Source organism: Nocardia sp. NPDC051990 (genome assembly GCF_040680755.1).
Classification (GTDB): Bacteria; Actinomycetota; Actinomycetes; order Mycobacteriales; family Mycobacteriaceae; genus Nocardia.
In genome coordinates this window covers 171,049-286,391 of record NZ_JBFAXH010000003.1, presented here as the reverse complement: position 1 = coordinate 286,391, position 115,343 = coordinate 171,049, and the positions used below count along the sequence as shown (strand labels likewise).

The 115,343-nt window shown below is 66.2% G+C and carries 58 protein-coding genes, 1 tRNA gene and 3 pseudogenes (2 of these 62 only partly in view); 39 read left to right on the top strand and 23 right to left on the bottom strand.

Going from position 1 to position 115,343, the window contains the following annotated elements:
- Together AB0L63_RS07750 and AB0L63_RS07745 are read left to right on the top strand one after the other, a co-directional pair.
- A protein-coding gene (locus AB0L63_RS07750; RefSeq protein WP_364496209.1) for a carboxyl transferase domain-containing protein crosses the window boundary here: on the top strand, nucleotides 1-1,383 show its 3' portion. It extends 126 nt beyond the left edge of the window; the window shows 1,383 of its 1,509 coding nt (coding positions 127-1,509); the start codon falls outside the window, past its left edge; its stop codon occupies nucleotides 1,381-1,383.
- A 106-nt stretch (nucleotides 1,384-1,489) separates the two neighbouring features.
- Nucleotides 1,490-2,359: an aldo/keto reductase gene (locus AB0L63_RS07745; RefSeq protein ID WP_364496206.1), complete on the top strand. Its 870-nt coding sequence runs from the start codon at nucleotides 1,490-1,492 to the stop codon at nucleotides 2,357-2,359.
- A gap of 158 nt (nucleotides 2,360-2,517) precedes the next feature.
- On the opposite strand, the gene AB0L63_RS07740 is transcribed toward AB0L63_RS07745, so the two are convergent.
- Nucleotides 2,518-3,645, bottom strand: coding sequence for an NAD(P)-binding domain-containing protein (locus AB0L63_RS07740; protein WP_364496203.1), 1,128 nt, complete (start codon nucleotides 3,643-3,645; stop codon nucleotides 2,518-2,520).
- Nucleotides 3,646-3,735: 90 nt separating this feature from the next.
- Here AB0L63_RS07740 and AB0L63_RS07735 point away from each other — a divergent pair, with 90 nt between their 5' ends.
- The 5 genes from AB0L63_RS07735 to AB0L63_RS07715 all read left to right on the top strand — a co-directional run bounded on the left by AB0L63_RS07735 (nucleotide 3,736) and on the right by AB0L63_RS07715 (nucleotide 8,577).
- On the top strand, nucleotides 3,736-4,461 hold the full coding sequence (locus AB0L63_RS07735; protein WP_364496200.1) for an enoyl-CoA hydratase: 726 nt from the start codon (nucleotides 3,736-3,738) through the stop codon (nucleotides 4,459-4,461).
- The gene (locus AB0L63_RS07730) at nucleotides 4,462-5,604 is read left to right on the top strand and encodes an MBL fold metallo-hydrolase (protein ID WP_364496198.1); all 1,143 of its coding nucleotides are present in this window, start codon (nucleotides 4,462-4,464) and stop codon (nucleotides 5,602-5,604) included. It abuts the gene before it with no gap.
- Nucleotides 5,605-5,638: 34 nt separating this feature from the next.
- A complete protein-coding gene (locus AB0L63_RS07725) occupies nucleotides 5,639-5,947 on the top strand; it encodes an antitoxin (protein WP_364496196.1) in 309 nt (102 codons plus the stop codon).
- 49 nt (nucleotides 5,948-5,996) lie between these two features.
- On the top strand, nucleotides 5,997-8,306 hold the full coding sequence (locus tag AB0L63_RS07720) for an ATP-dependent DNA ligase (RefSeq protein ID WP_364496194.1): 2,310 nt from the start codon (nucleotides 5,997-5,999) through the stop codon (nucleotides 8,304-8,306).
- Nucleotides 8,307-8,397: 91 nt separating this feature from the next.
- Nucleotides 8,398-8,577 (top strand): antitoxin, encoded by a 180-nt coding sequence (locus AB0L63_RS07715; RefSeq protein WP_364496191.1) that lies wholly within the window; start codon nucleotides 8,398-8,400, stop codon nucleotides 8,575-8,577.
- Nucleotides 8,578-8,620: 43 nt separating this feature from the next.
- Here the strand turns inward: AB0L63_RS07715 and AB0L63_RS07710 are convergent, their stop codons facing one another.
- A complete protein-coding gene (locus AB0L63_RS07710) occupies nucleotides 8,621-9,268 on the bottom strand; it encodes an isochorismatase family cysteine hydrolase (RefSeq protein WP_364496188.1) in 648 nt (215 codons plus the stop codon).
- Nucleotides 9,269-9,536: 268 nt separating this feature from the next.
- On the opposite strand from AB0L63_RS07710, the gene AB0L63_RS07705 reads away from it, so the two are divergent.
- Nucleotides 9,537-10,778 carry a lipase family protein gene (locus tag AB0L63_RS07705; protein ID WP_364496185.1) on the top strand — a complete coding sequence of 414 codons (1,242 nt, stop codon included), beginning with the start codon at nucleotides 9,537-9,539 and terminating at the stop codon, nucleotides 10,776-10,778.
- A 64-nt stretch (nucleotides 10,779-10,842) separates the two neighbouring features.
- Here the strand turns inward: AB0L63_RS07705 and AB0L63_RS07700 are convergent, their stop codons facing one another.
- The 5 genes from AB0L63_RS07700 to AB0L63_RS07680 all read right to left on the bottom strand — a co-directional run bounded on the left by AB0L63_RS07700 (nucleotide 10,843) and on the right by AB0L63_RS07680 (nucleotide 16,911).
- Entirely contained in the window at nucleotides 10,843-11,481 is a 639-nt protein-coding gene (locus tag AB0L63_RS07700) for an ammonium transporter (RefSeq protein WP_364496182.1), read from the bottom strand.
- A gap of 211 nt (nucleotides 11,482-11,692) precedes the next feature.
- Entirely contained in the window at nucleotides 11,693-12,376 is a 684-nt protein-coding gene (locus AB0L63_RS07695) for a hypothetical protein (RefSeq protein WP_364496180.1), read from the bottom strand.
- Between the two features lie 18 nt (nucleotides 12,377-12,394).
- On the bottom strand, nucleotides 12,395-13,132 hold the full coding sequence (locus AB0L63_RS07690) for an energy-coupling factor transporter transmembrane protein EcfT (protein WP_364496177.1): 738 nt from the start codon (nucleotides 13,130-13,132) through the stop codon (nucleotides 12,395-12,397).
- Nucleotides 13,133-13,202: 70 nt separating this feature from the next.
- Nucleotides 13,203-15,317, bottom strand: coding sequence for an ATP-binding cassette domain-containing protein (locus tag AB0L63_RS07685; RefSeq protein WP_364496174.1), 2,115 nt, complete (start codon nucleotides 15,315-15,317; stop codon nucleotides 13,203-13,205).
- Nucleotides 15,318-15,444: 127 nt separating this feature from the next.
- Nucleotides 15,445-16,911 (bottom strand): NAD(P)/FAD-dependent oxidoreductase, encoded by a 1,467-nt coding sequence (locus tag AB0L63_RS07680; RefSeq protein WP_364496172.1) that lies wholly within the window; start codon nucleotides 16,909-16,911, stop codon nucleotides 15,445-15,447.
- A 129-nt stretch (nucleotides 16,912-17,040) separates the two neighbouring features.
- Between AB0L63_RS07680 and AB0L63_RS07675 the strand changes: the two genes are divergently transcribed.
- On the top strand, nucleotides 17,041-18,099 hold the full coding sequence (locus tag AB0L63_RS07675; protein ID WP_364496169.1) for an AraC family transcriptional regulator: 1,059 nt from the start codon (nucleotides 17,041-17,043) through the stop codon (nucleotides 18,097-18,099).
- Here the strand turns inward: AB0L63_RS07675 and AB0L63_RS07670 are convergent.
- Nucleotides 18,096-18,875 (bottom strand): metallophosphoesterase, encoded by a 780-nt coding sequence (locus AB0L63_RS07670; protein ID WP_364496166.1) that lies wholly within the window; start codon nucleotides 18,873-18,875, stop codon nucleotides 18,096-18,098. The two genes, AB0L63_RS07675 and AB0L63_RS07670, sit on opposite strands and share 4 nt — an antisense overlap.
- 160 nt (nucleotides 18,876-19,035) lie before the next feature.
- Nucleotides 19,036-19,470 (bottom strand): MarR family transcriptional regulator, encoded by a 435-nt coding sequence (locus tag AB0L63_RS07665; protein ID WP_364496163.1) that lies wholly within the window; start codon nucleotides 19,468-19,470, stop codon nucleotides 19,036-19,038.
- Between the two features lie 86 nt (nucleotides 19,471-19,556).
- Here AB0L63_RS07665 and AB0L63_RS07660 point away from each other — a divergent pair, with 86 nt between their 5' ends.
- On the top strand, nucleotides 19,557-20,198 hold the full coding sequence (locus tag AB0L63_RS07660; RefSeq protein WP_364496160.1) for a TIGR03086 family metal-binding protein: 642 nt from the start codon (nucleotides 19,557-19,559) through the stop codon (nucleotides 20,196-20,198).
- Nucleotides 20,199-20,299: 101 nt separating this feature from the next.
- Here the strand turns inward: AB0L63_RS07660 and AB0L63_RS07655 are convergent, their stop codons facing one another.
- From AB0L63_RS07655 to AB0L63_RS07640, 4 genes are all read right to left on the bottom strand, one after another.
- Nucleotides 20,300-21,070, bottom strand: a complete 771-nt coding sequence (locus AB0L63_RS07655) for an RNA pseudouridine synthase (protein ID WP_364496157.1) — start codon at nucleotides 21,068-21,070, stop codon at nucleotides 20,300-20,302.
- A gap of 21 nt (nucleotides 21,071-21,091) precedes the next feature.
- On the bottom strand, nucleotides 21,092-22,099 hold the full coding sequence (locus AB0L63_RS07650) for an adenylate/guanylate cyclase domain-containing protein (protein WP_364496154.1): 1,008 nt from the start codon (nucleotides 22,097-22,099) through the stop codon (nucleotides 21,092-21,094).
- An 87-nt stretch (nucleotides 22,100-22,186) separates the two neighbouring features.
- Nucleotides 22,187-22,324 (bottom strand): galactose oxidase-like domain-containing protein, encoded by a 138-nt coding sequence (locus tag AB0L63_RS07645; RefSeq protein WP_364496151.1) that lies wholly within the window; start codon nucleotides 22,322-22,324, stop codon nucleotides 22,187-22,189.
- A gap of 68 nt (nucleotides 22,325-22,392) precedes the next feature.
- Nucleotides 22,393-22,875 (bottom strand): hypothetical protein, encoded by a 483-nt coding sequence (locus AB0L63_RS07640; protein WP_364496149.1) that lies wholly within the window; start codon nucleotides 22,873-22,875, stop codon nucleotides 22,393-22,395.
- 288 nt (nucleotides 22,876-23,163) lie between these two features.
- Here AB0L63_RS07640 and AB0L63_RS07635 point away from each other — a divergent pair, with 288 nt between their 5' ends.
- The 3 genes from AB0L63_RS07635 (at nucleotide 23,164) to AB0L63_RS07625 (ending at nucleotide 25,566) form a co-directional block, all read left to right on the top strand.
- Nucleotides 23,164-24,147 (top strand): aldo/keto reductase, encoded by a 984-nt coding sequence (locus AB0L63_RS07635; protein ID WP_364496147.1) that lies wholly within the window; start codon nucleotides 23,164-23,166, stop codon nucleotides 24,145-24,147.
- Between the two features lie 250 nt (nucleotides 24,148-24,397).
- Nucleotides 24,398-24,916 (top strand): hypothetical protein, encoded by a 519-nt coding sequence (locus tag AB0L63_RS07630; protein ID WP_364496144.1) that lies wholly within the window; start codon nucleotides 24,398-24,400, stop codon nucleotides 24,914-24,916.
- A gap of 116 nt (nucleotides 24,917-25,032) precedes the next feature.
- On the top strand, nucleotides 25,033-25,566 hold the full coding sequence (locus AB0L63_RS07625) for a permease (RefSeq protein ID WP_364496141.1): 534 nt from the start codon (nucleotides 25,033-25,035) through the stop codon (nucleotides 25,564-25,566).
- Between the two features lie 142 nt (nucleotides 25,567-25,708).
- Here the strand turns inward: AB0L63_RS07625 and AB0L63_RS07620 are convergent, their stop codons facing one another.
- From AB0L63_RS07620 to AB0L63_RS07610, 3 genes are all read right to left on the bottom strand, one after another.
- Nucleotides 25,709-26,989, bottom strand: a complete 1,281-nt coding sequence (locus AB0L63_RS07620) for an MFS transporter (protein WP_364496138.1) — start codon at nucleotides 26,987-26,989, stop codon at nucleotides 25,709-25,711.
- Nucleotides 26,986-28,110 (bottom strand): PLP-dependent cysteine synthase family protein, encoded by a 1,125-nt coding sequence (locus AB0L63_RS07615; RefSeq protein WP_364496135.1) that lies wholly within the window; start codon nucleotides 28,108-28,110, stop codon nucleotides 26,986-26,988. The genes AB0L63_RS07620 and AB0L63_RS07615 overlap by 4 nt, the downstream gene beginning before the upstream one ends.
- 104 nt (nucleotides 28,111-28,214) lie before the next feature.
- Complete coding sequence (locus AB0L63_RS07610) at nucleotides 28,215-28,658, bottom strand: hypothetical protein (RefSeq protein ID WP_364496133.1); 444 nt, start codon at nucleotides 28,656-28,658, stop codon at nucleotides 28,215-28,217.
- A 519-nt stretch (nucleotides 28,659-29,177) separates the two neighbouring features.
- Here AB0L63_RS07610 and AB0L63_RS07605 point away from each other — a divergent pair.
- The 5 genes from AB0L63_RS07605 (at nucleotide 29,178) to car (ending at nucleotide 36,201) form a co-directional block, all read left to right on the top strand.
- Nucleotides 29,178-29,555: a metalloregulator ArsR/SmtB family transcription factor gene (locus tag AB0L63_RS07605; protein WP_364496130.1), complete on the top strand. Its 378-nt coding sequence runs from the start codon at nucleotides 29,178-29,180 to the stop codon at nucleotides 29,553-29,555.
- 4 nt (nucleotides 29,556-29,559) lie between these two features.
- The gene (locus AB0L63_RS07600) at nucleotides 29,560-31,515 is read left to right on the top strand and encodes a cation-translocating P-type ATPase (RefSeq protein WP_364496127.1); all 1,956 of its coding nucleotides are present in this window, start codon (nucleotides 29,560-29,562) and stop codon (nucleotides 31,513-31,515) included.
- A 56-nt stretch (nucleotides 31,516-31,571) separates the two neighbouring features.
- The gene (lspA, locus tag AB0L63_RS07595; protein ID WP_364496872.1) at nucleotides 31,572-32,033 is read left to right on the top strand and encodes a signal peptidase II; all 462 of its coding nucleotides are present in this window, start codon (nucleotides 31,572-31,574) and stop codon (nucleotides 32,031-32,033) included.
- Nucleotides 32,030-32,371 carry a DUF3703 domain-containing protein gene (locus AB0L63_RS07590; RefSeq protein WP_364496124.1) on the top strand — a complete coding sequence of 114 codons (342 nt, stop codon included), beginning with the start codon at nucleotides 32,030-32,032 and terminating at the stop codon, nucleotides 32,369-32,371. The genes lspA and AB0L63_RS07590 overlap by 4 nt, the downstream gene beginning before the upstream one ends.
- 311 nt (nucleotides 32,372-32,682) lie before the next feature.
- Nucleotides 32,683-36,201 (top strand): carboxylic acid reductase, encoded by a 3,519-nt coding sequence (gene car, locus AB0L63_RS07585; RefSeq protein ID WP_364496121.1) that lies wholly within the window; start codon nucleotides 32,683-32,685, stop codon nucleotides 36,199-36,201.
- 546 nt (nucleotides 36,202-36,747) lie between these two features.
- Here the strand turns inward: car and AB0L63_RS07580 are convergent.
- Complete coding sequence (locus AB0L63_RS07580) at nucleotides 36,748-37,320, bottom strand: NADPH-dependent FMN reductase (RefSeq protein WP_364496118.1); 573 nt, start codon at nucleotides 37,318-37,320, stop codon at nucleotides 36,748-36,750.
- Between the two features lie 640 nt (nucleotides 37,321-37,960).
- Between AB0L63_RS07580 and AB0L63_RS07575 the strand changes: the two genes are divergently transcribed.
- Nucleotides 37,961-38,368, top strand: a complete 408-nt coding sequence (locus AB0L63_RS07575; RefSeq protein ID WP_364496115.1) for a type IV toxin-antitoxin system AbiEi family antitoxin — start codon at nucleotides 37,961-37,963, stop codon at nucleotides 38,366-38,368.
- Nucleotides 38,365-38,577: pseudogene (locus AB0L63_RS07570) on the top strand (nucleotidyl transferase AbiEii/AbiGii toxin family protein); the annotation flags it as partial. The gene AB0L63_RS07575 and the pseudogene AB0L63_RS07570, both read left to right, overlap by 4 nt.
- Nucleotides 38,578-38,620: 43 nt before the next feature.
- Here AB0L63_RS07570 and AB0L63_RS07565 read toward each other — a convergent pair.
- Nucleotides 38,621-39,793 (bottom strand): Fic/DOC family N-terminal domain-containing protein, encoded by a 1,173-nt coding sequence (locus AB0L63_RS07565; RefSeq protein ID WP_364496112.1) that lies wholly within the window; start codon nucleotides 39,791-39,793, stop codon nucleotides 38,621-38,623.
- A gap of 676 nt (nucleotides 39,794-40,469) precedes the next feature.
- On the opposite strand from AB0L63_RS07565, the gene AB0L63_RS07560 reads away from it, so the two are divergent.
- The 4 genes from AB0L63_RS07560 to AB0L63_RS07545 all read left to right on the top strand — a co-directional run bounded on the left by AB0L63_RS07560 (nucleotide 40,470) and on the right by AB0L63_RS07545 (nucleotide 43,158).
- The gene (locus AB0L63_RS07560; protein ID WP_364496110.1) at nucleotides 40,470-40,646 is read left to right on the top strand and encodes a hypothetical protein; all 177 of its coding nucleotides are present in this window, start codon (nucleotides 40,470-40,472) and stop codon (nucleotides 40,644-40,646) included.
- Between the two features lie 303 nt (nucleotides 40,647-40,949).
- Nucleotides 40,950-41,948 (top strand): RNA polymerase sigma factor SigJ, encoded by a 999-nt coding sequence (sigJ, locus tag AB0L63_RS07555; RefSeq protein ID WP_364496107.1) that lies wholly within the window; start codon nucleotides 40,950-40,952, stop codon nucleotides 41,946-41,948.
- Nucleotides 41,949-41,983: 35 nt separating this feature from the next.
- A complete protein-coding gene (locus AB0L63_RS07550) occupies nucleotides 41,984-42,757 on the top strand; it encodes an NAD(P)H-binding protein (protein WP_364496104.1) in 774 nt (257 codons plus the stop codon).
- Nucleotides 42,757-43,158 (top strand): hypothetical protein, encoded by a 402-nt coding sequence (locus AB0L63_RS07545; protein ID WP_364496101.1) that lies wholly within the window; start codon nucleotides 42,757-42,759, stop codon nucleotides 43,156-43,158. The genes AB0L63_RS07550 and AB0L63_RS07545 overlap by 1 nt, the downstream gene beginning before the upstream one ends.
- A gap of 545 nt (nucleotides 43,159-43,703) precedes the next feature.
- Here the strand turns inward: AB0L63_RS07545 and AB0L63_RS07540 are convergent.
- Together AB0L63_RS07540 and AB0L63_RS07535 are read right to left on the bottom strand one after the other, a co-directional pair.
- Nucleotides 43,704-43,776 (bottom strand) — tRNA-Arg (locus tag AB0L63_RS07540).
- A gap of 285 nt (nucleotides 43,777-44,061) precedes the next feature.
- Nucleotides 44,062-44,871, bottom strand: a complete 810-nt coding sequence (locus tag AB0L63_RS07535; RefSeq protein WP_364496869.1) for a DUF1542 domain-containing protein — start codon at nucleotides 44,869-44,871, stop codon at nucleotides 44,062-44,064.
- Nucleotides 44,872-45,230: 359 nt separating this feature from the next.
- On the opposite strand from AB0L63_RS07535, the pseudogene AB0L63_RS07530 reads away from it, so the two are divergent.
- From AB0L63_RS07530 to AB0L63_RS07505, 6 genes and pseudogenes are all read left to right on the top strand, one after another.
- Nucleotides 45,231-45,923: pseudogene (locus AB0L63_RS07530) on the top strand (ParA family protein); the annotation flags it as partial.
- Nucleotides 45,923-46,792: a hypothetical protein gene (locus AB0L63_RS07525; protein ID WP_364496098.1), complete on the top strand. Its 870-nt coding sequence runs from the start codon at nucleotides 45,923-45,925 to the stop codon at nucleotides 46,790-46,792. The pseudogene AB0L63_RS07530 and the gene AB0L63_RS07525, both read left to right, overlap by 1 nt.
- A gap of 269 nt (nucleotides 46,793-47,061) precedes the next feature.
- Nucleotides 47,062-48,549, top strand: a complete 1,488-nt coding sequence (locus tag AB0L63_RS07520) for an NlpC/P60 family protein (RefSeq protein WP_364496096.1) — start codon at nucleotides 47,062-47,064, stop codon at nucleotides 48,547-48,549.
- Nucleotides 48,550-48,756: 207 nt separating this feature from the next.
- Nucleotides 48,757-49,152 (top strand): metalloregulator ArsR/SmtB family transcription factor, encoded by a 396-nt coding sequence (locus tag AB0L63_RS07515; RefSeq protein WP_364496094.1) that lies wholly within the window; start codon nucleotides 48,757-48,759, stop codon nucleotides 49,150-49,152.
- Complete coding sequence (locus AB0L63_RS07510) at nucleotides 49,149-50,282, top strand: cation diffusion facilitator family transporter (RefSeq protein ID WP_364496092.1); 1,134 nt, start codon at nucleotides 49,149-49,151, stop codon at nucleotides 50,280-50,282. The genes AB0L63_RS07515 and AB0L63_RS07510 overlap by 4 nt, the downstream gene beginning before the upstream one ends.
- A gap of 142 nt (nucleotides 50,283-50,424) precedes the next feature.
- Complete coding sequence (locus AB0L63_RS07505) at nucleotides 50,425-52,062, top strand: long-chain fatty acid--CoA ligase (protein ID WP_364496089.1); 1,638 nt, start codon at nucleotides 50,425-50,427, stop codon at nucleotides 52,060-52,062.
- A gap of 138 nt (nucleotides 52,063-52,200) precedes the next feature.
- Here AB0L63_RS07505 and AB0L63_RS07500 read toward each other — a convergent pair whose 3' ends face one another.
- Both AB0L63_RS07500 and AB0L63_RS07495 read right to left on the bottom strand, forming a co-directional pair.
- Nucleotides 52,201-52,593 (bottom strand): SCO5389 family protein, encoded by a 393-nt coding sequence (locus AB0L63_RS07500; protein ID WP_364496086.1) that lies wholly within the window; start codon nucleotides 52,591-52,593, stop codon nucleotides 52,201-52,203.
- A 59-nt stretch (nucleotides 52,594-52,652) separates the two neighbouring features.
- Nucleotides 52,653-53,717 carry a nitronate monooxygenase gene (locus tag AB0L63_RS07495; protein ID WP_364496084.1) on the bottom strand — a complete coding sequence of 355 codons (1,065 nt, stop codon included), beginning with the start codon at nucleotides 53,715-53,717 and terminating at the stop codon, nucleotides 52,653-52,655.
- Nucleotides 53,718-53,962: 245 nt separating this feature from the next.
- Between AB0L63_RS07495 and AB0L63_RS07490 the strand changes: the two genes are divergently transcribed.
- The 9 genes and pseudogenes from AB0L63_RS07490 to AB0L63_RS07450 form a co-directional block, all read left to right on the top strand.
- On the top strand, nucleotides 53,963-54,787 hold the full coding sequence (locus AB0L63_RS07490; RefSeq protein WP_364496081.1) for a M23 family metallopeptidase: 825 nt from the start codon (nucleotides 53,963-53,965) through the stop codon (nucleotides 54,785-54,787).
- 250 nt (nucleotides 54,788-55,037) lie between these two features.
- Nucleotides 55,038-56,021 carry a LuxR C-terminal-related transcriptional regulator gene (locus tag AB0L63_RS07485; protein WP_364496078.1) on the top strand — a complete coding sequence of 328 codons (984 nt, stop codon included), beginning with the start codon at nucleotides 55,038-55,040 and terminating at the stop codon, nucleotides 56,019-56,021.
- Nucleotides 56,022-56,263: 242 nt separating this feature from the next.
- Nucleotides 56,264-63,589 carry an amino acid adenylation domain-containing protein gene (locus tag AB0L63_RS07480; RefSeq protein ID WP_364496075.1) on the top strand — a complete coding sequence of 2,442 codons (7,326 nt, stop codon included), beginning with the start codon at nucleotides 56,264-56,266 and terminating at the stop codon, nucleotides 63,587-63,589.
- Nucleotides 63,590-63,707: 118 nt separating this feature from the next.
- Nucleotides 63,708-77,993: an amino acid adenylation domain-containing protein gene (locus AB0L63_RS07475; protein ID WP_364496073.1), complete on the top strand. Its 14,286-nt coding sequence runs from the start codon at nucleotides 63,708-63,710 to the stop codon at nucleotides 77,991-77,993.
- A gap of 1,169 nt (nucleotides 77,994-79,162) precedes the next feature.
- Nucleotides 79,163-86,749, top strand: coding sequence for an amino acid adenylation domain-containing protein (locus AB0L63_RS07470; RefSeq protein ID WP_364496070.1), 7,587 nt, complete (start codon nucleotides 79,163-79,165; stop codon nucleotides 86,747-86,749).
- 169 nt (nucleotides 86,750-86,918) lie between these two features.
- On the top strand, nucleotides 86,919-102,632 hold the full coding sequence (locus AB0L63_RS07465) for an amino acid adenylation domain-containing protein (RefSeq protein ID WP_364496067.1): 15,714 nt from the start codon (nucleotides 86,919-86,921) through the stop codon (nucleotides 102,630-102,632).
- A 266-nt stretch (nucleotides 102,633-102,898) separates the two neighbouring features.
- Nucleotides 102,899-111,940, top strand: a complete 9,042-nt coding sequence (locus tag AB0L63_RS07460; protein ID WP_364496064.1) for an amino acid adenylation domain-containing protein — start codon at nucleotides 102,899-102,901, stop codon at nucleotides 111,938-111,940.
- Between the two features lie 264 nt (nucleotides 111,941-112,204).
- On the top strand, nucleotides 112,205-113,194 hold the full coding sequence (locus AB0L63_RS07455; protein ID WP_364496866.1) for an alpha/beta hydrolase family protein: 990 nt from the start codon (nucleotides 112,205-112,207) through the stop codon (nucleotides 113,192-113,194).
- A 252-nt stretch (nucleotides 113,195-113,446) separates the two neighbouring features.
- Nucleotides 113,447-114,700 (top strand): annotated as a pseudogene (locus tag AB0L63_RS07450) (Nramp family divalent metal transporter); the annotation flags it as partial.
- Nucleotides 114,701-114,715: 15 nt separating this feature from the next.
- Here the strand turns inward: AB0L63_RS07450 and AB0L63_RS07445 are convergent.
- Nucleotides 114,716-115,343 carry the 3' portion of an SDR family oxidoreductase gene (locus tag AB0L63_RS07445; protein ID WP_364496060.1) on the bottom strand. 398 nt of this gene lie beyond the right edge of the window, so only the last 628 of its 1,026 coding nucleotides appear in the window; its start codon lies beyond the right edge, outside the window; it ends in the stop codon at nucleotides 114,716-114,718.

The following is a 115,343-nucleotide window of genomic DNA, read 5'->3' as shown; positions in this document are numbered from 1 at the left end:
TTGGCGGCTGGCGCCGATGAGGCCGTGCTGACCGGCGAAGGTCTGCTGCGTGGTCGACGCGTGGCCGTAATCGCCTGCGAGTTCGGATTTCTGGCGGGTTCGATCGGGGTGGCCGCGGCCGAGCGCATCGTCTCGGCGGTCGAGCGAGCCACCGAACTCGGCCTGCCGCTGGTCGCGTCACCGACCTCCGGTGGTACCAGAATGCAGGAGGGCACAATCGCTTTCGTGCAGATGGTGAAGATCGCGGGTGCGATCGCGACGCACAAGGCGGCCGGGCATCCCTATCTGGTCTATCTGCGCAATCCCACGATGGGCGGCGTGTTCGCGTCCTGGGGTTCGCTGGGGCACATCACCTTTGCCGAACCCGGCGCACTCATCGGCTTTCTCGGCCCGCGCGTCTATAAAGCGTTGTACGACAGGGATTTTCCGGAGGGCGTGCAGGTCGCGGAGAATCTGTACCACAGCGGCGTGATCGACGGGGTGCTCCCGGTTTCGGTGTTCCGCCGTATCGCCCATCGTGCGCTGAGCGTGCTCGGCTGTGTGCCGGATCCTGTTGCGGCGGAACCTGGTTGGGCCGTACCGATGCACCAGGTCGCGAATGCGGCTCCGGATGTCGCGGCCTGGGAATCGGTTCGGATCTCGCGCCGTCCAGGCAGGCCCGGTATCCGTGACCTGTTACGCCATGTGACGCAACGGGTTCCGCTCAGCGGCACCGGTCAGGGCGAATCCGATCGCACCATAGTGCATGCGCTGGCTCGCTTTCGGGGCCAGCCGTGCATTGTGTTCGGCCATGACCGTTCGGGGCAGCAGGGTGAACACACCATGGGCCCCGCCGCGTTACGGGAGGCCCGGCGCAGTATGGCGTTGGCCCAGGAATTGCGGCTGCCGCTGGTCCTGGTGATCGATACGGTCGGAGCGGCCCTGTCGAAGGAAGCCGAGGAGCGCGGGCTTGCCCCCGAAATCGCCCGCTGCATAGCCGATCTGGTGACCCTGGATACCCCGACCGTCTCGGTCCTGCTCGGTCAGGGCACCGGCGGTGGCGCATTGGCCCTGCTCCCCGCCGACCGGGTCCTGGCCGCCACCCACGGCTGGCTCGCGCCGCTGCCGCCCGAAGGGGCGAGCGCGATCGTGTACCGCGATACCGCCCATGCCCTCGAATTGGCGACGGCACAGGGCATCCGGGCCGCCGATCTGCTCGCCGACGGCGTCGTCGACCGGATCGTCCCGGAATTTCCGGACGCCGCCGATGAACCGGTCGACTTCGCCCGCCGCATGGTCGCCGCCATCGCCGACGAACTGACCGGGCTGCGCACCCGTCCGCTGGCCGAAATCCGCGCGTCCCGCCATACCCGCTACCGCCGCCTCGGTCTTCCCGCGCCCTGACCGATCTCTGCCAACCCGCACAAAAGCGACAACGTTCGGCAAACCAGTGGTCAACACACCAGGGGTTCTCGTTGACGACGCGGCGCGGCACTTCTACGGTCGGTTGGTGACCTTCAGAAGCGAGACCAGCGCCATTCCCCCGATCGTGCTGAACGACGGGAACGTGATCCCGCAGCTCGGCTTCGGTGTGTTTCAAGTGCCGCCGGACAACGTCCAGCCGGTCGTCACCGCCGCGCTGGAGGTGGGTTATCGCAGCATCGATACCGCCGCGATCTACGGCAATGAGGAGGGCACCGGCCGCGCCATCCGAGAATCCGGGCTGCCGCGCGACGAGGTCTATGTCACCACCAAGCTGTGGAATTCGGATCAGGGCTACGACTCCACGCTGCGCGCGTTCGACGCCAGCATGGCTCGGCTCGGCCTGGACTACCTCGATCTCTATCTCATCCACTGGCCGGTGGCGCAGGCCGATCGCTTCGTCGAGACCTTCAAGGCGTTCCAGACTCTGAAGGCGCACGGCCGGGTCCGTTCGATCGGGGTATCGAACTTCACCGTCGCCGATCTGCAGCGGATCATCGGCGAGACCGGTGAGGTCCCGGCCGTCAACCAGATCGAACTGCATCCCCGGTTGGCGCAGCGCGAGCTACGCGCGTTCCACGATGCGAATGCCATTGCCACCGAAGCGTGGAGCCCACTCGGGCAGGGCACACTGCTCGACGATCCGACCATCGTCGCCATCGCCGAAGAGGTCGGCCGGGCCCCGGCCCAGGTGATCATCCGCTGGCACCTCCAGCAGGGCATTGTGGTCATTCCGAAGTCGGTCACCCCGTCCCGGATAGCAGCCAACTTCGATGTCTTCGGTTTCGAACTCACCCGCGACCAGATGAACGCCATCAACACACTCGACAACGACGCTCGCATCGGTCCGGATCCAGCCACCTTCACCGCCGGGCTGTCCGCCTCCCCGAATATTTAGGCCATACCAGTCGGGTGCCGCGTGAGTCGCGTTCAGGTCCTGCGTCGTGCGCCGCGCGAGTTTTGGGCGTACCCGGTGAGTTACCCATGTCCTCGCGAAATCAGTGGTCTCGTTCCGGCTTTCGCCGGAACGAGAGGAATTCCACTGCTGAGTACTGGCTAGATCAAATCCAGGTATCGCGTCAGGTCTCGGGCGGCGGCGCGGCCGGCCCGGTTGGCGCCGATGGTGCTCGCGGATGGGCCGTAGCCGATCAGGTGGATGCGCGGGTCGATGGCTACCTGGGTGGCGAGGCGGCCGGTCATGGTGATGCCGCCGCCCGGACCGCGCAGGCGTAACGGGGCCAAATGGTCCAGGGCACTGCGGAATCCGGTCGCCCACAGAATCACCTCCGCGGGCTGGAACGAACCGTCGGCCCAGCGCACCCCATTCGGTTCGATACTCGCGAACATCGGATGCCGCCGCAGCGCCCCGCGGGCCTGGGCGGCGCGCAGTCGATCGTCGAGTCGCAATCCGGTGACCGAAACCACCGAACCCGGCGGCAGGCCATGCCGCACCCGGTCCTCCACGATCGCGACGGCGGCGCGGCCGTTCTCCTCGGCGAACGGTGTGTCACGGAATACCGGCTCGCGTCGGGTCACCCAGGTAGTGGTGGTGACCTGCGAGATCTCATCGAGCAACTGAACCGCCGACACCCCGCCGCCGACCACCACGACATGTTTGCCGGCGAATTCCTCTGCGGTGCGGTAGTCGTGGGTGTGCAGTTGCCGTCCGGCGAAGGTCTCCGCACCTGGATAGTGCGGAATGAAGGGATGCTCCCAAGTGCCGGTGCAGTTGATCAGGCCGCGGACCCGGATTGTGCCCGCGTTATCGGTCTCGACATTCAGCGTCGTGCCACGCCCCGCCGCGGGATCCGGCCCTGCGGCACACGGGGTTCCGTCGGCATTGCGATCGCAGACCACGGTCACCGAGACCGGTCGGTGCACCCGCAGATCGAATCGCTTCTCGTACAGCTCGTAATAGCGCGGCACTGCGGTCGCGGCGGGCACCGCATCGGAATCGGGTGGCAATGTCTCAGCGAACGACATGCCTGGGAGGTCATGTACGCGATTGACGGTGCTCAAGGTGAGCGATGGCCACCGAAACTGCCAGGCCCCGCCGGGTCCCGGTGCGTGATCGACGATGAGGAAGTCCCGTTCCGGGCGCAATCCGAGGCGTTGCAGGTGGTAACCGGCCGACAGCCCGGCCTGACCAGCACCGATCACCAGGATGGAGAAGTCTGTCGGCACAAATGGAGATCGTAACGGCTCGGTCGGTATGTGCCATGGCCTGTGGCAGAGTTGATGTAACCACTCGAACCGGTCAGTTGGGGAGAACGCATGCTCGAAGTTAGCCGCGATGGCGATGTCGTCACCATCGAACTACAGCGCCCGGAGCGGCGTAACGCGCTGAACATCGAACTCGTCACTCGGCTTCGCGAAGCGGTGTCGACCGCGGCCGAGGAGGCCAGGGTTATCGTGCTCACCGGTCAGGGATCCATCTTCAGCGCGGGCGCTGACCTGTCCAGGGTCTACTCGGAGGGATTCCTGGCGGCCCTGGTCGACATGCTGCGCACCATCGAATCGGTCCCGGTCCCGGTGATCGCGGCGATCAACGGCGCTGCGCTCGGTGCGGGTGTGCAGATCGCGCTGGCCTCGGATCTGCGGGTCATGGAGCCCGAAGCCTATATCGCCATTCCGGCCGCCAAGCTCGGCATCACCGTCGACCGCTGGACCGTGCGGCGGTTGGTATCGCTGATCGGGGGCGGCCCAGCCCGGACCATGCTGTTCGGCGCCGGACCGGTATCGGCCGCCGATGCCTACGCCTTCGGCTTCGCCAACCGACTCGGCACGCTGGCCGACGCGCAGGAGTGGGCCACATCGATCGCCCAGCTGGCCCCGCTCTCGCTACGGCATATGAAGTTGGAATTCAACGATGACGGCACCCGAGATCCAGAGGGTACGCGGCAGCGTGCCGCATTGGAGGCGGCGTGGACCAGTCAGGATGCCAAGGAGGGGCGGCTGGCCAGGGAAGAGAAACGTGCCGCGAAATTTGTGGGGCGATAAATGAAGCCGAAGAAGATAGTCGGCATTGCCGCCGCGGCATTCGGCGTCACCTGGGTGGTACGCGCGGTGTGGGACATCCCATCGGCGATCGGCGCCTCCATCAATGCCATTCAGCCCTACGCCACCGGCGCGGTGAACTACCGCAATCGACAGTTCCACAACACCGAGCCGAGCACCCAGTTCGTTTCGGGCGCCGCTCCGTCCCTGCTATTCTCGGCGCTGACCCGGCGCAATGCCGGTCGTCCGCGCAATGCGGTGCCGCTGGCAACCCCCGACGTGCCGACCGAGGCCGCCGATCTCGCGGTCACCTGGTACGGGCACGCATCGGCACTCATCGAGGTCGACGGGTACCGGATTCTCACCGATCCGGTATGGAGCGAACGGGTTTCGCCGTCCGCGCTGGTCGGCCCGGCCCGGCTGCATCCGGTGCCGACACCGCTGTCGAAGCTGCCGCAGGTGGATGCCGTGCTGATCTCGCATGATCACTACGACCACCTGGACAAGGCGACTATCCGGCAGCTGGTTCACGGACAGGGCGCGCCCTTCCTGGTGCCGATCGGCATCGGCGCCCATCTGCGGCACTGGGGTGTGCCCGAACATCGGATCGTCGAATTGGATTGGGGCGGTTCGGTTTCCCTCGCTTCGCTGGGCCGCGAGCGCGATGGTGCGGAGCTGGTGCTCACCTGTACCGAGGCACGGCACTTCTCCGGCCGCGGTCTGGTGCGCAACACCACACTGTGGGCGTCCTGGTCCATCGTCGGCCCGACGCGGCGGGTCTACTTCGGCGGTGATACCGGATACACCAGGGCTTTCGCGCAGGCCGGTGCCGCGCTCGGACCGTTCGATCTGACCCTGCTGCCGATCGGGGCCTATGACGAGGCCTGGCCGGATGTGCATATGAACCCGGAGGAGGCGGTGCGGGCCCATGCCGACCTCGGCGTTGGCGATCCCGGATACGGACTGCTGGTGCCGATCCACTGGGCAACTTTCAATCTGGCCTTCCACGGGTGGTCGGAGCCGGTACGTCGGATGGTCGAGGCGGCGCGGGCGGCCGGTACCGCGGTGGCGGTGCCGGTGCCCGGTCAGCGCATCGACCCCGATGACGTGCCGAGCCGGGATTCCTGGTGGGAGGATATCGGGTGAGCACGTCGGTTCGTCGACAGGAAGGAATGCAGACATGAGTCTCGCGGATACCCTGAAAGGCATAGTCGGCAAGGGTAGGGAAACGGTGGCCAAGAACGCCGACAAAATCAACGAAGCGGTCGACAAGGCCGGTGGGTTCATCGACGAGAAGACCGGCCACAAATACTCCGACAAGATCGACAAGTTGCAGGAGGCCGCCAAGAAGGCGGTACCCTCGGACCAGTCCGCACCGGAGCCGTCTGCTCCCGCATCGGAGGCGCCGCCCGCGCCGGAGCCGTCTGCTCCCGCGCCGGAGGCGCCGCCTGCTCCCAAGCCGGAGGAACCCGGACAGCCGCAGGCATGATCTGTGGCGGGGACCGGTTTCTGTCGGTCCCCGCCCCTAAACTTCTTTTATGGTGACCCGCCGGAAATTCGGTGGCGGCCCGGGCCGGCCGGACATCGAGGTTGAGCTGAGCAACCTCGACAAGGTGCTGTATCCGGCGACCGGAACCACCAAGGGCGAGGTCATTGCCTACTATTCGGCTGTCGCGCCCGCGATGCTTCCGCATATCGCCGGGCGACCGGTCACCCGGAAGCGCTGGCCCAACGGGGTCGACGAATCATCCTTCTTCGAAAAGAATCTCGCCGAGCACGCGCCGTCGTGGCTGGAGCGCCACACCATCGAACATTCCGGCCGCAAGCTCGTCTATCCGGTAATCGATTCCGAGGCCGGGCTAGCGTGGATCGGACAGCAGGCAGCGCTGGAAGTCCATGTTCCGCAATGGCGTTTCGACGGTGACAAGGTTGGCCACTCCACCCGGCTGGTCTTCGATCTGGATCCGGGGTCGGGTGCCGGACTTGCCGAATGCGCGCGGGTCGCGCTCGCGGTGCGCGAGATGGTCGAGGGCATCGGACTGCACGCCTTCCCGGTCACCAGTGGTAGCAAGGGAATACACATCTATGTGCCATTGGATCGGGAGTTGAGTCCGGGCGGCGCGTCCACCGTGGCCAAGCAGGTGGCGACGAATCTCGAGAAGCTGCACCCGGATCTGGTCACCGCGACAATGGCGAAATCGGCACGCGACGGGAAGGTCTTCCTGGACTGGAGTCAGAACAATCCGTCCAAGACCACCATCGCACCGTATTCGCTGCGCGGCCGGACCGAACCGAATGCGGCCGCACCGCGCACCTGGGCCGAATTGGAAAAGCGGAAGAAGCTGCGGCACTTGCGCTTCGACGAGGTGCTCGCCCGCTGGCGCGATGACGGCGATCTGCTCGCCGAATTGGATCCACCCACCTCGACCGGCGATGCACTGACGAAATACCGATCGATGCGCGATGCCGCGGCGACCCCGGAACCGGTGCCGTCCCAAACGCCGACGCCGGGGGCGAACAATCGGTTCGTCGTCCAGGAACACCGCGCGCGGCGGCTGCATTGGGACGTGCGGCTCGAACGCGACGGCGTGCTGGTGTCGTGGGCGGTGCCAAAGGGGCCGCCGATCTCATCGGACCAGAATCGGCTCGCCGTGCACACCGAGGATCATCCGCTGGAGTACTTGGACTTTCACGGTGCCATCCCGAAAGGACAGTACGGTGCGGGGGAGATGACGATCTGGGATTCCGGTACCTACGACACCGAGAAGTGGCGCGAGGACGAGGTTATCGTCACCTTTCACGGCAAGCGGCTGCGCGGCCGTTACGCGATGATCCGAACCAATGGCACCCAATGGCTTATGCATATCATTCGCGATCAGAATCCGGCCGAGGAGGCGACGGATCGAGTCTCCAGTGGTCCGGTCGGACCCGAAGCGGCGTACATCGTGCCGAGACCGGCTGGGCCCGCGCCCTTTCCGCGCGGTCTACCGCCGATGCTAGCCACATCCGGTGAGGTCGCCGAGCTCGATGACGTCGAATGGTGCTTCGAAATCAAATGGGACGGCTTCCGGCTGATCGCCGAAATAGCCTCCGGGACACTGACTCTGCGCAGCCGGACGGGCAATGTGGTGACCGAACGCTATCCCGGCATGACGGTGCTGGCCGAGGAGTTGGCCGGACACGATCTGGTGCTCGACGGCGAGGCCGTGGTGTTCGACGATCACGGGGTCGCCAATGTCGGTCTGCTACAGGCCGATGCGGCGCGCGCGGTCTTCGTCGCCTTCGACGTGCTGTATCTGGACGGTACTTCCCTTATCCGCAAACGGTATTCGGATCGGCGCCGGGTACTGGAGGCGATCGCCGCCAACGCACCGTCACTGCGGGTGCCGCTGCCACTGGACGGCTCCGGTGCCGAAGCGCTGCGCTACAGCCAGGAACACGGGCTGGAAGGTGTGGTCGCCAAGCGCAAGGATTCGGTATATCTGCCCGGTAAGCGCGGACATTCGTGGGTGAAGCAGCGCAACTGGCGTACCCAGCGGGTCCTGATCGGCGGCTGGCGGCGCAGCGATGCCCGCGACTTCAAATCACTGCTGGTCGGCATTCCGCATGAGGGCAGGCTGCATTACGTGGGGCGGGTCGGTACCGGGTTCAGCGAGCCGGTCATGCGGGAGCTGGCCAAAAAACTCGGCAAGTTGGTGCGCAAGACCACCCCGTTCGACAATGACCTCACCGCCGAGGAACGCGAGGACGCGGTGTGGGTGACCCCGAAGCTCGGCGGCACCGTGCGCTTCATGAACTGGACCGAGACCGGTCGCCTCTGGCATCCGGCCTGGCTGAGCGAGATGTGACGGCGGTCGCTGATGGTTTGCCGGGTCATCGGGGAGTTCGCTGGGTATCGTTTGTTCGCGGTTGTGTCGGCTCGAAAACGAGGAGTGCACGGTGGATTTCAAGAACCTGGCGAACAAGGCGCTGGACCTGGCCAAGCAGAACGCGGACAAGGTGGATACGGCCATCGATAAGGTGGGCGATCTCATCGACAAGCAGACCGACGGCAAGTTCGCGAGCCAGGTCGACGCCGCGCAGGAGGCCGCCAAGAAGGCCGTCCACCAGGACGGCTGAATCGCCGATGGCGGACCGGATATGCCGATCCGCCATTCCACGGTCAGCTCTGTTCGCGGGCGAGCAGCGGAATGATGGTCGCGCTGTCGGTGACCATCGCGTGCCCCTGGAATTCGAAATCGTCGTAGGCGCGGGCCATTGCCGCTTTATCGCGGCCACCCACGGCATCGCTGATGATCACCGGCACGAAGCCGAGATCGGTCGAATGGGTGACCGTCGGCGCAATGCCGATCTCCAACGCGACACCCGTGATCGCGTACGCGCCGATGCCGAGATCGCGCAGCACCGCGGCCAGTGGCGTGCCCTCGAACGCCGACATCGAGGTCTTGTCGAAGACCACCTCATCCGCCGTCGGCCGCAGCTCCGGAACCAGTTCGAAGGCCGGGGTATCGCGCTGCAGGATGAACTTCACGTCATCGACATTGTCGACCTGCTGCCAGCTCATGGCCATTCGCAGCGCGAAGGTCCCACTCAGGCGGCGCGGTAGGAAGAAATGCCGCAGGAAGATGATCGGATAGCCGCCGCGCCGCGCCGCCTCGACCACCCGCGTCACCCGCTCGATGATCTCCGGACCGTCCGGAAGTTGAGAGAGCACACCGACCTGCATGTCGTAGACGATCACCGCCATGCGGTGCGGCGCACACACATCGGCGAGTTCTTCGGGAATGTCCAGTCCGTTGCCATGCCGCATGGTCAGCTCACTCCTGTTCGATGCCGATCACGGTCGGTGGGCGGCCGGACGTGGTTCGGTTGCGCGATAGCTACTTTCGAAGCGCGCGGCGGCGTGCTCCGTCCCAACTGTAACCATGCCGGAAATCGGACACGTGAGGCGTCGCCGATGCCCGCCGATGACCGTTGCTGGGCCTCTGATCAGGCAGTACCGTGATGACATCGAGGTCGGCGCCGACGCGTTTCCGCCGCATTGTGCGTCGCGCCGCGTCGGATCACTGGAGGCCCCGATGAAGATTTTGTCTGCGCCATTCGTCAGCAGTAACCGGAGATCCGGCGCGAAAACCATCTCGCTCGTTCTCGCGGTCGTGGCATTCGCATTCGTTCCGGTTGCCAGGGCGGTGCCGAGCCCGGATCCGAATCCGTTCTACCCGCCATCGGTAGATCTGGCGCCGCAGCCCGCCGGTGCCATTCTGCAGGCGCGCTCGTTCGCGTTGTATGGTCTGCCGCTGCCGGTTACGGCCTGGCAGGTGCGGTATCGGACCAGCGATACGAACGGTTCGCCGATCGCGGGGACGGCCACCGTCCTGGTGCCGAATTGGCTGTGGCTCGGTCCGGGCCAGCGGCCGCTGCTGTCGTATCAGATCGCCGAGGACAGTCTCGGCACCCAGTGCGCGCCGTCGTACGCGCTGCGGGGCGGCTGGGATCTCGGCGCCGCGAATACCTATATCGACACACTGTTCATCGCCGAGGCGCTGCGCCGCGGCTGGGCGGTGGTGGCCAGCGATTACGAGGGGCCGGATTCCCGATTCCTGGATGGCGTCAACTCCGGCCGTGCGGTGCTCGATGGGATCAGGGCGGCTCGCGCGCTCGCACCGGGCGGCGTCGGTCCGGCGAGTCCCATTGGGGCGTGGGGCTATTCGGGCGGTGCGTTCGCGACGCTGTGGGCGGCTCAGATACAACCGGAGTATGCGCCCGATATCCGGTTCGCCGGGATCACCTCGGGCGGGGTGCCCGCCGATTGGCCCGCAACGACTCAGGGTGTCGATGGCACCGTACAAGCGGGTCTGGCCATGCTCGTCTTGATCGCGATCGCGAAGAACGAACCGAATTCCGGTGTGCCGGAACTACTCAACGAACGCGGTCGCATCGCCTTGGCCGAGGATGCCTCGGCCTGTGGTCCGGATTTCATCGTCAAGTACGACAATGCGCACGTGGACGATTTCGCGACGGTGCCGGATGTGTTGTCTCATCCGGCATTTCGGGCCGCGCTCGACCGGCAGGAGCTGGGTGGCAGTGCGCCGGTCACGCCGATGTACCTGTATCACAGCACAACCGACGATGTGGTCCCGGTCGCGGGCTTCACCGATCTGGTCGGCCGATACTGCGCACAGGGTGCCGACCTCACTTCCGTGCATTCGCCGCTGCCCGGACACAATGTGGCCGCTCTCGGTGAAGCGGCCGGTGCGATGGGTTTTCTCGCCGACCGCTTCGCGGGTATTCCGGTAGCGCCCGGCTGTCACAGCCGGTGAACGAAAGATGCGGCGCGCTACGAGGGTTTGTTGCGCGCCGCATTCGCCAGTGCTGTTCGCCGTCCTACTTGACCGGCGTGTCCTGCCATTTGGTGGTGCCGGGCTCGGCGGCCAGGGTGCTGATCAGATCGATGCCCGCGATGATCAGTGCCGGTCCGCCGACCACGACGGTGCCGATAATGCCGCCGATGCCCGCGCCCGCGATGACGCTGGCGATGACGGCCGGTCCGCCGACGATGCCGGTGAGCCCGACCAGGGCGCCGATGACCGTGCCGAGAAAGCCGCCGATGGCGGTGGCAATGCCGAACTGGGTCAGGAAGTTATCCTGCGCGCGCAGATTCTCGCGCGGCGACGCGATCGGTGTCGCCACCGGCCGCGCCTGTGTGTAGTCCTTGACCGCGGTCAGCTCCAGTACCTTGCCCGCGTCGCGGATCTCATGCGGCAGTGCGAATTCCAGACCGTCCTGCCGGAACGACAGTGGCAGCGTGACCACCGTATTGCCGGCGATGTCCTTGACGTCCACGGTGTTCGCGGACATCTGGAAGGACCCGTTGGTCAGTGTGGTGACGATCTTGTCGCCCACCAGTTTTGCCTCGTATCCGATATCGGGCACGGCACCCGCCTGCGCATACGAGGTGCCCGCGCCGACCGCGATGGCGGCGACGATCGGCACGGCGACCGCCGTGATCTTGCGGAGAATCATTCCGGTTGTCCAATCTGCATCAGTTCTGGCAAGCCGTAGCAACACTCCACACCGGAAAAATCCTTCCCCCGACGCCGTGCAGAGCCACGATGTGATCTAAAGAACGCACTCCGAGCACACCGTACCGCGTACAAAAGATGTGGCGGAATGCTTTTCGGGGTATACGAGTATGCCGGTATGACGAATATTGTTATAGCTCTTCGCTATTCGGTCAGGAACCCGGCTGCTGCAAGACATTGATGGCGCGGGCGATCACCAAGATCACCAGCACCAGGGAGGTCGCCGATTGCAGCATCATCGTCGCCTTCGCCCATCGCGACATCGGCATCACATCGGTCGGGCTGAACGCCGTCGCGTTGGTGAACGCCAGATACAAATAGTCCAGGAACTGTGGCTCCCACTCGGGTCCGGTCAACTCCGGACTCTGCATCTGGACGAACAGGAAGTCCGGCAACGGCTTTCGCGCATGGGCGCGCGCCGCAGGTCCGCCGCGATCGAACTCCCAGTACCAGAGTCCGAACACCACCACATTGGTCAACCAGACTGCACCACCCGATACGAGCAATTCCACGGGATCGGTGAGGGCCCCTTCGATCAGTTGGAACACCAGTCGCCCCGCCGAAACCGCCGTGGCTAGACTCAACAACCCGGTCAGCAGGAGGCCCCAGTTGCGCAGCCAACGCTGTTCCCGGTTGAGCCGGAACGGATTCGCCACCACCAGCACACCGAGCAACAGGACCTCGAGGAGGGGCAGCAGCAGCCAGGCGGGCTGCTGCCGAAGTTCCCGCGGCGCGACCTGCAGAACCACGATCACCAGCACGGCGAGTGTCGCGGCCCACCGCGACTCACCCTCAGTCTTGCGTTGCCAGGCAGGCACATCGTCTTGATCCGGCACAGGATCCAGTATCGCCGGTCAGATGAGCAGATCGAGGACGATCGCGCCGAGACAGACCGCGACAACAATTGTCAGCGCGATCGCGTCATTGCGTCCGGGGGCGCTCGGGCGGGCGGTGAGCTGGCCGGTGCCGCCGCGCGCGGTGATGGCCTCGCCCAGTTCGGTTGCCCGGCGGCTGGATACCGCCATGGCGGCGGTAAGGATATCGACGAGCGGATTATCGGCGGCGCGATTGACCAGGCTGTCCTTCGGCCGCAGTCGGCGTGCCGCCCGCAGCACTCGGATCTCGTCGATCAGCAGCGGCAGGCCACGCAATGTCAGCGCGATGACCACGGCCCATTCGTCGACGGGCACCCGGAATTTGCGCAGTGGGGCACCGAGTTTGGCCAGTGCGGGGGCGATATCGCCCATCGGGGTAGTCCAGGCGATCAGGAACGAGGCGGTCAGCAGAATCAGGCCGAAGACCGTGACATTGATGTAGCGCAGCACGGCTTCGCCGCCCACCGGAACATTGAGCAAGCCGCCGACACCGAGTGTGGCCCAGAACCACCACGGCAGGCGCGGCAGGGTGCTCAGCGGCAGTCGGGCCACCACCCCGATCGCGATCAGGAATACGACCAGCACGCCGAGCACCGGCCAGGATGGCAGGACCATCAGCACCACGCTGATCAGGAACGCCCCGATGATCTTGGTTCCGGCCCAGAGGCTGTGCACCGGACTCGAAACCGGCACCTCGCGGAACAGTACGGCGGTCATGGTTGCGCCTCGCTGACGCTCGGCTCCGTCATGACCGTGGAGGCGGCTGTGTTGAATGTTCGCTCGCGCATCACCGACCTCCGTTCCCGAGTCGCCACGCCGGATCGCCGGGGCGTGGTTCCGGCATCGCCGAGCGGGAATCCGTCTGGTGCGCACGCGCATTCGCGATGTCGAGGATCGGGGCGGTCTCCAGAATGCGTCCGGCCTCGAGATGGACCGTCCGGTCGCAGACCGCGGCCATATCGTGCACGTCATGGGAGATGACGATCAGGGTGAGTCCGGAATTACGCAGGCGGGCAAGCAGTTCCACGATTTCGGCGCGACCCTGCGGGTCGAGCCCGGCCAGCGGCTCGTCGAGTACGACGACCGGCGCGTGGCTGGCCACAATGGCCCCGAGCACTACGCGTTTGGCTTGGCCGCCGCTGAGTTTCTCGATGGAGCGTGCGGCGAGTGTGCGATCCAGCCCTACCGCGTCCAGTGCGCGTCCGACCGCGCCGGATCCGGTGGCTCGTCCACCCCAGTCCGCGATTTCGTCGCCGACCGTTTGTTTCTGCAGCTGCAAACGGGAGTGCTGGAACGCCAATTCCACCTGACCGATCTGCTTCGCGATCGGTTTGCCGCCCAATTCGCAACGGCCGGAACTGGGTTCGATCAATCCGGCCATGATCCAGGCCAGCGTCGACTTGCCGGATCCATTGCCACCCACCACGAGTAGCGCCTCGCCGCGCCGGACGGTCAGGTCGACTCCGTGCAAAGCCGGTGCAGCCCATGGTGTTCCATGGTTGTAGGTGTGGCGGACATCATTCAACCGCAGGATGGTTTCACCCATCGGGCGGCGTCGGATCTCACTGACCGGTCGCGGCCAGGCGGGCAGTCGCTCGACGGTCCGGCCGCCGGCCAGATGGATCACCCGATCGGCGGCGGCGGTATCGGCTTCGTGATGGGTTACCAGCACCACCGCCATCGGATGGCGTTTGGGCAGTCCGGCCAGGAGCGCGACGAGATCGCGGCGACCGTCCGGATCGATCATCGAGGTGGCCTCGTCGGCAATGAGCAGGGCTGGGCGCCGAGCCAATGCCGCGGCCACCGCCAGCCGCTGCTGCTGACCGCCGGACAGGGTCGCGGTCTCGCGATCGCCCATACCGTCCAGGCCGACCTCGCGCAGCAGGCCATCGATATCGACGGCGGCGGCGAGTTCGGTGGGCAAACCCCACACCACATCGTCGGCCGCGAGCACGCCGAGGGTTTGACTCTCCGGCCGCTGCAACACCAGTGCGGTGCCACCCAAGTGACCGAGGCCGGCCGCGCCGGGCCGGTCCACGCTGCCTGTGGTCGGCGGATATCCCGCGAGCAGCCGGGTCAGCGTCGATTTGCCGGATCCGTTGTGGCCGACAATGGCCACGAATTCGCCGATGTCGACTCGGAGATCGATCCCGGACAACGCATCCACCGGCGCACCCGGATAGCGGAAGCCGACCTCGCGCAGCCGCACCGGCAGCGGTGCGATGGGGCGGTCGTCGGGCGGTGCGTCGAGCCGATCCTCGCTGGGGAGCCAGGACAGTCGATCGAGTACCGAGCCGAGTGCGAACCAGGAGAACACCGCCGTCGCGATGATGCCTACCAGCACACCACCGCCGATCAGGACCCACCACCAGTGGATCGCGGCGTCCGCGGCATCGGCGACCCCGCGTCCGAACGGTTCCAGCTGGGGCTGGCGCGCGGCCGTGCGCTCCAGCCCCTCCGCGGTGCTGCGGATGGTGTTGAACAGCAGATTCCGGGACCGCGACAGCATGAACAGCGATCCGACGGCGAAGGCCGCGAAGCCGAGACCAGCGAGTGCCGATAATCCGAGCACCGCAGGCAAGCCGCCGCGTCGTCGTTTGACCGTGCCGATAATGCCCGCGATGGTGGCCGAGCTGAGAATGCCGAATGCGGGCGCGATGCCCGCCGCGACAAAGCAGACCAGGACGGCCGAACCGGTCGCGGTGATCAGGGCGCGCAGCCGATAGCGGTGCGCGATCATCGCCATCGGCACCGCCGCGACCAGCTGCAATGCTGCGGCGATCGGAATCAGCGCGCCGATGGTGACCAGCGCGACGGTGGCACCACCGAGCACCGCCCCCGCCGCCAATTCGATCGGGCGCAGCGCTCCGCGCTCGATGGGGCGGGCAGGCAGATCACTCACGGGACAAGTCTGCCAGGATCTGGTGGACAGTTCGTGTGGTCTTTCTGTGGAGTCCTTGTGGTCATGACTGCGCCGCGCTGGCGCTCGGCTGCGTTATGCCCACATGGCGGCTGTATTGAGTTGTTCGCTAGGCGACCTGGGTCAGCTCGTAATCGGCGGCGTTCAGCTTGCGGACGCGACGGCGATAGGCGAGCTGCCGCCCCGGCCAGTTATTCGTGATCCGGCCCGAAGTGGTGCGATACCAGCTGGAGCAGAAGTTCCACGGGGTACGCGCGAGGCGTTCCTGGACCGCGGTATTGAATTGCGCCTCCGCCTCGGGCCGCACCTCGAGTACATGGCCGGGACGTTCCGCGAGCAACTGGACGGCTTGGCGGATATAGCGGGCCTGCGATTCGATCATGTAGATGATCGAGCCGACGCCGAGATTGGTATTCGGTCCATAGACCAGGAACAGATTAGGGAAGTCGGGCACGGTAATGCCGTAGTAGGCGTGCGCGCCGCTCTGCCAGGCATCGGCGAGCTTGCGGCCCGCGCGGCCGTAAATATTCATCGGCCACAGGAATTCGGTGCCCTTGAATCCGGTGCCGTAGATGATCACCTCCGCCTCGTGCACTGTGCCGTCGGCGGTGCGTAGGCCATTCGGCACGATTTCGGTGATGGCACTGGTCTCGACCGTTACATTCGGCTGGACCAGCGCCGGAAAGTAGTCGTTGGAGAACAAGCCGCGCTTACAGCCGACCGGATAGTCGGGGGTGAGTTTGGCGCGGAGTTCCGGATCCGGGACCTGTTCCTCCAGATGTTTCGACGCGACCTGCGCGACCCATCGGGCGATAGACGGGAATTCGACCAGGCCGAGTGCGATGAATTCGGTGATGGCCCACCAGCCGAAGCGTTCGACGAGCAGGGCGCCGGGCAGGCGCGCGAAGAGTTTGTGCTGGATCGGGGTGTAGTCGGTATCGAATTTGGGCAGCACCCAGGCTGGTGTGCGCTGGAACAGCGTGAGGTGTTCGACCTGCGGCTGGATCTCCGGAATGTACTGGATGGCGCTTGCGCCGGTACCGATGCAGGCGACGCGTTTACCGGTCAGTTCGATGCCGTGATCCCATTCGGCGGAATGGAAGGCCTGGCCGGTGAAGGTGTCGATGCCGGGGATATTCGGTAGCGCGGGCCGGGATAATTGGCCGACCGCGGAGATGAGCACGTCGGCGGTTCGGGCCGTGCCGTCCTTGGTCCGCACGGTCCAGCGGCCGGAGCCGTCGTCGAATTCGGCGTCGGTCACCTCGGCGCCGAAATGGATCGCCTCCAGCAGTCGGTGCCGCTGGGCGACGCCGCGCAGGTAGTCGTGGATCGCGGCCTGTCCGGAATAGCGCTGCGGCCAGTCCGGCTTGGGCTCATAAGAGAACGAGTACAGCGGTGACGGCACATCGCAGGCCGCGCCGGGATAGGTGTTCTCCCGCCAGACCCCGCCGATATCGGTGCCGCGTTCCAGGATGGCGATATTGTCGAAACCGTTGCGCCGCAATTCAATTGCCATCCCGATGCCGCCGAAACCGGCACCGATGATGATGACCGTTGGTCGCTCACCAGCTGTCATATGTGGCACTCCTCACAGCACTGTAGGTGAGTTCCACTCTAGGACTGCTGGTCGGATATCGGGACTGATCATTTCGAGCGACCCGCAAGCCAGGCGAGAATATCGAGATTTTCGGCCATAATGTCGGCTGTGGAGCGGGTACAGGATCCGGGCATCCGCGATTGGAACTTTCCGCGCGGCATTGCCAGCGTGGCGCTGATGGTCCGCTATGCCGGTGAGCACGGCGTGCCCGTCGCGCGGATGCTGGCCGGAGCCGGGCTGACCGAGGCAATGCTGCACGATCCGGACGCGCAGATCGACGCGCGCATCGAACTCGCCGTCATCCGCAATCTCGTCCACGAACTCGCCGATATACCCGCGCTCGGTGTCGAGATCGGCCGCCGCTATCGGATCACCACCTTCGGCATCTTCGGCTTCGCCTGCGTCAGTAGTCCGACGCTCGGTAAAGCGATCTCGTTCGCGCTGCGGTATCTGGAGTTGAGCTTCACCTTCTGCCTGCCTGCCGCACAATGGCGGGAGGGCGAATTCATCGCCTATGTACACGGCGAATCGATTCCGGCCGATGTGCGCCAGTTCCTGGTCGAACGCGATGTGACCGCCATGCATCAGGTCATGAGCGATCTGATCGGTAAGCAACTGCCGCTCACCAGGGCCGAATTCTGTTTTGCCGAGCCGACATACGCCGATCGGATTATGGCGGTCACCCAGGTGCGGCCGCGCTTCGGGCGGCCGCACAATCTATTCGCCATCGATCCGGCAATGGTGGAACAGCCACTGCCGCAGGCGAATGAGCACACCTGGGCCATGTGCCTGGCGCAATGCCGGGATCTGGTGGACCGGCGCCGCGCCCGCACGGGTATCGCGGCGCAGGTGCGCGAACTCCTGGTGCCCGGCGGCGCGGACGGATTCGCCGCCCCGCGCGGAATCGACTCCATCGCACGCGATCTCAATATGAGCACCCGCACCCTGCGCCGCCACCTCGATGCCGCGGGCACCGGTTATCGGGCACTGCTTGACGAGGTGCGGCGCGCACTTGCCGAGGAAATGCTCACCGCCACACCGCTTTCGGTGAGTGATGTCGCCATCCGGCTCGGCTATGCCGAATCCTCCACCTTTATCTACGCCTTCAAACGCTGGACCGGCGCGACACCGGCCGCCTACCGCCGCGAACGCATCGTAGGTCGTTAATTCGGCCGCACGCTGATCCAGCCGTCCATCGCGACACTGCGGAAATGTGTTGTAATGCGATGGTTTTCGTCGATGACGTGCAGGGCGACGGCCGGGTCAGGCGCGTAGTCCATGACTTGGTCGGGTAGCTCGAGCTCCCATTCGGCTCCGAGCACGGATGCGGTGCTCGGTGCGATCAACAGCGGGCGGCCAGCGAAGGTGGTCGCTGCGGCGGAATGCGCATGTCCGGTGATCACGCCGACAATGCGTTCGTCGGTAGTGACCACCTCGGCCAATTTCTCGGGTTCGGCCAGCGAGATCTCATCGATGACCGGACTGAACAAGTGTGCGGGCGGGTGATGCAGCGCAAGGAGTATGGGTGCGTCGGCGGGCGTGGCGGCGAGTATGCCGCGTAGCCAGTCGTAGGTTTCCTCGGTGAGTCGGCCGCCGGGTTCGCCCGGGATCGTCGAATCCAGCAGGGCCACGGTCAAATTGCCGACCCGGTGTGCGTGGTTGATCGGCGCGGTCGATGCGGATTCGCCGAGGAGGTCGGTGCGGAAGGCGGCGCGGTCGTCGTGATTGCCGGGCAGCGCGTAGACCGGGATATCGGCGTCGAGTGCGACGCGCGCCTCGGCGTACTGCTCGGGCTTACCCGAATCGGTGATATCGCCGGTCACCAGAATGGCATCGGGCCTGCGTCGCAGATCAGCGAGATAGGCCATCACCCGCTCGGCTCGTTCGCCATTGCGGGTGCCGAGATCGAAATGGGTATCGCTGACCTGAGCCACCAGGATCATCGGCGTTCGCTTTCTCTGGGGATCGCTCCGTTGCGGCAGAATGCGCCGACATCGTTTGCCGGCACCACTTCAGGCTAGATGACCTGCATGTTCCGTGTCGCCATGAGGCTGACCACCGGTAGAAGGGCGCGGGGTCGGAAGTGGTCGCGCGCACATCGGGTCAGCTCGGCGGCTCGACGACCGACTTCCACAGCGTCTGTAGTGACCGCAGGAACACCTTGCGATCGGCGGCGGGGATTTGGGACAGCAGGCGGTTCTCCTGGTCCTGGATATCGCGTTGCGCCTGGTCGCGGGTGGTCCGGCCGGTCGGGGTGAGCGAAATCAGGCGTGCGCGCCGGTCGGCCGGATCGGGATCGCGCCGGATGAGGCCGCGCTGCTGGAGCTCGTCGAGCGTGCCGATGATGCGCGTTTTATCCGCGCGGATCTTCTTGGCCAGTGCGGCCTGAGTGTAGACGGGTTCGTCGCCGAGTCCGAGTAGGACCACGTAGCCCCACATGGTCAGGCCGTGCCGTTCGAGGATGGGCAGTTCCGCGGTGGCGAGGGCGCGGCCGAGCGGCGCGATCATCGCGGCGAGGTCGGGGCGCTTTTCCGGCATGGGTAGAAAATACCGCTTGGAATATGATAAGTACGAGCTTACGATAAGTGTGTGCTTATCAATTTGAATGTATCGAAAGGACAGCGATGACCACCGATTCCGACACCGCCGAACTGAAGAGCCTCGACTCGCTGGGCACGCAGGTCGATGTGATCGCCCTCGATGCCCAGGCCGTGCGCACCAGCATCGAAGTCGTTTCCCAGCTGACCGTCGCCGATCTGGCCAAGCCGACGCCGTGCGCGGGCTGGACGCTGCACGGATTGCTGGCGCATATGATCACCCAGCACTACGGTTTCGCGGCCGCATCTCGCGGCGAGAGTGACCTGGCGCTGTGGCGGCTGCGTCCGCTGGGGGAGGACCCGGTCGCGGACTACCGTGCCGCCGCCGAACACGTGCTGGCATCTTTCGCCGAGGACGGCGTGCTCGGCCGCGCCTTCCCGCTGCCGGAGTTCACCCGCGCCTTCGAATTCTCCGGAGCCGAAGCGGTCAGCTTCCACTTCATCGACTACGTCGTGCATTCCTGGGACGTCGCCCGAACCCTCGGCCACACAGTGCATTTCGATGACGACCTGCTCGCCGTCGCACTATCGGTAGCCGAGGTGGTCCCCGGCGGCCCGGCCCGCCTGGCCCCCGGCGCCGCCTTCGGCCCGGACATCCCCTGGTCCGGCAACTCCACACTCGACAAAATCGTCGCCATGCTCGGTCGCTCCCCGAGCTGGCCGGCGTAGTCGCCGCTCGCCGAGCTGGTTGTGGCGCGCACCGATTGGCGCGCCACGCATGGATATGCCGGTTATTCCGTGGCGGGCAAAGCGATGCGCGGCGTTGGGGGCTACTCGGGGGTGTGTATGAGCTGGTCGGCGTGAGCGAGGAGGGCGTCGGTGGCGGGTGGGGGCTGCAGAGGGTGCCAGAAGTCGGGGGTGGGGGGTGCTTGGAGGGTGAGGGTTGGGGGTGTGCGCCAAGGGGCGGACAGGGTTAGTTGCCAGGAGTGGAGGTGGGTGCGGGGGTGTTGGGTGGATTTGTCGAATAGGGGGTCGCCGACTATGGGGTGGCCGATCCAGGCCAGGTGGACGCGGATCTGATGGCGGCGGCCAGTGATCGGGCGCACTGCGAGCAGGGTGTGGGTGGCGGTGCGCAGGACCGTTGTGAACTGGGTTGTCGACGGATAGTTCTTGGTGGCCAATAGGTCCGCGTCATCGACGAACCAACGGCCCGCCCGCTCGCGAATGCATTCACGGGGCGCGGCGATCCGCACCCGGTTCTTGCGGCCGACACTGAGCGGCAGTTCGATGACGCCATGATCGGGCAGGCCGGTCGATTCGACGATCGCCAGGTACGCCTTGTCGGCCGTCTGCTTGTTGAACTGCCTGGTCAGCTGCCCGTGCGCGCCCAGGTCCTTGGCCAGCAGCACCAGTCCGGAGGTCACCTTGTCGATCCGGTGCACCGGATACAGCGTTTCCCCCGCGGCAGCCGCCGCTTCGACGATATCGCTGTCGTGCCGCTCCCCGGTTACCGAAATCCCGGCAGGCTTGTTCAATGCCAGCACCGCCGCGTCCTCCTCGACAACGCAGCTCTTGCGCAACTCGGCCCACTCGAACTCCATCGGACGAGCTTAGGTCGTGGGTTATCGGTGCTTGCCGTTGCGGCGGAGGGTGTGCGGGCGGAGACGGTCGAAGCCGCGGACACGGACGCTGCGTAGATTGTGGATGTCGAACGCTGGATCGCCGTCCAGGGCTGCGGCGGCCTTGTCATCGATGAGAACGGTGCCGGGTCGGGCGACGCCGGTGAGGCGGGAGGCGATATTGACTACCGAGCCGTACAGATCGCCGAAGCGCTGCAGGACCGGGCCGTAGGCCACGGCGACCCGCAGTTCCGGCGTGCCGCCGACCATCATTGTGCTCTCCTGGATGGCCAGCGCGATTCGGGCCGCGTCGGCGGGGTCTTCGGCAGCGAACATGACCTCGTCGCCGACATTCTTGATCACCCAGCCGCCGTTCTCGGTGATCGCGGCGGTGGTGGTGGATTCGAATGCCCCTAGCAGCATGGAGAGTTCGTCCGGGTGCAGATGCCTGGTGAGCCGGGTGTAGCCGACCATATCGGCGAAGCCGACCGCCAATTCGCGCACCGCCTCGCCCGCCGTGCTGCCGGGGTCGAGGGAACGGGCCAGGGCAGCGACTAGGTGGCGCCGCCACGCGTAGGTATTGAGCTGTTCGAGCTTGGAGATGGCTGCCTCGGTGGCGGCGCGTGCGGTTTCGGCCGGATCGGTGCCGGGCGCGGCCTCGGCCATCTGGGCGTTGATTTCGGCAAGCACCACGTCGACCTGCCATTCGGCGAGGCGTGCCATGCCCTGGCCGAGGGTGCGCGCGGCCGCGGCCTGTTGCCGGGAGTCCGCCGAGGCGAGCACATTCAGTGCGCGGAAGTTGCGCACCGCGGCTATATCGGCGTCGGTGTAGTCGACGACGGCGTCGTCGAGGCCGGCCGGGAAGCCGAGTGCTGTCCACAGCCGCTTGGTCAGGCCGGTCGTCGTCCCGGACTGTTCGGTGACCTGGGTCCGGTTGTAGCGGCGCGGTCCGTCGAGCAGATACGACTCCACGACCGACTCGACCAGCTCGGATATCTCGGTGGGAACCATGATCGGTACCTTACGGGCCCAGCGGCATCCATGGCGGTAACGGACCAGGTCGCAGCCGGCGCGGTCCGGGACTGTGATCGGTCACAATCAGCCCGAATGCAGCCATTGTCCGGTCGACGGCGCGCCCTGTTCGTTCACGACGAACACCAGGTACCAGCCCGGCGGCGCGAGTGCGCCAGATTCGACGGCCGCCGAAGTTGCCCGTTTACTGCTGCCGGTACGCAAGTGAGGATTCCCTGGACCAGGTGAGGGTGCCCGCCGCCAGATCGGCGATAACGCTGTCGGGGCACTTGCTATTCGAGCCCGGCCGTCAGATAGGTCACGAAGAACTCGTTGTTCAGCGCATGGCGGGAACGCCGCCGCCGGATCAGGGCGATGGCGTTATCGACCGAATGCCCCAGCTCGAGCAGGGTCTGCGCGACCACCAAACCCGAACGGTTGTACCCGTACTGGCAGCGCACCATGACGCTGCGGTCGGCGCGGACCGCCGCGGCGGCGATCCTGGCCAATTCGCGCGCTGCTGCCAGCTGCTCGGCGTGCAGCGCCGTATCCGGAATGGCGAGGTGATGGTGCTCGACATCCGGTCCCGGCCCGTGCCCCTCGGCCTGGAACAGGCTGATCACAACATCGAATTCGGTCCCGACGATCGCGGGCACCCGCACGCCCTCGGCATTCCCGTAATGGTGCCCACCCATCCACAGCTGTGGCACGATCTCGTTCCACGGTGCATTCGCATCCGGTATCTGTGTCTTGGGCGGCCGGTCCATCTGCACCATCGCTGCCTTCCCGCGTTTTGGCCCAGCTGCTACTACGGTACCGCCGTCCTATGCGATGGCAACGGCTCGAGAAAGCGCACGGACGCGGGCGGTTTCGTAGCCGGTCGTCCTGGGTGCGTTCGCGAGCTGACCTGCTGTCGGTGCGCCGCCGGACACGGCAACACGCGGGCTGGCTCGCGTTCACGGTGCTGAAGTGATCGCCGAACCGGCGACTCGGCCCTTGACTTGGAGAGCACTCCAGCTCGTAGCGTCGATGGCGAAGATCGTCGACCACAGAGGAGAGCCCGCATGATTCCGACCAGGAAGCTCGGCCAGTTGACCGTCGGCGCACAAGGGCTGGGCTGTATGGGCATGAGCCAGGCCTACGGCGTGCGTGATAACGACGACGAATCCATCGCCACCATTCACCGTGCACTGGATCTGGGCGTGACGCTGCTGGACACCGCCGATATCTACGGTCCGCAGACCAACGAGCGCCTGGTCGGCAAGGCCATCGCCGACCGCCGCGATCAGGTCGTGCTCGCGACCAAATTCGGCATCGTGTGGAGCGAGGACGGCAGTATGGGAGCTCGTGGCGACGCCGCGTATGTCAAGCAGAGCTGCGATGCGTCGCTGGCCCGGCTCGGTGTCGACCACATCGACCTCTACTACCAGCACCGCGTAGATCCGAATGTCCCGGTCGAGGAGACCTGGGGCGCGCTTTCGGAGCTGGTGCAGGCGGGCAAGCTGCGCTACCTCGGCATTTCGGAGGCGTCGGCGGCGACCATCCGGCGCGCGCACGCGGTCCATCCGGTGACCGCCCTGCAGAGCGAATGGTCGCTGTGGACCAGGGATATCGAAGCCGAAGTGCTGCCGACCTGCCGTGAGCTCGGCATCGGCATCGTGCCCTTCGCACCGCTCGGCCGCGGCTTCCTGACCGGCGCCATTACCTCCGCCGCCGATCTGCCCGCCGACGATATGCGCCGCCGCCTACCGCGCTTCGCCGAGGACAATCTGGACAGCAACCTGGCTATCGTCGCGACGCTGCGCGAGCTGGCCGCCGAAAAGGGTATTACCGCAGGACAATTGGCGCTCGCCTGGGTGCAGAGCCGTGGTGACGATGTGGTTCCCATTCCGGGTACCAAGCGCCGCACCTACCTGGAGGAGAATGTCGCCGCGGCCGGGATCACCCTGACCGCAGACGATCTCGCCCGCATCGATGCCGCCGCACCCGCCAGCGCCTTCTCCGGTGCACGCTACCCAGAACACCTCGCCAAGGCCGCCGGTCGCTGATTATCGCTGCGGCCTCGCGCACCTCGCATAGCGACGCACCGCATGAACCGTGTCCCGAATACGAAGGTCTGCGACAGCACTGTGCTGTGATCACGGTCAACCCGACCAATACCTGCGCGCGACATGCCATTGCCGAGAAACGGGTGTGGGCCGATTAGCCTGCGCCGGACGTGCCGTCTACGATCTTGGCGTTTGCTTGTCGTCAGCTGCTCCATCAGATCAAGTCGATCAACAGGAGAAGGTATTCGTCATGGCAATATCCCGGAAGTTCGCGATAGTGTCCGTCGCTGTCGCCGCATTCGCCGCCGCATTCGTCGGCACCCAGCAGGCCGCGGCCGAGCCGATTGCCGGAGACTGCTCCGGCGGCCAATTCAGTTACAGCACAAGTCCGCTCGGCATGTCGGTCACTCCGGTGACCGCCACCTGGAATGGCAACCTCACCGGCTGCTCGGGCACACCAGCGCCCGTGGCCACGGTGAGCGGCACCTTCAGTGGATCTGGCAACTGCGCCGATGTCGACGGTCAGATCGACGGTCAGGTCAACTGGTCCAATGGTGCGATCAGCCAGATCGGCGGGCCATGGCAGGTGCGCGGTGGCGTCGGCGGGTCGATGTCCAACACCGTGACCATCACCGACGGCCCCGGTGCGGGTGGCCATCTGGTGGTCGAACAAGGTCCGATCCGCAATGCCCTGGCAATGGCGGGATCATGTATCGCGGGCGAGGTCCGCGGTGCCGACGTGCCGATTGTCGCGGCGCATTTCAACTGAACCGATGAACGGGTACCGGGCAGTGCGCCCGGTACCCGTATTCGGATATTTGCCAGCCCGGTCGTGAAATAACTTGTCACTGAACGGGATAGGCGCAAGCGCGCATAATCGTGGCTATGGCTACACAGAACGAGGTCGTATCCGCCGACAGTCGCTCGGTGCCGCGCTGGCGCAATCGGATCATCGCGCTGCTGGTGGCGGCGGTGGTGCTGATCGCCTCGTATTTTGTGTTGGCGGCATTCATTCCGCGCTGGTGGGGGCAGCGGATCGCGGATCTGGCACACGGGAGTTTCGCCAAGGGCATCGGCTGGGGGCTGACATTCGGCACGCTCTGTACCGCGCTGGCACTGGTGCTGCTACTGATCGCCCCGCTCGTCTGGCGCCGGCGCTACGGCCGATACATCGCCGCGGTATCCGTGGTGGCCGCGGTGGTTACGGCGATCCCGAACCTGATGACACTCACCATCGTGCTCGGCGACGGTAATGGCGCACACGCCGGCCAGCGAATCCTCGACGTCGACGCGCCGGGTTTCCGCGGCGCCACCTTGGTCGGCGCGATCGTGGCCGCCATAGTGGTTCTCGGCGCGGGCTTCCTGGTCACTCGCTGGCGTCGAGGCCGCCGGACCGAGTGTCCGCAGCTGTCGAAATAGCCCCGCATCGGCTGGAAGTGGAATAGCCGAGCATGCCCCATGATCACCTCGGTTCGGTTGTCCCACTGACGAGCACGAGGGATGTGGTGCGTGGCGCGGCCGGCCGGATCATCGACCGGCCGTGCCTGCCCAGCTGTGGTAGCTAGTGCCGTCCGCCACTGATCGCGGTCTTCGGCTGATCGATATCGGCGGTGGTGGCCTGCCCGGTCTCGGACCGGTCGAGCCGGTGCAGGGCCAGCGTGGCCAGCGCGCCGATGGCGGTGAGTCCGACCCAGACCGCCCACTCGGCTTCGGCATCGTGGGCGGCGCCGACCACCGCGCCGGTGGCGAGGTTGCCGATCAGGATTCCGATGCCGACGATGGTGTTGTAGAACCCGTAGTGGGTGGCCACCAGCCTGCCGTTGGCCAAGGAGACAACGGTGTCCATCTCGAACGGGAACACGGCTGCCGTTCCGATCGCCAGCAGGGCCGCCGTTACCAGCAGCGCGGCGATCGCGGCCACTGTCCCGAATCGCTCCGGGGCCGGCACGACCGCCAGCGGCAGAAACGACACTGCTAGCAGGCTCATGCCGACGACCAGGCTGCGCCCGCTGCGCCATCGGGTCCGCAACCACGCGGTGATGCGCAACTGACCGGCCACCGCGACGACACCCGAGATCACGAATACCGCCGTGGTCACCTCCTGCGACCGCGCCCCAGCCACGTAGTCCGCTTGCAGTGGCAGTGCGAGATACACCTGGAACGACAGCACGTACGAGCCGATCATCGCCAGCGCGAAGGCCACGAACCGCCGGTTGGACACCACGGTGCGCCAGTCCTCGAGCACCGAGGTCCGCTCGGCCGGAGTTTCGGCGCGCCGGGTGGGCAGCGCGAACAGTTGCGCCACGGTCAGCACCGCGAACACCACCGCCGCCGCGCCCGCGGTCACCCGGAAATCCAGCGCCATCAGCGCGAGTCCGACCAAGGGGCCGGCCAGGATGCCGGCCTGGTAGAAGATGTTGAACACCGCGAACGCCTCAACCCGGCGCTCGCCGGTGTCGGCCGCGAGATAGGCGCGAACCGCCGGATTGAACAGCGCTCCGGCGAAACCTGTTGCCGCCGAGGCGATCAGCAATCCCGGCAACGAGGTTGCGAATACCAGTAACGCGAAGCCGCCGGTCCGCAGGAAACATCCGGCCACGATCAGCGGTTTGTAGCCGAGCCGGTCGGCGAGCGTGCCGCCGACGAGAAACATCCCCTGCTGGGAGAAGTTCCGCACGCCGAGCACGAGGCCGACCGCCCATGCCGCCAATCCCAGTGGTCCGGCGAGGTATCCGGCCAGGTACGGCATCAGCATGTAGAAGCCGAGGTTGATGCCGAACTGGTTGACCATCAACAGCCGGGCGGCGAGATCGAAGCTGCGGAACTTGGCGAGCACGGTCACGACGCCTGCCCTCGACCATGGAGATGTTTCGGATCGATGACGGTAGTGCAGCGAGTCCAGGACTGTACGACCACCTCGGTCGGGTGGGTGATGGTGTCCGGTTCGATCGGCGGATCGGCATCGAACAGCCCGTGTTGCTCGCAGTAGGTGTTGTTGTAGATGGTGTCGAAGTAGCGGTCCGGCCCGTCGGGGAATACTGCCGCGATGCGCAGTTCGGGGTCGTGCGTGCGGGCGGCCCAGCTCGCCACCAGCGCGACCGCGCCGACGCTCCAGCCACCACTGGCATGGTGGGTCGCGGCCAGTGTGCGGCACGCCCAGACCGCCTCTGCCGGAGCGATCCAGTGGATTTCGTCGAACGCGGCGTAGTCGACGTTGTGTGGATAGATGCTCGAGCCCAGCCCGCGCATCAACCGCGGACCGGCGGGCTGACCGAAGATCGTCGAGGCAATGGTGTCTACCCCGATCAGCTTCAGGTCCGGGTTGAACCGCCGCAACACCCGCGCCACCCCGGCCGAATGACCGCCGGTGCCGACCGCGCACACCAGCACATCGACACTGCCGAGCTGTTCGATCAGCTCGATCGCGAGCGATTCGTAGCCGTCGACGTTATCCGGATTGTTGTACTGATCCGGGCACCACGCATCGGCCTCACCATCGAGCAACTCGATCACCCGTGCACGCCGGGCCTGCTGCCAACCACCGATCGCATGCGGCTCGGTCACCAGATCGACCTGTATCCCATACGCGGCGAGCTTCTGCGCCATGATCGGCTCCAGGCCCGGATCGGTCACCACCGTGACCGGATGCCGATACACCATTCCCGCCAGTGCTAGGCCCAAACCCAATGTGCCGCTTGTTGATTCGACGATCCGAGCACCGGGCGCCAGATCGCCGCGTGCTTTCGCGCGCCGAACCATGTGCAGGGCGGGGCGGTCTTTCATCCCGCCGGGGTTGAATCCTTCGAGCTTCGCCCAGAACCCTCGGCCCGCCGGTGCCAATGGTTCGCCGACCCACAGGATCGGGGTGTTACCGACCAGCGCGTTCGGGTGTCGGGCCGGGCCCGGCGCGGCGACCAGCGCTGCCGGAACCTCGGTACGCGTGCCGAGCACAACTTTGTCCATGACCTTTGCTTTCTGTATCGAGACGCCCCGCGGGGGCGCAGAGACGTGCGGGCAGCGGACACCGGCCGGCGGGGGACAACACGCGCCGGCTTGGCGCTGACCGATCAGCGTCGGGCGATACAGATTCGCGTCAGCAGGACTCGGCCGCTGACGACATGCCGAGCCGCGACCGGCGGACCGCGCACGCCACCGGAATCCAGTAGGTACCCTGCTGCGGCGACCATGGTCGTTACCAGCGCAAACAGGACAAGCAGCAGGGGCACGAGACTTCCGGCAGTTGCCGGTAGCGCGGGTGTGTGGAAGCAGTGGACGGCGTGCGGTGCACCGTGGTGCTCATCGAGATCGGCGATGGCATGTGCCGAACCATCCACAGCCGAGGCCACCAGGGCAGTGATCGGAGGTGCCGCCGCATGGGGGTGCTGAGCAGTTCCATGCGCATGATGATCGGCGGCGAGCAGCGTGCAGTGCAGCAGCGATGCGATGAGCAGCGCCGCGGCGAGTAGCCCCAGCGCCCAGGCGGCGGGCCGGAACCGACCGGTGAGCTTCACCGCGACCACAGCCTCCTCCCGCGAACCCGTTCGGTCGAAACCTTCCCACTTACATCCTCACGCACTACCTACGTCCGCACGCAGAGGACATGCAATGGACATCCTGCCAAAAACCTACTATCCGCATACGTACGAGGTGGAGTTGTATGACCGATGCCACGAAGTTGGGGGGACAGGGCTGGCCGGCTGATGTGCGGCCGTCGCGCCGCCGCCGAGAGGCTTCCGGGTTGGTATGGCGTGGCGCGCTCGCGTAGCAGGGACCGGATGCTGAACTCCGCCATCCACATCGTTGCCGTCACCCAAGCGCGCACATCCAGCAGCCCCGGATCTTCCTACCGCCAGCGGAAGGCGAGACCTCGCGTGCGGCGATGCGTTGCCTGAAACAGCAAGTGGCGAAACGGCTCTGGCGAACAATGTGTGACCACGTCGGGAGACTCCCACCCGCTGCCGACGTCGGATGAATCCGACCAGGGCGGCACTCGCCGAACAATCATCGCTGTATCCGGCTATCATCGCTATATGACGATCAATGATGTTGGGGGTTGCCTCTCGACGGATAGCGAGTCGGGCCCCGCACTCGATTCTGCGGTCGCGTTATTCCGCAGCCTCTCCGACGGAACACGGTTGGCGATCGTATGTCGCCTCGCCCGTGGGGAGGCGCGGGTCGCCGATCTCGTCGCCGAGCTGGGGCTGGCGCAGTCGACAGTGTCGGCGCACGTGGCGTGTCTGCGGGACTGCAAGCTCGTCGAGGGACGCCCGCAGGGCAGGCAGGTGTTCTACTCCCTGGCCAGACCGGAGCTGCTCGATCTGCTCGCGGCTGCCGAGACGGTGCTGGCGGCGACCGGTTCCGCGGTCGCGTTGTGCCCGAACTACGGCACCGAGTCGGCAATGGGGTGACGGAATGAGCGACGCGTGCGGCTGCAGTCACGACGAGCCCACCGAGGAAGGCGAGGAGCGGGAACCGGGGAAGCTCTGGCAGGTCACTGAGATCCGGGCGGCCACCGTCGCCGGAGTGCTGCCGCTCGCCGGGCTGGTCGTCAACCTGTCGGACGGCCCGCAGTCGGTGCGGACGGTGCTCGAGGCCGGGGCGCTGCTTGTTGCCGGCTACACGTTCGTCCCGTCCACCCTCACCCGGCTGGCGAAGGGGAAGGTCGGGGTCGGCACCCTGATGACGATCGCGGCCGTCGGTGCGGTGATGCTCGGGGAGGTCGGGGAGGCGGCGATGCTCGCCTTCCTGTTCGCGATCAGCGAGGGCCTCGAGGAGTACGCGGTTTCCCGCACCCGCCACGGCCTGCGGGCGCTGCTGTCGCTGGTCCCGGACACCGCGACGGTGATCCGCGACGGCGCCGAGCAGAGCGTGCCCCCGGCCGAGTTGCGGCTCGGCGAGATCATGATCGTCAAACCGGGCGAACGAATCGCCACCGACGGCATCATCCGCAGTGGCCGCACCGCCCTGGACACCTCGGCGATCACCGGAGAGTCGGTGCCGGTCGAGGTCGGCCCGGGCAACGAGGTGTTCGCCGGATCCATCAACGGTACCGGTGTCCTCGAGGTGGAGGTCACCGCGTCCGCGCAGGACAACTCGCTGGCGAAGATCGTGCGGATCGTCGAGGCCGAGCAGACGCGCAAGGGTGAGGCTCAACGCCTCGCCGACAAGATCGCCAAACCACTCGTCCCTGCGATCATGGCCGCCGCCGCGGTCATCGCGGTGGCCGGCAGCGTGCTCGGCGACCCGCGGATTTGGATCGAACGTGCCCTGGTCGTGCTGGTTGCTGCCTCGCCGTGCGCGCTCGCCATTGCGGTCCCGGTCACCGTGGTCGCGGCGATCGGCGCCGCCAGCAAGCTCGGCGTCCTGGTGAAGGGAGGCGCCGCCCTCGAAGCCCTCGGCAAGATCGGCGGCATCGCCCTGGACAAGACCGGCACCCTCACCCGCAACCAGCCCACCGTCATCGACGTCGCGACCGCAGACCGAGCCACCCGCGACGAGGTCCTCGCGATCGCCGCGGCACTCGAGTCACGCAGCGAGCATCCACTCGCCAGAGCGATCCTGGCCGCTGTCGACGACATCGCTCCGGCCGAGAATGTCGAGGCTGTCACCGGAGCGGGCTTGACCGGACAGCTGGATCGGGCGCAGGTGCGACTCGGCCGGCCGGGATGGATCACTCCCGGACCGCTGGCCGGCGCCGTCGAGCGCATGCAACTCGCCGGAGCCACGGCCGTCCTCATCGAGCGCGACGGACGCGTCGTCGGCGCGATCGCGGTCCGCGACGAATTGCGCCCCGAAGCCGTCGAGGTGGTGTCGCAGCTGCGGCGCGATGGTTACCACGTCGCGATGCTCACCGGCGACAACGAACGCACCGCGCGCGCCCTGGCCGCCGACGTCGGGATCGAGGACGTCCACGCCGACCTGCGGCCAGAGGACAAGGCCCGCATCATCGGCGAGCTCGGTCAGCAGCGGTCGATGGCCATGGTGGGCGACGGTGTCAACGACGCCCCCGCCCTGGCCACCGCGGACCTCGGAATCGCGATGGGCGCGATGGGAACCGACGTCGCCATCGAAACCGCCGACGTCGCCCTCATGGGTGCGGACCTCCGCCATCTGCCGCAGGCCCTGACCCATGCCCGACGCTCGTGGCGGATCATGCTGCAGAACGTTGGCCTGTCGCTGGTCGTCATCACCGCACTCATGCCACTGGCGTTGTTCGGTGCCCTCGGCCTAGCCGCGGTGGTCCTGGTGCACGAAGTCGCCGAGATCGTCATCATCGCCAACGGTGTCCGCGCCGGACGCGTCCGACCCCTGGTCGCCCCGGGCCCGGCAGCTCAGGCGACCGCCCCGCTCGTCGGGGCCCGTTCGTGACCAGCATCTCGGCGGCCGACCCGCCCGCGGCCGCGGCCCGCCGACGACCTCACCGGTTGCTGCTCTTCTTCGTTGGGTTCGCGCTCACGGCAGTCGCGCTGATCGCCGATCCGCTTGCCAGACAGCAGCTCTCGGGTGGACACGGTGTCGACCTCGGCGTGCTGCAGCTGCGTCTGGCCTACAACAGTGGCGTCGCGTTCAGCGTCGGCGACCAACTGCCGGCGCCGATCATCCTCGCGGTGACCGGCGCGGTCACCGTCGGCATCGCTGTGTTCGCCTGGCGCAGCGCACCCATCAGCCGAAGCATCCAGGTCGTCGGGCTCGCGGCAATCGTCGCCGGGGCCACCGCCAATGTCATCGACCGCATCCGCGACGCGAAGGTGACCGACTACTTCCACACCGGGTGGTGGCCCACGTTCAACCTCGCCGACACCTACATCACCTGCGGAGCGGTCCTCGTCATCGCCGCGGTCCTTCTTGAATCCCCCACCGACACCGCCAAGGAAGACTCGAGATGAGCAGAATGCCCGCAAACCTCCGCAGCGTATACACCGCGGAAATGACCGCGGCCCGTCACGCTGACGGCGACGCCGAACGTTGGAACCACCTCGAACGCGCCCACATCATCTCCCAGCCCTACCCATGGCCACACACCCGCAACCACATCGCCATGTTCGCTGTCGCATTGCGTCAACACGATCGCCGCGAGGCGCTCGGCCAACTCGTTCGCATCGTCGTCGCCGCCCCCGGCTCGGCCCTGGGCCGCTATCCGGAAGGCAACACCGGCCGCACCGCCGCCGGACTGACCACGCCCATGCCCATCGCCGCCGATCTCGCCGACATCATCCGTGGCTGAGCCGTGCCCGGCCCCGGCATCGGCCCGATAACCACCACGGCGACACCCTGCTGATTCAATCGAGTTCCGAATACTCACCGGCCGAATACTCGTGCCGGTGTTCTCATCCGGGGACACACCGAGGGCCGCGCGGAAGGTTTCCGATCCCGCGGCTCATAAACACGGTGTACGGCCCGCATGAGCATTTTCACACACTCGGCCGAGCACTCACAGCAAGCGCCGAGGAATATTTAGCCATCCTAAGGTGGTTGCCTCAGCTAGAGCTTTGCCTTTCAGCAATTTAATTCTTGTTTGTTGAAGGAGGTTTCGTGATGTCAACTCCACTTAATGCTCGCGAAGCACGTCGACAAAATCGATTCGAGAAGTTGATCTCGAGCGACGCGCAACTCCGTTCCGCGCAGCCCGATCCGGCGATCACCGCGGTACTGGACGATCCGGGCATGCTACTCATCGACGTGATACGCACTGTGCTGAATGGCTATGGTGACCGGCCCGCTCTCGGCCAGCGCGCGGTCGAATTCGTGACCGACGCAAATGGACGCACCGTTGCCGAATTGCAGCCTCGTTTCGACACCCTGACCTACCGGGAAACCTGGTCGCGCGTCCGGTCCCTCGCCCATGCCCTGGCCGACAACCCGGTCCGTCCGGGCGACCGGGTGGCGACTCTCGGCTTCGCGAGCGTGGACTACGCGATCGTTGACATGGCGCTATCGCTGGCCGGAGCCGTCGCTGTTCCGCTGCAGACCAGTGCCCCGGTGCAACAACTGCACCCGATCCTTGTCGAGACGGAACCGGTCGCGATGATCTCCAGCGTCGACCACCTCGCGGACGCGGTCGAACTCGCACTCACCGCGTACACACCAGCGCGCCTGGTGCTTTTCGACTACCACCCGCAGGTCGACGACCACCGTGCGGCATTGGAATCGGCCATCGCCCGCCTGACGGACCTACACATCACAGTCGAGGTGCTCGGTGACATCATCGAACAGGCTCCCGACGACACCGACGGGCGCGAGGTTCCGAGCGGCGAGAGCAATGCGCTGCGCTTGCTGATCTATACCTCCGGCTCAACGGGGACCCCGAAGGGCGCGATGTACACCGACCGCCTGATGGCCAACTGCTGGCGGGGTTGGTTCAGCCTCGACTCGGACTTGGATGCCAAGCTGCCGGCGATCACGTTGAATTTCATGCCGATCAGCCACGTGATGGGTCGGGTGATCCTCTACTCCACGCTTGGTAGGGGCGGAACGGCGTACTTCGCCGCCCGCGATGACTTGTCGACTCTGCTCGAGGATCTCGCGCTGGTCCGACCGACGAAGCTGGATCTGGTGCCGCGTATCTGGGAGATGTTGTTCCAGGAGGTGCAGAGCGAAGTCGACCATCGCTGGAACGACGGCGCCCGGGAGGCCGTCGAATTGCAGGTCATGGCTGAGCAGCGCGAGAAGCTCATCGGCGGACGCCAGTTCTCGGCGATGACGGGGTCCGCACCCATTTCACCCGAACTGCGGTCCTGGGTGGAAGAGTTCCTCGATATCCACTTGACGGAGGGTTACGGCTCGACCGAGGACGGCATCGTCCTCGTCGACGGCCGGATCCAGCGCCCGCCGGTGCTCGACTACAAGCTGGTCGATGTTCCCGATCTCGGCTACTTCGCTACCGACAGGCCTCATCCACGCGGTGAGTTATTGATCAAGTCGCCAGATCTGGTCCCCGGCTATTACAAGCGACCGGACGTCACCGCCGAACTGTTCGATGCCGAAGGCTGGTACCACACCGGCGATGTGATGGCCGAGATCGGCCACGATCAGTTGGTCTACGTGGACCGCCGCAACAACGTGCTGAAGCTTTCGCAGGGCGAGTTCGTCACCGTCTCGACGTTGGAGGCCGCCTACGGCGCTCACCCGCTGGTGCGTCAAATCTTCGTGTACGGCAACAGCGCCCGGTCGTCGCTGCTCGCGGTGATCGTCCCGACCGGCGATGCACTCGACAGTGTCGGCGGCGACGTGACCGCGGTCAAGCCGCTGCTCAGCGATGCGTTGCGGAGTGTTGCTCGGGAAGCAGGTTTGCAGTCCTATGAAATTCCCCGTGATTTCCTAGTCGAGACCACACCGTTCACCGTGGAGAACGGTCTGCTGACCGGTATCCGCAAACTGGCTCGCCCGAAGCTCGCGGGGCACTACGGCCCAGCGCTCGAGCAGCTCTACCGCGATCTGGCCGACGGCCAGGCCGAGGTGCTGCGTTCGCTGCGCGAGGACGGTGCACACCGGCCGACAGTGGAAACCGTGATCCGGGCCGCCGGTGCGCTGCTCGGTGCGGCCACGCCTGAGGTCGCTCCCGACGCGGCGTTCCCTGATCTCGGCGGGGATTCGCTGTCGGCGTTGACCTTTGCCACTCTGCTTCGCGAGATCTTCCACGTCGACGTCCCGGTGGGCGTGATCGTCAGCCCGGCCAGCGACCTCGCCGTCATCGCGGACTATATCGACGCGCAGCGTGTCGGTGGGGGCGAGCGCGCGACCTACGACGCGGTGCATGGTCGGGACGCGACCGAGGTACATGCCCGCGATCTGACGTTGGACAAGTTCCTGGACGAAGCTACGCGTGCCGCCGCGCCGGCGCTGCCGCAGGTGAACGACGACGTGCGTGCTGTGCTGCTGACCGGGGCGACCGGTTTTCTCGGGCGATATCTTGCGCTGCAGTGGCTGGAACGGATGGATCTGATCGACGGCAAGGTCATCTGCCTAGTGCGCGCCAAGGACGACGCCGCTGCCCGGCAGCGTCTCGACGCGACGTTCGACAGTGGCGATCCGAAACTGCTCGAGCACTATCGGTCGCTGGCGGCCGATCATCTCGAAGTGCTCGCCAGCGACAAGGGCGAGGCGAATCTCGGACTCGACGACGCCACCTGGCAGCGGTTGGCCGACACCGTCGACCTGATCGTCGACCCCGCCGCGCTGGTCAACCATGTTCTGCCCTACAGCCAGATGTTCGGGCCGAACGTCGTCGGTACGGCGGAGCTGATCCGAATCGCACTGACGACCCGGATCAAGCCATTCGTCTATGTGTCGACGATCGGTGTCGGTGACGGCATCGAGCCGGGCAAGTTCATCGAGGATGCAGACATTCGGCAGATGAGCCCGACCCGCAAGATCAGCGACAACTACGCCAACGGATACGGCAACAGCAAGTGGGCCGGCGAAGTCCTCCTGCGCGAGGCGCACGACCTGTGCGGTCTGCCGGTGTCGGTGTTCCGCTGCGACATGATCATGGCCGACACCACCTACGCCGGACAGCTCAACGTGCCGGACATGTTCACCCGGATGATGCTCTCGCTGGTGGTCACCGGGATCGCGCCGTACTCGTTCTACGAATTGGACGCCAACGGCAACCGGCAACGCGCGCACTTCGACGGGTTGCCCGTGGAATTCATCGCCGAGGCCATCGCGACCCTAGGCGCCAACGTGGTCAACGGATTCGAGACTTACCACGTGATGAACCCCTACGACGACGGCATCGGCATGGACACCTATGTCGACTGGCTCGACGACGCCGGCTATCGGATCGCCCGGGTGCCCGAATACGCGGCCTGGTTGGCGCGGTTCGAGACGATACTGCGCGGCCTGCCGGACACACAGCGTCACGCGTCGCTGCTGCCGCTGCTGCACAACTACCAGAAGCCGGAACGTCCGATCAACGGGTCGCTCGCGCCCGCGGATCACTTCCGAGCAGCTGTCAAGGACAACAAGATCGGGCCGGAGAAGGACATCCCGCACGTCTGCGCGCCGGTGATCGTCAAGTACATCACCGACCTGGAGCTGGTCGGTCTGCTCTGACCGGGCTTGCCACGTCAGCCTCCGGGCAGCCGCGCCACGCGAGCCCTCTCAGCCTCAGCGCCGGTACCAGTCCCTGCGTCCTCGAGATCGCCGGGTGGACACCGCGCGACAGCTCCTGACTCCCCGGAGAACTCACCACAAAGCCGAAATACGAGCCCGCACAGTTAGATACACGCGCGATCAAGACGGTGAAGGTGAATGGGCCGCGCCGGCCTCGGGTCAGCAGTGCGTGAATGTCCTTGCAGCACAGCTCGAGTAGCCCACGGATTCCGTCGCGACAGACATTACGCCGATGCTGCCGGCCGAGAGCGGCTCGGCGGACTACTCGAACAGCCTGGACATCGAGGTCCTCATCGCCGGGTCGGCGACACCACCGGTATCCGAGACTGTTCTCGGCGAGTGCTAGAGGAGCGATGTCGTGCCGCGAACCGGCCAAGGAGATCGCCGACAACCGGGCCGCCTCAGGTATCGAACATCGCTGGGCGGGTCAGTCGTGGCGGTAAGGAAATCGCCGGTTCGCCACGCGCCACCGGCCGCGCGGATCGGTCAGTCGAGCTGGGGGACCACGCTGTGGACGCGGGCGATAAAGGTGGCGAAATCCGCCATGAACCCGGTGAGGAACTGCTTGGTCGAGTCATCGAGGACATCGCCATCAGCGGTGAAGACGTCCGGGTGGAACTGGATGTAGGCCTCCGGGGAAGTCATCTGCGGGGCATTGCAGTAGCCGAGGACGCTGCGCAGACTGAGCTGGGCAATCGCGGTGCCGATCTTGCCCGGCGAGGCGCCGATGACGGCGGACGGCTTGAGTGTGAACGAGTTGTCGCCCCACGGGCGGCTGCCCCAGTCGATGGCGTTCTTCAGCGGGCCCGGGATCCCGCGGTTGTGTTCAGGCGTCACGAATAGCACGGCGTCGACGTTGGTGATGGCCGCCTTGAGTGCGCGGCCCTCCGGCGGGTAGTCGACGTCGTAGTCGCGGTTGTACAGCGGCAGATCCTTGATCGGAATCTCGGTGAACGTCAACTGTGGTGGCGCCAGCCGGATCAGCGCCTTGGACAGGATCCGGTTGACGGATTCCTTGGACAGACTGCCGATGATGTAGCCGACCGTGTAGGTACTCACGCGTTGCCTCCTGACCAGCGGGGTGTCCGGTGCCGTACGGGAGCGCCAGGCGTCGTCGACGCGCGGCGGTTTCAACGAGAGTGCACGGCCAACGTAGCACTTCACAGTGATCGCGTCGCCCGAGTAGCGTGACATCGCCGGGCGGCGGCGTCACCGTAGTGGATCGACCGCCCGCGTCCACCCGGGGCAACCGATCTACCTGGATGTTTCCGGTTCCGTTGGTGACCGCTAAGTGATCTACGAACTTAAAACATGCATTGAGCTCGGAAAACACTTCGCAGGTTGGTGCCCTCGGCAGGGCACGCAAAACAGGGGCAACTGGAAAACGCCTGGTGTACCCGGTCTGAGCGCTGCCGATCGCGCAGTGTCCGTTGGCAACCACGGCCCGCCGACAAATCCGGGCGGTGGACGAGGCAGTGGCCATTTCTGCAGTAGTATGCATTTCGTTCGGCCGATGCTGACTCGGAACCGCGACAACCGCAGTCGCCAATGCACGAGGTATGGCTCCCAGCAGGCGGGCCGCGCTGATGCCCATGACGACGATCTGATCCGCCCCGTAAATCGATGACGCGATACCCGCGGCCGCCGCCTCGAGACCGGGCAGCCAGGTCCGGCCGACATAGGGGCACCGCTTCGAACTGTGCGGCCCCAGGACTTGGCCGACATCTACGCCCAACCGCGGCCCGAGATCGCGCGGCTGGTCGATCGGGGAGTGCTGCACCGCGTCGCTCACGGCTACTACATCATCGTCCCACCGGACATCACACTGACCGACCGTTCGGCACGGGTTCGATTCGTCCGCCGAGATACCGACGCTCTCGACGCCGAGCGTATCGAAACTTCACTGGGTCCAGCGCTGGTCACTACTCCGGAACAGACAGTGCTCGATCTCGCCCGGCGCCCGGAGCTGGGCAATGCCGATGCCGAGGTTCGTTCGGCGATCGAGACGCTCTACCGCCGGTGTGATTCGGCGAGGCTCGCACAGCTCGCTACTGATCAGCGTCTGGGTGTGGCGCTTCGACGTGCGGAAAGTTGGGGCGGAGTATGAGCATCGACGAACGTGACAGTGTCGCAATTCAATTCGGAGTTTCCCCCGAGCAGGTCGAGCGCGATCATCTGATCTCCCATCTGCTGGCGGCAATCAGCCGAGGGTTCGGTGACCGATTGCACTTCATCGGCGGAACTGCCCTTGCCCGTACGCATCTGGTGAGCGGAAGGCTCAGCGAAGACATCGATCTGGTTGCGTTGGACAACCGAGATCGAACTGCGTTCGAGTCGGGGGTCTAGGAGCGTTCATGCGCTACATGGGAACGAGCGCGCTCAGGACATCAGTGCAAGTGAAGAGCATTCTCGGCCCCTTGCTCCTCACCGGGGTCAGTATGCCGTCTTCCACAAGGTTCTTAACCACAAGATTTGCGGCCTGACCTGTGATATTGGTCAGCGTGGCTACGGTCTTGACGTCGATGACCGGATAGCCGATCAGGTACTCAGCGACCTCAACTGCCGCACCTTTTCGTTTCGCTCGCACGCGAGCAACAAGGTCCTCGCGAATGCTCAGAAGGTTACGAATCTGCTCCAGGCCCTGCCGGGCCTCGGTATCAACACCGGTGGCGAAGAAGCTAATCCATGTGTTGAAGTCACCGGTAATGGTGAGGTTGAGCAGCTGTTGTTGGTACTCGGTGCGCCGCGCCTCAAAGTAGGGGGCGATATTCAAGGCGGCCCATCTGAGTTCTTTGGCTTGCATCGCCTGAAGGATCGCAACGAGACGGCCGACACGGCCGTTGCCGTCTCCAAACGGGTGCAGTGTCTCGAATTGGTAGTGGGCGAGGGCCATGCTGGCCACCAGGGGCAACCGGTCATAGTCCGCGATCCATTGTGACCATGCGGCCAGGCCCGCGGCGAGCTGATCGCCAGGCGGGCACGGCACAAACCTTGCCTCTTCGATCGGGCGATATCGAGCACCGATGGCGACCTGATGGGGTCGGATGTCGCCAGCGTCAGCTGTGTCGCCGGTTGTGCCCTGGACGATGATCTTCTGTAACTCGCCGAGGAAGCTACGGGTGATCCGACGTTCTGTGATGTCCTGGACTGCGTGCTGGGTCGCTTCTACGTAGTTCCAAATTTCCCGCTGCTCGTCTGACATCTGACCGACTTCCAGGAAGTCGGCCTCTAGAACCTCTTCGAACGAGGCGTACGTGCCCTCTAAGGCCGAGGTGCTGCGGGCCTCGCGTCGGATGATCGGTCGGACGATGATCTCAGGGGTTGGGAGCTGGGCCACAGCCTCATCGAGGCGAGCGATTGCGATGCCAGCTTTGGTGCTGGCGTTGATTGCAGGAGTTGACAGCGCCAGGCTTAGGGGAAGGTCATCAGGTAGGTAAGCCCAGTAGGACCACTCTTTTTTGGTCTGAGGATCCGTACCTGACGCTGGGACCAACCGGCCGATAGGAGACTGACGCAGTGCCTCTATGTCCACGTTTCAAGATTAACGGCCCAAACTTGAAGGCGGCTGCCAGGGGTTCAAGGTGTCTTGAGTTGCGCACCCTCTCTTTCAAGTCTGAGGTTCCAAACTTGAAGGCGGCTGCCAGGGGTTCAAGGTGTCTTGAGTTGCGCACCCTCTCTTTCAAGTCTGAGGTTCCAAACTTGAATCACAACGATGTGAGTCAAGTCTGCTTGCTTGCGGACGGCCCACTCGGGGGCCATGTCTTGAGTTCTGCTGTGGCCCCTTCCTCCGAAGGTGGTTCGGCTCGTCGGCTGGTCTTCCTTCCCTGACCATCCCCCTGGCCCTTCCTCCGAAGGCATTTTGAGCACGGATCGGTGATTGCTCAAGGGTGGCCGTCAGGCCATCGGCGAAGCCGACGCGACGCAGGAGCGCCCTTGAACAAGCGCCGAGCCGGGATCACGCTGTTGGCCGAGGAAGGGCCTCCTCTCGTGTTCACGGGGTTCGGCAACCGGCGATCGGATGCCGGTTTTGGGTGATTCGGAGTGTGTCAAAACCCGGCAAAACCGTGTCACTTCCCCGGCGAAAGGCGTCATATTTTGTGACGCCGTTTGCCACGGTCGGCCACGGCGCCAACCCTCCGTTGAGCTGGGCAAAGGGCGGGATTTCTGCTCGCTCCCCCATCCCCACCAGTGCGACATGGGTGCAACGGATGCTCGGACATGACAAGCCCAGTACAACACTGGATTACTACGCCGATCTGTTCGATGACGATCTTGACGAAGTAGCGAACAGGCTGAATTCGGCGCGGGCCAACTTTGTTACTGCGTATTCGCTGCGTACTCAGGCCGCCGCAGAGGTGGTCTACCTCCGCAAAATGCGGAGCTGACCTGCGCAAAGGCAGTGCCCTCGGCAGGACACGCAAAACATGGGCAACCGGAAGACGCCTGGTCATCGCGGTTTCATATCCGATCTGACGATTGAGATGGTGTGCGGGTCGGCCGACCGTTCCCGTCTGGATCGTGTCTCCGGGTGGGGCACATCGAGCCTGGGAGCAGGGCGACCCGCGAATGACTTCGTCGAGTGGACGAAGGTCCCGGTGGTGCAGCCTGGCCTCGGGCAGGTCCATGGCGAGTAGCATCGGGTACTGCGGCCAGGTGTCGCAGTGAGTGGAATAGGCCGAGGACGGTGGGTGGCAGTGGTCGAGGACGCCGGCAGCGCCACCGGGGATGTCGACGATGAGACGCCGACAATGAGTCGCCGACCGGAGAGTTCGAACTCGGCGGCTGTCGCCGAGTTCGAGCGGCAGCGGTCACGGATATTCGGGCTGGCGTACCGGATGCTCGGCTCTGCCACGGACGCCGAAGATATCGTTCAAGACGCTTTTCTGCGATGGCATGGCACCGAACCCGGCATGGTCCAGGATCCGGCTGCGTGGCTGGTGAAGGTCACCACCAACCTGTGCCGGAACCGTCTGAGTTCGGCGGCCGGTCGGCGCGAACGGTATGTCGGGCCGTGGTTGCCGGAACCGGTGATGACCCCCGACAGTGCGCTGGGGCCTTTGGAAGCGGTCGAGCAGCGCGACACCGTTTCGTTGGGCTTTCTCGTGCTCGCCGAGCGGCTCACGCCGCAGGAGCGGGCAGTGTTCGTGCTGCGTGAGGCCTTCGGATACAGCCATCGTGAGGTGGCCGAGTTTTTGGAGCTGTCGGTGACGAACTGCCGCCAGTTGCACAGTCGTGCACGCAGAAGGATTGCTGCTGCCGGCCTGCCACGGGAGATGGTCGAATCTTCCAGCGCGGGGGCCCTGCTCGAGCGGTTCCTGGACGCCGCCCGCGGCGGTGACCTCACGGCTCTGGCGCGCATGCTGGCCGACGATGTCATATCGGTTGCCGACGGCGGTGGTGCCTCGTCTGTCGCCCGACTGCCGGTACGTGGTGTCGACAAGGTGGCCCGGTACTTGGCCACCGCCCCGCGCCGGTACGGCGAGGGTCTCGCCCTGGCGGTCCGGGAAGTTAACGGCATGCCCGCGGTGTTGGCCCGGTATGGGGCGACGCTGGTCGGAGTGATGGTTCCAGAGATCGTGAATGGTCGGATCAGCTGTATCCGGATCATCGCCAACCCGGACAAACTTCGGTTCCTCGGTGCGCAGGCAGATCGGCTGTCACATTCGGAGGAGCTGTCCGGTTCCTAGTAGTGCAAGGTGCGTCAGCCACTACGGAGGAATAGATGACGAAGCGGATACTGGTCACCGGCGGTACCGGTCGGCTCGGGCGGGTGCTGGTGCCACAGCTGCTCGACGTCGGCCATGACGTGCGGGTATTGACCCGTTCGGAACGTGGGTCGACGGCGCACCCCTGGGCGGTCGGCGACCTGCGCACCGGCAGCGGGCTGGCCGACGCAGTCGACGGTATCGATCTGGTCATCCATTTGGCCACGACCAACGGGCGCGGTGATGTGACCGCGACCCGTGCCCTGATCCAGGCCGCACGGGTGTCGGGCCGGCCGCATCTGGTGTACCTGTCGATCGTCGGTATCGACAACCACGCGCTCGGCTATTACCGCGCGAAAGCAGAATGCGAAGCCCTGATCCAGCGGTCCGGGCTGCCGTGGACCATCCTGCGGACAACGCAATTCCACGATCTGATCGCCGAGATCTGCGACGCCCAGCGGGCATTGCCGTTCACCGCGATGCCGTCGAAGGTGTTCTTCCAGCCGATCGATGTCACCGAGGTGGCCGGTCGGCTCGTCGCGACCACGGAGGGGCCCGCGAGGCAACGTATACCGGATCTGGGCGGTCCGCAGATACATGCGGCCACCGACCTGGCCCGTCTGTACCTGCGGGCTGTCGGCCGCCGCCGGCCGGTGTGGGCGATACCTTTGCCCGGCAAGGCAATCCGGTACTTCCGTGCGGGCCTGCAGCTCACGCCGGAGCGGGCGGACGGGCGGATCACCTTCGAGGAGTTTCTCGCCGCGCGCGGCGAGCGCGAAGGGGTTCGGTGATGTACGGGTGGCTTCGTGCGGGCCTGGGGTTCCTCACCGCGTCCCAGCTTGTCGTCGGCGTGTGGGCGCTGTTCTTCCCGGGGAGTTTCTTCGCGCTCGAAGTGGTCGGTATGGGCATGGCCTACAACGAGCATCTGATGCGCGATTACGGCGCGATGACGCTGGCCAGCTCAGTGGTCCTGGGCGCGGCCACAATCGGTATGAGTCCCTGGCTGACCCGCACCGCTCTGGTCATGTACTCGGTCTGGGCCGTCCCGCACTTCCTGATCCATGTGGCCATGGTCGGTCACCTCGCGCCCCTGACCGCGGCGATTCTGCTCGTGATGCTCGGTCTCGCGGTCCTTCTGCCGACAGGTCTGCTCGTGCTCGCGCTTCGGACCGCGTCGCCCGCGCAGACGTGACGTGGTGTCGGCAGCCCGGCTCGGACCGCAGAGATTCAGCAGTGGGGAGACCCCGAGGAGCTGAACCGGGAAACTACTGAGCGCGGACCGCCGCCGCAGGGCTGTGCAGATTCTGCGGGACCGGTTCGGGGTGTCCGAACGTTGAGCGTGCCGGGTCGCTGGGCAATCCCGTTCGACCCAACGCCATCGACCATCGAGTCCGGCTGAGACCGAGTGGGTGTTGACCGGCCGGCTTCGCGAGACCTCGTGTGGGCGCAGGATTTCCAGGTCGACGTGACCGTCGACGGACGGCAGGTCCGGTTTCTCAACATCGTGGCCGCTACCGCCCGGGAACCCGAGCATATCCGGATGGACAACGGGATCGAGATGACCGCGCACGCCCAGAATTCCGGTGAATTTCCGGCCCAGTTGCCCTTGTTCTCTGTTTCCAAGAGGATCCAATCAGAGCAACCGTTCGACCTGCACATATCCGGTTCTGTTGACGATCGGGGGGTGTTCGCGGATTGCGAAATCCTGTTGACCTGCGTAAACGCCGTCGCAGGTTGTGCCCTCGGCAGGATTCGAACCTGCGACACCCGCTTTAGGAGAGCGGTGCTCTATCCCCTGAGCTACGAGGGCTGAACTGTGTGGTGCCCGGGGCACCGATTGGGACGACGGGGAGTCTACCGGGTCGGAGGCGCGGGGGCCGCATTCGATTTGGTCGGGGGGCGAGATCAGTTGAAGGTTCACTCGGTTCGAGTTACTGTCTGAGACTCTTGAGGACTCGCTCTGTTCTGTCGATTCGTCAGAGTGTCGAGTGTTCGACTTCCCTTCGGGCGTATTCGAAGCTCGTGGATGTAATCGTCTCAGACAGTTGATGGTTAGGTTTCGGCGACTCCTTTGCTCGGCGGCTCGGCCGGGTGGTCAGAACCCGCCATCGAAGCCGCCCCCGTCGAATCCGCCATCGAAACCCCCACCATCGAACCCGCCGCCCGAGTCGTACCCGCCTTGATCGCCAGTGCCGTATCCGCTCTGATCGCCCGAGTCGTACCCCTGATCGGTGGCCGCCGCATCGAGCGCGTCCTGATACCCCTCGCCGTAACCGCTTTCGAACCCCTGCATGTCATAACCCACCCCGGACATCCCGGAGAACAGTGACGAGAACAGCAGGGCCGAACCCAAACCCCAAGCGCCGCCGATCAATGCGGGGCGCCACCATGGTTCGGAGTACCAGCCTGCGGGGACCGGTCGCCCGGCGACGCGCCCGCCCGGGTAGTAATTCGGGGTCTCCGCGGAAGGGGTTGGTGATGCCGCCACCTCTCGGCCCTGGTATTCGACGACCCGTTTCTCGGTGACCTTCCCCGCGATGTCCTGACCGTCCAATGCCGGAACTGCCGGACCCGGATCCAAGCCCAGCGCGGAGCGGGCGGCTCGGATGTAGTACATGCCCTCGACCGCGGTCTGCTTCGCCAAGCGCGCCTGGGCTGGCGTGCGTGCCTGCTTGATCTGTGAACCGGCCGCGATATTCCGCTCCGAGGCGTCGGCGAGTGCCTGCTTCGCCGCCTCGTTGCTACCGCTGAGGTTGTAGACCTGTCCCGCGAGTCGCTCGATCATCTGCCTGGCTTCGGCGGCCGCGTCGTCGAACTCGCGTACGGCGCGTTGTTTGGTCTGCTGCGTCTGGTAGATGACGTAGGCCGCCGCGAGCAGGATCACCACGCCGATCAGTAGCCACAGCATCGCTCATGCCCTTTCGTCATCGATCGCGGTCGTCCCCGAGTTTACTGGGGGCTTGCTGAGAGTCGGCTGAGCTTCCCGGCGGGCTGATGCCTCGCCGTATCTCTTGTCCGGCGAGCCGACGGGCGATGATCAGCTGTTGGATATGGTTGGCGCCCACGAAGAGGCGGCGATGGTGCTCGGCTGTGTCCAATTGGACACAGCATCGATCGGGTATGAAGCCGCGCGTGGATAAATAGCGCATCGGCAATCAGCGGAAATTCACCTTCGCTGTGCCAAACTTGGGCCCGCACAGTTCTGCACTCCTCACCATCGGAGGATTGTCCATGAAGAATTCTGTTGCGGCACTGGAACTACCCGAACCGTTGGTCATAACGCTCGGAAATCTCAAAGGCGGCGTCGGCAAGACGACCTCAGCGTTTTTCTTGGCCGCATACTTCGCGCAGGTCCACGAATTGCGTGTGCTCGTCATCGATGCCGACCCGCTCAGTCAGACCGGTTATTCCTGGTATCGGCGGCTGCTCAGGGGCGAGATCGAGGTGCCGTTCAAGCTGATCGCCTTCCCGTCGCGACACGTCGACGACTGTATTACCGACAATGCCGGGAAATTCGACGTGATCATTGTCGATGCCGGTGGTGAGTCGGCCGAGATATTCAAGGCCGCCATACCGCAGAGCGATGAGCTGATTCTGTTGACCAGTGTCAGCCCGTCGGAGGTCAAGCGGGTGCCGAGTACCTACAAGGCCGCCGAGGAGGCCGCGGCGGATAGTGGCCGCGAGATCCGGGTGCGGGTGCTGATGACCAAGGTGCCGGTGACGATGAAGAACGGCGTGAACGTCTCGACCGAATACCGCACCCAGCGCGGAAATCTGGAGGATGCGGGCTACGACGTCTTCGAATCGTATTTGAGCGCGTGGAAGTGGTATCGGGAGGCGGCCGACGGGGAGGTCGGTGAAGGCGCCGAGAATCCGATCGTGGATCTCGGGGAGTATCGGCAGGTCGGCGCGGAGTTGGTGAGTCCGTACCGGGTCGTGGTGGAGGTGTTCGCCTGATGCCTCCGCAGCGTAGAAAGGGTTCGATCGGTAAAGGTTCGATCGGCGGCGCGAATCCGCTGGCCGATGGCGCCGAGCACACGCCGCCGGTATCGCCGCTGCGGGATGCCGAGTGGCGAACGGGCCCGCTGAGCGCGGCGTCGCTGGAGGTGCTCGCGCCGACCATTGATTCGAATGTGTCGACGACCGAGGCGAATGTCTTGACGATGCCGTTGCCGGTGCCGAACGGAAACGCGCAGGACGGTCCGCTCGACGATCGCGAGCAGGCCCAGTTGACGGCCTGCGAATCCTCGATCGACGGCCTGCGGGTCGCCTTCTGGGCGGCCGGACGGGCGCTGCAAATAGTGCGCGACGGTCGGCTCTACCGAGATCGGTACGCGAGCTTCGACGAGTATGTGGAGCAGCGCTGGGATATGCAGCGGTCCTACGCGCACAAGCTGATTCGGGCCTGGCCGCTCGCCGCCAAATTGCATCCGGTCGCGCCCGCCATCAATGAGGGGCAGGTTCGCGAACTGCTGCCGGTGGCTGCTCAGCACGGCGAGGATGCGGCGGTCACCGTGTATACGACCATCGCCGGTGCCGCCGATGTGAAGGTCACCGCGGGGAAGCTGCGCGAGGCCGTCGCGCTGCTGCCCGAGCGATTCGACAAGGCCGAGGTGGTCGAATTGCTGCAGGCGTGGCTGCGCGGGGAATTGCAGGACGAATCGAATGCGCGGGCCGTCGATCTGTTCGCCGCGGTGGAATCGCGGTTCGCCGCGCTGACGCGACGAATTGTCAAGGGCTCGAACTATGATCCGGTGGCGGCGCGCGAATTCGCCGCGAAACTGCGCACTCTCGCCGAGCAGATCGAGGAGCAGATCATCGCCTGAGCCGCTTTGTGTCGACATGCCTCGTTGTGGAAGTGGCTTCGGAGCGGGGCATTTCGATTTAGTTACGCATTTGTTATCGTCAATGCGCGTGTCGTGTCGCATAATTCGATCGGATTGCGCGAAATATGATCGCTCGGATCCGCTGGACTAAAGATCACCGTGATGGTTTTCGAATTCATTCGAGGTCTTGGTGAAGTCCTACGCGCCAATGCAATGCGGCGTCGCATGACCCGCCAGGGCCTTCGATACGAGCATCGGAGGACCGGATCATGGCATCAATTGCGGAGGGTCGATATTCTCGTTTCCTGCGGCGTGCGCTCCCATGGGCCGTCGGCGCGGGAGTCATTGCAGGCGCGGCGATCGCCGCGGCACTGCTTGCAGGAGGTCAGGCGTCAGCGCAACCGCTGACCATTCCAGGTGTCGGGACATTCGAAATCCCGAACCAGGTTTCGATTGCCGGCATCGAGGTCCCGGCGGATGGGCGATCGTTGCCCGCTCCGATTCCCGCGGTAGCGGATTCCGTCGCACCTCTGGATATCGCGCCCGCTGAAGTTCCGGGGAAGGAATTTTCGGCACCGCTCGCGGTTCCAGGAACGGAACTCGCTGTGCCTTTCCGGATTCCGGGTAGTGAACTTTCGATTCCGCCGAAGGTTCCGGGTGCGGAGTTCTCGGCGCCGCTTGCGTTTTTGAATATCGAGCGTTCGGCACTTCCATTTGTTCCGTCTATTGAGATTGCTGCTTCGGATGACGTACCGGTTGCGGTGCGGGGCAAGGAGTTTTCGGGGCCGCTGACTGTTCCGGGTCCCGCGCTCGCGGTGCCGCTGCGGGCTTTGGGTGTCGAGCGTTCGTCGCTCCCGATGATTCCGGCTATTGAAGTTGCTGCTTCGGATGACGTACCGGTTGCGATGCAGGGCAAGGAGTTTTCAGGGCCGCTGACTGTTCCAGGTCCGGCATGCGCGGTGCCGCTGCGTGCTCTGGGCATCGAGCGTTCGACACTTCCGATGATTCCCGCGGTCGAGAATTCCATCGCTGTCTCGGAGGTCGCGCCTGTCGAGGTCCGCCACAGGGAACTCTCGATTCCGCTGGCGATGCCGGGTGCGGAGATTTCGATACCCCTCTGGGTGCTCGGGTTCGAGCGGTCGGCTCCGCGCGCGATACCCAGTCTGGAACGGTCCGCGCCGCACGCTGCTCCGGGGGCGGAGCGCTCACTGCCCTTGGCGATTCCGTGGGGCGAACGTTCGACTCCGGTGCCCGCTGGGCTTCCCGATGCGGAGCCTGCGGCACCCGCGACGATTCCGGGAACCGGGATTACGGTGCCCGCAGACATGTTCCGCAATGAACTCGCGTTCCTCGCCGGTGCGCTCGGCATCAAGCCGCCTGTCTCACCACCCGCGCCCGCGGTGTCGCCGCAACGCACGCACGGTGCGATCGCCGTCGACGCGGCGCGCGGCAAGGTCGGCACCGAATACAGCATGGGCGCGACGGGGCCGGATGCCTTCGACTGTTCCGGGCTGGTGCAGTGGTCATACGAGCAGGCGGGGGTGAAGGTGCCGCGCACCAGCTACGAGCAGTTGGCCTCGGGGACCCCCGTCGCCCAGGACGAGTTGGAGCCGGGTGATGTGGTGGCGTTCTACGACGGCGGCCACTCGGCCCTCTATGCCGGTGACGGCAAAGTCATCCACGCCTCCACCTACGGGACCGGCGTGATCATGTCGCCGATGTCCTCGATGCCCTACGCGGGTGCCCGTCGGTACTGACGCGGTAACGGGCACCGGCCTGGAATGTCGCGTCTCATTCAGGTCTTCGTCGGTAGGTCGGCTGGCGTGCACGAGTTGCACCGGCTGAACCCGATGGGCAGTTCGAAGCGGAGCGGACCGGTCTGTCGGTGACGTGCGGGGGTATCGCCGTCGGGCCGGTCCGAAGAAGTCACTTCATTGACGGCAGCGTCGTTCTATTATCTGCGTATGAATGCAGATAGCTTGCCGCTGCGGCCGCCGATCGCGGAGGATCTGGTCGGGCTGGCCGTCGAGGTCTTCCGCATGTTGGCCGACTCGACCCGCGTACAGGTCCTGTGGGCACTGGTCGACCGGGAGCTCTCGGTCAACGATCTGGCCGATCACATCGGCAAACCGGGCCCCTCGGTATCGCAGCATCTGGCCAAGCTGCGGATGGCCCGCCTGGTCCGGACCCGCCGCGCCGGAACCACCATCTTCTACAGCCTGGAGAACGAACACATCCGCCAGCTGGTCGTGGACGCGGTGTACAACGCCGAACACGCGGGCCCCGGCGTGCCCGCGCATCACCGCGGCGAGGGTTCCGTGCGCGAACTGCCGGTTCGCGATCAGGCGGTGGCGGAATGAGTCACGAACGCAATCCCGAACGCTGGCAGGGCATTTCGGACGCACGCGGTGATGAAGTCCGAAATGACAGGAGTCGCGGACACAGTCATGACACCGCCGATGGCCGCACACACAGCCACGGCCCCGGGTGGGTGCATCGGCACGATCACGGACATGATCACGACCACCCCCACCACGACCATCCGGGTGGGCTGCGCGGTGCGCTGCGCGAGATCTTCGTGCCGCACAGTCACGATGCAGCCGACAGCGTCGACGATGCGTTGGAGTCGAGTGCCATCGGGATCCGGGCGGTGAAGATCAGCCTGGCGGTGCTCGGGCTGACCGCGGTACTCCAGGTATTGATCGTGGTCGCTTCCGGCTCGGTGGCGTTGGCGGCGGATACCATTCACAACTTCTCCGATGCGCTGACCGCGGTGCCACTGTGGATCGCATTCGCGCTCGGCCGGCGGGCGGCGACGCGGCGCTATACCTATGGGTTCGGGCGGGCCGAGGATCTGGCCGGGTTGTTCGTGGTCGGGATGATCACATTGTCGGCGATCATCGCCGGATACGAGGCGGTGCGCAGGCTGATCGAGCCGGTGCCGATCCAGCATCTGAGTTGGGTCGCGGCTGCGGGGCTCATCGGATTTCTCGGCAACGAGACCGTCGCGCTGTATCGGATCAGGGTCGGGCGGCGCATCGGCTCGGCGGCACTGGTCGCCGACGGATTGCATGCGCGGACGGACGGATTCACCTCATTGGCGGTGCTCATCGGTGCGGGCGGCGTCGCGCTCGGCTTCCCGCTCGCCGATCCCGTTGTCGGACTGTTGATTACGATCGCGATCCTGGCGGTACTGCGCTCGGCCGCGCGCGACGTGTTCCGCCGCTTGATGGATGGCGTCGAGCCCGCCTTGGTGAACACCGCCGAGCAGGCGCTGGTCGGCGAACCCGGTGTGCTCGGCGTGCGCAGCCTGCGCATGCGTTGGATCGGCCACCGCCTGCACGCGGATGTCGAATTGGATGTCGCCCCGACCACCACCCTGGCCGATGCGCACCGCTTGGCGCATGGCGCCGAGCACACCCTCACCCATGCTGTGCCGAAACTCGACAGCGCGCTCGTTCACGCCTATCCGGCCCACGTCGCGGGGTGACGTCAGGGTGATGACACCTGCCTCCCGATGGTATTCGCGATCGGCCCCAGCTGCGCGTCCTACTTTTGGGTAGCATCCGCGGGTGTGATGTGGCTCATGGCAGGCAGGCCGCCGTAGCCACCGAAGAAAAGGAGTAGTACCCATGTTGAGCACCATGCAGGACGAGCCGTTGTCGCTGGCGACGTTGCTGCGCTACGCATCGACGTTCATGGGCGATTCCACCGTCTCGACCTGGACCGGCACCGGCGTACGCACCATGACCTACCGCGAGCTCGGCGCCGAATCGGCACGCCTGGCACATGCGTTGCGCAGCTTGGGGATTGCTGAAGGCGATCGGGTCGCCACCTTCATGTGGAACAACAACGAGCATATGGTCGCCTACATCGCGGTACCCGCGATGGGTGCGGTGCTGCACGCGCTCAATATCCGGCTGTTCCCGGAACAGCTCGTCTTCGTGGCCAATCACGCCGAGGACCAGGTGGTGATCGTCGACGGCACGCTGGTGCCGATGTTCGCGCAGTACCTGCCCAATCTGAAGACCGTCCGCCACGTCATCGTGGCCAATGGCGATGCCGCTGCATTGCAGGCCCCCGAGGGCGTACAGGTGCACTCCTACTCCGAATTGCTCGCCGCGCAGCCGGATACCTTCGACTATCCGGTGATCGACGAACGATCCGCCGCCGCGATGTGTTACACCTCCGGCACCACCGGTGACCCCAAGGGCGTGGTGTATTCGCACCGCTCCAACTGGTTGCACGCCATGCAGGTGTGCCAGCCATCCAGCATGGGCTTCTCCAACCGCGACTATGGGCTCGCCATCGTCCCGCTGTTTCACGCCAATGCCTGGGGTCTGCCGTATGCGGCGCTGATGTCCGGTGCGAATGTCCTCATGCCCGACCGCTTCCTGCAGCCCGGTCCGCTGCTGGAGATGATGGCGGCCGAAAAGCCGACCTTCGCCGCCGCGGTCCCGACCATCTGGGGCGGTGTGCTCGCCGGGCTGGCCGCCAAGCCGCAGGACATCACGCATCTGCGCTCGGTGGTCGTCGGCGGTTCGGCGGTGCCGCCGTCGATGATGCGCGCCTTCGAGGAAAAGCACGGCGTTCGCATCGTGCACGCCTGGGGTATGACCGAGACCTCCCCGCTCGGCAGCGTCTCGCATCCGCCCGCCGGTGCGACCGGCGAGGACGAATGGGAGTACCGCTTCACCCAGGGCCGCTTCCCGGCGAGTGTGCAGGCGCGCCTGGTCGGCGATGACGGCAGCGTGATCCCCAATGACGGAGTGTCGCTGGGCGAGTTGGAAGTTCGCGGTCCCTGGATCACCGGGTCGTACTACTCGCCGGACGGTGCGATGATCGAGCCAGACAAGTTCGACAATGGCTGGTTGCGCACCGGCGATGTCGGCAAGATCAGCCCGAACGGCTATCTCACCCTGGTCGACCGCTCCAAGGATGTCATCAAATCCGGCGGCGAATGGATCTCCTCGGTCGATCTGGAGAATGCGGTCATGGGCCATCCGGCCGTCGCCGAGGCCGCGGTCATCGGTGTGCCGGATGAGAAGTGGGATGAGCGTCCCCTTGTTGCCATCGTGCTCTCCGACGGTGCCGAGACCGAACCGGAAGAACTGCGCGACTTCCTCGCCGAAAAGTTCGCCAAATGGCAACTGCCCGAACGGTGGGCCTTCATCGGGGAAGTCCCCAAGACCAGTGTCGGCAAATTCGACAAGAAGCGCCTGCGGGCCCAGTACGCCAACGGCGACCTCACGGTCACCACACTGTCCTAGAACGACAGCCCCGCGTCACCACTTCAGCATCGGTAGTGGTGACGTGGGTGCGTCCGGATTCGTTGGGCGGCCAGTTGGACCAATCGGCGATGGAATCGGCGCGGCCGATATCTCGACCGCGCCGATCGGCGAACCACCTCAGCAGTTGCGGAGTTCGGGGCTCTGGTTCAGTAGTTGGGCGCGGGTCCCGATGAAGGTGGTGTAGGTTTCGCCGCCGATCGCGGCGATGGGGAAGGCCGCGACGCGATGGCAGTTCTGGAAGGCGAGTTTCACTTTGAAATGGCGTTCCAGGCCGCCGCGGATAGCGTCGGAGGCCATGGCGCGCAGCAGTTGTCCACGGGCCACCTCGTCGGGCGGTGGAACGACATTGTCGGCGAATTCGGCTGTGCCGGAATGCAGCTCACCGGCGACCCGGCTGACGACCTCCCAGGCGTAGGGGAGGGAGACCCGCACGACCTCGACGAAGTCGGCGTCGTCGACCTCGCCGCGTTCGGCGCGTTCGAGTAGGGCGGTGGGAACATCGAGGGACATACGCTCTCCTGACGTGGATGGCTGTAACGATGCCCCTCGATTCTAATCGGAAACTGTTGTCAACAAGACTGGATTCGTCGCGAAAGTGCTGTGGTCAGAGCGGTTTTCGCTTCAGCTACCAAGGTGCGGACCAGTTGGCCGGCTGGTAGCTCGGGTGCCAGTGCGTGGGTCTGGCCAGCCCACATGTTCACCTCGTCCGGGTTGCCTGCCGCTCGGGCAGCGGCTCGCAACGGTGCTGTGGCGTAATGGATTTCCGGATAAGCGACCGGTGCCGTCGCGGAATGTTCGTCCATGAACCGATTGCGCAGGCCGCGCGCCCGGCGGCCGGTGAAGGCGCGGGTCAGCATGGTCGGGGTGTCGGCGCTCAGTGCGGCGCGATGTACCGCATTGGTGCCCGCTTCCGGCGAGCGCAGGAAGACGGTTCCGAGTTGCACGGCCGCCGCACCGGCCGCGAGTGCCGCAGCGATCCCGGCGCCGGTCGTGATGCCGCCGGTTGCCACGATCGGTCGGTCGACGGTCGCGCCGAGGATCTGCAGCAGTGCGAGCAAGCTCAGCGGATCGGTGGCGTCATCCTCGACGCGATCGATGAAGGTGGCGCGATGCCCGCCCGCCTCCGCGCCTTGGGCGATCAGTACATCGGCGCCCGCCTCGACCGCGATGCGGGCCTCGGCGGCCGAGGTGACCGTTACCCACGCCTCCGAACCGACCGCGTGCAATCGAGCGACCTCGGCGGCGCTCGGGCAGCCGAAGGTGAAGGTGACCACCGCGACCGGCGCATCGACCAGCAGCTCCAGCTTGGCGTCCCATTCGTCGGTGTCGTACTTCGGCGTGCCGACCTCGTGGGTGCGCCCCAACTCGGCCAGGTAATCGGCAAAACCCTCGGGCGCGGTGGCGGGACCCGGAGTGAACAGGTTGATGCCGAATGGCGCGGTGGTGAGTTCGCGGGTGGCCGCGAGTCGCGCCGCCGTATCGGTCGCGGTCAGATATCCGGCGGCGAGCAGGCCCAGCCCGCCCGCCGCGGAAACCGCCGCCGTCAATTCGGGCGTGGACGGCCCGCCCGCCATGGGCGCCAGCACGATCGGAGCGCTCAACTCGTTGAGGATCACGGTCTCAGTGTGGCGCATGGGTTGCCGCTAGTGATTGCTTGCCGGTCGCTCGAAAGTGTTCTGTGCGGTCGACCCGCGTTTCTGACCAGGCATTAAACGGGGACTTCGGTAGGAAAGGTTGCGGAATGATCACGACCGGGTAGAGTTCCCGTCACAACGGACACCGAAACGTAACAAACCTCGGAATCCGTTGAGCCAGTGTAGGTCGAGCGCAAGGACCAGCTTTGTCGCACCATCGGGTAAGCCCCAATTCCATAACCGTCATGAGCCTCATCGGTGACGGCATTGCGGGGCGGCCGACGCGGCATCGCGCCGAGCCGTCGACTACCGACCGGATGAAGGTCGCGGCCGGTGTCGCGGTTGCCGCTGGCGCCCTCATCGGCACCGCAGCCCAGGTCGCGCCTGCCATTGCCGCCCCGCTCCTGCCGGGTGCGCACGACGGGGACGAGGAAGCCGCCGCGCCCATGACCTTCAAGGGCACGGCGGAGCTACCTGTCGAAGAGGTCAAGGCGGCGACCCCGGTAGTCGAAGCCGCGCAGGCCGTCGCCACCCCGGTGGCCGCGCCGATCGCGGACCTGGTCGCCAATCCGTTCGGCATCAGCAATCTGCCGCCGGAGATCGCGGGCCCGCTGGCCCAGGTCGAACAGGTCCTCAAGGACGCGCAGCAGAAGCTCGCACCGGCACCCGCCGTGCGCCCGGTCGCCGGTGCGATCAGCTCCGGATTCGGTTCGCGCTGGGGCGAATTCCACTACGGCCTCGACTTCTCCGATCAGATCGGCGCGCCGATCCACTCGGTGAGCAGCGGCACCGTCATCGAGGCGGGCCCGGCCTCCGGCTTCGGTCTGTGGGTGCGGGTCAAGCAGGACGACGGCACCATAGCGGTCTACGGCCACGTCAACGAGATGTTCGCGCAGGCGGGACAGCGGGTGAACGCGGGCGATGTCATCGCTACCGTCGGCAACCGCGGCAATTCGACCGGACCGCATCTGCACCTGGAGATCTGGGATCAGGCGGGCAACAAGGTCGACCCGATGCCATATCTGGCGGCCAAGGGTGTGCCGCTGCAGTGGGGCCCGTCGGCGCACTGATTTTCTTGCGCGGCTTGATATTTCGACGGCCACAAAGGCCCCGTGGGGACCGCACGGTCGTTAGGCTCGTTTCCCGTGAGCGAGCGAATCATCGACACAGCCGAGCATCGCTCGGTCATGGCGGAGCCGAGCGCCGGCGAGGCGCAGTCGTGAGTGAGCCCAGCGAGCGAACCATCAACACGGCCGAGCGAACCATCGACACCGCGTGTCCCGTAGGTACAACAGAGCCGAGCGTCAGCGAGGCGCAATCGTGACTGCGCTGGGCGATATCTTCGAGCCTGGATCGCCGCATGGGCGCACCTACGCCGTGCTGGTGCATCATCCGCGGTCCAGCCTGGCCGAGGTCGCCGCTTATCTGGGCGTCTCGATGGAGATCGCCGCCGCATCGCTCGAGGTATTGACCGATCTGCAGGCCGCGGTCAGCCAGCTGTCCACCGATGGCGAGGCCATCTGGGACGCGCATGCCCCCGAATCGCTATCCGAGGCCGAGGCGCGGCGCAGGCAGCACGAGATCAACCAGATGCACGCCGCGGCAGCGCGATTGAGCGAGACGTTCCGATCGGTGCGCCGCTCACCGCGCAGCAATGGCGCGATCGTGCCGGTATTCGAACGCCTGGAGATACTCGCTGATTTCGAGGAGGTCCAGACCTCGGCCCGCAACAGTGTCAAGATGATCGAGCGCGGCCCCTATCTCAGCGATCCGGAACGTGAGCGACAGCTGTTCTTGCTCAAGCGCTCTCGGATCGGCGACGGCATCCGATACCAGACGCTCTATCAGGACACCATCTACCAGGATGCCGAAAGGTTGCGGTACGCGCTGTCCACCAATGCCAGTGGGGCCAAGGCGCGCACGCTGCCCCAGCCGCCGTTCAAGCTGATCATCAGCGATGACGAGCGGGCGAGCCTGGTCCTGCACGTGGACGAGCGCCGTCCGGATCCGATGGGTTTGCGCATCACCGGATCGCCCGGATTGCGGTTGCTGGTCAAGACCTTCGATGTGCTGTGGTCGCTGGCGGCGCCGATTTCGGTGAATCCGGCCGCCGACGAACTCGACGAGCGGGACAAGGCGATTCTGACCCTGATGGGCCTGGGTGCGACCGATGACACCATTGCGCGCCGCCTCGGCATGTCCCGTCGAACCGTGGTCCGGCGGACCGCGCGGCTACTGGAGCGGCTCGGCGCGAGCACCCGGTTCCAGGCGGGTGTACAGGCGACCAGGCGAGGTTGGCTGTAGCTCGAGTAAGTGCACGGCTCGAGTGGACAACATGGGACGAATGCTGAACGATCAGTGTCCCAGAAGTTTGAGGGCTTGCGTCACAACGGATTCGAAGGTAGCACCGCGCCTCCGCGATTCGCGGACAGTTAGCTCTCTCTGCAATACGATTTACCCGATTGCGTTGCGCAGGTGCGAATGCGGCGGCGGAATTCCGCGATTCGACCCTGCCATATGTTCGATGTGAAAGGCTAATGGTTCCAATGGATAGCGTGCGTCAGTCTGTTCGGACCAACCGTCGGCGCCGGACCGGCGCCCCACACTTCGGACAGCTACTCACCAGCGCCGTCGAATCCGCCGCCGATGCGGTGGCGGTTCGCTGGAACCCGACCGGCGCTCCGGCCGACCAGCGCGAGCTGACCTATCGCGAGTTCGACGAGGCGTCCTCGCGGCTGGCCAGAGAATTGATTGCGCGGGGTATCGGACCCGGCGACATTGTCGCTACCGCGCTGGCTCGCTCGCTCGAGTCGGTCCTCGCGGTGTGGGCGATCGCGAAGACGGGTGCCGCCTATGTCCCGATCGATCCGGCCTATCCCGCGCAGCGAATCGCGCACATGGTGTCGGACTCCGGCGCTGTGCTCGGCCTGACCACCGCGGTGCATCGGGCAACGCTGCGTGCATCGGTCGATTCGGGTACATCGGTTGATTCGGGTACATCGGTCGACTGGGTCGAGCTCGATGATCCCGCGGTGGCCGCGCGGATCGCCGCGCAACCGGAGCGACCGATATCGTATGCCGATCGGGTGCGGCGGCTGGACGAGCGGCATCCGGCCTATGTCATCTACACCTCCGGTTCCACCGGGCGGCCGAAGGGCGTCGTGGTGACGCACGCGGGATTGGCCGGGTTGGCCGCGGTCGGGCAGCGGTATGCGCTGACCGCTGACGCGCGAGTGACGCATCTGAGTTCGCCGAGCTTCGACTTCTCGCTGATGGAGCTGCTGTTCACGTTCTCGGTGGGCGCGACGCTGGTGATCTCGCCGCCGACGGTTTTCGGCGGTGCCGAGCTCGCGGATCTGTTACGCCGAGAACGGGTTACCCATCTGCTCATCACCCCGGGTGCGCTGGAATCGGTCGATCCGGCCGGGCTGGACGAACTGCGGGTCGTGGTGGCCGGTGGTGACAAGCTCGGTGCCGAACTTGTCGAGCGCTGGGCTCGGGACGGGCGGGCCGTATTCAATGCCTATGGCCCGACCGAGGTCACGGTCATGGTCACGACCGGCCACATGGCGCCCGGCGCACCGGTCACCCTCGGTGGCACCGTCGCCGGGGTCGGGGCGTTTGTGCTCGATTCGCGCTTGCGGCCGGTGCCCTCGGGTGTCGTCGGCGAGTTGTATCTGGCCGGACCCGCGCTGGCGCAGGGCTATCTCGGACGTCCCGGGCTGACTGCGGAAAGATTCGTCGCCAGCCCGTTCGGTGCGGAGGCCGGTGCGCCAGGTGCGCGGCTCTACCGGACCGGAGATCTGGTGCGGCGCAATGAAACCGGTGTGCTGGAATATCTGGGCCGGTCCGATTTCCAGGTCAAGATCCGCGGTCTGCGCATCGAACTCGGCGAGATCGATAATGCGCTCACCGCGCATCCGGATGTGGACTTCGCGGCCACGCTCGGTAAGACATTGCCCTCTGGCACAACCGCGCTCGTCTCGTATGTGCTGCCACGCGCCGATGCCGTCGTGGATACCGCCGAACTCGTGGCCTCGCTGGAGCGAAAGCTGCCCAAGTACATGGTGCCAACGGCCATTGTGGTGCTCGACGAACTGCCGTTGACGCCGGTGGGCAAGCTGGATCAGACCGCGCTGCCCGATCCGGTTTTCGAGGCGCGTGAGTTCCGTGCGCCGTCCACGCGGGCGGAGCAGGTCGTCGCCGAGGTATACGCGGCGCTATTGCTCTCCGACGGTGGGGATGTCGGTGCCGATGACGATTTCTTCGCACTGGGCGGCAACTCGCTGCTGGCCGCACAGGCCGCCGCGCGTATTGGTACCGCGCTGGATACGCGGGTGCCGGTGCAGCTGGTATTCGAGGCACCCGGTGTCGCCGAACTCGCGCAGCGGGTGGCGGCGCAGATCGGTGCCGCGGCCGGGCAGGCCCTGAGTGCGCAGCCGCGCCCGGATCGGATTCCGCTCTCGTACGCACAGCAGCGCATGTGGTTCCTGAACCGCTTCGATCCGACCAGCGGTGTCAACAACATCCCGCTGGCGGTGCGTTTGTCCGGCGTGCTCGATATGGAGGCGTTGCACGCGGCGGCGCGTGATCTGGTGGCGCGGCACGAGGTGCTGCGGACGGTGTATCCGGAAATAGATGGCGAGGGCAGCCAGGTCGTATTGCCGATCGATGACGTCCGTGCGGTGCCGGAGCTCGATATCGTGTCCGCGAGTGCGGCCGAGTTGCCTGAGCTGGTCATCGCCGCGGCGGTCGCCGGATTCGATGTCGCTGTCGCGCCGCCGATCCGGCTGCGCCTGGTACGGCTGGGCGCGGCCGAGCAGGTGCTGGTGTGCGTCGTGCACCACATCGCGGCCGACGGGTTCTCCATGGGGCCGCTGGCACGGGATTTGATGTCCGCCTATTCGATTCGGTCGGGTGGTGCGCGGCCGCAGTGGCAGCCGCTCGAGGTGCAGTATGCCGATTACGCGATCTGGCAGCGGACGGTGCTGGGCGCGGAAGACGACACGGAATCGCTACTGGCACAACAGATCTCATTCTGGCGCGCCGAATTGTCCGGATTGCCGGAGCAATTGGCCCTGCCCACCGATCGGCCGCGTCCTGCGGTGCTGTCCAGTCGCGGTGCCGTCTTCGCCTTCGAGGTCGATGCCGAGGTGCATACGGTGCTCGAACGGATTGCCCGCGAACATCATTCGACGCTGTTCATGGTGGTGCACGCCGCGCTCGCGGTGCTGCTGTCCAGGCTGGCCGGAACCACCGATATCGCCATCGGCACCCCTGTTGCCGGGCGTGGGGACGCCGCACTCGACAATGTGATCGGAATGTTCGTCAATACGCTGGTGCTGCGCGGCGAGGTCGACCCCGAACTATCGTTCGACGATTTGCTGCGTAACTTCCGACGGGCCGATGTTGCGGCCTTCGGACATGCGGATGTGCCGTTCGAGCGACTGGTCGAGCTGCTCGATCCGGTGCGTTCGATGGCCCGGCATCCGCTGTTCCAGGTGATGCTGACCTTCCAGAACATGGACCGGCCCGAGCTGGAGCTGCCCGGCCTCACTGTTTCCGGTATCGATCTGGGTGTGGTGCAGGCGAAGTTCGATCTCGAGCTGACCGTGGTACCGCGCGAGGATCATGGGGTGGCGAACGGTCTCGCGGCATCGTTCACCTATGCCACCGACCTTTTCGACGAGGCGACGGTGGCCGGTTTCGCGCAGCGTCTGCATCGGGTGCTCGCGGCGGTTGCCGAGGATCCGCACCGGGTGGTGGGGGAGCTCGAGTTGCTCGCGCCCGCGGAGCGGCAGCGGATGCTGCGGGACTGGAACGACACCGGGCATCCGGTCGTCGCGGAGCTGCTGCTCGACGACTATCGCCGTGCGGTGGCGGCGCATCCGGATGCGGTCGCGGTGGCCTACGAGGGAACCGAACTCACGTATCGCGAATTCGACGAGCGAGTCAACCGGCTCGCTCGGCTGTTGATCCAGCGCGGCGTCGGTGCGGAAGCCCTGGTGGGACTGGCGGTTCGGCGTTCGATCGACCTGGTCGTCGGCATGTATGCGATTGTGACGGCCGGCGGTGCGTATGTGCCGTTGGATCCGGATCATCCAGCGGAGCGGATCGCGCATATCCTCGATACCGCCGCACCGGTCTGCGTGCTGACCACGACCGCCGATGCGGTTGCGGTTTCGGACGCTACGCCGGTGGTGTTCCTGGATACCGTTGAGCTGACGGTATTCTCGGGGGATCCGGTGCCGCCGACGGAATTGCTACGGCCGGTTTCGCTGGACAATCCCGCCTACGTCATCTTCACCTCGGGCTCCACCGGTCGCCCGAAAGGTGTGGCGGTCACCCATGCGGCCATCAATAACCAGATCGAGTGGATGCTTGCGCACTACCCGCTCGGTCCCGATGATGTGTATCTGCAGAAGACCGCCACCACATTCGATGTATCCCTGTGGGGATACTTCATGCCGCTGCGCGCAGGTGCGAAGCTGGTAGTCGCCACGTCGGAAGGTCACCGCGATCCGGCCTATCTAGCGGAAACGATTGCCGCGCAACGGGTCACCGTCACCGACTTCGTGCCGTCCATGCTGACGGTATTCGCCACTCATCTGACGCCCGGGTCCTGCCCGACACTGCGCGATGTCTTCGTCATCGGTGAGGCGCTGCCACCGGAGACGGTGACCGCGCTGCGTGCGGTATCGGATGCGGCCGTGTACAACCTGTACGGACCGACCGAGGCGGCGGTGTCGATTACCGCATGGCGTGCGGAGGCGATCGAGCAGACCACCGTGCCGATCGGTCTGCCGCAGTGGAATTCGCGAGTCTACGTACTGGATTCGCGACTGCGGCCGGTGCCCGCCGGGGTGGTCGGTGAGCTGTATTTGGCCGGGGCGCAGTTGGCGCGCGGGTATGTCGCCCGGCCGGATCTGACGGCGGATCGGTTCGTCGCCGACCCGTTCACCGCCGGTGCGCGGATGTATCGCACCGGAGATCTCGTCGTCTGGCGCGCGGACCCGCACCGGTTGGAGTACGTGGGCCGCAGCGACTTCCAGGTGAAGTTCCGCGGCCAGCGCATCGAACTCGGCGAAATCGAAACGGCACTACTCGCCCAGCCCACCGTCAGCCAAGCGGCGGCGCTGGTCGCGCCGTCGGCGACCGGTGACCAGCTGGTCGGATATGTGGTGCCGCGGCCGGGACAACAGATCGACCCGCAGCAATTGCGGACTGCGGTGGCCGAAGTGCTTCCGGCGTATATGATTCCGGCCGCCATTGTGGTGCTGGACGCCTTCCCGCTGAATACCAGCGGCAAGCTGGATCGCAAGGCATTGCCCGAGCCCACCTTCGCGGCACGCGAGTTCCGCGCCCCCATCACTCCGACGCAGGAGATCGTCGCCGCCGTCTTCGCCGAGGTGCTGGGTATCGAGCGGGTCGGCCTCGATGACGACTACTTCGCACTCGGCGGCAATTCGCTGCAGGCCACCCGGGTCGTCGCACGGATCAACGATGCGCTCTTTACGAATGTCGCGGTGCGCGATCTGTTCGAGACCTCGACCGTCGCCGCACTCGCGGCCGGAATCATCCCGGGGGCGGGCCGGACGGCCGCCGCGCGCCTACCGCTGACGCGAACCGAGCGCCCGGAGTTGGTGCCGCTTTCCCTTGCCCAGCAACGGATGTGGGTGCTCAACCGCATCGATCCGCAATCCCCGGCATACAACCTGCCGTTCGCGATTCGGTTGACCGGCGCGCTCGATGTCGCGGCGCTGCGCAGGGCCGTCGAGGATGTGCTGGTGCGGCACGAGGCGCTGCGCACCCGGTTCCCGACGGCGGGTACCGGTGGGCAGGCGTATCAGGAGATTCTGCCCACCGCCGAGGTGCTGCCCGATGGACTCGAGGTCGAGACCACCACGGATGTGCTGGGTCGGGTCGTCGAGCTGGTGTCGGCCGGATTCGAGGTGACCGAACAGGTTCCGGTGCGGGCCCGGCTATTGAGCGATGCCACCGGCGACGGGTATGTGCTCGTTGTTGTGGTGCACCACATTTCGGCCGACGGCGCCTCGCTCGCGCCATTGGCCCGAGATCTGGTGACCGCCTATCTTGCCCGCGTCGCCGGTGTGGCCCCAGGCTGGTCGCCGCTTCCGGTGCAGTACGCGGATTTCGCACTCTGGCAGCGCGCGGTGATCGGCACCGATGACGATGAGAACTCGGTGGCCGCAGGGCAATTGGCGTACTGGCGCGAGCAGCTGGCCGGACTGTCGAGCGCACCGGTGCTGCCGCTGGATCGGCAACGCCCGGTAGCGCCGACGGGCCGTGGGGCATCGGTCGGCTGGACCGTGCCCGCCGAGGTGCACGAGGGCCTGGTGCGGATCGCGCGTGAGCATCGATCCTCGCTGTTCATGGTGGTACACGCGGCGCTCGCCGTGCTGCTGGCCCGGCTGTCGGGTGGTTCGGATATCGCCATCGGCACGCCGATCGCCGGACGTGGTCAGCGGGCGTTGGACGAGCTGGTCGGCATGTTCGTCAATACGCTGACGCTGCGTACGTCGGTCGAGCGTGGCATGGCATTCGGCGAGTTGGTCGAGCAGACGCGGGCGACGGATCTGGCGGCATTCGCCCATGCGGATCTGCCGTTCGAGCGGGTGGTCGAGGTGATCTCCCCGGGGCGGCCGCTGTTCCAGGTCATGCTCGCCTTCGAGAATCTCGAACGGCCGAGTCTGGAACTGCCGGGACTGACGGTCGCGGCCTTGGACGCGGGCGATGTCGTCGCCAAGTTCGATCTGCAGGTGGTCGTCGAACCGCGGCTGCGGGCGGACGGGACGCCGGACGAGCTTGTCACCGTATTCACCTACGCCACAGATCTTTTCGACGAATCGACGGTGCGTGGGCTCGGGCGCATGCTGGAGTGCATTCTGACCGCGGTGATCGCCGATCCGGGCGTGCGCATCGGCGGTATCGATATTGTCGACGAGCGGGATCTGGTCCCCACCGTGACCGATGCCAGCGCGGCGGCCACGGACGGCACCGAGCTGACCCACCTGCTGACCGCGGCGGTGGAGGACGATCCGGACGCGCCCGCACTGGTGTGGGGCGCGGCGGAAGTGCCCTACCGCGAACTCGATGCCAGATCGTCGCGGCTGGCCAGGGTGCTGATCGGGCGCGGTTGCGGGTCGGGGACCGGTGTGGCGATCCGGCTGGACCGCGGTGTCGACTGGGTGGTGGCCGCGTGGGCGGTGCTCGAGGCGGGTGCGGCGCTGGTACTGCTGCCCGCGGACGAGGTTGCGATCCCGGATGAGCCAACGGTGCGGATCGGGTTGACCACCGGTGCGAGCCCTATCGGTGACGGCGTCGAATGGCTGCGGCTCGATGATCCGGCGATCAGCGCCGAAATCGCCGCGCAGTCACCGCGACCGGTCAACCACGCGAATCGGATCGCGGTGCTCAGCGGGGCCGATCCGGCTCTCGTCATTGCCGCGACCGGGGTGCGGATGAGCTACGACGAGCTGGCCACCGCGGCCGATCGCCTGCGAGTTCGCACCGGTCTGACCTTCGAATCGCGCACCTTCCAGCACGGCCGGTCCGATTCGGTGGCGACGCTGCTCGAGGTGGTGAGCGCCGGTGCGACCGGGGCCAGTCTGATCGTGGTGCCCAAAAACGTGGTGCCGAGTGCGGACGACCTGGGTGCCTCGCTCGCCGAGGAGTGGGTGACGCATCTGATCGCCGATCGGGCCGCGCTGGCCGCCATCGATACGGCCCGGCTGACGGAGCTGCGGGCCGTGGTGCTCGAGCAGGGCATACCCGCCGAGGTCGTGGTGCCCGAATCGGCCGAGATCGTGCTGTTGGATGAGTTACTGCCGGTGGGTGTCGAGCTGAGGTAGCTGACGCGCACGGGGTGGGTGAGATGTAACGACAACGCTAGAAAGTAGTTCCGGAAATGCTCGGCTTGTTCGAAGATGTGGTGGAGTTCGCGCGCGATGCGCGACAGGGGTTCGGCGCATGACGCGGCCGAATCGCGAGCGGCCCAACCGGACTCGCGGCCCGCGGATCAAGACTCTGCCGCAATTGCTCACCACCGCCGTTGAGGCCAATCCGGCCGGACCCGCGGTCGTATTCGCCGATGCCACGGCGACATTGGCGCAGTCGAGTTATGCCGAACTCGATGATCGGTCGAACCGCCTGGCACGCTTGCTGATCGAGCGCGGCGTCGGCCCGGAGGATTTGGTCGCGGTTGGGATTCCGCGGTCGGTGGCATCGATTGTCGCGGTGTGGGCGATCGCCAAGGCCGGTGCCGGATTCGTCCCCGTCGACCCGAACTATCCCGCCGATCGCGTCGCCCACATGCTGTCGGATTCCGGTGCGGCACTGGGGCTTACCGCCGCGGCGGTGGACCTACCCGGCGGCCCGGAGTGGCTCGCCATCGATACCGCGGACTTCGAGCAACGGATCGCGACATATTCGGCGGACCCGATCACCTACGCGGATCGGATCCGGCAACTGCGTGCCGAGCATCCGGCCTATGTCATCTACACCTCCGGGTCGACCGGTACCCCCAAGGGGGTGGTCGTCACCCAGGCCGGGTTGTCGAATTTCTGTGATGAGCAGCGCGAGCGCTATACGCTGACCGCCGATTCGCGCACCCTGCATTTCGCCTCACCTTCCTTCGACGCGTCGGTATTGGAGTTGCTGCTGGCGCTGAGCCGGGGCGCGACCATGGTCGTCGCCGCACCGACGGTGTACGGCGGCGCCGAACTGGCCGCACTGCTGCGCCGCGAGCGGGTGACACATGCCTTCATCACCCCGGCCGCGCTCGCCTCGTTGCCTGCCGAGGGGCTGGACGAATTGCGCGTCGTGGTCGCGGGCGGCGAGGCCTGCCCACCGGAGTTGGTGCAGCGCTGGGTACTACCGATCGCGGATGGCCGAACCCGGGAATTCTTCAATGGTTACGGGCCGACCGAGACCACGATCATGACCAATATCAGCGCACCGCTGGTGCCCGGCGGGCCGGTGACCATCGGGGGGCCGATTCGCGGGATCACTGAATATGTGCTGGACCCCGAACTCGCGCCGGTGCCGGGCCGGGTGGTTGGTGAACTCTATATCTCCGGTGCGCAGGTGGCACGCGGCTATCGCGATCGACCGGGACTGACCGCCGCGCGGTTCGTGGCCGATCCGTTCGGTGCGCCGGGTTCACGGCTCTACCGCACCGGCGATCTGGTGCGCTGGACCGCCGATCGGGAGCTGGAATACCTGGGGCGCAACGATTTCCAGGTGAAGATCCGCGGTTTCCGCATCGAACTCGGTGAAATCGATGCGGTGCTCGCCGCACACGACGGCGTCGATTTCGTCGTCACCATCGGTCACGAGCAGGACAGCGGCGCGACGATTCTGGTGTCGTATGTGCGTGCCGTCGATGGTGTCGTCATCGATACGGCGGAACTGACCGAGCTGGCAGCGCGCAAGCTGCCCGCCCATATGGTGCCGAGCGCCATTATGGTGCTCGATGAGATCCCGCTGACGCCGGTGGGCAAGCTGGATCGCGGGGCGCTGCCCGCACCGCAATTGCGCACCAGGACTTTCCGCGCGCCGTCGGGTGCGGTCGAGCCGGTGATCGCCGAACTCTTCGCCGAGGTCCTCGCGCTCGAGGTGCCCGTCGGCGCCGATGACGACTTCTTCGAACTCGGTGGCAACTCGCTGATCGGCACCCAGGTGATGGCGCGTCTCGGTGCGGTGCTGGATGCCCGGATTCCGGTGCGTCTGCTCTTCGAGATGCCGACCGTCGCCGGACTGGCCGCCGCGGTGGCCGAACACGCGGGGGCGGGTAACCGCAAGGCGCTGGCCGCCGGCCCGCGTCCTGCTGCGATTCCGTTGTCGCTGGCCCAGCAGCGGATGTGGTTCCTGAACCGGTTCGATACCGCATCGGCGGCCTACAACATTCCGATCGCGGTGCGTTTGAGCGGTGCGCTGGATGTGGCCGCGCTGCGGGCGGCGGTCGCGGATCTGGTTGCGCGGCACGAGGTTCTGCGCACGGTGTATCCCGACACCGATACGGGTCCGGTGCAGCTCATCCTGCCCGCGGACCAATCGGCGCCCGAGCTGACGGTCCGGAAGGTCGCGGCCGAGCAGCTCGAATCCGCGGTGCGCGAACTGCTTTCGACGACCTTCGATGTGACCGCCGAGGTGCCGCTGCGGGTCGGCTTGTTCGAGGTCGAGAACACACAAGCCGAGTTCGTGTTGGCGCTGGTGGTGCACCATATCGCTGGTGACGGTACCTCGATGGGGCCGTTGACCCGAGATCTGATGACCGCCTACGCCGCACGGTCGGCCGGTTCCGCGCCCGGCTGGGCACCGCTACCGGTGCAGTACGCGGACTACAGCATCTGGCAGCGCGAGGTGCTGGGCAGTGAGGACGACCCGGAGTCGTTGGCAGCCGGGCAGATCGCCTACTGGCGCGCCGCACTCGCCGAACTGCCCGATCAGCTGGAGCTGCCGACGGATCGGCCACGGCCACCGGTGCAGTCCTTCGCCGGAGGCAAGATCCTGGCGGATATCGATGCCGAAACCCACCGGGCGCTGGTCGAATTGGCGCGCGCCGAGGGGGCGACGCTGTTCATGGTCGTGCACGCGGCCTTGGCGGTGCTGCTGGCGCGGTTGTCGGGTACCGATGACATTGCCATCGGCACGCCCATGGCGGGTCGCGGTGAGGCGGCGCTGGACGAGCTGATCGGTATGTTCGTCAATACTCTCGTATTCCGCACCCGGGTCGATGAATCCGCACTGTTCACCGAACTGCTCGCGCGCCAACGCGAGACGGATCTCGCGGCCTTCGCCAATGCCGATGTGCCGTTCGAACGCCTCGTCGAGGTGCTGAATCCGGTCCGCTCGACAGCCCGGCATCCGCTGTTCCAGGTGGGCTTGTCGTTCCAGAATCTGGCCGCGGCGAGTCTGGAGTTACCCGGACTGACCATCTCGGGCGTGGACTTCGATGCCGCGGTCTCGCAGTTCGATCTGCACTGGATCATCGGCGATCGCTACGACGAGGCCGGTCGGCCCGCAGGCATCCGCGGTGCCGTCACCTATGCGCACGATCTGTTCGACGAGCCGACGGTGCAGGGCTTCGTAGCTCGGTTCACCCGCCTGCTCGGTGCGATCGCCGCCGCACCGCGCACCGTCGTCGGTGCGCTGGAACTGCTGGATGCCGCGGAATGGACCGAACTGGTATCCGGCCGCAATGCGACCAACCATGTGGTGGACGCGACGGCGACGCTGGTGTCGCTGTTGGACGCGACCGTGGCCGCGACACCGGGTGGCGTGGCGCTGATGGGTGCGGACGGCGAGTCGATGACCTATGCCGAGCTGGACGCCCGAGTGAATCGTCTTGCGCGGCACTTGATTTCACGTGGTGTGGGTCCGGAGTCGCGGGTGGTCCTCGCGCTTCGCCGGTCGGTGGATCTGATCGTCGCGATGTACGCGGTGGTCAAGGCCGGTGCCGCGTATGTGCCGGTGGATCCGGATCAGGCCGCGGCGCGGACCGATTACATTCTGGGTACCGCGGCACCGGTCTGCGTATTAACCGATGCGGCAGCGGGTTTCGATACCGAACTGGCACCGGTGCTGCGCCTGGACCGGCTCGACCTCGGTCGGTTCGCCGCGACACCGATCGCGGATGATGAGCGGGTCCGGCCACTGCGTGCGGCGAATACCGCGTACGTGATCTTCACCTCGGGTTCGACCGGGCGGCCGAAGGGTGTCGCGATATCGCATGCCGCGATCGTCAACCAATTGCTCTGGAAGACCGGCGAATTCGCACTCGGACCTGGCGACGCGGTGCTGTTGAAGACGGCCGCCACCTTCGATCTGTCGGTGTGGGAGTTCTGGTCGGCGGCGGTATTCGGCGGGCGATTGGTGCTGGCCCACGCGGATGGGCATCGCGATCCGGACTATCTGAACGAGCTGATGGCGCGGGAATCGGTGACCACCCTGCATGTGGTGCCGTCGATGCTGGACGCGCTGTTGTCCGGTCGGCTGCCGTTCACCTTGCGGCGGGTGCTGGTGATCGGTGAGGCGCTGCCCGCGGCGCTGGCGCGGCGATTCCGGGACACCTATCCGCAGAAGGAACTGGTCAATCTGTACGGCCCGACCGAGGCGGCGGTGTCGGTCACCAGCCATCGGGTGACCGATGCGGATGCGGTGTCGGTGTCGATCGGTGCCCCGGAGTGGAACAGCCGTGTCTATGTGCTGGATGCGCGGTTGCGTCCGGTGCCGGTGGGTGTTTCGGGTGAGTTGTATTTGGCCGGTGCGCAATTGGCGCGCGGTTACTTCGGGCGGGTCGATCTGACCGCGGAGCGGTTCGTGGCGAATCCGTTCGAGTCGGGTGCTCGGATGTACCGCACGGGTGACCTGGTGGCCTGGAATGCGCGGGGTGAGTTGGAGTATCGCGGTCGCACCGACTTCCAGGTGAAGATCCGTGGCTTCCGGATCGAGCTGGGGGAGATCGAGGCGGCACTGGCCGCGCTGCCGGATATCGCGCAGGCGGCGGTGATCGCCGACGCCGATGAACGGACCGGTGATCGGCTCGTCGCGTATCTGGTTCCGATGGGCGGCGATATCGATGTGGCACAGGTGAAGTCGGCGCTAGGACGTGTGCTGCCGTCTTATATGGTGCCCGCCGCCTATGTAGTTCTCGCCGCGCTCCCGCGCACCGTCAATGGCAAGCTGGATCGAAAGGCATTGCCCGCGCCGGAGTTCGAGACCCAGGTGTTCCGTGCGCCGTCGACGCCGATCGAGGAGATCGTCGCCGGGGTGTTCACCGATGTGCTCGGGGTGGCTCGGGTCGGGATCGATGACGACTTTTTCGCGCTCGGCGGCAATTCGCTGATCGCCACTCAGGTGGCGGCGCGCTTGGGGGCCGCGCTGGATACCCAGGTGCCGGTGCGGGTGTTGTTCGAGGCGAGCACCGTCGGGGCACTGGCGGTGCGGGTGGAACAGCATGTCGGCTCGGGTCGGCGGCCGCCATTGGCCGCGCTCGAGCGACCGGATCGGGTGCCGTTGTCGCTGGCGCAGCAGCGAATGTGGTTCCTGAACCAGTTCGATACCGCATCGCCCGCCTACAACGTGCCGGTGGTGGTGCGGCTGTCCGGTGCGCTGGATATCGATGCACTGCGCGTGGCGGTCGCGGATGTGGTGGCCAGGCACGAGGTGCTGCGCACCGTGTATCCGTCGCACGACGGTGTCGTGTATCAGGTGATTCTGCCGGTGGGGCAGGCGGTTCCGAATCTGACGGTGGCCGATATCGCGGCCGATGAGCTGCGCGATCGCATCGTCGAGCTGGTCGGCACCGGGTTCGATGTCACCGCCGAGGTGCCCGTGCGTGCCGAATTGCTGTGCTGCGATGGTGAATACGTGTTGGTGCTCGTGGCCCACCACATCAGCGCCGATGGCTGGTCCATGGGCCCGCTGACCCGCGACCTGATGCTCGCCTATATCGCGCGCACCGGCGGATCGGCTCCCGCGTGGACGCCATTGCCGGTGCAGTACGCCGACTTCGCGCTCTGGCAACGGACCGTACTCGGCTCGGAATCGGATTCGAATTCGCTTGCCGGACAACAGGTGTCGTATTGGCGTGAGAATCTAGCCCAGCTACCGGATGAGCTGAATCTGCCGTCGGATCGGGCCCGGCCCGCGGTCCCGTCGTTCGTCGGTGGCCGATGCGACATCCCGATCGACGAGCAGTTGCACGCGGAGCTGCTGCGCTTGGCTCGCGAGCACAATGCGACCCTGTTCATGGTGGTCCACGCCGCACTCGCGGTATTGCTGGCCCGATTGTCCGGCACCGGCGATATCGCCATCGGCACGCCGGTCGCCGGGCGTGGTGAGGCCGTACTCGACGATGTCGTCGGCATGTTCGTGAATACGCTCGTATTGCGCACCGAGGTAGCGGGTGGCAGCACCTTCGCCGAGTTGCTTGCCCAGGCCAGGGAGGTGGACCTACAGGCGTTCGCGCACGCGGATATTCCGTTCGAGCGTCTGGTGGATCTGCTGGAACCGGAACGGTCGACGGCGCGGCATCCGCTGTTCCAGGTGGCGCTGTCCTTCGAGAACCTGCCGGACAATTCCTTCGAGCTGCCCGGGTTGCGGGTCGCCCCGGTCGATTTCGATCTCGTGACCGAGAAATTCGATCTGTCGCTGGCGATTCGCGAGTCTAGTTCGGGCATCTTCGCCGCATTCACCTACGCACGCGACCTTTTCGATGACGCGACGGTGCGCGTATTCGCCGATCGGTTCGTGCGGTTGCTCACCGCGATCGTCGCGAATGCCGAAACACCGGTCGGTGATCTGCCGTTGCTGGCCGACTCCGAGGTCGAATTCCTGACCAGGGTGCAGCCGGATCAGATGATGGCGGGTGGGCTCCTGCCTGATCTGCTGTTGCGCGGGCTGCGGCTCGGGGCCGACCGCACTGCGGTCCGTTATGCGGACCGGTCGATCAGCTACCGCGAACTCGACCGGTACTCGTCACGGTTGGCCCGGGTCCTGATCGAACGCGGTGTCGGTCCGGAAAGTCTGGTCGCGCTGGCAGTGCCACGCTCCTACGAGATGGTCGTCGCGATGCTGGCCGTCGCGAAGGCTGGTGGCGCGCATGTGCCGATCGATCCGAGCCATCCGCTGGAACGGGTCCGGTACCTGCTGACCGACTCGGCCGCGGTCCTCGGACTGACCACCGCCCAGTATCTCGGCGACCTCCCCGATGACGTGCGCTGGCTCGCGCTCGACGATCCGGCGACGGAATCATTGTGCGCCAACCGATCCGCCGCACCGATCACCGACACCGACCGGATCACCCCGCTGCGACTGCACAATCCGGCCTATGTCATCTACACCTCCGGTTCGACCGGTATGCCCAAGGGCGTCACCGTGACCCACGCCGGACTCGGCGGTCTGCTCGAGCATGCGATCGAGCTGTATCGGCTCGAGCCGACCCGCCGCTTCCTGCATATCTGCGCGCCGAGCTTCGACCCGTCGATATTGGAATGGCTGTGCGCCTTTTCGGTTGGGGCGACACTGGTGATCGTGCCGTCCACCGTGCCCGGTGGACACGAACTCGGTGAGCTGCTACGCGCCGAACAGGTGACGCACGCGATCATCACCCCGGCGGTGCTCGGCACGGTGGATCCGACCGGCCTCGACCACCTCGAAATGCTTTCCGTCGGTGGCGATGTCACCACACCGGAACTGCTGGCCAAATGGCAGCCCGGTCGCAGGTACTACAACGGCTACGGCCCGACCGAGACCACCATTATCTCGTCTTATGCGGAACTGACTGCGGGACAGCACATTACGATCGGCAGTCCGGTGCGCGGCATGTCCGCACTTGTGGTCGACGCGCGGCTGAACCCGGTACCGCCCGGGGTGACGGGTGAGCTGTATCTGGCGGGCGGCGCGCTTGCCCGCGGTTATCGCAACCGAGCCGGGCTGTCCGCGCAACGTTTCGTCGCTAATCCGTGGGGCGAACCGGGTGCCCGGATGTATCGCACCGGTGACCTGGTCCGCTGGTACGCGACTCCGGCGGGGTCGTGGGAGCTGGACTATGTGGGGCGCAGCGACTTCCAGGTGAAGATCCGTGGCTTCCGTGTCGAACTCGGTGAGATCGATGCGGTGCTCGGCGGTCATGAGGACATCGAATTCGCGGTCACGCTCGGCCGCGAAACGGCGGCGGGCGCAACGGTGTTGGTGTCATATGTGCTCCCGGTGGCCGAACGGATCGTCGACCAGGACCGACTCACCGAATTCGCGGCGCGCGTCCTGCCTTCGCATATGGTGCCCTCGGCCATCGTCGTCCTCGACGAGGTGCCGCTGACCACCAATGGCAAGCTCGACCGCGACGCGCTGCCCGAGCCACGGTTCACCGCCACGGTGTCGCGGGCACCGTCCGGCCGGCTGGAATCGCGGATCGCTGAGCTCTTCGCACAGGTGCTCGGCGTGCGGCAGGTCGGTGCCGACGACTCCTTCTTCGCCATCGGTGGCGACAGCATCATCTCGATCCAGTTGGTGTCGCGGGCCAAGGCGGTCGGAATCGGATTCACCCCGCGCGATGTCTTCGAGCAGAAGACGGTCGCCGGATTGGCCAGGGTCGCGGTGCTCGGCACGGATCCCGCGCCGGTCGTGCTGGCCGAGCTGCCCGGTGGTGGGGTCGGCGATATACCGCTCACGCCGGTGCTCGCGGGTTTTCTCGACAACGGTTCGTTCGGCCGATTCGCGCAGACCCTGGTGCTCGCACTCCCCGATGGCATCGATCGCACCGGACTGCTCGCCACGCTCACCGCGGTGCTTGACCACCACGACATGTTGCGTGCGCGGGTATGGCAGGTGGAGGGCCGGTGGTGGCAGCAGGTGGCCGCGCCGGGCACCGTCGACGTGTCGGCACTGTTGTCCGAGGTGGAGGTGCCCTACGGGGCCGAGCTCGAGCGAATCGGCAATGCCGCCATGGCTTCCGCGCTGGCGGCACTGGACCCGAGCATGGGCCGGATGGTCGCCTTCGGTTGGCTGCGCAGGTCGGGTGCACGCGATCTGCTCATCGTCGCGGCGCATCACTATGTGATCGACGGGGTGTCCTGGCGGATTGTGATCCCGGACTTCATCACCGCATGGGCGCAGCGTTGCGCGGGGATCGCCATTGCGTTGCCGCCGGTCGGGACGTCGTTCCGGCGTTGGGCGCACGGTCTGGTCGAGGCGGCGGGCTCGCCGTCGCGGATGGCCGAACTCGACTACTGGCGCACGGTGCTGGCCACACCGGATCCCTTGCTCGGTACGCGTGCGCTCGATCCCGCCGTCGATACCCACGCGACGGTGCGGCAGTTGACGGTCGAGGTGCCGGTGGAGGTCGCCGATGCGGTACTGACCACGGTGCCCGCGCTGTACCGGGGCGGTGTCAATGACGGTCTGCTCGCGGCGCTGGCTGTGGCGGTGCGGACCTGGCGGGCGCGCCGCGGTATCGACGCCGCGGTCACCAGAATTCGACTGGAGGGCCACGGCCGTGAAGAAGCGGCCGTACCCGGTGCCGACTTGACCCGTACGATCGGCTGGTTCACCAGCGTGTATCCGGTGGCGCTCGATCTCACCGGCGTTGCCGAAACCGCGGCGATACTGCGGTCGGTGAAGGAACAGTTGCTCGCGGTTCCGGATCGCGGTATCGGCTTCGGCATACTGCGCCAATTGAATTCGGCTACCGCCGGTGCGCTGGCCGCTGATATCGGGCAGATCGGCTTCAACTATCTTGGCCGGGTATCCACCGGCGTACCGGAGGGGCTGACCGATCCGGCCTGGCTCCCATCCGGCGATCTGGGTGACCTCGACGACGGCCAGGATCCGGCGCTGCCCGCCTCGGCCGTGGTCGATATCAATGCGATCGTCATCGATACCGATGCCGGACCGCGTATGGACGTGGTGTTCAAATACGCCGGTGAAATCCTCGACGCGGCGGCGGTTCAGGAACTGGCCGACGACTGGCTCACCGCGCTGACGGCGGTAGCCCGGCACGTCACCGAGCCGGACGCCGGTGGTCTCACCCCATCGGATGTGCCGCTCGTATCGACCACCCAGCACGAACTCGACACCTGGCGCGCGAACTACCCGGGCCTGGCCGAGGTGCTGCCGCTGTCGCCGCTGCAAACCGGTCTGCTGTTCCTGATGGAAATGCTGGCGGAGTCGGTGGACCCGTACGTCATTCAGGTGGCGGTCGAACTCTCGGGCGAATTCGAACTCGAGCGCCTGCACCTCGCCGCACAGGCGGCACTGGACCGGCACGTGAATCTGCGCAGCGCCTTCACTTTCGGCGCGAACGGCAAACCGGTGCAGCTCATCGCGAACGGTGTCCGGGTGCCGTGGCGGGTGGTCGCCGAGGTACCCGATGCCGATCTGCCCGAGCTGCTCGCCGCCGACCAGCGCACCGGATTCGATCCCGCGCTCGCGCCGCTGCTGCGATTCACGGTGTACCGCACCACATCCGGGCGCACGCAACTGGTATTGACGGCGCATCACATCCTGCTCGACGGCTGGTCGATGCCGCTGCTCATGAAGGATCTGCTGATCCTCTACGCGACCAGAAGCGATACCTCGCTGCTGCCCGCGGGGCGGCCGTACCGCGACTATCTGTCGTGGCTATCGCGCCAGGACCGCGCCGCCACCATGGGCGCGTGGGATGCGGCGTTGACCAAGGCCCGGCCGACACTGCTCGCGCCCGCGCTGGTGCGACCCACGGTGCCGGACAACGGATTCGGCAGGACCGCATTCGAACTATCGGCGACGGAGACGGCCACGTTGACGTCCTTCGCCGCGGCGACCGAGGTCACCGTGAATACGGTGCTGCAGGCGGCGTGGGGTGTGGTCGTCGCCGGTATCACCGACCGCGACGATGTGGTCTTCGGCGTCACGGTTTCCGGACGTCCACCGCAGCTCGACGGCGTCGACGCGATGGTCGGCCTGTTCGTGAACACCATCCCGGTGCGCGTCCGATTCGATTCGGCGACAACGGTTTCGCGACTGCTGACCGAGCTGCAAGCCGAGCAGGCAGCACTGCTGGAACATCACTATCTCGGGCTGGCCGACATCCAGGCGCTGGGGGGCGGCAGCGAATTGTTCGACACGCTGGTGGCCTACGAGTCGTATCCGATCGATGCCGATGGCCTGCGGCAGGCGGGCAGCGCTGTCGACGGGCTGGTGGTCGGTGGCGTGAATTCGGTCGACTACACCCACTATCCGATCACCGTCCGGGCCGAACTGGGGACCAGGCTGCGGGTCGAGGTGCTGTACCGCGGCGATGCCGTCGCGGCCGCGGCGGCGCGGGCGCTGACCGAGCGGTTACGCGCGGTGCTCGCCGAATTCGTCACCGCGCCACAGGATTCGGTCGCCGCCGTGCGTGATGGTGCGAGCCCCGATGTGCTCACCCAGGTTCGATACTGGCGCAATACGCTGGCGGGCCTGCCGGATGAGTTGACGTTGCCCATGGATCGACCGCGCTCGAGCATGCCCTCCGATATCGGTGGGCGGGTCCCGCTCGAGATTGGCGTGCACCTGCATCACGAACTGCGTCGGCTCGCCGAGACCAGGGATACCTCGGTATTCGTGGTGGCGCACGCCGCTTTCGTGGTGCTGCTGGCGCGGCTGTCCGGTACGACCGATATCGCGATCGGTACACCGGCCTCGGGGACGGGCGAAGCCTTCGACAACACCGTGGTGCTGCGTACCGAATATCACCCGAATGCGACCTTCGATGAACTGCTCGGCGCGGTCGCCTCGGCCGATGCCGCCGCATTCGCGCACGCCGATGTCCCGTTCGCGCAACTCGTCGAGGTACTCGATCCGATCCAGGTGACCGGCAGGCATCCGCTGTTCCAGGTCGCGATCGACAATGTCGGCACCGCAACCGATCCGCTCACGGTGGACCTGCGACTTTCGCTGAGCGAGCGGATCGGCCCACGCGGTGAAACCCAGGGTGTACTGGCCGAATTCACCTATGCGACAGACCTGTTCGATGCCGCGACCGCACAGGGCTTCGCCGATCGGTTCGCCCGCATCCTCACCGCGGTCGTCGCCGGTGCCACGGCGACCGTCGGCGATATCGAGCTGCTCGGACCGAACGAGCGCACCAGAGTGCTGCACGAATGGAATTCGCGCGGTGCGTGGGTGCCCGCCGCGACCCTGCCCGAGTTGATCGCCGATCAGGCCCGGCGCAGGCCCGATGCCGTCGCGGTGCGCTTCGGCGATACCGCACTGAGCTTCGCCGAGCTGCGGCGGCGTTCGAACCGGGTGGCCAGGGCGCTCATTGCGGCCGGTGCCGGACCGGAATCGCTGGTGGCCGTCGCGGTTGCGCGCACCGAAGAGCTGCCGGTCGCCTTGCTCGGCGTGCTCACCGCGGGCGCGGCGTATCTGCCGATCGATATCACCTATCCGGCGCAGCGGCTGGCCTTCGTGCTCTCCGATGCGGTGCCGGTCTGCGTGCTCACCACCGCCGAACAGCGTGCCGATGTGCCGGTCGGCGAGTTGCCGGTGATATTGCTCGAAGAGACAACGGAATTCGACGATCGCCCGGTCAGCGATGCCGACCGCATCGCACCGCTGTTGCCCGATCACCTCGCCTACGTCATCTACACCTCGGGTTCGACCGGTGTGCCGAAGGGCGTTGGGGTCGCGCATCGCAATGTGGTCGAGCTGTGCGCGAATACCCAGCCGCTGTTCGGTTTCGACGACACCGATGTGTGGACGCTGTTCCACTCCTTCGCCTTCGACTTCTCGGTATGGGAGCTGTGGTGCGCGTTGGCCACCGGAGGTGCGGTGGTCGTAGTCGATTACGCGACCTCGCGGGCACCGGAACTATTCCGCGAGTTGCTGATCCGGGAACGGGTCACCGTGCTGAACCAGACACCGTCGGCGTTCTATCAGCTCATCGAGGCCGACCGAGCCGCGGCGGATTCCGATAGCGAATTCGCGCTGCGACATGTCGTATTCGGCGGCGAGGCACTGGATCTGCGACAGTTGCGGCGCTGGTACGAGCGCCATGACGCGGCTGCGCCGCGCCTGGTCAATATGTACGGCATTACCGAAACCACGGTGCACGTCTCGTTCCTGGCGCTGGACAAGCAGATCGCGGACAGTCCGGACAGTCTGATCGGACGTGCGTTGCCCGGCTTGGACGGCTATGTGCTCGACCAGCGCCTGCACCCGGTACCGGTCGGCACACCGGGTGAGATCTATGTGGCCGGGGCCCAGCTGTCCAGGGGATACCTCGGCAGGCCCGGTCTGGCCGCGGTGCGTTTCGTCGCGAATCCGTTCGGCGCACCAGGATCTCGCATGTACCGTACCGGTGATCTCGGCCGCTGGGGCCACGCCGGACTCGCCTACGCGGGGCGCAGCGATCAGCAGGTTCAGTTGCGCGGCTTCCGCATCGAGCTCGGTGAGATCGAATCCGCGCTGCTGCGCTGCCCCGGGGTGAGCCAAGCGGTGGTGTTGGTTCGCTCGACCGAACGTCTCGGTGATCAGCTCGTCGGATATGTGGTGCCCGCGGCCGGTGCCGACCTCGACCCGGATGAACTGCGCGTCCAGGTGGCCGAATTCCTCACCGGCTATATGGTTCCCGCCGCCATCGTGGTGCTCGACGTCATGCCGCTGACGCCGAACGGCAAGCTGGACCGGCGCGCATTGCCCGAACCCGCCTTCGCGGCACGGGAATACCGCGCACCGGCCACCCCGATCGAGGAAACCGTCGCCGTCGCCTTCGCGGAGGTGCTCGACCTCGACCGATTCGGTATGGACGACAACTTCTTCGAGCGCGGCGGCAATTCGCTGATCGCCACGAAGCTGACCGCGCGGCTGAGTTCGCTGCTCGGCGAGAAGATTCCGGTGATGCGGATATTCACCGCGCCGACCCCTAGTGAATTCCTGGCCGAACTGGCCCGCCGAGCGGGCGGGCACGTCGAGGGCGAGGCGGCCTTCGATGTGGTGCTGCCGCTGCGCGCGACCGGTACCACCGAGCCGCTGTTCTGTATCCATCCGGTCTCCGGTATCGCGTGGTCGTTCGCGGGTCTGGCCGCGTATCTCGATTCCGACCGGCCGATCTACGGTATCCAGGCGCCCACACTGGCCGCACCGGCCGTGCTGGCGGACACCATCGAGGAATGGGCCCGGCGCTATGTCGAGGCGATCCGCACGGTCCAGCCGCAGGGGCCATATCACCTCATCGGCTGGTCGATGGGTGGTGTTTTCGCCCATGAGATCGCGGTGCAGTTGCAGCGGGCCGGACAGCGGGTGGCCACCCTCGCGGTGATGGACAGCTATATGGCCGATCCACCCGACGAACGCGCGCAGGGCGCGGGCTCACCCGTGCCGGTGGCCGAGCTGATCGGCGGCCTGCTCGGTGAACAGGCCGGTGACCTCGGCTTCGACACCGATGTGGACTGGGGACAACTCGCCGAGCGGTTGGGCGAGCTGCCGGAGCCGTTCGCCTCCTTCGGCTCCGACCGCTTCACCCGAGTGCTGGATACCGCCGTGCATTCGGTCGTGCTGCGCAATGCCTATCGGCCGGCGCGTTTCCACGGCGATGTCATCTACTTCACCGCGGCTCTCGACGATCCCACCGGCTCGATCGGTGCGTCGATCTGGGCCGAGGTGGTCGACGGCATGGTGGACAATCGCGCGGTGCCGACCACGCATTGGCGGATGACGGCCGCCGCCGGACTCGCTGAAATCGGCAGGGTGCTCACCGATGTGTGGCGGGAAACCCGCAGCGGAGACTGATCTTCGGCGGTGCAGTTGTGTGCGCACTCATTGTGGTGGCCGCACCCCCGGTAGGGTGTGCGGCCACCACGGGGGACGCAAGGCTTGTGCGGTGCACCGCGACGCAATGATCGGCCACATTCACTGGCGGATGACGGCCGCCGCTGGGCTCACCGAAAATCGGGAACGTGCTCTCCGAGTTTTGGCGCTGAACCCGACGGGGCCAGGCGGATTGGCTCGAGCGTCCATCCCTCGATGCGCGCGGGGCCCTGCGGGATCGGTGCTGGAATGGGCGCTCAGGCCGAGCCCACTGCGTCGCCGACGAGCCCGAACCGGAGCTCGCGGTAGACAGCTATCGGGTATCGAGGTACTCAGATGGCGCAATCGTCAGTGTGGTCCCTGGCATGGCGATCGTGACCGCGCCAGTACTCGTATTCCATGTCGCGCTGATTTGTTCGGCCGCATAGGGGATCCCGTAAACCAGTCCGCGCCCCGGAGAATGACCTACGAGCACCTCGTACCTGGACCCCGCGAAACCGGGTGTCGTCCGGTGATAAACGCAGTACGGCGGCGCCGCCGTCCGTGGTCCGCAACCGATCTCCACCTGCTCGGACGACGCGGATACCCAAATCCGATATCCGACGAAAATCACCGCGACTGCGCTCACGCACGCCAGCAGCACTATTCCCCCGCGACGAACCATTGCGCGACCGTACTACGCAATCAAGATCAGGTGGAACTGGTGCCGGCAGTCTCTCGGTGGATTCGGGCGATGCCGCCCCAGCTTCCTCGTGATCACATGTCCAGCTTGACGGGGGTGATTCCCTTGTGGTGGTGGGGTTTTGGGGGCGGGTAAGTGCCGTTGTCGGCAGTGGCGCGGTGGTGGGGGTCGTGGCTGTGGATGCGATTCGGCAGGAGTATTGGGCGGAATTCACTCCGCCGGGGAGAGATTCACGAGGACGGTTCGTGGACGTGTACCAGTTACGTGACGTAGTTCACTGAGTCGGGCGGCGACGCAACACCAACCGTCTGAGACCGATACACAGTTGTCACGCACTGCGCCCTCTTGTCGCGGAGGCGTAACTGTATACGCAACAGGCTTATATGATGGGTTCGGCCCCGGTGCTGAATGCCCTCGAAGGAGGGTAGGGGGCAGGTCCAAGCTCGACTCGAGAGGTGAACACACTCGAATGGATACTGCCCGTCGTACCGTCCGTGGAAGCCGTCGCCGCAGGTCGGGGAGCCCGCTGTTCGCCCAGCTGCTCACGGCCGCAGTGGAGTCCGCGGACGATTCGGTCGCCCTCCGATTCAACCCGACCGGTGATCCGGCCGATCAACGTGAACTCACCTATCGCCAACTCGATACCGCCTCGTCACAGATCGCGCGCGAGCTGATCGATCGCGGGATCGGCGCGGGCGACTACGTCGCGATGAGTATCACCCGCTCGGTCGAATCGATCGTCGCGCTGTGGGCGATCGTGAAGACGGGGGCGGCCTATGTTCCGGTCGACCCGAACTATCCGGCGGACCGGATCGAGCACATCGTCACCGATTCGGGTGCGGCACAAGGCCTGACCACCTCGGCGCATCGCGCCAAACTCGGCACCTCGGTCTATTGGATCGAAATAGACGATCCGGTGGTTTCCGCGCGCATCGCCGCCCAGCCCGATCATCCGGTCTCCTATGCCGATCGCGTGCGCGTGGTCAATGAAAACCATCCGGCCTACGTCATCTATACCTCGGGTTCCACCGGTAAGCCGAAGGGCGTCGCGGTCACCCACACCGGGCTGGCCGGGCTCGCGGCGATCGGCGAGCATTATCTGATCGACGCGGATTCCTGTGTCTTACATCTGAGCTCGCCCAGTTTCGACTTCTCGATAATGGAGACGCTGTTCACCTTCTCGGTCGGCGCGACGCTGATCATCGCGCCGCCGACGGTATTCGGCGGCGCCGAACTCGCGGATCTACTACGCCGCGAGCAGGTCACCCATCTGCTGATCACCCCGGGTGCGCTGGAGTCGCTCGATACCGCCGATCTCGATGACCTGCAGGTCGTGGTGGCGGGCGGGGACCGGCTCCCGACGGAACTGGTGGCGCGCTGGGCCGATAGCGGCCGGTCGGTATTCAATGCGTACGGGCCGAGTGAGGCGACCGTCATGGTCACCAGCACCGACGCGCTGCCGTCCGGTGAGACTGTCACCATAGGTTCCGCCATCGCGGGCGTCGGCGCCTTCGTGCTCGACGCGCGGTTGCGTCCGGTCCCCGCGGGTGTTGTCGGTGAGCTCTATGTCTCGGGTGCGGTGCTTGCGCAGGGCTATCTCAATCGGCCGGAGCTGACCGCGGAACGCTTTGTGGCCAGCCCGTTCGGCGCGGATGCCGATAGCGCGGGTGCGCGCCTGTATCGCACCGGAGATCTGGTGCGGCGCAACGAAACCGGTGAGCTGGAGTATCTGGGCCGGTCCGATTTCCAGGTCAAGATCCGCGGTTTGCGCATCGAACTCGGCGAGATCGACAGCGCGCTCACCACCCATCCTGATGTCGACTTCGCGGCCACGCTGAGCAAGACACTGCCCTCCGGAACAACCGCCCTGATCGCGTATGTGCTGCCGCGTGACGGCGCCACACTCGATACCGGTCAGCTCGCGGCACATGTCGCAGAATCGTTGCCGGACTACATGATTCCGGCCGCGATCACGGTGTTGGACGAGATTCCGCTGACCCCGGTCGGCAAGCTGGATCGGGCGGCACTGCCCGAACCGGTCTTCGCCACGCGTCGGTTCCGTGCCCCGGCGACACCGGTCGAGGAGATCGTTGCCGAGGTATTCGGGACGCTGCTGCTCGGTGGTGAGATGGACGCGCGCGTCGGCGTCGACGACGACTTCTTCGAACTCGGCGGCAACTCGCTGCTGGCCACCCAGGCTGCTGCGCGCATCGGTTCCGCACTCGAAATCCGGGTGCCGGTCGAGCTGATCTTCGAGGCTTCGACGGTATCGGCACTGGCCGAACGCGTTGAGCAGCATGCGGGTTCGGCCGTCGGCCAGGCGCTCACCGCCCAGATCCGTCCCGACCGGATTCCGCTGTCCTACGCGCAGCAGCGGATGTGGTTCCTGAACCGTTTCGATACGGCCAGTGCGGTCAACAATATTCCGCTTGCGGTGCGGCTGTCCGGGCGACTGGATGTCGACGCGCTGCGCGCGGCGGCGCACGATCTGACCGACCGACACGAGGTGCTGCGCACCATCTATCCGGATATCGATGGCGAGGGCTTCCAGGTCGTGCTGCCGGTGACCGATGCGCGCGCGGTGCCGGAGCTTCCGGTGACCACCGCGACGATGCCGGAGCTTTCGGATCTGATCAGTGCCGAGGTGCTGGCCGGATTCGATGTGATGGCCGCGCCGCCGGTGCGCCTGCGGCTGTTCCAGCTCGGCGAATCCGAGTACGTGCTGGTGTGCGTGGTGCACCACATCGCGGCGGACGGTTTCTCGCTCGGACCGCTGGCCCGCGATCTGATGACCGCGTACTCCGATCGCGTGCGCGGCGGACGGCCCGAATGGCCGCCGCTTGCGGTGCAATACGTCGACTACACCATCTGGCAGCGCGAAACCCTCGGCAGCGAGTTCGACCCGGAATCGGTCCTCGCGCAGCAGATCGAATTCTGGCGCGGTGAATTGGATACGCTGCCAGAACAATTGGATCTGCCCGCCGATCGGCCGCGGCCGGCCGCGGCATCCAACAACGGTGCCGTCGTCTCCTTCGATATCGATGCCGAGATCCATGCGCGACTCGAACAGATTGCGCACCAGCACAATTCGACGCTGTTCATGGTCGTGCACGCGGCGCTCGCGGTACTGCTGGCCCGGCTTTCGGGCACCCGCGATATCGCGATCGGCACCCCGGTGGCCGGCCGCGGTGAGGCGGCGCTGGACGATATGATCGGCATGTTCGTCAACACCCTGGTGCTGCGGACCGAGATCGATCCCGCCATGACCTTCGACGAGCTGCTACGTGCGGTGCGCAAGGTCGATATCGCGGCCTTCGGACACGCCGACGTGCCGTTCGAGCGGCTGGTCGAACTGCTCGATCCGGTGCGTTCGGCCGCGCGGCATCCGTTGTTCCAGGTGATGCTGGTCTTCCAGAACCTGGCGCGCACCGATCTGGAATTGCCGGGCCTGACCGTCTCGTCCGTGGATCACACGGTATCGCTGGCCAGGTTCGATTTGCAGCTCGAGATCGCGGAAAACACCGCGGCGCGAGCGCTGGGCCCGGAGGCGGTAGCGGAGCGTGACCACGGAGGGCACCGGGAGCGTCGCGAATCAGACACCGCGGCGCGAGCGCTGGGCCCGGAGGCGGTAGCGGAGCGTGACCACGGAGGGCACCGGGAGCGTCGCCGATCAAACACCGCGGCGCAGGGCATGTCGGCGACCTTCACCTACGCCACCGACTTGTTCGACGCCGCCACCGTGCGCGACTTCGCCGATCGTTTCCTGCGGGTGCTGTCCGCGGTCGCGGCCGATTCCGATGCGGTGCTCGGCGATATCGATCTCCTGGCCCCCGGCGAGCGCGATCTGGTACTGCACGAATGGAATTCGGCCGGGGTGACCGTGCCCGAGGTGACGCTGGTCGATCTCATCCAGGCGCAGGCGCGCCGTCGTCCGAATGCGATCGCGATCCGATTCGGTGATATCGCACTGAGTTTCGGTGAACTGCAGCGGTGCGCGAACAAGGTGGCACGGGCATTAATGGCGCGCGGCGCGGGGCCGGAAGCGCTGGTCGCCGTCGCCGTCGGACGATCCGAGCAGCTGCCCATCGCACTGCTCGGTGTGCTCACCGCCGGTGCCGGATATCTGCCGATCGACACCACCTACCCGGCGCAGCGCCTCGAGTTCGTGCTGACCGACGCGCAGCCGACCTGCGTGCTGACCACATCCGATCTGCTCGGCGATATTCCGGCGACGGATGTTCCGGTGGTGCTGCTGGACGAGACCGCGGGCTTCGGCGAATCGCCGATCACCGATATCGAGCGCACATCCCGGCTGCGTCCGGACAACCTGGCCTACGTCATCTATACCTCCGGCTCCACCGGTGTCCCGAAGGGCGTCGCCGTCGCGCACGGCAATGTGGTGGAGCTGTTCGCCAACACCCAGCTGATGTTCGAATTCGATGACACCGATGTGTGGACGCTGTTCCACTCCTTCGCCTTCGACTTCTCGGTGTGGGAACTGTGGTGCGCGCTCGCCAATGGCGGCACCGTGGTCGTCGTCGACTACCTGACCTCCCGCTCCCCGGAACAGTTCCGCGACTTGCTGATTCGCGAACAGGTCACGGTGCTGAACCAGACCCCGTCGGCGTTCTATCAGCTCGCCGAGGCCGATCGCGCCTCCCATGCGGGCGATCAGGGCAAATTCGCGCTGCGCTATGTGGTATTCGGTGGTGAGGCACTGGATCTGCGCCAGTTGCGGCGCTGGTACGACCGGCACACCTTCGATGCGCCGTGGCTGGTCAATATGTACGGCATCACCGAAACCACGGTGCACGTGTCGTTCCTGGCCCTGGATGCGCAGCTCGCCGAGAATCCGGCCAGCGCCATCGGCCGGGCCTTGCCCGGTCTGGAGAGCTACGTGCTCGACGACCGGCTGCATCCCGCTCCGGTCGGGGTGGCGGGCGAAATCTACGTCAGCGGTGCGCAGCTGTCCCGCGGCTACCTGGGGCGGCCCGGACTGGCCGCGACCCGTTTCGTGGCGAATCCGTTCGGGGCGCCGGGATCTCGCATGTATCGCAGCGGCGACCTGGGCCGCTGGGCCGGTTTCGCGGGCCATGCAAATCTCGAATACGTTGGGCGCACAGATCAGCAGGTGCAGTTGCGCGGCTTCCGCATCGAACTCGGCGAGATCGAATCGGCGTTACTCGCACAGCCTTCCGTCAGCCAGTCCGCCGTGCTGGTGCGCTCCGACGAACACGCCGGTAACCGGCTGGTCGGATACGTGGTGGCCGAAGCCGATGCTCAGGTGCAGGGCCCACAGCTGCGCGCCGCGGTTGCCGAATTCCTTACCAGCTATATGGTTCCGGACGCGATCGTCGTACTGGACGCGCTGCCGCTGACGCCGAACGGCAAACTGGACCGAAAGGCGCTGCCCGCACCGGAATTCGTGGGCGGTGCCACCTACCGCGCCCCGCAGACCCCCATCGAGCAGGCGGTCGCCGGAGTATTCGCCGGACTGCTCGGCGTCCGCGATGTCGGCCTGGACGACGATTTCTTCGACCTCGGCGGTAACTCGCTGCTGGCCACCAGGGCGGTCAGCCGGATCAATGAGGCGTTGGACGCCAATGTCTCGGTGCGCGAACTGTTCGAGGCCTCGACCGTTTCGACGCTGGCCGCGCGGGTCGTCCCCGGCTCCTCGATCGGAACCCGGGCCCCGCTGGTGGTGGCGGCGCGCCCGGATCGGGTGCCGCTGTCGCTGGCACAGCAGCGCATGTGGGTGCTCAACCAGTTCGATACCCGCTCGGCGGCCTACAACATCCCGCTCGGCATCGGCCTGACCGGCGCCCTCGATGTGCAAGCGCTGCGCGATGCGGTCGCCGATGTACTCGAGCGGCACGAGGCGCTGCGCACCCGCTACCCGTCGACGGGTCCGGGTGGACTGCCGTACCAGCAGATCCTGCCGGTCGCCGAGGCATGGCCGGGCGGGCTCGCGGTCGAGTCGAGCGCCGATCCCATCGTCCGCATCACCGAACTGATGGCGACCGGATTCGATGTGACCCGGGAGGTTCCGGTGCGCGGCGTACTGCTGCGCGGCGCCGGTGCCGATCAATCGGGCCAGGACCGGCATCTGCTCGCCATGGTGGTGCACCACATTTCTGCCGACGGCGCCTCGATGGCCCCGCTGGCTCGTGACCTGATGCTCGCCTACGCCGCGCGCTGTGCCGGTGATGTCCCGACCTGGACGTCGCTAGAGGTGCAGTACGCCGACTTCGCGATCTGGCAGCGTGAGGTCATCGGCATCGACGACGACGAGAACTCCATCGCCGCAGCGCAATTGGCCTATTGGTGCGACAAGCTGGCCGGACACTCCGGCGCGCTGGAGCTGCCGCTGGACCGGCCGCGCCGCGCGGTGCCGTCCATGCGTGGTGCATCGACGGCTTTCACGCTAACGCCCGAGGTGCATGCCGGACTGATTCGCATTGCCAGGGAACACAATTCGTCACTGTTCATGGTCGTGCACGCGGTGCTCGCGGTGCTGTTGGCGCGATTGTCCGGCAGTTCCGACATCACGATCGGTACCCCCATCGCGGGCCGCGGTGAGCGCGCGCTCGACGATCTGGTCGGCATGTTCGTCAATACCTTGGCGCTGCGCACCACGACCGAATCGGGGACCACCTTCGACGCGCTCGTCGAACATGTTCGCGAGACCGATCTTTCGGCCTTCGGCAATGCCGATATCCCGTTCGAGCGGGTGGTCGAAGTGGTGCTGCCGAACCGCGAGGCCGGACACACCCCGCTGTTCCAAGTAGTGCTGTCCTTCGACAATCTCGAGCAACCGAAGCTGGAGCTGCCCGGTCTGACGGTCACGGCTCTGGATACCGGCGCGGTCGCGGCGAAGTTCGATCTGCAGCTGACCGTCGAGCCGCGGCACGGCGCGGACGGCGCACCCGGCGAGCTGGTCGCCGTATTCAATTACGCCACAGACCTTTTCGACGAATCGACGGTGCAGGCATTCGGCCGCAGGTTCAGTCGGATCTGTGCCGCCGTCGTGGCGGACCCGCAGGTTAGTGTGGGCGATATTGATATCCTCGATGCCGCCGAACGCGATCGCGCACTGACCGCGCCGGTGAGCGCGCCGGAGTCGGCCGCCGATGGCGTGCCGGTCACCACCGGCGCGGCGCTGACCCAGGCGCTGGCCGCCGCGGTGGAGGACGATCCGGACGGACCCGCGGTGGTTTTCGGCGAGGACGCGGTGTCCTTCCAGGATCTCGACGCCCGGTCCTCGCGACTGGCCCGGGTGCTGATCGCGCGGGGCTGTGGCCCGCGCACCGGTGTTGCCATCCGACTGGATCGTGGTGTGGACGCGGTGGTCGCCACCTGGGCGGTGCTCAAGGCCGGTGCCGCAGTGACCCCGGTGACTACCGTCGACGGACCGCTGCCGGATGGTCTGGAAGTCAAGGTCGGACTGACCACCGGCGCACGGCCCCATCGTGACTGGGGGATAGTGGTCGGCGGGGCGGGTGAAAACAGCCTCGACTGGCTGGGTCTCGACGATCCGGATGTACTCGCCGAGATCGCCGCCGAATCGCCCCGCCCGGTGACCTACGCCAACCGGACGCACGCGCTGTGTGGTGAGGATCCGGCCTTCGTCGCCGCGGTGACGTTGTCCTACAACGATATTTCCATCGCGACCAGGCGCTTGCGGGCGCGCGCCGAGCTCACCTTCGACTCCCGGCTGTTCCGGCACGGCCGCCCGGATTCGGCGGCGGCGCTGCTGGAAGTGGTCGCGGCCGGGGAGAGCGGTGCGTCGCTGGTGGTGACCGCCGGTGACCTGGACAACGTAACGCTTTCGGCACTGTTGGCCGACGAATGGGTGACACATCTGTTCATCGACCGGGCCGGACTCGGGCCGGTCGAGGTGACGGGGCTGGAGGACCTGCACGCCGTGGTGCTCGATGATACCGGTGGCGATCGCTTGCGGGTCGCTCGAAACAACACAGCGCCCGCACCGGAATTCGGGTCCGTCCCGGTTGTCATCGACCTCGGTGCGCTACTGGGCGTCCAGGACGTGGGTTGATCCTCCGCCGGACGAATCCGGCGGGTGCGCCATGGGCCGCAACCGGTGGCGACCGGTCCCGTAGTGACGACTAGCGAGGGGAGGACGTTCCTATGGTTGGGGTGCTGGGAAACCGATCGGTGGAACCGGATCGGGCGCGACCGCGCGATATCAGAGCGGGGTCGCATCCGTGACCCGGCCATCGCGTACCCGTCCGGTCCGGACGCGGCAGTCGCGGGTCACCACCCTGCCGCAGCTGATGGGTACCGCGGTCGAGGCGAATCCGGACGGTATCGCCGTCGTCTTCGCCGATGCCACCGCGACCCTGGGCCAGCTCGGCTACGCCGAACTCGACGATCGGTCCACCCGGTTGGCCCGGCTGCTCATCGAACGCGGTGTCGGTCCGGAAGACCTGGTCGCCATTGGCATTCCGCGGTCGTTGGAGTCGGTCATCGCGGTGTGGGCGGTGGCCAAGACCGGTGCCGGATTCGTATCGGTCGACCCCAATTACCCGGCCGAGCGCGTCGCGCACATGGTGACCGATTCCGGTGCGGTGCTCGGGCTCGCGGTCGCCGAGGTGGCGGCGCAACTGCCGGATCGGGTCGAGTGGCTGATCATCGATGCGCCCGAATTCACACTGCGCCTGGCGGAATACTCGGGCGAGGCCATCACCAACGCCGACCGAATCCGCGCGGTGCGGGCGGAGCATCCGGCCTATGTCATCTACACGTCCGGCTCCACCGGTAAGCCGAAGGGTGTCGTCGTCACGCAGGCCGGACTGTCCAGCTTCTGCGATGAACAACGCGAGCGATATCGCGTCACGAACCAGTCGCGCACACTGCATTTCGCGTCGCCGTCGTTCGACGCGTCGGTGCTCGAGCTGCTGCTCGCACTCGGTGGCGCGGCGACCATGGTGGTGGTCGCGCCGAATATCTATGGTGGCGATGAGCTGGCGACGCTGCTGCGCCGGGAACGGGTGACGCACGCGTTCATCACCCCGGCGGCGCTTGCCTCGGTCGATTCGGCGGGGCTCGACGAGTTCCGGGTGGTCATCGCCGGTGGCGAAGCCTGTCCGCCGGATCTGGTGCGGCGCTGGGTATTGCCGATCGCCGAGAACCGGAGACGGGAGTTCTACAACGGCTACGGGCCGACCGAGACCACGATCATGACCAATATCAGCGCGCCGATGACACCCGGCGCGATGGTGACCATCGGCGGCCCGATCCGCGCCATTACCGAATACGTCCTCGACGACCGGCTGAATCAGGTGCCAAGCGGCGTGGTCGGCGAGCTGTACATCTCGGGTTCGCAGGTGGCGCGCGGTTATCACGATCGGCCCGCGCTCACCGCATCACGCTTTGTGGCGAATCCTTTCGATCCCAACAGTTCTCGGCTCTATGCCACTGGTGACCTGGTGCGCTGGACCGCTGACGGTGAGATCGAATATATGGGCCGCAACGACTTCCAAGTCAAGATCCGCGGCTTCCGTATCGAACTCGGCGAGATCGATGCGGTGCTCGGCGCGCACGACAGTGTGGATTTCGTCGTCACCATCGGCCATAGACTCGACACCGGCGCAACGATTCTCGCGTCCTATGTGCACCCGGCCGGTGATGCGGTGATCGATACCGGCGAGCTGATCGCCTACGCCGAACGCGCACTGCCCGCGCATATGGTGCCCACCGTCATTTCCGTGCTCGATACGATTCCGCTGACTCCGGTCGGCAAGCTGGATCGGCAGGCACTGCCCGCGCCGGTGCTGGAGACCAAGCAGTATCGGGCCCCGGAGACCGATATCGAACAGATCATCGCCGAGGTGCTCGGCGTGGTGCTCGGTGTCGAGCGTATCGGACTCGACGACGACTTCTTCGCACTCGGCGGCGACAGCATCACCTCGATCCAGGTGGTGTCGCGGGCCAGGGCGCGCGGGGTGATCTTCACGCCCCGAGATGTTTTCGAATCGCGCACGGTCGCCGTCCTCGCGCCGCTGGCCACCAAGGGGGCACCGGTCGAGACCGGCGCGCAGCCGATCGGTCCGCTGGTCGAGCTGTCGCAGGCCGATAGTGACCGGTTGGCACAGCAGTACCCGAAGCTGGTCGAGGTGTGGCCGCTGACCCCGTTGCAGTCGGGCATGTTGTTCCATGCACAGCTGGCCGAATTGTCGGTCGATGCGTACATGACCCAGTTCATGGTCGATCTCGGCGGCGACGTCGATGCCGAGCGACTACGCGCGGCGGCGGTCGCTGTGGTGGGTCGGCATGTGAACTTGCGGGTGGCATTCGCCGAGGACGGCGCGGGCAATCCGATACAGGTCGTGCTCGACGAGGTCGAAGTGCCCTGGCGGGCAGCCGATCTCACCGATCTCGCACCCACCGATGCCGCTGCCGAGTTGCGTCGGATCATGGCCACGGAGCTGGCCGACCACTTCGATATGCGCAGCGCGCCGCTGCTGCGGTTCACCCTGATCCGTTCGACTTCCGCGGCGCGAGCGCTGGGCCCGGAGGCGGTAGCGGAGCGTGACCACGGAGGGCCCTGGGAGCGCCGCAAATTAGACACTGCGGCGCGAGCGCTGGGCCCGGAGGCGGTAGCGGAGCGTGACCACGGCGGGCACCGGGAGCGCCGCACATCGAATACCGGTACCTATCACCTGCTGGTCACCAGTCATCACATCCTCATCGACGGCTGGTCGATGCCGCTGCTGACCCAGGATCTGCTGACGCTCTATGTGCTCGGTGGTGATGCGAGCCAGTTGCCCAAGGCCCGCTCCTACCGCGACTATCTGGCCTGGCTCGGCGCACAGGACCACACTGCCGCGCGTAAGGCCTGGCGCGAGGTGCTGGCTGGTATCACCGAGCCGACACCGCTGGCCGCGGTCGATCCGGCCCGCGAAATCGCCGCGGGCGTCGGCGAAGTCGACTTCGAACTGTCCGAGGCGGACACCGAGGCGCTGAGCCGGTTGGCCGCCGATACCGGGGTCACCGTCAATACCGTCATCCAGGCGGCCTGGGGGCTGTTGATCGGCCGGAGTGTGGATCGCGACGATGTGGTATTCGGCGCCACCGTTTCCGGACGACCGCCGCAGCTCGACGGCGTCGAAACCATGGTCGGGTTGTTCCTCAACGCTATTCCGGTCCGGGTGCGCCTGGCTGCCAACGACACCCTCGCCGGACTGCTGCGGCAGTTGCAGTCCGAACAGGCGGCACTGCTGGACCACCACTACGTCGGCCTGAGCGAAATTCAGGAAAGCGTCGGCGTGGAATGGCTTTTCGACACTCTCGTGGTCTTCGAATCGTTTCCGATCGACGAGAAGGCGCTGACCGCTGCGGCTGGTGCGCTCGATGGCATGCGCATCGAAGGCGCGGTCGCGGTGAACGGCACGCACTACCCGGTTACCGTGGTGATCGTCCCCGATGTGCGCATGCACTTCACCCTCAAATACCTACGCGATATCTTCGATGAGACGGCGGCACGGGCACTGGCCCAACGCTTCTCGACCTTGATCGGCCGGTTCCTGACCGATCCGTTCGCCAAGATCGCCGACGTCGATGCGCTGACCGCGGCCGATCGTGCCGTACTCGACGCCGCCAATGCCACCGAAGTGGCCGAGCTGCTGGATGATTCGACACTGCTGACGCTGTTCGACGCGCAGGTCGCCAGCACGCCGGACGCACCCGCGGTGTTCTTCGGCGATACCACGCTGAGCTACCGCGAACTCGATGCGCGTTCGCGCGCACTGGCCGGGGATCTGGTGGGTCGCGGAGTCGGCCCGGAATCGCTGGTGGCGGTGGCGATGCGGCGCGGCATCGAGATGGTTGTGGCGATCTACGGCGTGCTGCGCGCCGGTGCTGCGTATGTGCCGATCGATCCAGGCCATCCGGCCGAACGCAGTGACTATGTGCTGGCCAGTGCGGCTCCGGTGGCTGTGCTGACCACGACCGGGACCGGCTTCGACACCGCGATCGATACCCCGCTGGTCTATGTGGACGCACTGAACTCGAGCTCCGGTGACGCGCTGACCGACACCGTCGTGGCGCCGTTTCCCGACAGCACCGCCTATGTCATCTACACCTCCGGCTCGACCGGTCAGCCCAAGGGTGTGGCGATCACGCATCGGCAGATGGCGAACCAATTCCGTTGGGCGCAGCGGACCTATCCGCACGGTCCCGGTGATGTGGTGCTGCACAAGACCCCGATCACCTTCGATATCTCCACATGGGAGCTGTTCTGGCCGTTGCAGACCGGTGCGGCGGTGGTCATCGCCGAACCGGACGGGCATCGCGACCCTGCGTACTTGGCTCGGGTAATCGACGAGTACTCGGTCAGCACGGTGCATTTCGTGCCATCGATGCTCGACGCATTCCTCGACGGCGCACCCGCGGGCGAGACCGCGTACCCGTCGTTGCGGCGGGTATTCGCGGCTGGTGAGGCACTGTCCGCGGAGACCGCCTCGCGCTTGCGCGCATTCCTACCGAATACGGACCTGTTCAACTGGTACGGTCCCGCCGAGGCGGCGGTAGTGACCGCCTATCCCGCCGAAGCCGATGGGCGCGTCGCGATTCCGATCGGCACCGCGGTCGCCAACACCAGGGTGCATGTGCTCGACCGGCAGTTGCGACCAGTTCCGGTCGGTGCGATCGGTGAGTTGTATGTGGCCGGTGTGCAATTGGCGCGTGGTTATCTGAACGCACCGACGCTGACCGCTGAGCGGTTCGTCGCGCATGCCGATGGTGCGCGGCTCTATCGCACCGGCGATGTGGTGCGCTGGGTGCCGCGTCGCGACGGCGGATATGTTCTGGAATACCTGGGCCGCAGCGACTTCCAGGTCAAATTGCGCGGCCAGCGCGTCGAACTAGGTGAGATCGAGACGGTGCTGCTCGGTCTGGACGCGGTGCAACGCGCGGCGGTGGCGCTGGTCGCGGGGAGCGCCGGTGATCGGCTGGTCGCCTATGTGGTGGCCGCGCCCGGTGCACGCATTGATGACGAGGCCCTGCTCGACCACGCACGCGCGGCACTGCCGACGTATATGGTCCCGTCCGCGATCGTGCAGCTGGATGCTTTGCCGCTCAATGCGAGCGGCAAGCTCGACCGCAAGGCGCTGCCCGCGCCGGAGTTCATCGGTCGGCCCTACCGGGAGCCGTCGACACCGCTGGAACGCACCGTCGCCGAGGTATTCAGCGATGTGCTGGATCTGAAGAGGCTGGGCCTCGAACGCGTTGGTGCGGACGACGACTTCTTCGACCTCGGCGGCAATTCGCTAGTCGCCACCCGGGTGGTGGCCAGGCTCGGCGCCGCGATCGGTAGTCGCGTCCCGGTGCGCGCGGTCTTCGAGGCGCCGACGGTTGCCGCGCTGGCCGTCGCGGTCGTGTCCGGCGCGGGGCAGCGTCCCGAGGTGCCGCTGGTGGCCGGTCCGCGGCCGGAACGCATTCCGCTGTCGCTGGCCCAGCAGCGGATGTGGTTCCTCAACCAGTTCGATACCGAATCGGCCGTGAACAACCTGCCGGTCGCGGTACGGCTGACGGGCGCGCTCGATGTCGATGCGTTGCGGCAGGCCGTCGCCGATCTGGTCGAGCGGCACGAAACGCTGCGTACCGTCTACCCGGCCGACCGCGACGGCGTCGCGCATCAGGTGATCGTGCCTGCGGCGCAGGCGGTTCCGGATCTGACACCGCGGTCGGTCGCGGCGGATGCGGTGCACGCGGCGGTCGTCGAGATCATTGCCGCCGGATTCGATGTCACCGATCAGGTGCCATTGCGCGGTGCACTGTTCCAGGTGGTCGCGGGCCCATCGGACGAGTACGTGCTCGTCTTCGTGGCCCATCACATCAGCGCCGACGGCTGGTCGATGGGGCCGATGACCCGCGATCTCATGCTCGCCTACGCATCGCGCGCGGCCGGTACACCGCCAGCCTGGCAGCCGCTGCCGGTGCAATACGCGGATTTCAGTCTCTGGCAACGGGAAGTGCTCGGCGCCGAGGACGATCCGGCGAGCCTGATCAGCGCGCAGACCGAGTTCTGGCGCACGGAGCTGGCCGGACTGCCCGATGAACTGAACCTGCCCGCCGACCGGCCGCGCCCCACAACGCAGTCGTTCGCCGGTGGCACAGTCGGATTTACGGTCGACCCGTGGGTGCACCACAGGCTGGCCGAGATCGGCCGCGCGCAGAACGCGACGATCTTCATGGTGGTGCATACCGCGCTCGCGGTATTCCTGGCGCGCATGTCGGGCACCGAGGACATTGCGGTGGGCACGCCGGTGGCCGGTCGTGGTGCGGCCGAATTGGACGATGTCATCGGCATGTTCGTCAATACGCTGGTGCTGCGGACTCCGGTGTGCGGCGGCGCGACCTTCGCGGAATTGCTTGCCGTGGTGCGCGACACCGATCTGCGGGCCTTCGCGCACGCCGATATTCCGTTCGAGCGTCTGGTCGATCTGCTGAATCCGGAGCGGTCCACGGCGCGGCATCCGCTGTTCCAGGTGGCGCTGTCGTTTCTAAATCTGCCGGCCAACTCATTCGAACTGCCCGAATTGCGGGTCGGCGGGGTCGATCTCGACATACGTACTGCGAAATTCGACCTCTCGCTGGCGATTACCGAGCTAGCAGGCGAGTCGGAAGGGATGTACGCCGAGTTCTCTTACGCGCGTGATCTGTTCGATGAGTCCACGGTTCGGGTGTTCGCCGATCGGTTCGTGCGACTGCTCGAGGCGATCACGACCCGGCCGGAGCTGCCGGTGGGTGATCTGCCGCTGCTGGCCGAATCCGAGGTGACATTCCTGACCCGAGTGCATTCGGATCAAGTGACGGTCGGTGGGTTGTTGCCCGATCTGCTGGTGCGTGGGCTGCGTCGCGGTGCGGATCGGACGGCTATCCGCTACCAGGGGCGCTCGATCAGCTATCGCGAGCTGGACGAGTACTCGTCACGGTTGGCCCGGGTGCTTATCGATCGTGGTGTCGGTCCGGAAAGTCTGGTGGCGCTGGCGCTGCCGCGCTCCTACGAGATGGTGGCCGCCGTGTTGGCGGTGTGCAAGGCGGGCGGCGCACATGTGCCCGTCGACCCGAAATATCCGGTGGATCGAGTGCGGCACATGCTGACCGACTCGAGTGCACTCGTCGGCCTCACTACTTTCGAATATCTGGGTGAGCTGCCCGACGATGTGCGATGGCTTGCGCTCGACGATGCCGAGACGGATGCGCTGTGCGCCGAGCGATCCGCCGCGCCGGTCACCAATGCCGACCGGATCATGCCGTTGCGGCCGCACCAGGTGGCCTATGTGATCTACACTTCGGGCTCTACCGGTATGCCCAAGGGCGTCACCGTGACCCACACCGGACTCGGCGGCCTGGTCGACTACTCGGTCGGCCTGTACCGGCTGGAGCCGAACCACCGGTTGCTGCATATCTGTTCGCCGAGCTTCGACGTGTCGATGCTGGAATGGCTTGTCGCGCTTTCGGTCGGCGCGACCGTGGTGATCGTTCCCGCCGCCATTATCGGCGGTCCGGAACTGGGTGATCTGCTGCGCAGCGAGCGGGTCACGCACGCGATCATCACCCCCGCGGTGCTGGGCTCGGTGGATCCGGTCGGGCTCGATCAGCTCGAAATGCTCATGGTCTGCGGCGATGCCACCACACCTGAGCTGCTCGGTAAATGGCAGCCGGGCCGCAGGTACTACAACGGCTACGGCCCCACCGAGGCCACGGTCATCGCTTCCTACGCGACGCTGCGGGCCGGCGAGCCGATCACCATCGGCACACCGGTACACGGTATGTCGGCGCTGGTGCTGGATGCGCGGCTGCACCCGGTGGCACCGGGCATGGCGGGGGAGCTGTATCTGTCCGGCGGCGCATTGGCGCGTGGATACCACAATCGTCCGGGGCTTTCCGCGCAACGTTTCGTGGCCAATCCGTGGGGTGAGCCGGGGGCGCGGATGTACCGCACCGGTGACGTGGTGCGCTGGTTCGCCGAACCCGAAGTACGCATGGGCAATGCGGCGCTGCCGTCGATTCCGTTGGCACTGGAATATGTCGGTCGTTCGGACTTCCAGGTGAAGATCCGCGGCTACCGCATTGAACTCGGTGAGATCGATGCGGTGCTCGGCGTGCACGCCGATGTGGAGTTCGCGATCACCATGGGCAGGCAGAGCGACGCGGGTGTCACGATCCTGGTGTCCTATGTGCTGCCGGTATCCGGCCGGCTGGTCGCGCCCGGTGTGCTCGTCGAGCATGCCGCGCGGCGCCTGCCGCCGCATATGGTGCCGTCGGCGGTCGTGCTACTCGACGAGATCCCATTGACACCGGTCGGCAAGCTGGATCGAAAGGCGCTGCCGGCACCGGTCTTCGAGCAGGCCGCCTTCCGTGCGCCGAGGACCCGTACCGAACAGATCGTGGCGAGCACCTTCGCCGCGGTGCTGCGCATCGGCACCGGCGCCGCGGACAGCCGCTACCTCGGCCTGGACGACGACTTCTTCGCACTCGGTGGAAATTCACTGCTGGCAACGCAATTGGTGGCTCGACTCGGTGCGGCACTGAACACCCGGGTACCCGTGCGCCTGCTCTTCGAGGCATCCACGGTCGCCGAACTCGCGGCCGAACTCGCCCAGCTCGCCGGTACCGGCTCTCGCCTGGCCTTGGCGGTGGGCGAACGGCCGCAACACATTCCACTGTCGCTGGCCCAGCAGCGGATGTGGTTCCTCAACCGGTTCGACACCGGCTCCTCGGCCTACAACATTCCGATCGCCGTGCGACTCACCGGCACCCTCGATGTGGCGGCGCTGAGCCGGGCGGTCGCCGATGTGGTCGAGCGGCACGAGATCCTGCGCACCATCTACCCGCAGACCGATGCGGGTCCGGTCCAGCTGATCCTGTCCTCGGATGCGGCTACGCCGAAACTCGAGCTCCGCGAGGTCGCGCCGAACGAACTCGAATCCGCCGTTGTCGAGCTGACTTCGACGTGCTTCGATGTCATCGGCGAGGTGCCGGTCCGGGTCGTGCTGTTCGCTATCAACGGTGTTGGTGCGCGCACGCAGGACTCCGCCGTCGGTCCAGCCGAATACGTGCTCGCGCTGGTGGTACACCATATCTCCGGTGACGGTTCGTCGGTCGCGCCGCTGACCCGCGATCTGATGCTGGCATATGCGGCCCGCTCCGCCGATGCCACGCCGGGCTGGGCACCGCTGACCGTGCAGTACGCGGACTACAGCAGCTGGCAGCGCGAACTGCTCGGTAGCGAAGAGGATCCGGAATCGTTGGCGGCCCAGCAGATCGCCTACTGGCGCGACGCACTGGCCGATCTGCCCGAACAGCTGGATCTGCCGTCGGACCGGCCGCGGCCCGCGGTGCAGTCCTTCGCGGGCGGCACCGCCGCGGTGCGCATCGATCCCGAAACCCACCGTGCCCTCGTCGAATTGGCCCGTGCCGAAGGCGCGACACTGTTCATGGTCGTGCACACCGCGCTGGCCGTACTGCTCGCGCGGCTCTCGGGTACCGAGGATATTGCCATCGGCACCCCGGTGTCCGGTCGCGGTGAGGCCGCGCTGGACGATCTGATCGGCATGTTCGTCAACACCCTGGTGTTTCGCACCCGGGTGGATGCCGGTGCGACTTTCACCGAGCTGATCGCGCGGCAGCGGGAGGCCGATATCCGCGCCTTCGCCCATGCGGATATCCCGTTCGAGCGGCTGGTCGAGGTGCTCAACCCGGTCCGTTCCACGGCGCGGCATCCGTTGTTCCAGGTCGGACTGTCGTTCCAGAACCTGGCGCAGTCCAGCCTCGAACTGCCCGGCCTCACCGTATCCGGTGTCGGTATCGACACCCAGGTGGCGCAGTTCGATCTGAATCTCATCGTGCGCGATGCCTACGATGCGAACGGCGTGCCCGTCGGTATCGATGGTCAATTCGTCTATGCCAAGGACCTTTTCGACCAGGCGACAGTCGAGGGCTTCGCGGAGCGTTTCACGCGCCTGCTCGACCGGATCGTTGCCGCACCGGGCAGCCCGGTCGGCGAATTCGACCTGCTCGCCCCGGCCGAGCGGAAGCGAATCCTGCTCGACTGGAACCGGACTGCCCATCCGGTGGCTCCGGAACTGCTGCTCGACGGCTATCGCCGAGCGGTCGCGGCACATCCCGACGCGATTGCGGTGTGCTACGAGGGCACCGAGCTGGCGTATCGCGAATTCGATCAGCGGGTCAACAGTTTGGCGCGGCTGCTGATCGACCGGGGTGTCGGCACGGAATCCCTGGTGGGGCTGGCGATTCGGCGTTCGCTGGATCTCGTCGTCGGCATGTACGCGATCGTGACGGCCGGTGGTGCGTATGTGCCACTGGATCCGGATCATCCGGCGGAGCGGATCGCACACATTCTGGATACCGCCCGGCCCATTGCCGTGCTCACCACCAGCGCGGATGCCGTTGCGGTGTCCGGCGATACGCCGGTGCTGCACCTGGATGAGTTGGAGCTGGACCGATTCGGCGCGAGTCCGGTACACGTCGACGAACTGCTGCGTCCGGTGCTTCCGGAGCACCCGGCCTACGTCATCTTCACGTCGGGTTCCACGGGACGTCCGAAGGGGGTGGCGGTGTCGCATGCGGCCATCCACAACCAGACCACCTGGATGCTGGCGGAGTATCCGCTCGGCGTCGGCGATGTGTACCTACAGAAGACGGCGACCACCTTCGACGTTTCGCTGTGGGGCTATTTCCTGCCGCTTCGCGCGGGCGCGAAACTGGCCGTCGCGACCCACGACGGCCACCGCGACCCGGCCTATATCGCGGAAACTATTGCCGCACAGGGCGTCACCGTCACTGATTTCGTCCCGTCGATGCTGACGGTTTTTGCCGCGCATACCGCGGCGGGCTCCTGTCCGACGCTGCGGCACATCTTCGTGATCGGCGAGGCGCTGCCGCCGGAAACCGTCGACGCCGTGCGCGCCATATCGGATGCCCGGGTGCACAACCTCTACGGTCCGACCGAGGCCGCGGTCTCGGTGACCTACTGGGAGGCGCACGGGGGCGACCGCTTCGGCGTCCCGATCGGCCTGCCGCAGTGGAATACCCAGGTATACGTGCTGGATTCGCGACTGCGACCGGTGCCCGCGGGCGTGGCCGGTGAGCTCTACCTGGCCGGTGACCAGTTGGCCCGCGGCTATGTACGCCGACCCGATCTGACCTCGGACCGGTTCGTGGCCAACCCATTCGGCGACGGCACCCGCATGTACCGCACCGGTGACCTGGTCCGCTGGCGCGCCACCGAAACCGGCGGGGTGCTCGACTACCTCGGCCGCACCGACTTTCAAGTCAAATTTCGCGGCCAGCGCATCGAGCTCGGCGAGATCGAAACCGCACTCCTTGCCCATGGCGCAGTCAGCCAGTCCGTGGCCGTTGTGCTGCCGTCGGCGCTGGGCGACCAACTGGTGGCCTACGCTGTACCGACCCCTGGTCAGCGGATCGATCAGGCCGAACTGCTGGCCGCGATCGCGGGCACCCTTCCGGCATATATGATTCCGGCCGCCATTGTGGGGCTCGATGCGTTTCCGTTGAATACCAGCGGCAAGCTGGATCGCAAGGCGCTGCCGGAACCCACGTTCGCCAGCCGCGAATTCCGCGCTCCGGCAACACCGGTGGAGGAGATCGTGGCGGGCGTCTTCGCCGATGTGCTGGGCATCGATGGTCTGGGCATCGATGGTCCGGGCGTGGCACGGGTCGGTGTCGACGATGACTTCTTCGCCCTCGGCGGCAATTCGCTGATCGCCACCCAGGTGGTGGCCCGGCTCGGTGCCGCGATCGGCGGCCGGGTGCCGGTGCGCACCCTGTTCGAGGCGTCGACGGTGGGCGCGCTCGCGGTCGAGATCGAGCGGCATGCCGGAGCCGGTCGTCGCCGGGCGCTGACGGCCGGTCCACGGCCGGAACGGATTCCGCTGTCGCCGGCCCAGCAGCGAATGTGGTTCCTCAACCAGCTCGATCCGTCCTCGGCGGTCGACAATATTCCGGCCGCGGTGCGCCTGACCGGTGCGCTGGATCTGGCCGCGCTGGAGCTGGCCGTCGCGGATCTGATCGAGCGACACGAGGTACTGCGCACTGTCTATCCACAGACCGATGACGGCCCTGTGCAATTGATCGTGCCCGCCGAACAGGCGGTGCCGGATCTGACGCCGGTAGCGGTCGGCGCGGCCGACCTGTCCGCGCGGGTCATCGCGACGGCCTCGGCCGGATTCGATGTGACGGCGGAGGTTCCGATACGGGCCGAGCTCTTCCGAGTCGAGCCCGACGTGCATGTACTGGTGCTGGTGGCGCATCACATCAGCGCGGACGGCTGGTCTATGGGCCCGCTGACCCGCGATCTGATGGTCGCCTACGCCGCCCGCTCGGCTGGTGCGACACCGGCGTGGCAGCCGCTTCCGGTGCAGTACGCGGATTTCAGCATCTGGCAGCGCGAGGTGCTGGGTTCCGAGGCCGATCCGGACAGCGTCAGCACCGCCCAGGCGAACTACTGGCGCGACACCCTCGCCGGGATGGCCGATGAGCTGAATCTCCCCGCGGATAGGCCGCGGCCGACTAGGCAGTCCTTCCGCGGCGGTCGGGTGGTCTTCTCGATCGGCACCGAATTGCACCGTGGGCTATGGGAACTCGCGCGTGCCGAGAACGCGACCATGTTCATGGTCGTGCACACTGCCTTCGCGGTCTTGCTCGCGCGGTTGTCCGGCACCGATGACATCGCCATCGGCACCCCGGTCGCCGGTCGTGGTGAGGCCGAACTCGACGATGTGATCGGCATGTTCGTCAACACTCTCGTGCTGCGGAGCGAAGTATCCGGCGAGCTGAGTTTCGGTGCGCTACTGGCACAGACGAAGGATGCGGATCTGCGGGCCTTCACGCACGCCGACCTTCCGTTCGAGCGACTGGTCGACCTGCTGAACCCAGTGCGTTCGACCGCACGGCATCCGCTGTTCCAGGTCATGCTGTCGTTCCAGAATCTGCCGGACCGCTCGTTCGAACTACCCGGATTACGCATCGGCGCGGTCGATCTGGCGATCGATGCCGCGAAGTTCGATCTCGCGCTGACTATTCAGGAGGCTGTCCAGAGCACCGGTATGGTCGCCGAATTATCCTTCGCCAGGGATCTTTTCGACGACGCCACCGTCCAGGGGTTCGCGGATCGGTTCCTCGGCCTGCTGGAGCAGATCGTCGCCCGCCCGGACGCACCCGTCGGCGATATCGATCTGCTCAGTGATGCCGAACGCGCCGCGGTGTTGTGGCGGTGGAACGACACCAGCCGGGAACTCGGTGCCCACGGCACGCTGGTGGACGAATTCGCCAGGCAGGCCGCACAAACGCCGGATGCGGTCGCGATCGTGGATCCGGCAGCCTCGCTGGCCCACCCGTCGCCCGACCACCACCGGTCATCGAGTCGCTCCGCGACGCTGACGTATGCCGAATTCGGTGCGCGTGTGCACCGGTTGGCGCGACAGTTGATCGAGGCGGGTGTCGGACCGGAAAGGCTTGTCGCCCTTGGCCTGCGGCGCTCGGTCGATTTCGTGGTGGCCGCCTACGCTGTGCAGGCGGCCGGTGGTGGTTATGTGCCGCTCGATCTCGATCAGCCCGCGGAGCGGATCGGGTATGTGCTCGATTCGGCCGCGCCGGTGTGTGTACTGACCACCTCGCGTGACGAGTTCGCGACCGAGTTGCCCACCATCACGATCGATGAGCTGGACCTGTCCGGCTATGCGGAACAGCCGGTGACCGACGCCGAGCGGATTTCGCCGTTGCGGTCGAGTAATCCGGCGTATGTCATCTTCACCTCTGGTTCGACGGGTCGGCCGAAGGGTGTGGCGGTGCCGCATACGGCGGTGGTGAATCAGATCCGTTGGATTACTGGTGAGTATGGCATCGGTGCCGATGATGTGGTGTTGTTCAAGACTCCGGCGACGTTCGATGTATCGGTGTGGGAGTTGTTCGGTCCATTGTCGACCGGTGGTCGTATCGTCGTGGCCAACCCGGATGGGCATCGCGATCCGCAGTATCTGGCCGAGGTGATCGCGGCCGAACGGGTCACCATGACCTCGTTCGTGCCCTCGATGCTCAGCGTCTTCGCGGGCGCGGTCGACGGTTCCGACCTGACCTCGCTGCGCACCCTGCTGGTCGCGGGTGAAGCCTTCAACGCCGATGCGGTACAAGCCATCCGCGCGGTCACCTCGGCCGAGCTCTACAACCTCTATGGACCGACCGAATTCGCCGTCCACGCGACCCATGGCCCGGTGGCCGACCAGGTCGACGGCGCGGTGCCGATCGGTCTGCCGGTCTGGAATGCCCAGGCGTATGTACTGGATTCCCGGCTGCATCCGGTGCCGTCAGGGGTGGCGGGCGAGTTGTACCTGGCCGGTGCGCAGTTGGCGCGCGGCTACGCCGGTCGCACCGACCTGACATCGGATCGCTTCGTCGCCAATCCATTCGGTGCCCACGGTTCCCGGATGTACCGTACCGGTGACCTGGTCACCCGCAGGAGTGACGGTGCGATCGGGTACCTCGGTCGCACCGACTTCCAGGTCAAGCTGCGCGGTCTGCGCATCGAACTCGGCGAGGTCGAAACCACCCTCGCCGCCCACGGTTCGGTGGCACAGGCCGTGGCGCTGGTGCGTTCGGATACCGGGACCGGCGACCAGCTCATCGCCTACGTCGTCCCCGCGAGCGGTGCCACGGTCGATGCCGAGGCACTGCGGACCCAAGTGGCCGAACATCTGCCGTCCTATATGGTTCCGGCCGCCGTCGTCACACTCGACGTCATGCCGTTGAACCCCAATGGCAAGCTCGACCGCCGGGCGCTGCCCGCGCCCGTCTTCGCGGCAAAGGAGTTCCGCGCGCCGACAACGCCGCTCGAATCGACCGTCGCCGATGCCTTCGCCGAGGTCATCGGCGTCGACCGGGTCGGCATCGACGATGACTTCTTCGGCCTGGGCGGTAATTCGCTGCTGGCCGCCCAGGTCGTCAGCCGACTACGCAAGGTGACCGGCGCGCAGCTCGAGGTCGCCTGGTTCTTCGCCGAGCCGACGGTGCTCGGCATCTCGAAGCAGATCAGCGCGGTGCTCGAACACGGACACGATGTCGAAACCAGCTCCGCGGCCGCACTCGGCGTGCTCCTCCCGATTCGCGCCGCGGGCGCCCGGCCGCCGCTGTTCTGCGTGCACCCACTGGCCGGACTGTCGTGGTCCTATGCCGGACTGGCCCGGGTGCTTCCGGCCGACCAACCGATCTACGGCATCCAAACACCCGCGCTCGCCGAGGACGACTACTGCCCGGACTCGGTAGCCGAGATCGTGCGCCGCTATGTCGCCGAGATCCGGGCGGTGCGGCCCGAGGGCCCCTACCGGGTACTCGGTTGGTCGCTCGGCGGCAAGTTGGCGCACGCAGTGGCGACCGAATTGCAGGCCGACGGCGCACAGGTCGAGTTGCTCGCCATCCTGGACGCCTACCCGGGCGGCGACTTCACCGATTTCCGGACCCAGATCCGCGCGGCCTTCACCGAATTGGGGCTGGACGCCGCGGCGCTGCCCGCGGCGGAAAACCTGCACGAGATCGGGGACGAGGCCGTGGCAGCGCTGCACGCGATGGCTGTCGGCCAGGGCCTGGACGTGCTCACCCCCGAACGTCTGCGGCGCATCTACCGTACCGCCATGCGCACGGTCGAGCTGGAGTCGCGGTACCGGCCGGCGGTATTCGAGGGGACACTCGAGTTCTTCAGCGCCATGGTCGACGCCGAGGCTCGAGCCGATCGCACCCCCGCCGATTGGCAGCCTTTCGTGTCCGGTGAGATCATCGATCGCCCGATCGGGTCGACGCACGAGTTGATGACCTCTGCCGAAGCGTTGGCCGAGATCGGTCCCCGGCTCGCTGACCTGCTCGAAACCCCTGAGTGGTAGCGATCGGCCGGGGAATGCGGGTAGATCGTCGGCGTGAAGAAGCGGTCGTTTGCGGTTACGATCGGCATCCGACCATGCGAAGCTTCTTGGCAAGCGCTGGGAGGGGAGCACTTTTTAGGGATTACAGGGTAGGTGAGCTCCTTCGTGTTTCGGGTGGTTGTACAACGTCGGCATGAGGAAGCGGTGAGCAGGTGACGCGCCAGGCTAGGGTGCGGCCGGCTCGGACACGGTCGCAGCGGACGCGTGTCATCACCTTGCCGCAGTTGATGACGGCCGCCGTCGAGACGAATCCCGGCGGCCGCGCCGTCGTATTCGCTGATGCCAATGCCACTTCCGGCGAGCTGAGCTACGCCGAGTTGGATGAGCGTTCGACCCGGCTGGCCCGGCTGCTCATCGATCGTGGTGTCGGACCGGAGGATCTGGTCGCGGTGGCCGTGCCGCGGTCGGTGGATTCGGTGCTCGCGGTGTGGGCGGTGGCCAAGACCGGCGCCGGATTCGTGCCAGTGGACCCGCACTATCCGGCGGATCGGGTCGCACACATGCTGACCGACTCCGGTGTGAGCTTCGGCCTGACCGTCGCCTCGGTCCACCGCGGCCTGCCCGATGACGCCGAATGGCTGCTGCTCGACGATCCGAGCACCGCGCAACTGTTGCAACGGTATCCGGCGGACCGAGTGACCAATCAGGATCGGGTGCGACCGCTGCACGGTGCGCATCCGGCCTACGTCATCTACACGTCGGGCTCGACCGGCGCCCCCAAGGGCGTGGTGGTCACTCACCAGGGATTATCCGGTTTCTGTGATGAGCAGCGGACTCGATTCCGGGTGACAAGTGCCGCCCGGACACTGCATTTCGCCTCGCCGTCGTTCGATGCGTCGGTGCTGGAACTGCTGTTGGCGTTGGGCGGCGCGGCCACCATGGTGGTCGTCGCGCCGACCGTCTACGGCGGCGCGGAACTGGCCGCGGTGCTGCGGCGCGAGCGGGTGACCCACGCCTTCGTGACGCCAGCGGCCCTGGCCTCGGTGGAGCCCGCCGGACTCGACGAACTGCGGGTCGTGGTGACCGGTGGCGAGGTCTGCCCGCCGCAGTTGGTGCGGCGCTGGGTATTACCGATCGCCGGTGGACTGCTGCGCGAATTCTTCAATGCCTACGGTCCGACCGAGGCCACCATCGCCACTACTATCACCGCGCCGATGGTGCCGTGGGAGCCGGTTACCCTCGGTCCGCCGATCCATGGCATCGCCGCGCATGTGCTCAACGATCGGCTGATGCCGGTGCCGAACCGGGTGGTCGGCGAACTGTATCTCGCCGGCGCGCCACTGGCCCGCGGATATCTGGGACAACAGACGCTTACCGCGGCCCGATTCGTGGCCAATCCGTTCGAACCGGGTACCCGGCTCTACCGCACCGGCGATCTGGTGCGCTGGACCGCGACCGGTGAACTGGAGTACCTCGGCCGCAATGACTCCCAGGTGAAGATCCGCGGCTTCCGCATCGAACTCACCGAAATCGACGCGGTACTCGGTGCGTACGATCGCGTGGATTTCGCGGTCACTGTCGGGCATGAACTCGACAGCGGTACTACCGCATTGGCCTCGTATGTGCACCCCGTCGACGGGCGGACCGTCGATGTGGCGGAGCTGAACGCCCTGGTAGAGCGAAAATTGCCAGCACATATGGTGCCTGCGTGCATCACCGTGCTCGACAAGGTGCCGCTGACACCCACGGGCAAACTGGATCGGAAGGCGCTGCCCGCGCCGGTATTCGAGGCCAAGGGACTCCGCGCACCCGCGACCCCGGTAGGGGAGATCGTCGCGGGCACCTTCGGCGATGTGCTCGGGGTCGAGCGCGTCGGCTTGGACGACGATTTCTTCGAACTCGGCGGCAACTCGCTGCTGGCCACCCAGGTGACCGCGCGGCTGGATGCCGCGCTGGATACCCAGCTGGCGATTCGCGATCTGTTCCACGCCTCGACGGTCGCCGCCTTCACCGCTGTGGTCGAACGCACCGCCGGATCCGGCCGGAGCCGGCCGCGGCTGGTCGCGGGGGAGCGGCCCGAGCTGATTCCGCTGTCGCTGGCTCAGCAGCGATATTGGTTTCTCAACCAGTTCGATACCGAGACCTCGGCGGTGGACAATATCCCACTCGCCGTGCGGCTCACGGGTGACCTGGATGCGACGGTGCTCGGACTGGCCATCGGCGATGTGCTGTCCCGGCACGAGGTACTGCGGACCACCTATCCGAGCAGTAATGGGCGGCCGCATCAGGTCATCCATCGGGTGCCGGAGGCGCGGTTCGCCATGGTGCCGGTCGATGTGGCCGAGGGCGAACTGGTGCAGCGGATCACCGAATTCGCCATGCTGACCTTCGATGTCACGGTCGAGGTTCCGGTCGCGGTCGCGCTGTTCCGCCTGACGCCGCACGAACATGTGATCGCCCTGACCGTGCATCATGTCGCGGCCGACGGCGCATCGATGAGCCCGCTCGCCCGCGATCTCATGGTCGCCTATGCCGCGCGGATGCACGGGCAGGCGCCGCCGTGGCAGCCGCTGCCGGTGCAGTACGCCGACTACGCGCTGTGGGAGCGCGAGATCCTCGGCGACGAGCACGATCCGGAATCGCCGGCCGCACAGCAGATCGCCTACTGGCGGCGGACCCTGGCCGGGTTGCCGGACCAGTTGACGCTGCCGACCGACCGCCCGCGCCCGCCGGCCCGGTCGTTCCAGAGCAGGTCGGTGCGATTCGAGATCTCGGCGGATCGGCATACGCGACTGCATGCGCTGGCGCGGGCCAATCGCGCCTCGCTGTTCATGGTCGTGCACGCGGCGCTCGCGGTGCTGCTGGCACGGCTGTCGGGCACCGACGACATCGCGGTCGGCACGCCCATCGCCGGACGTGGTGAACCCGAACTCGACGATCTGATCGGCATGTTCGTCAATACGTTGGTGTTCCGAACACGAGTGCGTCCGAGTGATACCTTCGCGGCCATGCTCGCCGATGTGCGTGAGCGCGATCTGGAGGCCTTCGCCCATGCCGATGTGCCGTTCGAGCGAATCGTCGAGGCGCTGAATCCGGTTCGCTCGCTCGCCCACAATCCGCTGTTCCAGGTGGGGCTTTCCTTCCAGAACATGGCCGAAACCACTGTGGAGTTGCCCGGACTTTCGGTCGCGACAGTCGATTTCGAGCTACAGCTGGCCAAGACGGATCTGCACATCTCGCTGGCCGACCGCTACACCGACGACGGTGCGCCGGCCGGGATGGTGGCCGACTTCGGCTATGCCACCGACCTGTTCGACGAGCCGACGGTGCGCGGCTTCGCCGACCGGTTCGTCCGGGTGCTCGATGCCGTGCTCGCCGATCCGGCGGTGCGGGTCGGCGAGATCGAATTGCTCGACGGCGCCGAGAGTGCGCGGATGCCGGCGGATCGGGACGACACCGCGCATCCGATCGATGCGACGACGACACCGGCCGAGGACATCGTTGCCGGCGTCTTCGGCGATGTGCTCGGCGTGCAGCGCGTCGGCCGTGATGACGATTTCCTCGCCATGGGCGGCAATTCACTGCTCGCCACGCAGGTGGCTGCCCGGATCGGCGACGCGCTGGACACCGTGGTGCCGGTGCGCTCGATCTTCGAGACACCGACCGTGGCCGGCCTCGCCGCCGAGGTCGAAACCCATGCTGGTTCCGGTCGGCGCCAGCCACTGCTGGCCGGGCCGCGGCCGGAGCAAGTTCCGCTGTCACCGGCGCAGTTGCGGATGTGGTTCATCAACCAGTTCGATACCGGCTCGGCGGCCTATCACCTACCGGTGGCGATCCGGCTCTCCGGCGAACTCGATATCGCCGCACTGGGTTCGGCGGTCGAGGATGTGGTGGCGCGGCACGAGGTGCTGCGCACCGTCTACCCGCAGACCTCCGAGGGGCCGGTGCAGGAGGTGCTCGCACCCAACGAAGTGGCGATCGATCTGGTCCCGATGCCGATCGCGGAATCGGATGCGATGCAGCAGGTGCGGGAGTTCGCCGCGGCGGGCTTCGATGTCACCGCCGAGGTGCCCTTCCGCGCCACCCTGTTCCGGCTCGATACCGGTGATCACCTCCTGGTGTTCGTCGCGCATCACATCGGTGCCGACGGCTGGTCGATGACGCCGCTGGTCCGCGACGTCATGCTGGCCTACTCGGCCCGCAGCGTGGGTGAGCTGCCCGCATGGGCGCCGCTGCCGGTGCAATACGCGGATTTCAGTGTCTGGCAACGCACGGTGCTCGGCTCCGAGGACGATCCGGAGAGCCTCATCGCGGCCCAGGCTGAATACTGGCGGACCGCGCTGGCCGATCTGCCCGACGAGCTCAATCTGCCCGCGGACCGGCCGCGCCCGGCGCTGCGGACCTCAACGGGCGGGCGCACCGAATTCGAGATCGACCCGCTGGTGCACACCGGTCTGATTCGCCTGGCGCGCCGACACAACGTCACCATGTTCATGGTGGTGCACGCCGCGCTGTCGGTATTCCTGGCTCGCATGTCGGGCACCGACGATATCGCCATCGGCACCCCGGTGGCGGGGCGCGACGCGGCCGAACTCGACGACATGATCGGCATGTTCGTCAATACGCTGGTGCTGCGGCTGCGGGTACCCGACGACCGCAGCTTCGGTGAACTGCTCGCCGATGCCAAAGACACTGACCTGCAGGCATTTTCGCATGCCGCCCTGCCGTTCGAGCGACTGGTCGGACTGCTGAATCCGCCGCGATCGACCGCACGGCATCCGCTGTTCCAGGTGTCGATGTCGTATCTGAACCTGCCGGCGAACAGCTTCGAACTGCCCGGATTGCAAGCGGAGATCTTCGATTTCGCCATCGACACCGCGAAATTCGATCTCTCGCTGACCATGTGGGCGCCGGGTACCACCGAGGACGGCCTGCGCGGCGAGTTCACCTTCGCGCGGGATCTGTTCGACGACAAGACGATCGAGATGTTCGCCGCCCGGTTCACCCGGCTGCTCACCGAGATCGTCGCGCGGCCGGATGCGGCGATCGGCGACCTGTCGCTGCTCGGCGCGGCCGAAGAGCAGGCACTGACACCGGTGCGCCGCGGTGCGACGCCCGCCGTCCGGTTGCTGCCGGACCTGCTGACCAGCGCGGTCAGCGTCGATCCCGAACATGTCGCGGTGCGGACCGCCGGTCGCTCGATCTCCTACCGCGAACTGGACGAATACTCGTCGCGGCTGGCTCGGGTCCTGATCGATCGCGGTGTCGGACCGCAGACCCTTGTCGCACTTGCCTTCCCACGTTCGCTGGAGATGGTCGCGGCCTTCTGGGCGGTCGCCAAGGCCGGTGGCGCGCATGTGCCGATCGACCCGGCCTATCCGGCGGACCGGATCCGGCACATGGTGACCGATTCCGGCGCCGTCCTCGGCATCACCACCTCCACCTACACCGAACGGTTGCCCGACGGTGCGACCGAAACCGGCTGGCTACAGCTCGACGATCCCGCGATCCATGCCGCCGTGGCCGCGAAGTCGCCATCGCCGATCACCGATGCCGAGCGGCTGGCGACGCTGCTGCCGCAGCATCCGGCGTACGTGATCTACACCTCGGGCTCGACCGGCACACCCAAGGGCGTCACCGTCACCCATGTCGGCATCGGCGGTGCCGTCGAGGCCGCCAGCGCCGTATTCCAGCTCGGTCCGCAGCATAGGTTCCTGCATCTGTGCTCGCCGAGCTTCGATCCGTCGATTCTGGAGTGGCTCTGCACCTTCCACAATGGCGCGACGCTGGTCATCGTGCCGTCTGCCATCCTCGGCGGACCTGAGCTGACCGCGCTGCTGCGCACCGAACGGGTCACGCACGCGATCTTCACCCCGGCCGTGCTCGGCACCGTCGAACCGGCCGGACTCGACGACCTCCGATTCCTGTGCTGCTGCGGCGATTCCACCTCGCCCGACTTGGTCGCCAAATGGCAACCGGGACGGCACTTCATCAACGGCTACGGCCCGGCCGAGGCCACGGTGGCCGCGTCCTGGAGCGAGATGATCGCCGGACAGCGCATCACCATGGGCGGCCCGGTGCCGGGAACGCCTATGGTGGTGCTGGATTCGCTGCTGCGCCCGGTGCCGCCGGGAGCGGTCGGCGAGTTGTATCTCGCGGGCACCCTGTTGGCGCGCGGCTATCACAACCGTCCGACGCTGACCGCGGAACGCTTCGTCGCCGACCCGTGGGGTCCGCCCGGTGCGCGGTTGTATCGCACGGGTGATCTGGTGCGCTGGGTCGGCGAAGCGGCGGAGTGGGAACTCGAATACGTCGGCCGCACGGACTTCCAGCTCGAGATCCGCGGTTTGCGCATCGAACTCGGTGAGATCGATGCGGTATTCGCAAGTCACGACGATGTCGAGTTCGCCGTCACGATCGGTCGGGAAACCCCAACGGGCGACAAGATTCTCGTCGCCTATGTGCTTGCGGTGGCGGGGCGGACCATCGATACCGGTGCGCTCACCGAATACGCCGCGCGCAGTCTGCCGCGGCATATGGTGCCGTCGGCGGTGGTGGTGCTCGACGAGGTGCCGGTGACCCCGGTCGGCAAGCTCGATCGTGCGGCGCTGCCCGCGCCCGAGCTCGCGCCGCGCCCCTACCTCGTGCCGTCGACCGCGCAGGAACAGGCCGTCGCCGGTGTATACGCCGAGACGCTAGGCGTCGACCGGGTCGGCTCCGATGACGATTTCTTCGCACTCGGCGGCAGTTCGCTGGCCGCCATGCGCGCGGTGCACAAGCTGCGTGAGCTGACTGGTATCGCGGTCCAAGTGCAATGGTTCTTCACCGATCCGACCGTCGCGGCGCTCACCCAGCGCATCATGGCCGCCGACGACACCGAGGCCCATGATTACGGATTGGACGCCGAGGCCGCACTCGATGTGCTGTTGCCGATCCGGCAGGGAACCGGGGAAGCGCTGTTCTGCATCCATCCGATGGCCGGATTGTCCTGGTGCTACACGGGTCTGACGCAGTACCTGCCCGCCGACCGCCCGATCTTCGGTGTGCAGTCGCCCGCGCTGTCCGAATCTGACTTTTTGCCGGATTCGCTGGACGCCATGGCCCGCCGCTATGTCGAGGAGATCCGCGCGGTACAACCCGAGGGGCCGTACCGGGTGCTCGGGTGGTCACTCGGTGGTGCGCTCGCGCATGCGGTCGCGGTCGAATTGCAGTCCGCGGGTGCCGAAGTCGCCCTGCTCGCCATGCTGGACAGCCGTACCGGCGGCAATATCGCCGACTTCTGGGGCGAGCTGCGCGCGACCTTCGCCGAACTCGGCATCGGCCCGGACACATTGGGCGACACCAATATCCGCAACCTCACCGAAGAGGCGCTCGCGGTACTGTACGCCGGCATCCCGCCGGAACTGGCGCTGCTGACCCCGCAACGCCTGCGCCAGAGCTACCGTGGCGCGGTGCGCTCGGTGGAGCTCGGCATCAACCATCAGCACAAGGTCTTCCATGGCACGCTCGACTTCTTCAGCGCCAGCGGCCACACCGCCGAATCCCGGGCCTGGCGGCCGTATGTCGACGGCTCGATCAACGAACATCCGGTCGAGGCGACCCATGAGCTGATGACATCACCGGCCGCCCTCGCCGAAATCGGACCGATCCTGGCGGCCTTGCTCGTTGACCAGCCCGAGTCGCCGGTCCAACAGGCCGCGGCACCAACCGAGGCCGAGGCATTCGCGCCGGTCGAATACGAGTACCCAGCACCGCGGGGATATCAGTACGCGGCGCCACTGGACGAACCGGCCGCCTTCGACCACGAATACCCGACATCGGTCCTGGTCCCGATACGTATCGATACCCCGGCACCGACCGATGACCTGCCCCCAATGGTCGAGGCCCCGGTACTGGAACTCGACGCCGACGAACCCGAGCTCGCCGACGAACCCGAGCATGTCGACGAATCTCAGCTCGCCGACGAACCCGAGCACATCCCCTTCGCGGTCATCCACGACGACCCGATCGAACTCGCCGTCGCGCACCGTCCCGACGAACCCGACGACGCCCCCATCCCGCTGTCGCTGACCCCGAATGCCGTGCGGCTCTTGGACTCCGGTGTCGAATTGCGCGTCGTCACCCTCGAGATACCGCCCAACTACTCACCGGAAGCGGTGCAATTCGCCGTCGATACGGTGCTGGAGCAGCATCCGATGCTGTGGGTCCGCCTGCACCGGGACGGCGCGGGCACCGATCCGGTCTTCGAGATCCCGGCCGAGGCGCAGCGGCTGGACGAGGCCTTCCTCGGCCTGGAGTACGGCATCGACCAGACACCGCCGCCGGTCGACGATGTGGTGCGCGCGGTCGCCACCGAACTCGATCCGGCCCATGGCCGCAATATCCGCTTCGTCCTGGTCGGCGGCCGCGAGGTGCCATCGACCATGGTCATCGTCGCCAATGGCCTGGTCGTGGACGACACCTCCTGGCGCACCATCATCGACAAGCTGTCACTGGCCTGGTCGCGCGGCAGGCATCGCACGCCCGCCGTCCCGGAGGCCGGACTGTCCGCCTTGCTCAGGGCGTTGTCGGAGGGTGCGAGCGGCCCGGCGGCCATCGAGGAAGTGGCGTGGTGGCATCACACCCTGAGCGCGGTGCCCGCCACCAAGGCCGGTGCCATGAATGCGAACCTGCACCTGCGGCGCCGGGTCTCGCTGACCATCACCACCGAGGGCACCGCCGCCGTCGTCGCCGCGGCCGGCGCACACGGTGCCAGCGTCGACGAAGTCCTGCTCGCCGCCCTCGCCATCGCGCAGATCACCGCCGCGGGTGAAACCGTCACCGAGGCCATCGGCCCGGTGGTCCGGCTGCACGCCGATAGCCGGACCATGACCGAGACCAATACCCTCGTCGGCGCCTTCACCACCGACTACCCGCTCCCGCTGAAGCTGGAGGGGGTGAACATACAGGAGGCGCTGGTCGGTGGTCGCGCGGCGGGTGTCGCGATCGAGCAGGTCAAGCGGCTCACCGGGGCCGTGCCGTCCGGTGGCGTCGGCTACGGCCTGCTGCGCTATCTCAATCCGGACACCGCTGCCGCGCTGACCGCACTTCCCGCCGGCCGGTGCGCGCTGCGCTATCGGGATCTGCGCCCGGCGCGCGTGCACATCGACGCACCGGCGGCGGATCTGCTGCTCGATATCACCGCCGACGCCACCGCCGACGGCCTGCTCATGCGGTTCGACTACGCGGCCGAGGTATTCGGCGGTGACGAGGTAAAGACCTTCGCCGAACACTGGATCCGTGCCCTCGGTGGGCTGGCCGAACACGGTCAGCGGGTGCGGGTGCATTGATCGTGAATAACGTCTCGAATTTCGGGGCAATCGTGATCACAGTCCGGCCGATCAGGCATCATGGAGCAACATTGCGGTAACGATGTCCACTATTGTCACGATTACATAGGCCGTATGGTCGGTCGTGGTGCAGCCTGCGGTCGGGGTAAGCCCATTCGTAATCACGATACGAAGTAAAGGTGTGAATTGATGCGTAGTCAGATCCGGCGTCGCGGCACACGTGCGGCGGCGATAATCGCGGCAACCGCGGTATTCGCGGGGGCCATGTCCGGCTTCGGCGCATCTACCGCGACAGCAGACCCGATCATCGATTCGAAGACGCTGCTGGCGAACCCGGTCGCGCCGGACGGCTCCAAGATCACCAAGGCAGAGTACAAGGACAATCGCAGCATCCGGCTGCACGTCTACTCCGCGGCCATGGACCGGACCTTCCCGGTCGATGTGCAGCGCCCCGCCGACGCCTCGGCGCCGCGTCCGGTGCTCTACCTGCTCAATGGTGCGGGCGGCGGCGAGGACAGCGCGTCCTGGGTGGCCAATACCGATGCGCTGACGTTCCTCGGCGACAAGAACGTCAATGTGGTCCAGCCCATCGGCGGCAAGTGGAGCTACTACACCGACTGGATCAAGGACGATCCGGTACTCGGCCGCAACAAGTGGAAGACCTTCTTCACCGAGGAGCTGCCGCCGCTGATCGACGGCGCGCTCGGCACCAACGGCACCAATGCCATCGCCGGCCTGTCCACCTCGGGCACCACCGTGCTCGCGCTGCCGATCGCCAAGCCGGGCCTGTACAAGGCCGCCGCCGCCTACAGCGGCTGCGCCCAGACCAGTGATCCGGTCGGCTCGCAATTCGTCAGGCTGACCGTCGAGACCTGGGGTGGCGGCGATACCGAGAACATGTGGGGCCCCGTCGGTTCGCCGGACTGGGTGGCGAACGACCCCTACGTCAATGCCGAGGGTCTGCGCGGCACGGATCTCTACATCTCGACCGGCAACGGTCTGCCCGGCCCGTACGACACCCTCAACGGTGAGCACGCCCTGCCCGGCCCTGGCGGTCTGGCCAACCAGCTCCTGATCGGCGGTGTCATCGAGGCGGGCACCAACTATTGCACCAACAACATGAAGGCGAAGCTGGATTCGCTCGGCATCCCCGCCACCTTCCACTTCCAGCCCAACGGCACCCACTCCTGGGGCTACTGGAACGAAGAGCTGCACAACTCCTGGCCCACCCTTGCCAAGGGCCTCGGCATCTGAGCTGATCTGCTCGATTTCCAACCGACCGCCCCGATTGTGGCCTTATTCACAATCGGGGCGGTCGATTTTTGTCCTGCGCTAGGTGACAACTGGGTTTCTCCTGTACACGGGTAACTTGTCGGGGCCGGGCTGAGCCCAACGAGACTCGACCGGTAGCCGCCGATGTGACGGTTGTGACGCCTGAGTCCGGCGTGAAGGTTCGAAGAGGCTGGAGCGGCTAAACAAAAAGTTCGGGAAGCCGTAAAATTCTGTTCTATGAGTACAACCCTGGCTGAGTCGGCGCGGAACGCGACGACCCGGGCGAGATCCGTCAGTGTCTTGCTCGGCCCGGCCTTCGTTGCGGCCATCGCCTATGTCGATCCCGGCAATGTGGCGTCGAATATCAGCGCGGGCGCCCAGTTCGGCTATCTCCTCGTGTGGGTCATCGTGGTGGCCAATGTGATGGCGGGACTGGTGCAGTTCCTCTCCGCGAAGCTGGGGTTGGTCACCGGTATGTCGCTACCGGAGGCGGTGCGGTACAAGTCGAGTCGTCCAGTGCGCCTTGCCTATTGGATGCAGGCGGAGACCGTCGCGATGGCCACCGATCTGGCCGAAGTGGTCGGCGGCGCGATCGCACTGAAGCTGCTGTTCGACCTGCCGCTGCTCGTCGGCGGGGTGATCACCGGTGTGGTCTCGATGGTGCTGCTACTGGTGCAGAACCGCCGCGGGCAGAAGCCGTTCGAACGGGTCGTCACCGGTCTGCTCGCCGTCATCGCCATCGGCTTCCTGGCCAGCGTGGTCATTGCGCCGCCATCGGTCTCCGGCACCGTCGGTGGTCTGCTGCCGCGGTTTCAGGGCGCCGAGAGCGTGCTGCTCGCGGCGGCCATGATCGGCGCGACCGTCATGCCGCACGCGGTGTACTTGCATTCCGGACTGGCCCGCGATCGCCACGGTCAGCCCGAGGTCGGTCCGCTGCGGACCCGGCTGCTGCGGGTCACCAGATACGACGTCGGACTCGCCATGGTGCTCGCGGGCACGGTCAATCTGGCCATGCTGCTGTTGGCTGCGAATACCCTGCGCGACCGCGAAAATGTCGACACCCTCGAGGGCGCGCACGCCGCCGTCGGCGATGCGCTCGGCCCTGTCGCCGCGCTGCTGCTGGCGGTCGGCCTGCTGGCCTCCGGTCTGGCCTCGACATCGGTCGGCGCGTATGCCGGGGCGATGATCATGGAAGGGCTGCTGCACCGCAAGATTCCGCTCTTGGTCCGGCGGTTGGTCACCCTGATTCCGGCCATCGCGATCCTCGCGGCAGGCATCGATGCCACCCGCGTACTGATCATTTCGCAGGTGGTGCTCTCGTTCGGCATTCCCTTCGCCCTGATCCCCCTGGTCCGCTTCACCGGCGACCGCATCCTGATGGGCGCCGACGTCAACCACCGCGTGACCACCGCCCTGGCCTGGCTCGTCGCCATCATCATCACGCTGCTGAACGTGGCCCTGATCTACCTGACCGTTACGGGCGACTGAGCCGAACAGGGTCGATCAGACCCAGTTCTCGATCCAGTACTTCCAGATCAGCGGGGCGTAGGCGGCCAGTGGCGGCACCCTGATATCGGCGCCCGCGAGTGCGGCGGTGGCGTGGCGGCAGTCGAACCAGCAGCTGAATTCGCTGTGCTCCAACACATCCTGGGGGACGCCGACGCGGGGGAGCAGCCAACGTGTGCCGGGGACCCGCAGCATCATCTCGAGGGTGCGCTTGGGCATCACCTCCACCAGATGCGGCGCACCGGCCTCGTCGGCGAACAGATTCAGCGCCTCGGCCGCGCTCTGCCGGCGTGGATCCGCCAAGTGGTAGGTGGTGGTGTTCGAGTCGGGTTGATGCGCAATGTGATCCAGTGCGCGGGCCACGAAATCGACCGGGACCATATTGGTTTCACCCAACTTCGGCACCAGCACGGGCAGAATCCTCGGCAGCTGGGCGGCCATACGCAGTAGCCGGAAGAAGTAATAGGGCCCATCGATCCGATCGATCTCACCGGTGCGCGAATGTCCGATCACGATCGAGGGCCGATAGATTCGCCACCCCATTCCGGATGCGCGCACGATCTTCTCGGCCTCGAACTTCGCCCGCTGCATCGGCGAGGTCAGTACCTGCCCCACCTCGAACATA

Bases quoted from the DNA above. Each gene is read 5' to 3' on its own strand.
- AB0L63_RS07735 (WP_364496200.1), top strand. From the start codon at position 3,736: ATGCTCGAAGTTAGCCGCGATGGCGATGTCGTCACCATCGAACTACAG.
- AB0L63_RS07730 (WP_364496198.1), top strand. From the start codon at position 4,462: ATGAAGCCGAAGAAGATAGTCGGCATTGCCGCCGCGGCATTCGGCGTC.
- AB0L63_RS07725 (WP_364496196.1), top strand. From the start codon at position 5,639: ATGAGTCTCGCGGATACCCTGAAAGGCATAGTCGGCAAGGGTAGGGAA.
- AB0L63_RS07720 (WP_364496194.1), top strand. From the start codon at position 5,997: ATGGTGACCCGCCGGAAATTCGGTGGCGGCCCGGGCCGGCCGGACATC.
- AB0L63_RS07710 (WP_364496188.1), bottom strand. From the start codon at position 9,268: ATGCGGCATGGCAACGGACTGGACATTCCCGAAGAACTCGCCGATGTG.
- AB0L63_RS07705 (WP_364496185.1), top strand. From the start codon at position 9,537: ATGAAGATTTTGTCTGCGCCATTCGTCAGCAGTAACCGGAGATCCGGC.
- AB0L63_RS07700 (WP_364496182.1), bottom strand. From the start codon at position 11,481: ATGATTCTCCGCAAGATCACGGCGGTCGCCGTGCCGATCGTCGCCGCC.
- AB0L63_RS07690 (WP_364496177.1), bottom strand. From the start codon at position 13,132: ATGACCGCCGTACTGTTCCGCGAGGTGCCGGTTTCGAGTCCGGTGCAC.
- AB0L63_RS07680 (WP_364496172.1), bottom strand. From the start codon at position 16,911: ATGACAGCTGGTGAGCGACCAACGGTCATCATCATCGGTGCCGGTTTC.
- AB0L63_RS07670 (WP_364496166.1), bottom strand. From the start codon at position 18,875: ATGATCCTGGTGGCTCAGGTCAGCGATACCCATTTCGATCTCGGCACC.
- AB0L63_RS07665 (WP_364496163.1), bottom strand. From the start codon at position 19,470: ATGCCGGAAAAGCGCCCCGACCTCGCCGCGATGATCGCGCCGCTCGGC.
- AB0L63_RS07660 (WP_364496160.1), top strand. From the start codon at position 19,557: ATGACCACCGATTCCGACACCGCCGAACTGAAGAGCCTCGACTCGCTG.
- AB0L63_RS07655 (WP_364496157.1), bottom strand. From the start codon at position 21,070: ATGGAGTTCGAGTGGGCCGAGTTGCGCAAGAGCTGCGTTGTCGAGGAG.
- AB0L63_RS07650 (WP_364496154.1), bottom strand. From the start codon at position 22,099: ATGGTTCCCACCGAGATATCCGAGCTGGTCGAGTCGGTCGTGGAGTCG.
- AB0L63_RS07640 (WP_364496149.1), bottom strand. From the start codon at position 22,875: ATGGTGCAGATGGACCGGCCGCCCAAGACACAGATACCGGATGCGAAT.
- AB0L63_RS07635 (WP_364496147.1), top strand. From the start codon at position 23,164: ATGATTCCGACCAGGAAGCTCGGCCAGTTGACCGTCGGCGCACAAGGG.
- AB0L63_RS07630 (WP_364496144.1), top strand. From the start codon at position 24,398: ATGGCAATATCCCGGAAGTTCGCGATAGTGTCCGTCGCTGTCGCCGCA.
- AB0L63_RS07625 (WP_364496141.1), top strand. From the start codon at position 25,033: ATGGCTACACAGAACGAGGTCGTATCCGCCGACAGTCGCTCGGTGCCG.
- AB0L63_RS07615 (WP_364496135.1), bottom strand. From the start codon at position 28,110: ATGGACAAAGTTGTGCTCGGCACGCGTACCGAGGTTCCGGCAGCGCTG.
- AB0L63_RS07605 (WP_364496130.1), top strand. From the start codon at position 29,178: ATGACGATCAATGATGTTGGGGGTTGCCTCTCGACGGATAGCGAGTCG.
- AB0L63_RS07600 (WP_364496127.1), top strand. From the start codon at position 29,560: ATGAGCGACGCGTGCGGCTGCAGTCACGACGAGCCCACCGAGGAAGGC.
- AB0L63_RS07590 (WP_364496124.1), top strand. From the start codon at position 32,030: ATGAGCAGAATGCCCGCAAACCTCCGCAGCGTATACACCGCGGAAATG.
- car (WP_364496121.1), top strand. From the start codon at position 32,683: ATGTCAACTCCACTTAATGCTCGCGAAGCACGTCGACAAAATCGATTC.
- AB0L63_RS07560 (WP_364496110.1), top strand. From the start codon at position 40,470: ATGCTCGGACATGACAAGCCCAGTACAACACTGGATTACTACGCCGAT.
- AB0L63_RS07550 (WP_364496104.1), top strand. From the start codon at position 41,984: ATGACGAAGCGGATACTGGTCACCGGCGGTACCGGTCGGCTCGGGCGG.
- AB0L63_RS07545 (WP_364496101.1), top strand. From the start codon at position 42,757: ATGTACGGGTGGCTTCGTGCGGGCCTGGGGTTCCTCACCGCGTCCCAG.
- AB0L63_RS07525 (WP_364496098.1), top strand. From the start codon at position 45,923: ATGCCTCCGCAGCGTAGAAAGGGTTCGATCGGTAAAGGTTCGATCGGC.
- AB0L63_RS07520 (WP_364496096.1), top strand. From the start codon at position 47,062: ATGGCATCAATTGCGGAGGGTCGATATTCTCGTTTCCTGCGGCGTGCG.
- AB0L63_RS07515 (WP_364496094.1), top strand. From the start codon at position 48,757: ATGAATGCAGATAGCTTGCCGCTGCGGCCGCCGATCGCGGAGGATCTG.
- AB0L63_RS07510 (WP_364496092.1), top strand. From the start codon at position 49,149: ATGAGTCACGAACGCAATCCCGAACGCTGGCAGGGCATTTCGGACGCA.
- AB0L63_RS07505 (WP_364496089.1), top strand. From the start codon at position 50,425: ATGTTGAGCACCATGCAGGACGAGCCGTTGTCGCTGGCGACGTTGCTG.
- AB0L63_RS07500 (WP_364496086.1), bottom strand. From the start codon at position 52,593: ATGTCCCTCGATGTTCCCACCGCCCTACTCGAACGCGCCGAACGCGGC.
- AB0L63_RS07495 (WP_364496084.1), bottom strand. From the start codon at position 53,717: ATGCGCCACACTGAGACCGTGATCCTCAACGAGTTGAGCGCTCCGATC.
- AB0L63_RS07490 (WP_364496081.1), top strand. From the start codon at position 53,963: ATGAGCCTCATCGGTGACGGCATTGCGGGGCGGCCGACGCGGCATCGC.
- AB0L63_RS07480 (WP_364496075.1), top strand. From the start codon at position 56,264: ATGGATAGCGTGCGTCAGTCTGTTCGGACCAACCGTCGGCGCCGGACC.
- AB0L63_RS07475 (WP_364496073.1), top strand. From the start codon at position 63,708: ATGACGCGGCCGAATCGCGAGCGGCCCAACCGGACTCGCGGCCCGCGG.
- AB0L63_RS07470 (WP_364496070.1), top strand. From the start codon at position 79,163: ATGGATACTGCCCGTCGTACCGTCCGTGGAAGCCGTCGCCGCAGGTCG.
- AB0L63_RS07460 (WP_364496064.1), top strand. From the start codon at position 102,899: ATGACGGCCGCCGTCGAGACGAATCCCGGCGGCCGCGCCGTCGTATTC.
- AB0L63_RS07455 (WP_364496866.1), top strand. From the start codon at position 112,205: ATGTCCGGCTTCGGCGCATCTACCGCGACAGCAGACCCGATCATCGAT.